The sequence below is a fragment of the Micromonospora sp. NBC_00821 genome (genome assembly GCF_036347035.1).
GTDB classification, from domain to species: Bacteria; Actinomycetota; Actinomycetes; order Mycobacteriales; family Micromonosporaceae; genus Micromonospora; species Micromonospora hortensis.
This window is the reverse complement of sequence record NZ_CP108880.1, coordinates 1,720,262-1,835,604: the sequence shown is the minus strand read 5'-3', so window position 1 is coordinate 1,835,604 and position 115,343 is coordinate 1,720,262. Positions and strand designations below refer to the sequence as shown.

The window sequence follows — 115,343 nt, the reverse complement described above, 5'->3', positions numbered from 1 at the left end:
ACATCAGGCCGCCTACAGTGGCCGCACCGGGGGTCAACCGACCCCGATCCGGGAGACGACAGGGGACGGTGGACGACGTGACGACGGGCGAACCGCTCATCGTGCTGGACGCGGTCAACAAGTGGTTCGGGCCGCTGCACGTGCTGGACGACGTCTCACTGTCGGTGGGTCGGGGCGAGGTGGTCGTGGTGATCGGCCCGTCCGGCTCCGGCAAGTCGACGCTGTGCCGCGCGATCAACCGACTGGAACCGATCAACTCGGGCACCATCACCTTCGACGGCCAGCCACTGCCGGCCGAGGGCAAGCCCCTCGCGAAGCTACGCAGCGAGGTGGGCATGGTCTTCCAGTCCTTCAACCTCTTCGCGCACAAGACCATCCTGGAGAACGTCACCCTCGGCCCGATCAAGGTCCGCAAGGAGAAGCCGACCGCCGCTCGCGAGCGCGGCCTGGCCCTGCTGGACCGGGTCGGCATCGCCAACCAGGCGGACAAGTTCCCGGCCCAACTCTCCGGCGGTCAGCAGCAGCGGGTGGCCATCGCCCGGGCGCTGGCCATGCAGCCCAAGGCGATGCTCTTCGACGAGCCCACCAGCGCCCTGGACCCGGAGATGGTCGGCGAGGTGCTCGACGTGATGACCTCGCTGGCCAGCGACGGCATGACGATGGTCGTGGTCACCCACGAGATGGGCTTCGCCCGGCACGCGGCGAACCGGGTCATCTTCATGGCCGACGGCAAGCTCGTCGAGGACGCCTCGCCGGCGGAGTTCTTCGACAACCCGCGCAGCGACCGGGCCAAGGACTTCCTCTCCAAGATCCTCACGCACTAGGCGTCCGTAGTGGAGCGCGCCGTACTCGGTGGGCTCCGTTGAAGAAGGAGAAGAGTATGCGTTTGAAGCGCATTGCGGCAGTCGCCGCGGTCGCGGCTCTGGCCGTCACCATGACCGCCTGTGGCGGGGACGAAGGCGGCAGCACCGGCAGCTCGGGCGCCAAGGGCATCGTCGGCAAGGCAGAGAGCCAGAAGAAGCTCGTGATCGGCGTCAAGGCCGACCAGCCTGGCCTTGGTCTGCAGACCGGAAGCCAGTACGAGGGCTTCGACATCGAGATTGGCAAGATCATCGCCAAGGGTCTCGGCGTCGACGCGAACAACATCGAGTGGAAGACGACGGTCTCCAACAACCGGGAGCCCTTCATCCAGCAGGGCACCGTCGACCTGGTGGTGGCGACGTACACCATCAACGACGAGCGCAAGCAGAAGGTCAACTTCGCCGGACCGTACTTCATCGCCGGCCAGGACCTGCTCGTCAAGGCCGACTCGACGATCACCGGCCCCGAGGGCCTGGAGGGCAAGAAGGTCTGCTCGGCCTCGGGATCCACGCCCGCCAAGCGGATCCAGTCGGACTACCCGAAGGCCAAGCTGCAGCAGTTCGACGCGTACTCGAAGTGCCTGCCGCTGCTGGAGAACGGCCAGGTCGACGCCGTCACCACGGATGACATCATCCTCGCCGGCTACGCCGCCCAGTCCCAGTTCGCCGGCAAGTTCAAGGTCGTCGGCAAGACCTTCTCCACCGAGCCCTACGGCATCGGCCTGAAGAAGGATGACAAGGACGGCTGCGAGAAGGTCAACGAGATCCTCAAGGCCGCCGCCGCCGACGGCACCTACAAGGCCGCGTGGGACACCAGTCTTGGCAAGAGCGGCAAGGCCGCGCCCGAGCTGGACACCACCAAGCTGACCAACTGCAGCAGCGTCTGACCGGTCCCGGGGGCCGACATCCGGACACGGGTGTCGGCCCCCGGCCCGTGACGACGCCGACGCCCTGCCCCCGGGAGCGGACGCATGCACGTATTCGCCGATCCGACTAACTTCGACGCCTACCTGTCGGGCTTTATCTGGATCCTCAAGCTGACCGGCGCGTCGGCGGTGTTCGCGCTGACACTCGGCGTGCTGCTCGCCGCCATGCGGGTCTCGCCGGTTCCCGTGCTGCGCGGTTTCGGAACAGTCTGGGTCAACATCTTCCGTAACACGCCGCTCACCCTGGTCGTCTTCTTCTGCTTCTTCGGGCTGTACTCCACGCTCGGCCTGACCCTCTCCGACGACCTGGACCTGAACAACTTCTGGCTCGGGGTGGTCGGCCTGTCGGTGTACACGGCTTCCTTCGTCTGCGAGGCGCTGCGGTCCGGGGTCAACACCGTGCCCGCCGGGCAGGCCGAGGCGGCCCGGGCGATCGGCCTCTCCTTCGCCCAGACCCTACGGATCGTGGTGCTGCCCCAGGCCACGCGCTCCGTCATCGCGCCGCTGGGCAGCATCCTGATCGCGCTCTGCAAGAACGCCACGATCGTCGGCACGATCGGTTTGATGGAGTCCTCGAACGTGATGAAGCAGCTGATCAATGACAACGGCGACGCGGTCATCATGATCTTCCTGGTCTTCGCCGGCACGTTCGCCGCGTTCCTGATCCCCACCGGCTACGCCTTCGGCTGGCTGGCCAACCGACTGGCGGTGAAGCGCTGATGAGCACCGACTCCGTCCTTTACGACCACCCGGGGCCTCGGGCACGGATCCGTAACGCGGTACTGAGCGTCGTCTTCGGTGTCGCCCTGGCCGGGCTGCTCTGGTGGATCTACTCGAAGTTCGACGAGGCGGGCCAGTGGGAGGGGCAGCTCTGGAAGCCCTTCACCGAGGCCACCACCTGGACTCAGTTCATCGGGCCCGGTCTGCTCGCCACACTCTGGGCGGCTGCGGTCGGCATGGTGCTCTCGTTGGCGTTCGGCATCACCTTCGCGGTCGGCCGGCTCTCCGAGCGTCGCTGGATCAGCATCCCGTCCGGCGCCGTGGTCGAGTTCTTCCGTGCCGTTCCGCTGCTCCTCATGATCTTCTTCATCTTCTACGGCGTGCCGTTCGTGATCAAGGGGCCGGTGACCGCCTTCTGGGCCGTCGTGATCGGGCTGACCCTCTACAACGGCTCGGTCCTCGCGGAGGCGTTCCGGGCGGGAATCCGCTCACTGCCCGGCGGTCAGTCCGAGGCCGCGTACGCCATCGGCATGCGCAAGAGCCAGGTCATGCAGCTGATCCTCGTCCCGCAGGCCGCCCGGGCCATGCTGCCGGTCATCGTCAGCCAGTTGGTGGTGCTGCTCAAGGACACCGCGCTCGGCTACATCGTCGCCTTCCCGGAACTGCTCCAGCGCGGGGTCAACGACCTCGCCGCGAACAAGGGCAACATCGTCGCCGCGGCGATCGTGGTGGCCGCGATCTACATCGTGATCAACTCACTGCTCACCGCGCTGGCCAACTGGCTGGACCGGCGCAGCCGTCAGCGTGGCTTCCGCGCGCAGCGGCGGATCGCCACCGGTGCGACTCCGGTCGGCGGCAACACCATCAGTGAACCGCAGGGCTGACCTGCGACGTGGGCAGCCAGGCGTCCCGCCGGGCCGCGCCGCCGAGCAGCACGCGCATGATTGACTCGATTTTTCAGACATCGGGGTGTCCCCAAGAAGGGGACACCCCGATATTGCTGAGCTCCTGGTGATCGGGCTGTTCAGCGGGCGATCTCGGTGACCCGGGACTCGCGGACCACTGTGACCCGGATCTGCCCCGGGTAGGTCAGCTCCTCCTCGATCTGCTTGGCCACATCCCGGGCCAGCACTGCCGCCCCGATGTCGTCGACGTCGTCCGGCTTGACCATGACCCGGATCTCCCGGCCGGCCTGCATGGCGAAGACCTTGTCCACACCGAGCTTGCCGGCCGCGATCTCCTCGATCCGCTCCAGCCGCTTGACGTACGCCTCCAGGCTCTCCCGGCGCGCGCCCGGCCGACCACCCGAGCAGGCGTCGGAAGCCTGCGTGAGCACGGCCTCGATGGTCTGCGGGGGTACCTCGTTGTGGTGCGCCTCGATGGCGTGCACCACGTCCTCGTGCTCGCCGTACTTGCGGGCCAGGTCCGCGCCGATGATGGCGTGGCTGCCCTCCACCTCGTGGGTGAGCGCCTTGCCGATGTCGTGCAGGAACGCCGACCGCTTGATGATCGGCACGTCCAACCGCAGTTCGGCGGCCATGATGCCGGCGATGTGGGCGGTCTCGACCAGGTGCTTGAGCACGTTCTGCCCGTACGAGGTGCGGTAGCGCAGCCGGCCGAGCAGGGTCACCAGTTCCGGGTGGATCTCGGTGATGCCGACCTCGACCAGGGCGTCCTCGGCGGCGCGGAGGCAGAGCTGCTCCACCTCCTGCCGGGCCAGGTCGTAGACCTCCTCGATCCGGTGCGGGTGGATGCGCCCGTCCAGGACCAGCTTCTCCAGGGTCACCCGGCCCACCTCGCGACGGACCGGGTCGAAGCAGGAGAGCAGTACGGCCTCGGGGGTGTCGTCGATGATCAGGTTGACGCCGGTCACCGACTCGAAGGCGCGGATGTTGCGCCCCTCCCGGCCGATGATCCGCCCCTTCATCTCGTCGCCGGGGAGGTGCAGGACGCTGACCACGCTCTCCGCGGTCTGCTCGCTGGCGACCCGCTGGATCGCGTCCACCACTATGTGTCGGGCGCGCTGCTCGGCGGTGTTGCGCGCGTCGGACTCGATGTCCCGTACGAGCAGCGCCGCTTCCCGCTTGGCAGACGTCTCGATGGCGTCGACCAGCTCCAGTCGCGCGGAGTCGGCGGTGAGCCCGGCGATTCGCTCCAGCTCCCGGCGGCGCAGCTCCTCCGACTCGGTCAGCTCGGCTTCGCGCTGGGCGAGCGCGGCCTCCCGGGCGGCGAGGGCGGCCTTCGCGGCGGTGAGCTGCCGCTCCCGCTCGGCGAACCGCTCCACCTCCTCGGTGTGCATCCGCTCCCGCTCGTCCATCCGAGCTGCCCGACGTTCCACCTCGGCGGCCTGCTCCCGGGTGGTGGCGGCGAGCACCGCGACCTCCCGCTCGCCGCTGCGCCGGGCTGCCGTGCGCAACTGCTCGGCGTCCGCCTCGGCCTGCTTGTGGGCGCGCTCCAGGACGGTGTCCGCCTCGGCCCGGGCGTCGTCGAGGACCCGCCGCGCCTCGGCGCGGGCCGCCTTCGCCTCGGCTTTCGCCGCCGCCGCCTCGGTACGGGCCGCGGCGGCCGCTGACTTCGCCACGTCGATCGTGCTGTTCGCCTCGTCGGCCGCGGTCCGCAGGGCAGCCAGGGACTGCTCCTGGCGGTCCTTCTCGGCGATGAAGGCGGGATCCTCCGGAGCCGGCGCGGCGCCCATCCGGCGCATGGTCCGGATGCCGACCAGCACGGCCCCGATCACCACCACCGCGAGGACGAGGACGGCCGCGAGGAGCACGACGTCGAACGCGTTCATGCCGGGACCCCGTCGGGTCTACCGATGAACCTGTGCCGCCGCCCCGCCATGGCCGCCTCCCCTAACGTCGAGACCGCAGCGACCGTGCCGGGGGCACACTCCTGCGGCTGTGGACGCCCGACCGGAGCGGCTGGCCGTGGGTAGCTTTCTCCGCCGGCGGTGCCCATGGGGCAGCGTCGGCGACCGGGTGCAGTTGTCGCAGCGTTCCGGACCGGCCTGTCCGGAACTGCCGCCAAAGGCCGCGGAGTCGGCCAAAGTGATGCTGTTCTGTTACGCGATCTATGTTGTGCGCTTAGCCTGCGCTGGTCGGGCAATGTGAGCCTGTATGGCGAGGCTAGGTCGCCGGGGGTGCTCTGGTCAAGGACTCATGATCAAACCCCCCGAACGGAGAGAAGTTGAACCGTCACCACGCGCTCATGTCGCGCCGGACAGGAGCGGACAAACTCCGCGAGCCGACGGCCTCGATACGGATGTCGTGCCTGTTCAGCGGCGGCGGCACCCCGCGTAAGACCCGACTTTGTGACACCAGCGACCCCCCGCTCGCGCCCAGCCCTCGTCGGGCTCGTCACTTCAAGATCGCTCCAACTTGAAGGTCGACACTGGCGCGTGAGAGCTGCGGCCGGGCGAGAAAGTCCCGACGATCTTGCAGTTTCGGTTGTCAGTATGGGCGGAATGCCCCTGACGTCGGGACAGAAAGTGCAAGATCGCGGTCGCTCGGCGGGCGCCGGTGCTCATCCCGACGGGCGGTCCTCAGCATGAGGCGACACACCCATCGCGTGCGCTCAGTCGACCAGACGGTTGTCGCGTTCCAACTCGCCCTCGGCGTCGGCGAGCGCGTCGGCGTCGATCTGCTCGGCGAACTCGGCCGCCTCGGCGCTCTGCGCGGCGAGCGCGTCCTTCACCGCTCGGATGGCCACACCAGGCGGGTAGCCCTTGCGGGCCAACATGCCCACCAGCCGGCGGAAGACCGCGTCCGGCTCGCCTCGGGCGGTACGCAGCTTGCGCTCTACCAGGCCACGGGCGGTGTCCGCCTCGGTCTCCTCGTCCAGCTCACCCAGCGCCTCGGTGGCCACCTCGCCGTCCACGCCCTTGCGGCGCAGCTCGTTGGCGAGCGCCCGACGCGCGAGGCCGCGCCCGGCGTGCCGGCTGGACACCCAGGCCCGCGCGAACGCGGCGTCGTCGATGATGCCGACCTCGTCGTACCGGTCGAGCACCTCGGCCGAGACGTCCTCGGAGATGCCCCGCTTGGCCAACGCCCCGGCCAGCTCGGCCCGGGTGCGGGGCCGGACGGCAAGCTGGCGCAGACAGATCTCGCGGGCCACCTCGGACTCGTCGCGCGGAGGCGCCGGAGACTCGACGGCGTCGGCCTCCTCGGACCGACCCCGGCGGCCTCGCCGAGGGCGGGGCGCATCGGTGGCGTCGCCCGTACGAGGCGGACTGGCATCCCAGCCCCGCCCCGTACGAGCGCGTCGTCCTGCCATGGGTCAGCGACCGGTCAGAAGTCGACCGGCGGCAGCTCCGGGCCACCGGCGGCGTCACCCGCGCCGACTCCGACGCCGAGCTTCTCCAGGATCTTCTTCTCGATCTCGGCGGCCACGTCCGGGTTTTCCTTCAGGAACTCCCGGGCCTTCTCCTTGCCCTGGCCGAGCTGGTCGCCGTCGTACGTGTACCACGCTCCGGACTTGCGGATGATCGCCTGCTCCACGCCGACGTCGATCAGCGAGCCCTCACGCGAGATGCCCTTGCCGTACATGATGTCGAACTCGGCCTGCTTGAACGGCGCGGCGACCTTGTTCTTCACGACCTTGACCCGGGTGCGGTTACCGACCACGTCGGTGCCGTCCTTGAGGCTCTCGATGCGTCGCACGTCGAGCCGGACCGAGGCGTAGAACTTCAGCGCCCGACCACCGGTGGTGGTCTCCGGGCTGCCGAACATGACGCCGATCTTTTCCCGCAGCTGGTTGATGAAGATCGCCGTGGTGCCGGTGTTGCTGAGCACACCGGTGATCTTCCGGAGCGCCTGGCTCATCAGCCGGGCCTGAAGGCCCACGTGGCTGTCGCCCATCTCGCCCTCGATCTCGGCGCGCGGCACCAGGGCCGCCACCGAGTCGATCACGATGATGTCGAGAGCGCCGGAGCGGATCAGCATGTCCGCGATCTCCAGCGCCTGCTCACCGGTGTCCGGCTGGGAGACCAGCATCGCGTCGGTGTCGACGCCGAGGGCCTTCGCGTACTCCGGGTCGAGCGCGTGCTCGGCGTCGATGAAGGCGGCGATGCCGCCGTTGCGCTGGGCGTTGGCCACCGCGTGCAGTGCGACAGTGGTCTTACCGCTGGACTCGGGGCCGTAGATCTCGACCACCCGGCCCCGGGGCAGGCCGCCAATGCCGAGGGCAACGTCGAGCGCGATGGAACCGGTCGGAATGATTGCGGTCTGGACGACCGGCCGGTCACCCAGCCGCATCACCGAGCCCTTGCCGAATTGCTTGTCAATCTGAGCGAGAGCAAGGTCGAGTGCCTTCTCCCGGTCAGGCCCTGCTGCCATGGTTGCCACCCCTGCCTTCGCCGGCGTCTTTGCTGAGCTTCGCGTCACGCGGACACGCTAGGCGCTAGGTCCGACAGAAAACCAGCCGACGGGCCGCGAGCTGTGGACGAGCACCCCGCTGTGGACAATAGCCGAACAGGTGTACGACTCGACAAGTGACACGCGGAACGGGCGAAAAGGCTGCTCAGCGTAGTCGAGCGGGCACCCGGTCGGGGTACGCGGCACAAACCGCCCGCCACACCACGTGCGTCTGCTCCCCCGATGCCAGGGCCTGCTCGATGGTCCGCCCGCCGAGCTGGGACAGCACCTGATCGCGGGCGATGCTGGCCGCGTAGCCGGGCCCGAACGCCTCGTCCAGCCGCGTCCAGAAGTCGGTCAGCCGCACAGTGATCAGCCCTCCTCGTCCGGTGCCCCGGTCGGCACCGGCCGCAACGCTAGCGCCACGAGGGGCGCCGCCGCGACCGCCGCGAGCAGGGTGAGGACCGGATATCCGGCGAACTGCATGACAAACCCGCTGACCACTGCGGCGCCAGCCCCGGCCAGCCCCATGATCAGGTCGCACAGCCCCTGGACGCTCGGCCGCACCTCGGCCGCCACCGATTCGGACAGCAGGGTCGAGCCGGCCACCATCGTCCCCGACCAGCCCAACCCGAGCAGGACCAGACCGACCGAGAGCCGGGGCGTGTGGTGCCCGGCGGTGCCGGCGACCGCGCAGGCGGCCAGCAGCAGCCCGACCCCGCCGAGGATCACCGCCCGTCGACCGAGCCGGTCGGTGAGCCAACCGACCACCGGGGAGAACGCGTACATGCCGGCGATGTGCAGGCTCAGCACGATGCCGACCAGCCGCAACACGTCGGCGTCGGCGTGCGACTCACCGAGCCGCACCGGAGTCATCGCCATCACCGCCACCATCACCAGGTGACCCACCGCCACGGCGGCGATGCCGAGTCGGGCGGCGGGCTGTCCGCGTACCACCGACCAGGCCACACGCATCCCGGCGCCGCGCGGCGCGCGCACCGTTACCGGCGCGGCGGCCGGCGTCGCGCCACCACCTGCCGCCGGCGCCTCGGCCGCCACCGCGGTCGCCGTCGCGTCGGTGGCCGGCGGCAGATCGGTGGCCGGCGCGTCGGCCGCCGCGAGCCGCCGCGCGGTGAGCAGCGGGTCGGGCCGGAGCAACCCGAGGAGTACGACGGCAGCCAGCACGAACGCGGCCGCGCTGAACGCGAACGGGCCGGCCAGCGGGGGCAACCCCCAGCCGGTGGTGACGCGGTCGGCCAGCGCGGCGAAGTTCGGCGCGGCCACCGCACCGATGGTGGTGGCCCAGACGATCAGGGAGAGCTGCCGCCCGCGACGGGCCGGCTCGGCGAGGTCCACCGCCGTGTAGCGGGCCTGGAGGTTCGCGGCGGTGCCCCCGCCGAAGAGCAGCATGCCGAGGAAGAGCAACGGCACCCAGCGGGTGGCCGCGGCCAGCACCACCAGCAGGCCACCGACGGCGCCGACCGCGTACGCCAGCACCAGGCCGGGCCGGCGGCCGTGCCGCGCCATGATCCGGGTGACCGGGACGGCGAGCAGCGCGGCACCGACCACCCCGGCGCTCTGCGCGACACCGGCCACCGCCGTCCCGGCGATCCGGGCCGCGAGCAGCGCGCCCACGGCGATGCCGATGGTCACGCCGATCCCGCCGATGATCTGGGTGGTGAAGAGCAGCCGCAGGGTACGCCGCTGGATCGACGCGACGTCGGGTCGGGCGGCGGTACGCGGCGCGGTCAGGTCGGTCGCCATCGGCGCTCCTGTCGGAAGGGGTGACTCATCCTCGCGCACCCGCACCGACCAGCGGCAGTGGGTTTTGCCGACAGCCGAACGCCCTACCCACGCGGCCCGCGACGCACCGTCGTGCCGGTACGGGGTCGCTCCCGGCGCGGCCCACGCCTATGGTGCCCGGGTGAGCGATGCCGTGGTGTTGGTGGTCGAGCGGTTCAACGCGGCGTGGCACCGCGGCGACCTGGCCGCGGTGTCGGCCTGCCTCGCCGAGGACGTGACCTACAGCCCGAGCGCCTGGGACGGTGCGGCGGTGACCCTGCGGGGTCGGGACGCGGTGTGCCGTGCCTTCGCCGACCAGTTCGGCCCTGGGCCGACCCTCGGAGCGGTCCGATCGGCCGGCGACCGGGTCCTGTGCGAGTGGGGCTGGCCGCCGGCGGAGGACGGGACGGTGCTGCGCGGAGTGGATCTCTATCTGGTCGAGGGTGGTCTGATCGCCGCCAAGGACGTGTTCAGCAAGATCACGGCAGGCGACTGAGCCGCCCTACCCACGCGATCCCGGCGCTTCCGGTGGGTTGGACGCGGCCAGCAGGGACGCCAGCCGACGGATCCGGGTCAGGGTGCGTGCGGCGATGGCCACACTGACGGCGGCGACCACGCCGAAGATCACCGGGAAGCCCTCGTTGTCGGCGGCGAGCAGAGCGAGCAGGACCAGCCCGAGGCAGATGCCCAGAATGGCCAGCAGCGCCGCCCAGGTGGCCCGCCGCTGTTCGGCGAGGTAGCCGGGCAGCTCGGCCCGCGCCACGGCGTCCTCGGGCACGGTGGCGGTACGCACCGCCTCGCGCAGCGCGTACCCCTCGGGATCGCGCCGGGCGGCCTGCTCGCCCGCCATCCGCTGGCTCAGATAGAGCGCCGGGCCGATCGAGACGGCGTTCAGCGCGGCACCCAGCAGGGCCTCGTCAAGTGATTCCTGGCGGTCGAAGAGCCAGCGCACCGGCAGCCCGATGAGCACTGTCATCGGCACCCAGTAGACGGCCATGAGCTGCAAGCCGGGCGCCCGCTCGAAGAACCGCTTCCATCTCCCGCGACGCCCGCCGGCCGCAGTGGGCGCACCCGCCCGACGCTCCACGTTGTCGACATCCATCGACCCCCGTTACCCACCCACGCGGTCCGCGACGCACCGTCAATCGTGGACAGTTTCCGTCAGGGCGCGGGGTGGCCGGTCAGCCGGGCAGGGCGCGGGTGACGACGGTGAGGTCGGCGACCAGCCCCTCGTACGCCTTGTCCTGATCGTCGGCCCGCAAGACGGCGGACGGGTGGATGGTGGCCAGCACCCGAGCCTCCGGCGCGTCGGCCCGCTTTCCGGCGTTGTCCACCGGCACCTGCTCGAAGTCGGCGGGGTGTTGGGCCGACTCCGGCCAGGGCAGCAGCTCGCCCCGCTGTCGGGTGACCCGGAAGGACGGGCCGAGCAGGGCCTTGGCTGCGGTCGCGCCGAGCACCACCACGATCTCCGGACGCAGCCGGGCGAACTCGGCGACCAACCAGGGGCGGCAGGCGGTGATGTGCGCCTGGTCCGGGGTCTGGTGGATCCGCCGCTTGCCGCGCAACTCGAAACGGAAGTGCTTTACGGCATTTGTCAGATAGAGGTGACGCGGGTCCAACCCGGCGTCGTCGACGGCGCGGCGCAGCAGGCGTCCGGCCGGGCCGACGAAGGGCAGCCCCTTCTGGTCCTCCATGTCGCCGGGCTGCTCGCCGACGAGCACCACGCGGGCGCTCTCGTCGCCTCGGCCGAAGACCGTCTGCGAGGCGTCCCGGTACAGCTCGCAGCCCCGGCAGCCGCCGGCGGCGTTGCGCAGGTCGTCGATGGTGTCGGCGTCGGGCGGGATGAACCGCTGGGCGCCGGGAGCACTCTCGGCCATGTCGACTGTTATATACCCGTTCGATGCTCGCCGCCGGATACGCCCCGGCGCCCCGGCCGCAGCGCGTCAGTACCCGTTGCCGCCCCCATCGCCGCCGGACGCGATCGCGATCAGCACGATGACGATGATGATGATCGCCACCGCCACCGCGATCCAGATCCCCTTACGAGCCCCACCAGAAGCCATGTCCCCCACCTCCGGGCGCCCGCATACCCGTCCCCGCCGTCCCGAATCCCCGCGATCTTGCACTTTCTGCCCCGACCAACGTGCACAGGTCTGACATTTCGTCAACACAAACCGCAAGATCGCGCGGGCGGGGGCGTGGAGGGCCCCCGGGGTGGAGTCAGGTGGGGAAACCCTGGGAGGGGGGTGGGTTTTCGGCCCGGGCCAGGGCTGCCGCCAGCGGGGCCAGGTCGGCGGGGTCCAGGGAACTGACGGTGATGCGCAGGGCCGGCGGGGCGGCGATCCGGTAGAGCGCGCCGGGGGCCACCGCCCAGCCGGCGTCGCGAAGCGCTGTCACAGTGCTGGTCTCGTCCGCGACCGGCAGCCAGACGTTGATGCCGCTGCGACCGTGTGCGGTCAGGCCGTGCTCGGCCAGCGCGGCGAGCAGCCCATCGCGGCGCTGCTCGTAGCTCTGCGCCGCCCGCCGCACCAACTCGGTGACCGCCGGGTCCCGCCACAGGGAGAGCACCAGGCGTTGCAGCACTGTGGAGACCCAGCCGGCGCCGACCCGGGTACGGCCGCTCACCCGGGCCACAGTCGTCTCGTCGCCGACCAGGACCGCCATCCGCAGGTCCGGGCCGAAGGGCTTGCTCACCGAACGGAGGAAGGCCCAACTCGCTGTCGCACCGGCGAGCGGGTGCAGGGGTACGCGGGCCAGTTCGGCCGCGTGGTCGTCCTCGATCAGCAGCAGGTCGCGGCGGCCGGCGAGCAGTGTCCGCAGCGCCTCGGCGCGGGCCGCGGAGACGGCGGCGCCGGTCGGATTCTGCGCCCGGCTGGTGACGATCAGCGCCCGCGCTCCGGCGGCGAGCGCCGCGGCAACCCCGACGACCAGCGGTCCATCGTCGTCCACCGGTACGCCGATCGGGCGCAGGCCCAACGCGGCGACCAGGTCGAGCAGGTTGGCCCAGCCCGGGTCCTCGACCGCCACCGCGTCGCCGGGGCGCAGGTGGGCGCCGAGCAACCGCTCGATGCCGTCCAGCGCACCCCCGGTGAGCGTCAACTCCCCGGCCGGTACGCCGTCGGCGCGCAGCCGGGCGCGGGCCGCCTCGGCCAGTTCGGGCAGAACTCCGGCATCGGAGTAGCCGACCGGCGGGCCGTTCTCGATGGCGAGCGCCGCCAGGTGCGGGCCCAGCGGAGGCAGCAGACGGGGGTCGGGTTCACCCCGGGTCAGGTCTCGGGTGCCGGGCAACGGTGGGGGGCGCAGCGCGGAGCGGCGGGCGGCCACTGGCGGGCGGGGGCGCACCCGGGTGCCGTGCCGGCCGGCGGTGGCGAGCAGGCCACGCTGGCGTAGCTCCTGGTAGGCGCGGGCGACGGTGGCGGGGCTGACCCCCAACTCGGCGGCAAGTGCCCGCACGGGTGGCAGGGCGGCCCCCGCTGACAGGGTGCCCGTACGGATGCCCGACTCGATGCTGGCCGAAATCTCGACGGCTGTCGTACCGGTGAGCTGATAGTGTGCTGACACAAATAAGAGATTGTACTAGAACAAAGGGGCGCGCGCATGTATCCACCCACCGCCCGGACCACACCCCACCGCTCCCGCGACAAGATGAGCTACGACCAGGCCGCCGCCCACGCCGTGCTCGACGAGGCGTACGACTGCGCGCTCAGCTTCGTCGTCGACGGCCAGCCACGGGCGCTGCCCACCCTGCACGTCCGCATCGGCGACACGCTCTACCTGCACGGCTCCACCGGCAGTCGGCCGCTGCTCGCCGCCCGGGGCGACGACGGGTTACCGGTCTGCGTCGTGGTGACAGTGCTCGACGGGCTGGTCTACGCCCGTTCCCAGTTCCACCACAGCGCCAACTACCGCTCGGTCGTCGCGCACGGCACCGCCCGACTGGTCAGCGACGAGCGGGAGAAGCTCGCCATGCTCACCGCGCTGGTCGAGAAGGTCGGCGCGGGACGCAGCACCGCCACCCGTCCGCCCAGCCGTCGAGAGCTGGCCGAGACCGCCGTACTGGCGCTGCCACTGCGCGAGGTGTCCGTCCGGGCCCGCGCCGGCGGGGTCCGCGAGGACGAGGCCGACCTGGACCTCCCGCACTGGGCCGGCGTGCTGCCACTGCGACTCACCGCCGGGGCACCCGAGCCGGACTCCGGGGTCACCGCGCCGCTGCCGGCGTACCTGCGGACGCCCCGCACGCCCTGGCACGAGCCGGTGCCGCTGCACGGTGAACACGTTCGGCTGGAGCCGCTGGAGTTGGCGCACACCGACGAGTTGCACGCCGCCACCGCGGACCCCGTGGTGTGGCGGCACCTCAGCGTCGCGCCGCCCACCGCCCCCGCCGACACCGCCGAGGTGATCCGCACCGCCCTGGCCGCCCAGCACCGGGGCGAGCGGGTGGCCTGGGTGCAGCGATGCGCGGCGACCGGGGTGGTGGTGGGCAGCACCTCCTACTACGACATCGATCCGGAACGGCGTGCGGTGGCCATCGGGCACACCTTCCTCGGCCGGTCCTGGTGGCGTACCGGGATCAACACCGAGGCGAAGCTTCTGCTGCTCGGCCGGGCCTTCGACGACCTGGGCGCGGTACGGGTCGCCTGGCACACCGACATCCGCAACGTTCGCTCCCAGGCGGCCATCGAACGCCTCGGCGCGACCCGGGAGGGGGTGCTGCGGATGCACCGGCAACGCCCGGACGGCTCCTGGCGGGACACCGTGCAGTACGCGATGACCGTCGACGAGTGGCCGAACGCACAGGCCAGGCTGCGAGAAAGACTTCTGCGGACGGCACCGGTGGCGTGATGATGGCGGGCGTGCTGGGGATCACCGACATCTGGACGTACGTGCTGGGCACCGTGGCCATCATCCTGCTGCCCGGGCCGAACTCACTCTTCGTGCTCTCGACCGCGGCCAAGCGGGGCGTCGCGGTCGGCTACCGGGCCGCCGGTGGCGTGTTCGTCGGCGACGGGGTGCTGATGTTCCTCTCCGCCGCCGGTGTGGCGTCGCTACTCAAGGCGTACCCGCCGCTGTTCATGGTGATCAAGTACGCCGGTGCCGCGTACCTCGGTTATGTCGGGGTGACCATGCTGCTCGGCGCCGCGCGCCGCTGGCGCGACCGCAACGACCCGAGCACGCCGCGGCTCATCGACGCCGCGGAGCCGGCGGCGATGCGCAGCCCGTTCCGCAAGGCGCTGGTGATCAGCCTGCTGAACCCGAAGGCGATCCTGTTCTTCATCTCGTTCTTCATCCAGTTCGTCGACCCCGGCTATGCCTGGCCGGCGCTGTCGTTCCTGCTGCTCGGGCTGATCGCGCAGGTGACCAGCGCGCTCTACCTGACCGCGTTGATCTTCGCGGGCACGTTCCTGGCCGCCCAGTTCCGCCAGCGCCGCCGCCTGGCGGCCGGTGGCACCACCGCCGTGGCCGCCCTGTTCCTGGCCTTCAGCCTCAAGCTGGCCACCGCCAGCGCGGGTTAATCCAACCCCAACCCCCACCCCCACCCTCGCTGCCCGCCCGCCTGCCCGACCGCCCGCCCGCCCGCCTGCCCGCCCGCCTGCCCGCCGCGATCTTGCACTTTCGGTCGTCGAAACGCGCATTCTGAGCCGTTTTGTCGCCGCAGAAACTGCAAGATCGCGGGGTGGGAGGGCGGGGCCCCGGGGGCGCGGGCCCCGGGGGCGCGGGCCCGGGGGAGAGAGGGCGGGGCCGGGGGCGCGGGCCGGGGGGACGGTCAGGTGCCGTCGCCGCCGGAGCCGCCGCCTCCCACGCCGGCGCCTCCGGCAGTGCCGCCCAGGCCGTAGCCGGATCGGATCGGCTCGTCGGGATGGCGACTGACGTGGGCCGACCCGGCGATCTGCGCGGACCAGTCGGCGTGTGCGGCCGCGGCGGCGTGCCGGTTGATCGCCTGGCGGATCCAGCCGTCCACTGTGGCGACCCAGTCCCGCCGGTCGGCGTCCTCGTGCCAGATCCGGAACCTGCTGATGCTCTGGTGGGTGATTCCGGCCAGCGCCAGCCGGCGATCCATCCAGAGGATCGCTTCCAGGCCCGCCGAGTTGGTCACGAAGATCACCTCCAGCTCGGTGATCGGGCCGGCGTAGAGCGGTCCCACCCAGTAGCCCCAGCGCTGGTGCAACGGCAGTGTGTGCTCCACCCCCGGCAACCCGCCCTCCAGCAACCCGGACTGGCGGATCATGAAGCCGAGCGTGTCCAGCGCCGCCAGCACGTGCTGCTGGGTGGGGATCGGATGCACGAAGACCGGCATCATGGCCCCCTGGTCGAGGTCGGGGTCGAGCGACACCTCGGTCCGCAGGCCCATCCGCAGGCTCAGCAGCGGCACCCCACCGAAGGTGGTCACCGGGGTCTCCCACGGCAGCGGGAACGCGAAGTCGACCGCCCGCCGCCGACCGGCCGGCACGACGAACCGGCCGGCGATCGGCAGATGGTGGAACTGCACGAGACGTCGGGCCGCGGCCGGATCGTCCGGTTCGACAGTGGTGACGAGGCCGAGTCGGATGTGCCGCACCAGCACGTCCTCCGGCCCGGCCGCGACTGTCACCCGGCCGGGCAGGCGCAGGCCCGGACGGGTACTCGGGTTGGGCAGCGTGGTCTGCACGGAGAGTCCGGTGCCGCCGGACTCCGCGGACACTCCCGTCAGCCGCACCGCGCGCCCCCTCCCGGAACGGGGACAGAACGCCCCGCACCAGCCACGCCTACCCCGTCGAGGTGATCTCAAGCCCGCCGACGTCGAACAGCACCGACGTCGACCCGGCCGCACGTCGTCAGTGCGGCCGGGTCGGCACGTCAGCGCAAACGACGCCCGCGCGGGACCGTGTCGGTCTCGTCGTCGAACTCCCCGATGACCTCCTCCAGGAGGTCCTCCAGGGCCACGAAGCCGATCGGCCGGGCCGGGCCACCGCCGTTGCGGACCAGCGCGAGCTGTGACTGCCGGGCCCGCATTGCCGCCACCGCCTCGGTGACCGAGGACGTCGCGGGCAGTGTGAACGCGGGGGTCATCAGCTCGCCGGCGGTGGCGACCCGGCCGGTGGTGACCACGCGTACCGCCTCCCGGACGTGCACGAGCCCGCACACGTCGCCCGCCTCGTCGAGCACCGCGAGCCGGGATCGGCCGCTGTCCCGGCTGACCTCCTCGATCCGCTCGGCCGGGTCGTCCCGGCGGACGGTGACCATGGTGGCGAACGGCTCCATCACCTGCGCCACCGACGTGCCCTGCAACTCCAGCATGCTGGTCAGCAGTTGGTGCTGCTCGGCACCGAGCAGCCCGTGCTCACGGGACTGCTCCAGCAGGATCCGCAGCTCGTCCGGGCCGTGCACCTGGGCGAGCTGGTCCTGCTGGTTGACGCCGAACAGTCGCAGGATCGCGTTGGCCAGGGCGTTCAGCGCGGAGAGCACCGGCCGAGAAACCCGGGCGAAGGCGCGGAACGGCAACGCGAGCAGTGTCGCCGAACGCTCCGCGTCGGTGATCGCCCACGACTTCGGTGCCATCTCCCCCACCACCAGGTGCAGGAAGGTCACCACCCCGAGGGCGAAGACCAGGGCGATCAGGTGACTGGCCGCGTCCGGTAGGCCCACCGCGTGCAGCAGGGGGCTGAGCAGGTGCTCGATCGCCGGCTCGGCCAGCGCGCCGAGACCCAGGGTGCACAGCGTGATGCCGAGCTGCGCGCCGGCCAGCATCAGCGACAGTTCGCGGACGCCATCCAGCGCGGCCCGTGCCGCTCGACCGCCGTTCGCCGCCGCCTGCTCCAGGCGGTAGCGCTTGCTGGCCACCAGAGCGAACTCGGCGGCCACGAAGAATCCGTTCAGCGCCAGCAGGATCACCGAACTGAACAGCGCGATCCCGGGGCTCACGCGGTCACCTCGGGTGTGGTCAACTGCAGCCGCACCGAGTCGGCCACGTGCCGGTCCACGGCCAGCACCTCGACCAGAGCCCGGGGCTCCGTCTCGTTGTCCTCACCGTCCGCCCCCTCGGGTTGCAGGCTGATCTCCAGCCGGTCACCGACCTCGGGCACCCGGCCCAGCTCCCGCATCACAAGCCCGGACAGGGTGTCGTATTCGGGGGCCTCGGGCAGGGCGATGCCGGTGCTGTCGGCGACCTCGTCGATCCGCCAGCGGGCCGGCACCACCCAGGACCCGTCGTCCTGCCGGGCCGGCGCCCGCTCTGGTGGGTCGTCCTCGTCGCGGATCGGGCCGACCAGCTCCTCGGCGATGTCCTCCAGCGTGATGACGCCGGCGAAGCCGCCGTACTCGTCGACTACGCACGCCATCTGCCGGTGCCCGGACCGTAGACGGTCGAGCACCGTGGGTAGGGGCAACGTCTCCGGTACGAGCAGCGGCGGCCCGGCCACAGCGCTCACCGGGGTGGTGGCCCGCTCCCCCGGGGGTACGCCGAGCACGTCGGCGATGCCGACGATGCCGAGCAGGTCGTCGACGCCCTCCGCACCGCGTACCGGGAAGCGGGAGTGGCCGGTGTCCAGCAGCTCCACCACCCGGCTCACCGGTTCGTGCGCCCGGACGGTGTGCACGTCGACGCGCGGCACCATGGCCTCGCCGGCGGTCAGCTCGCGGAAGTCCAGACCTCGGTCGAGCAGCGTGGACATCTCGGCGTCGAGGCTGCCCTCCTCGCGGGACTCGGCGATGATCTGTTCCAGGTCCGCCGGGGTGGCGCCGCTGGGCAGCTCCTCGATCGGCTCGATGCCGATGCGGCGCAGCAGCCGGACCGAGGCCCGGTCGAAGAGCCGGATCAGCGGCCCGGCGACGGCGAGGTAGATCAGGGTGGAGCGGCTCAGCGCCCGGGCCAGTTGCTCGGCCCGGGCGATGGCCAGGTTCTTCGGGGCCAGCTCACCGAGGACCATCTGCACGATGGTGGCGATGACCAGGGCCAACGCCACCGACAGCGGCAGGCTGACGGCCTCGCTGACGCCGGCCACGCCGAGCAGGTCGGCGAGACCACCGCCCAGGTACGGCTCGGCGACGTAGCCGACCAGCAGCGCGGTGACGGTGATGCCGAGTTGGGCACCGGAGAGCACGAAGGAGAGCCGGCTGGTGACGGTCAGGGCCCGGGCGGCGGCCTGATCGCCGTCATCGGCAAGCTGGCGCAGCTTGCCCCGGTCCACGGCGACGTAGCCGAACTCCTGCGCCACGAAGTAACCGGTGGCGGCAGTGAGAAGAATGATCAGAAGGAGACCAACGACGATCAACACGGGTCGCTCAGGGCTCCCGGGGTCGTCGGTACGGGGATATGCCGGGCACGACCCGGCTGGCTACTGCTGCCCTCCTGGGCAGAAGAGTCGATCATGCTGTCATTTTATCTGCGCTGGCTGGGACTCCGCTGGGGGTGGGCCGAAGGAGCGGAACGTCCGGTTCAGCGGGCCCCGCCGGTCGTCACGCCGGCCCTGCCGGCCCGCCGCCTCGGCGGTCGTCACGCCGGGCCCGCCGGGCCCGCCGGGCCGCCGCCTCGGCGGTCGTCACGCCGGGCCCGCCGGCCCCGCCGGCCCGCCGCCTGGTCCGCGGTCGGCCAGCTCATCGGCGTCGAGCAGACCCCGGTCGAGCCGCCCCGACCGGTACGCGGCCCGCCCGATCATCTGCGCCGCCACCGGCGCGGTCGCCAACTGGAAGACCGCCACCAGCAGGATCATGCCCAGGTCGGCCGGGGACCGCAGCCGCAACGCGATGCCCAGCAGCAACAGGAGCACCCCGAGCACCTGCGGCTTGGTGGCCGCGTGCATCCGGGACAGCGCGTCCGGAAAACGCAGCACGCCGATCCCGGCGGCCAGGGCGAGCAGCGCGCCGGCCACCAGACAACCGGCGCCGAGCCAGTCAGCGATCGTCGCGATCACTGCTGCTCCCGGACGGCGAAGCGGACCAGCGACACCGAGCCCACGAAGCCGAGCAGGGAGAGCACCACCAGCACGGGCAGCGTGGTGGCGTGCCGGTTGACCGCCGCCTCGGCGCCCACCGCGCCGACCATCGTGGCGAGCAGCATGTCCGCGGCGATCACCCGATCCACCAGCGACGGGCCACGATAGAGGCGGGCCAGCGCGAGAAGCGCGGTGACCGACAGCAGTGCGGTGAGGACGACGGCCAGGAAGGTGGTCACGGGAGGGTTCCCTTCTCGGGTGAGGTGACGTCGAGTCGGCGCAGTTCGCTGGTGGAGCCGACCGCGCGGACGATTCGCCGCTCGATGGCGAGCGTGCGGGCCCGGGCCACGTCCAGGTCCCCCGGGCCGTGGGTGTCCAGGACGTGCAGGTAAAGCGTTCCGGAGTCCCGGTCCACCTCGAGGATCAAGGTGCCCGGCACCAACGAGACCGCCTCGGCGGTGAGCGCCAGGTTCAGGTCGGTGGACACCCGCAACCGGACCGAGATGACCGCCCCGCGCGGCCGGTAGCCGGGCTGCACGGCGATCCGGGCGACGTGCAGGCTCGCGCTGACCAGCTCGACGGCGAACCGGCCCGCGAACACCAGCAGCGCCAACGGTCGCAACCGGCCACCGAAGCTGACCTCCGGAAGCGGGAAGAACACCAGCACTGCGGCACCCACCAGCAGGCCACCGACCAGGTTGGCCCAGTTGATGTCGCCCCACAGCAGGTTCCAGACCAGCACCAGCCACCCGAGCGCCACCGCCTGGTCCCGCCAGCGCCCGAGCCGGCCCCGCCCCACGACGGCGGGGCCGGGGGCGTCGGGAGTTGGCTCCGGGGAGCCGGTCACGGCACACCGCCCGGCAGCACGGCACGGACGTACGGGGTACGCAGCCGCAGGTCCTCAGCCGCGTCGGCGGTAACGTCGAAGAGCGGACCGGCCAGCACCGTCAACGCCAGCCCGATGGCGACCAGGGCCACCGTGGCGCCCACCATCAGCCTCGGCAACTGGACGACAGGCTCGCTGGTGGCAAGCCGGGGCGCACGCCAGAAGGCGATGTTCCACACCCGGGACGCCACGTACAGGGTGAGCAGGCTGGTCAGTGTGCCGGCCGCGACCAGCACCCCGGGCAGTGGCCCGCCGGCGGCCACCCCGGCCTGGAGCAGGCCGAGTTTGCCGAGGAAGCCGGAGAACGGTGGCACTCCGGCGAGATTCATGGCCGGGATGAAGAAGAGCACACCCAGCAGCGGCGCCACCCGGGCCAGCCCGCCGATACGACGCAGGTCGGTGCTGCCGGCGCGCTCCTCGACCAGCCCGGCGACGAGGAACAGCGTGGTCTGGATGGTGATGTGGTGCACCACGTAGAAGATCGCGCCGGAGAGGCCGGCGACGGTGCTCAACGCCACCCCGAAGATCATGTAGCCGATGTGACTGACCAGTGTGAACGAGAAGAGTCGCTTCAGGTCGGACTGGGCCACCGCACCGAGGATGCCGATCACCATGGTCAACCCGGCGACGACCATGAGCAGGATGTGGGCACGCCCACCGGGAAACAGCAACGTCTCGGTGCGGATGATCGCGTAGACGCCCACCTTGGTGAGCAGACCCGCGAACACGGCAGTGACAGGGGCCGGCGCGGTGGGGTAGCTGTCCGGCAGCCAGGCCGACAGGGGGAAGACCGCCGCCTTGATCGCGAAGGCCAGCAGCAACATCAGCTCCAGGGCCAGTCGGACACCGTCGGGCAGGTCGTCGAGGCGCTGGGCGAGCTGGGCGAGATTGAGCGTGCCGGTGGCCGCGTACACCAGACCCACCGAGGTCAGGAAGATCATCGAGGAGAGGATGCTGACCACCACGTACGTCGACCCGGTCCGGATCCGGGTCTCGGTGCCCCCCAGGGTGATCAGCACGAAGCTGGCGGCCAGCAGGATCTCGAACCCGACGAAGAGGTTGAACAGGTCACCCGCCAGGAACGCGTTGGTGACGCCGGCGGTGAGCACCAGGTACGTCGGGTGGAAGATCGACACCGGCGAGCTCTCGCTCGTCTCACTGCGACCCTGGCCGATCGAGTAGAGCAGCACGCAGAGGGTCACCGCCGAGGAGACCACCAGCATCAGCGCGGCCAGTTGATCGGCCACCAGGACGATGCCGACCGGCGCCGGCCACCCCCCGACCGCCACCACCACCGGCCCGTGCCGGTACGCCTGCACCAACAGCAGCACCGCCACAGTGAGCGTGCCTCCCAGACACAGCACGCTGATCGCGCGCTGGACTCGGGGCTTCCCGGCCAACAGAAGGGTCAGCGCCGCACCGAGCAGCGGCACCACCACCGGCAGCGGCACCAGGGCGCGCATCACGACTCGTCCCCGCGTCGTAACCGGCGACGGGCCGGCTCGGGATCGACCTGTTCCGGGTCACCGTTCGGGCCCTCCCCACCGCGATCGGCCGCACCCACCTCGTTGCGCCCGGCCCGGCGGATGATCTGCCGGTCCTCCAGGTCGTCGGGCACCTCGTCGTCGCCGGAGAGATACCAGCTGCGGTACGCCACAGCGAGCAGGAACGCGGTGAACCCGAAGGTGATCACGATGGAGGTCAACACCATCGCCTGTGGCAGCGGGTCACTCATCTGCTCCACCGGGCCCGTGCCGACGATCGGCGCCCCGCCGGACCGCCCGCCCAACAGGATCAACAGGTTCACCCCGTTGCCGAGCATGACCACCCCGAGCAGGATCCGGGTCAGGCTGCGCTCCAACAGCAGGATGACCCCGCAGCCGACCAGCACCGCGACGGCCAGCACCAGCACCAACGTCGGCCCCGCACCGCTCCGCGTCACGGTTCCACCCCTATTCGCGACTGCGGGGCTCGCAAACCCGGCTCACTCCTCACGCTCACGGCGCCACCCCTGTTCGCGACTGCGGGGCTCGCAAACCCGGCTCACTCCTCACGCTCACGGCGCCACCCCTGTTCGCGACTGCGGGGCTCGCAAACCCGGCTCACTCCTCGCGCTCACGCCCGGTCCCCCTTGTCGACGGCCAACCCGCCGGTGGCCGTTCCGGTGGCCTCGATGTGCCGGTCCACCTCGGCACCGAGGCTGCGCAGGATGTCCAGCACCAACCCGATCACGACCAGATACACGCCGATGTCGAAGAAGAGCGACGTGACCAGATGGGCGTCGCCGACCAGTGGCAGGGCTCGGTCGACCTTCGCGCTCTCCAACACCGTCCCGCCGACCAGCAACGCCACCACGCCACTGCCCACCGCCATGGCCAGGCCGGCGCCGAGAATCGCGCCCGCGCCGATCGGGGCCGCCTCGGTCAGTTCGTACCGGCCGCCGGCCAGATAGCGCACCACCAGGGCGAGACCCGCCACCAGTCCGCCGGCGAACCCGCCGCCCGGCGCGTTGTGCCCGGAGAAGAGCAGGAACAGCGAGAACAGCACCACGGTGTGGAAGATCAGCCGGATGACCACCTCCAACACGATCGAGCGACGTTCCTCGTAGAGGGTCGGGCCACCGCGCAGCCAGACCGGTCGGCCGCGTCCACCCACCCCCTGCTCGGAGTCGGGCCGGCGTGGCCGCGGCCCGGTGCGGGAGCGCTCGAAGATCAGGCTGGCCACCCCTGTCGCGGCCACCACCAACACCGCCAGCTCGCCCATCGTGTCCCAGGCCCGGATGTCGACGAGGGTCACGTTGACCACGTTGCGGCCGTACCCGTGCACCACCGCCAGGTCAGGAAAGGCTGCGGAGATGTCCGGCGCCCGGCGCGCGCCGACGGCGGTGAGGGCCAACCCGGCGGCCACCAACCCCGCCGCCACCCCGATCACCCGGCGGGCCCAGCGAGTACGGCGCAGCGGGCGGGCCGAGAACCGCTCCGGCAGGCGACGCAGCACCAGCACGAAGACCGCGATCGTCGACGTTTCCACCAGGAACTGGGTGAGCGCCAGGTCGGGCGCTCCGTGCAGCACGAAGAGCATCGCCGTGCCGTAGCCGGTCATGCCCACCAGCAGCATCGCGGTCAGCCGGCGACGGGCACCGACCGCCAGCACCGCCGCCACCGTGATCACCAGGACGACCACCGGTTGCAGAGGGCTGTCCCAGAGCGGAATCCGCGCCCGCCAGGGGCTGGCGGAGATCATCGCCGCACCGGGCACCAGCACCAGGGTGACCAGGATGATGCCCAGATACTGCGGCAGTGAGCCACGCTGGGTCGCGCCGGTGACGTCGATGGCCAGCCGGTCGAACCGGCCGATGACCCACTCGTACCCCTGGTTTCCACTCACCGGTGATCGGAGCCGGGCCAGCACCGGGGCGAGCGGCCCGCGCACGGCGAAGAGCAGCCCGCCGCCGACGAGCGCCAGCACGGACAGGCCGAGCGCCGGTGTCGGTCCGGCCCAGAGCGCCAGGTGCGCGTCGACCCCGCCGAGCAGATCGGCGTACGGGCGCAGGAGGTGGTCCAGCACGCTCGCGGCCGGACCGGCGAGCAGACCGACACCGGCGAGCACCGCGGGCGGGACCAGCAGCGACGCGGCGATCGGCCCCGGCGGGACCGGCGCCACACCGGGCCGGTCGGCGAATGCGCCCCAGAGGAAGCGGGCGCTGTACGCGACGGTGAGCACCGTGCCGGCGACCAGGCCGGTGAGCAGCACGGGCTGGTCGGTGAACGCCCCGAACACCGCCTCCTTGGCGACGAAGCCGACCAGCGGCGGCACACCGGCCATCGACGCCGCGGCCAGCACGGCGACCACGAACAGAGTCCGGGACCAGTGCCGCACCCCGGACAGCTCGCGCAGGTCACGGGTGCCGGCACCGTGGTCGATGATGCCGACGACCAGGAACAGCGCCGCCTTGAACAGGGCGTGCGCCAGCAGCATCGCGGTGCCGGCCAGCGCGGCGTCCGGGGTGCCCGAGCCGGTCACCGCCACCAGCAGGCCGAGCTGGCTGACCGTCCCGTACGCCAGCAGCAGCTTGAGGTCGGTCTGGCGCAGCGCGGCCCATCCGCCGAGCAGCATGGTCGCCACGCCGGCGACCTGCACCAGCGGCCGCCACGGGCCGACCGTGGCGAGCACCGGGGCGAGCAGCCCGACCAGGTAGACGCCGGCCTTGACCATGGCGGCGGCGTGCAAATAGGCGCTGACCGGCGTGGGTGCCGCCATCGCCACCGGGAGCCACGAGCTGAACGGCAGCACCGCCGACTTGGACAGGGCACCCGCCAGGATCAGCAGCACGGCGCCCACCAGGTACCCGCCGCCGGGCAGCGGCTGTGCGCTGATCCCCGACCAGCGGTAGGTGCCGGCGTGCTCGCCCAGCATGATGAAGCCGACCAGCATGGCGAGGCCGCCCAGCGTGGTGACTGTCAACGCCTGCGCCGCCGCCCAGCGGCTGGACCGCCGTTCGGTGCTGTGCCCGATCAGCAGGTACGAGAAGATCGTGGTCAGCTCCCAGCCGACGTAGAGCAGCAGCAGGTCGTCGGCGAAGACCAGGACGAGCATCGCGCCCGCGAACGCGACCAGGACCGCGGCGAACTGCGCCAGCCCGATGGAACCGGCACCGAAGTAGCGGGCGCTGTAGACCAGCACCAACGCGCCGACGCCGCCGATCAGCAGCGTCATCAGCCAGGACAGTGTGGTGAGCCGGAACGCGATGTCGAGGCCCAACTGCCGGATCCACGGGTACGTCTCGACCACCGCCCCGCCGTCGGCGACGGCCGGGGTGCGGGCCACCGCCCAGCAGAACGCTGCGGCCGGCGCGAGCGCCAGCGGGTAGCACGCGCGCGGACCCCACCAGCGGACGAGCAGGGGCGCGGCGAGGGCCGCCACGAGATGGAGGATGAGCAGTACCAGCACCTGCGCTCCCGATCGACATGGCCGACGCCCGTGGCAGCGGTGGCGCCTAGCAGCGATCAGACGCCAGTTCCTCCCCCGCCGGGCGGTTTTGCCGGAATTCGCCCGGACAGCCCCAGCCCTAACCCTCAGCTCAGGCCGTTGATCAAGAGGTTTGCGTCAGGAACACGGGCGCGGATGACGCAAACCTCTTGATCAACGCGGGAGGGGAGGTGCGGCGTCGTCAGCGCAGCAGGGCGTTGTTGAGGGGTTGCGCGTCGTCGGGGGTGGGGCGGTCGCGACGGAGCACGGCCAGCAGGTCGAGGCGGCCGAGTTGGCGGGCGACCCGGTCGACCACCCGCTCGGCGGCGGTCAGCGACCGCACCGACAGCAGGCGGCCACGGCTCTCGCGACGGAGCACGAAGTAGTGCACGGCAACGCGGACCTGACCCCGGTCGGCGGCGCTGGCCTGGGCGGTGCAGAGAACCATCTCTCGCAGACAGTGGGCGAGGCGTTCGGCGAGCTCGAGCTCGGGGCCGTGCAGGCCGGCGCGGAGCGCGGCGAGGTGGCTGTCGACCTTGCGAATCAGCACGTCGGTGCCCGGTTCGACGGTGCGCTGCTCGCCGGCCATCACATCCCCTCACCCCGGTTCGCGTTGCGAGTGAAGTTACTTTATGTTGCTCCTTAGAAGCAAGCAGTTAAGTGAGACTTAACGTATTAAGCGCACCTTCCACGCTTTTTGCCTTTAGCTGGCTCATTCCGTCGTGAGGTCGTTAGTGGATGTCGGACCGGCGGGGCACGATGGACCGGTGACCGGGGCAGAAGCAGACGCCGGTGCGGTGCTGGCCGGGTTCGGCCCGGCCACCCGCGCCTGGTTCGACAACGCCTTCGCCGCCCCGACCGCCGCGCAGACCGGCGCCTGGCGGTCGGTCGCCGCCGGCCGCAACGCGCTCGTGGTGGCGCCCACCGGCTCGGGCAAGACACTCGCGGCCTTCCTCTGGTCACTGGACCGGCTCGCCCGCGAGCCAGCACCGGCCGAGGCCCGCCAGCGATGCCGCGTGCTCTACGTCAGCCCGCTCAAGGCCCTCGCCGTCGACGTCGAGCGCAACCTGCGCGCCCCGCTGGCCGGCATCCGGCAGGCGGCCACCCGGCTGGGCGTCGCACCGCCCGACATCACCGTCGGCATGCGCACCGGCGACACGCCCGCCGACGAGCGACGAGCCTTCGCCCGGACCCCACCCGACATCCTCATCACCACACCCGAGTCGCTGTTCCTGCTGCTCACCTCTGCGGCTCGGGACTCGCTGCGCGGCGTCCAGACGGTGATCGTCGACGAGGTGCACGCGGTGGCCGGCAGCAAACGCGGCGCCCACCTCGCGCTCTCCCTCGAACGCCTCGACGAGCTGCTGCCCGCCCCGGCGCAGCGCATCGGCCTCTCGGCCACCGTCCGGCCGATCGACGCCTGTGCGCACTTCCTCGGCGGCGCCCGCCCGGTCGACGTGGTGCAGCCGGCCACCCCGAAGACCATCGAGGTCAGCGTGGAGGTCCCGGTGGAGGACATGACCCGCCTCGACGAGCAGGAGCAGCCACCGGAAGACGACCTCGGCGGGCCCGGGCCACGTCGGGCGTCGATCTGGCCGGCCGTGGAGGAGCGGGTCTTCACCCTCATCGGGCAGCACCGCTCGACGATCGTCTTCACCAACTCCCGGCGCAGTGCCGAGCGCCTCTGCGCCCGGCTCAACGAGCTGGCCGCCGAGGCGGTGGCCGCATCCGCGGCGGGCGAGGGCGCGATCGGCGTACCGGAGGGGTTGCCGGCCGGCGACGACCCGGCGGGGGACGACGGCCCGGCATCCGGCGCGCGGCGTTGGGGTGGCCCCGCCGGTCCGCTGCGCAACCGGCCGCCGGCCGAGGTGATGGCCCAGTCCGGCGCGGCCACCGGCGCGGCGCCCGTGATCGCCCGCGCCCACCACGGCAGCGTCTCCCGGGAGGAGCGCAAGCACATCGAGGAGGCGCTCAAGTCCGGTCAGCTCCCGGCGGTGGTGGCCACCTCCAGCCTGGAGCTGGGCATCGACATGGGCGCTGTCGACCTGGTGGTGCAGATCGAGGCGCCGCCCAGCGTGGCCGCCGGCCTGCAACGCGTCGGCCGGGCCGGGCACCAGGTTGGCGCGGTCTCGCGGGGGGTGGTCTTCCCCAAGCATCGCGGTGACCTGCTCTCCTGCGCGGTGGTCGCCGAGCGGATGACCGCCGGCGCGATCGAGGAGCTGCACTACCCGCGCAACCCACTGGACGTGCTGGCCCAGCAGATCGTCGCGATGGTGGCGCTGGAGCCGTGGCCGCTGGGCGATCTGGCAGTGCTGGTCCGCCGGGCCGCGCCCTTCGCCGAGCTGCCCGACTCGGCGCTGCACGCCGTGCTCGACATGCTCTCCGGCCGCTACCCGTCCACGGCGTTCGCCGAGCTGCGCCCCCGACTGGTCTGGGACCGGGCCACCGACCTGCTCACCGGCCGCCAGGGAGCGCAGCGCCTCGCCGTGACCAGCGGCGGGACCATCCCCGACCGGGGCCTGTTCGGGGTGTTCCTGGCCGGCGCCGAACGGGCCGCCCGGGTCGGCGAGCTGGACGAGGAGATGGTCTACGAGTCCCGGGTCGGCGACGTCTTCCTGCTCGGCTCGTCCTCCTGGCGGATCGAGGAGATCACTCCGGACCGGGTGCTGGTCTCGCCCGCGCCGGGGCAGGCCGCGCGCATGCCGTTCTGGAAGGGCGACCAGCTGGGTCGGCCGGTGGAGCTGGGCCGGGCCATCGGCGCCCGGGTACGCACCCTGCTGCGCCAGACCGACGAGGCGGCCCTGGCCGCGCTGCGCGACGGAGGGCTGGACGACTGGGCCGCCGGCAACCTGATGGCCTACCTGCGCGAGCAGCGGGAAGCCACCCGCTCGTTGCCCGATGACCGCACGGTGGTGGTCGAGCGGTTCCGCGACGAGCTGGGTGACTGGCGGCTGGCCGTGCACAGCGTGCTCGGTGCCCGGGTCAACGGACCCTGGGCCCTCGCTGTGGGCCGCCGCCTGGCCGAGCGGTACGGGGTCGACGCCCAGGTGATGCCCTCCGACGACGGCATAGTGGTGCGACTTCCGGACACCGCCGACGAGCCTCCCGGCGCCGACGTGGTGGTCTTCGAGCCCGACGAGATCACCCAGCTCGTGGAGGAGTCGGTAGGCACCTCCGCCCTCTTCGCCGCCCGTTTCCGGGAGTGCGCCGCCCGGTCCCTGCTGCTGCCGCGCCGCGACCCGCGCCGCCGCCAACCGCTCTGGCAGCAACGGCAACGCGCCGCGCAACTGCTCGACGTCGCCCGCGAGTACGCGGACTTCCCGGTCACCCTGGAGGCCGCCCGGGAGTGCCTCCAGGACGTCTTCGACCAGCCGGCGCTGGCCGGGTTGATGCGCGACCTGGCCACCCGCAAGGTGCGGCTGGTCGAGGTGGAGACCAGCGCGCCGTCGCCGTTCGCGCGGTCGCTGCTCTTCGGCTACGTCGGCGCGTTCCTCTACGAGGGCGACGCCCCCCTGGCCGAGCGCCGCGCCGCCGCCCTCGCCCTCGACTCCACGCTCCTCGGCGAGCTGCTCGGCCGGGTCGACCTGCGGGAGTTGCTCGACCCGGCGGTGCTCACCGAGACCGACCGGCAACTGCGGTGGCTGACCGATCAGCGCCGCCCCCGCGACGCCGAGGACGTCGTCGAGCTGCTGCGGGTGCTCGGTGACCTGAGCGACACCGAGTTGACCGAGCGGGGTGTGCCGGAGACGTGGCTCAGCGAGCTGGAGGCCACCCGCCGGGTGTTGCGGGTCCGGATCGCGGGCGAGCAGCGCTGGGTGGGCGTCGAGGACGCCGCCCGCCTGCGTGACGCCCTCGGCGTGGCGCTGCCGATGGGGGTGGCCGAGGCGTACCTCGCCCCGGTGGCCGATCCGCTCGGTGACCTGGTGGCCCGCTACGCCCGCACCCACGGGCCGTTCGCCGCGGCCAGCTGCGCGGCCCGGTTCGGGCTCGGGGTGTTCGTCGTCGAGCAGGCGCTGCGCCGGCTCGGCGCCACCGGGCGGGTGGTCTCCGGGGAGTTCACCCCGGATTCGGCCGGCGCCCAGTGGTGCGACGCCGAGGTGCTGCGGATGCTGCGCCGCCGCTCCCTCGCCGCGCTGCGCCGGGAGATCGAGCCGGTGCCGCCCCGGGCGCTGGCGACGTTCCTGCCACGTTGGCAGCAGGTCGGCTCGTCCGCCCGAGGTGTGGAGGCGCTCGCCGCCACCGTGGAGCAGTTGCAGGGCACCGCGGTGCCGGCGTCCGCGCTGGAGCGGTTGGTGCTGCCCGCTCGGGTCGCGGACTACTCCCCCGCCCAGCTCGACGAGCTGTGCGCCAGCGGGGAGGTGCTCTGGGCCGGGTCGGGCGCGATCTCCGGGGGCGACGGATGGGTCACCCTGGCGTACGCGGACGCCGCGCCGCTGCTGCTTCCACCCCCGGACGAGGCGTTGACCCGTACCCCGCTGCACGACGCGGTGCTCGACGCGCTCGGCGACGGGCAGGCGCTCTTCTTCCGCCCGCTGGCCGACCGGGTCGGCTCGACCGACGACGCCGCGTTGACCGGGGTGATCTGGGACCTGGTCTGGGCCGGGCACCTCAGCAACGACACCCTCGCCCCGCTGCGCGCGGTGCTCGGCGCTGGCGGCGCGCACCGCTCCCGGCCGTCAGCGCCCCGCACCCGTTACCGGCGGCCCGGTCGGGTGGCGCTGCCGACCCGGGGTGGCCCGCCGACCGTCGCCGGCCGGTGGTCGCGTCTCCCGGAGCGGGACCTCGACCCGACCCGACGCGCCGCCACGCTCGCCGACCTGCTGCTGGAGCGGCACGGTGTGGTCACCCGGGGCGCGGTGATGGCCGAGCAGGTGGTCGGCGGGTTCTCGGCGGTCTACCCGGTGTTGTCGGCGCTGGAGGAGCGCGGCGCGGCCCGCCGGGGTTACTTCGTCGAAGGGCTCGGGGCGGCGCAGTTCGCCGTACCCGGTGCGGTGGACAGGCTGCGCGCGCTGGCCGAGCCGACCGACGGCGCCCGGGGTCGGGGCGCTGTGGCCACGGTGCTCGCCGCGACGGACCCGGCCAACCCGTACGGCGCGGCGCTGCCCTGGCCGGAACGGGTGATCGACTCCGGCGACGGTGCCACCCCGGCGACCGGGCACCGGGCCGGCCGCAAGGCGGGCGCCCTGGTGGTGCAGGTCGGCGGTGACCTCGTCCTCTACGTCGAACGCGGCGGCCGGACGTTGCTCTCCTTCACCGACGACACCGACACGCTCGCCGCGGCCGGCAAGGCGCTCGCCGACGCCGTCCACTCCGGGGCGTTGGGCGCGATGTCGGTGGAACGGGCCGACGGTGAGGCGGTGCACTCGTCGCCGCTGCGGGACGCGTTGACCGCCGCCGGCTTCCGGGCTACCCCCCGCGGCCTGCGTCTGCGCGGCTGACGCCAGGGCCCCGCCGAGGGCAATCCAGCAGAGAGCCTGATGTCTGTGAGTCATCACGATGACTCACAGACATCACAGTCAAGAGAACGACATGCTTGGGCCACGCTGGCACATCAGCGCAGGCCGTTGAGGACCTTCTCGTAGCGGGGCCGGTCGGCGGCCGGGGTCTTCGCCTCCAGGTAGTTCAGCACCACAGCGCCACGCCGGTACGACTGACCACCCCAGGTCTCCGCGATGTCGCTGGCGCTGGTCTCGTCCGGGAAGACGTAGACAGTGACGGCGTCGGTGGCCATCAGCTCGGAACAGCCCAGGCCGAGGCCGTCCGGCCCGCAGTCGACCGAGCGGTCCTTCGGGCGCGGCACCTTCAGGCCGGCGGCCCGGAAAGCGTCGACGACCTGTTTCGCGCCGGGCGCACTGGCCGGGCGCTTCGGCAGCACCACCGGCGGCGGGCTCGCCGGCCGTCGCTGCGTCGTGCCCTGTGCGGAGGCGGAGGGCGGGGTCGCGCCGTCGGCACTGGGTGCGGCTTGGGGCGTCGGCAGGCCGGTCGGGGCCGCCTCGGACGAGACGGATGGGGTCGCGGTCGGGCTGCCGTCGTCGTCACTGCCACAACCGGCGCTGAGGGCGACGGCGACCAGCAGGATTCCGACTGCGGGGAGGTTCCGAGTTGTCACCAGGGCAGTCTGCCCAACGTCCTCCGGCGGCGGGAGGGGCCGGTCGGCCACTGCGCTGTCCCGTATCCGCCAGCACGCCGCGGTTCTACTAGCCTGCGGGCATGTCCGCAGTGCCCTGGATCTCGCTGACCACCGACTACGGCCTCACCGACGGCTTCGTGGCCGCCTGCCACGGGGTCGTCGCCCGGATCGCGCCGGCCGCCCGGGTGATCGACGTGACCCATCTGGTGCCGCCGGCGGATGTCCGGCGGGGTGCCGCCGTGCTGGCGCAGACCGTGCCGTACCTGCCGGTGGGAGTGCACGTGGCGGTGGTCGATCCCGGCGTGGGCACCGCTCGACGGGGGGTCGCGCTGGCCACCCCGGGCGGGTTGCTGGTCGGACCGGACAACGGATTGCTGCTGGACGCGGCCACCGCGCTCGGTGGGGTGACCGACGCGGTCGAACTGACCGGGTCGGGCTGGCTGGCCTCCCGGGTGTCCCACACGTTCCACGGCCGCGACGTCTTCGCACCGGTGGCGGCCCGGCTGGCGCTCGGCGCGCCGCTGGCCGACGCGGGCCCGCCCGTCGACCCGGCCGGGCTGGTGCGACTTCCGACGCCGACGCTGGCCCGGGACGCCGAGGGCTTCACCGCCGAGGTGCTGACAGTGGACCACTTCGGCAACGTCCAACTGGCCGCGCCGGCCGAGCTGCTCGATTCGCTGCCGGCCACGCTCCGGGTGGGCCCGCCGGGGCCGACGCCGGCCCTGGTGGCGGTGCACGGGCGGACCTTCGGCGACGCCCCGGCCGGTGGCCTGGTGGCGTACGTCGATTCGGCCGGTCTGGTCGCCGTCGCTGTCAACGGCGGGCGGGCCGCGGACCTCCTCGCGGCCTCCCCGGGGGACCTCCTGCGGGTATCGGGCTGATGTTCGACTGTGGAATGCTTCTCCGGTGGGTGAGCATGTGGTTCCTGTGGGCTGTCCCTGCTGTGCATCCCGGACCGGCGGGGGGACCTGCCCCGTCTGTTTCTGGACCGACGACGGCCAGACCGACGCCGACGCCGACGCCGTCCGGGGCGGTCCCAACGGCGATCTGAGCCTCACGCACGCCCGTCTCAACTACGCCGTCTACGGTGCCAGCCACCCGCGCTACCAGGACATGGTGCGCACGGCTCGCCCCGACGAGCGCCCCTGACGTTGACGGAGCGCCCGACGGGGTGAGCGTGGCTCAGCAGACCGGCACGCTGCCGCCGTACACGCTGGAGATGTACGCGTGGCTGACGTACTGGCCACTGGCCAGACGGTTCCAGCGGGTGGTGGTCCGGTAGGGGCCGGCGACCGACTGACCGGTGACGTAGCACTGGATCGGCACGTGGGCCAGCCGGGCGGCGAGGCCACGCGTCGCGTACGACGTGCTGGCCCCGGTGCGGATGTTGAGCGGCCCGTCACCGACCACGCCGCGCGGCCCGCCTCCGGTCCACAGGTAGGCAACGTCCACCCAGGCGTTGGTGGTCAGCCGCAACCCGTCCCAGAACGTGCCGTCGGCAAGGTCGATGCCGGCCGGGTTGAGCACGGTGCGCCCGAACTGGTCCCGTCCGCCGTTGTAGCCGGACTGGTACGCCGCCTGCGCCTCGGGTCGACCTTGCGGCAGGTTCTTCCAGTTCTCCCGGACCGACGAAGGGTTCCAGTAGTCGTCGCGGGTGTTCCACGGCCCGACGTCCCAGACCGGGGCGTACTCGCATCGGGAGCCGCTGGTGGTGCAGACCCGCACCGTGTAGTCGCCGGTGTTGAGCGGGGAGAGCCCCCGCCGCGACGGCAGCGCCGCGAAGTGGTCCCGGGGTTGCACGGTACGGCCGTTGGCGGTCAGCTCACCGACCAGCCCGATGCGGGTGGCGTACACCCGGTAGGTGCGGCCGGGTGTGGCGGCGGAGACGGCGGCGTTCGCGTCGGCGGTGAGCCGCACGCCCCGGACGGTCGCCGTGGCGCCGCCGTTCGGGGCGGTGAGCACCACCCGGGTCTGCACCCGGGTGACCGGCCGGTCGAAGACCGCCCCGACGGTGGCCGCCCGCCACTCCGTCCAGCCGGCGGCCCTCCAGCCGCGGACCTGCGCCTCCACTGTCGCCCCGGCCGGAACCGCGGCGTTGATCTCGGCGCGGACCCGGGTGGCCGGCCGGGCGAGGGTGCGGGGCGCGGTCAGCAGCATCCCCTCGGCGACCGCGCTGTGCGGGCTGCGGGCGCCGCGCTCATTGGACCGGGCCTCCCGCAGGCGGAGGCCGGCGGCGGTACGCCGGACGTTGACATCGTCGCTGTCGACGATGGTGAGGTCGGCGCTCCACAGTTCGCCGCCGGGTGCGGCGGCGACGAGGGTGATCGGAGCGCCGCTGGGTGCGGCTGGGGCAGGGCCGGTCGCGGGTAGGAGCGCTGTGGTGAGCAGGAGGGCGAGGGTGGCGATGAGGGCGACGGATGGGATACGACAAGAGGGTCGCGTCATGGGCATTCTCCTCAGAACCCCCTGACCTTCGCATGTCAGGAGATCATGAGGAACCTGAGTACAAATAGCGACACATGCGAATCTTGCTCGAAAGAGGGAGGATGGCAGGGTGCCCGAAGGCGACACCGTCTGGAACACCGCGCGCGTGCTGCACCGCGCGCTGGCCGGCGCGCGGATCACCGGCAGTGACTTCCGGGTGCCGCAACTGGCGACCACGGACCTCACCGACTGGACCGTCCGCGAGTCGGCCAGCCGGGGCAAGCACCTGCTGCTGCGGCTCAACGCCCCGACCGAGGAGCACTGGACCCTGCACTCCCACCTGCGGATGGACGGCGCATGGCGGGCGTACGCCCCGGGGGAACGCTGGAGCGGCCGGCCCGCGCACCTGATCCGGGTGGTGCTGCGCAGCCCCGGCGCTGTCGCGGTCGGCTACCACCTGCACGATCTGACGCTGGTGCCAACCGTCGAGGAGGACCAGCTGGTCGGCCACCTCGGCCCCGACCTGCTCGGCGCCGACTGGGACCCGGCCGAGGCGGTCCGTCGGCTCGCCGACCACTCGGAGCAGACCATCGGCGAGGCGCTGCTCGACCAGCGCAACCTGGCCGGCGTGGGCAACCTCTACAAGTGCGAGGTGCTGTTCCTGCGGGGCGTGTCACCGTGGACCCCGGTCGGCGGAGTGCCCGACCTGCCAGGCCTGGTGGCCCTCGCGCAGCGACTGCTCGCCGCCAACCGGGGCCGATGGACGCAGAGCAGCACCGGCTCACTGCACCGGGGGCAGACCAGCTACGTGTACGGCCGCCGCGCCCAGCCCTGCCGCCGCTGCGGCACCGCGATCCGCAAGGAGGAACTGGGCGAACGGGTCACCTACTGGTGCCCGGTCTGCCAGCCCGAGCGTCCGGGCCCGCCGAGATCCGGCTGACCAGGCTCTCGCCAGACGGGATCCATGGCAGAAACGGACGATTGGGTAATTCCTAACCGGCCGTCGGAGTCGCATGCTGCGGTTGAGCGCTCACCGACCGTCAGCAGAGTGCCGAGGTCCTCCACGCCGGGGTGGCGGACCTCGCGCCCCGAACCGGGGAGAGTCATGGCGATGTTCCGCAGACTCCGCTCCACCTTCTTCGAGCGGACCACCCGCGACGCCGACGCCGACGGCGGGGCGGCGTCCGTGCCGGCCCCCCGTACCGCCGAGGAGGCCGTTGTCACGTCGAGCCTGGACCCGGCCGTCGTGCCCCGCTACTTCGGCCCGGTGCCGAACTTCGCCCACAGCCCCCGCCCGACACGGGGCCCCGACGGGCAGGTGGTGGCCGGGACCGGGCTGCGCAAGTTCGTCGACCCACTGCCCCTCCCGGGCCAACCGGGCAACGGCGACCTCGGCAGCCGCCTACCGGTGGCGGTGCCGGACACCATCAGCTACCCGGGCTGCGACTACTACGAGATCGGCCTACAGGAGTACGCCCAGCGCCTGCACCGGGACCTGCCGGTCACCCGGCTGCGCGGCTACCGGCAACTCAACCTGGGCACCGACCCGGCCGGACACAACACTGTGGCGCCTCCGGAGCGGCAGTGGCACCTCGGGCCGATGATCCGCGCCCGTAGGGGTCGACCGGTCCGGGTGAAGTTCATCAACCAGCTCCCCACCGGCCGGTCCGGTGAGCTGTTCCTGCCGGTCGACGAGACCATCGAGGGGGCCGGCCTGGGCCCCCTGGACGGTCCGGCGCCGTACCCGCAGAACCGGGCCGTACTGCACCTGGCCGGGGCGCAGACCGGCTGGACCAGCGCGGGCAACCCGGGGCAGTGGATCACCCCCGCCGGCGAGATCACCCCGTACCCGACCGGGCCCGGCCTGGCCCACGTGCCGGACATGCCGGCACCCGGCGCCGGCGCCACCACGCTGTACTTCCCGAACGAGCAGAGCGGCCGGCTGCTGTGGTTGCACGACAACACCCTCGGTCTGGCCCGGCTCACCGTCTACGGCGGACAGCTCGCGCTCTACCTGCTCACCGACCCGGCCGAGGACCAGCTCGTCGCCGACGCGGTGCTCCCGGCCGACCAGGTGCCGTTGGTGATCGAGGACAAGACGTTCGTTCCGGACGACACCCAACTCGCCGCCGAGGACCCGACCTGGGACCGGGAACGCTGGGGCGCCCGGGGCAGCCTCTGGCACCCGCACGTCTATCAGCCCCGGCAGAACCCGTACTCCTCCGGCGGACGCAACCCCACCGGCCGGTGGGACTACGGACCCTGGTCCCGCACCTCCGGCGCGGACGACGCCCGCGCCGACGGCTGGGTGCCGAACCCGTACCACGACCCGGTCGGCGCGCCGGACGAGCCGCCGCTGAGCCCTGGCGTACCGCACCCGTCGGCCGTTCCCGAGGCGTACGGCGACACCCCGCTCGTCAACGGCGTCGCCTATCCGTACCTGGAGGTGCGGCCGCGCGCGTACCGGTTCCGCATCCTCAACGCCTGCCTGGACCGCAGCCTCAACCTCCAGCTCTACCGCGCCTGCTCCGACGCGCCGATGTGGACGGCCGACGGGGCGCTCGCCGACGCCGACGCCGGTGAGGTGCCGATGGTGCCCGCCGCCCGAGCCGCGGACCGTCCGGCGGGGTGGCCGGCCGACGGACGCGACGGCGGTGTCCCGGACCCGCGCGCCGCCGGCCCGGAGTTCATCCAGATCGGCAACGAGGCCGGCCTCCTGCCGGCGCCGGTGGTGCTGCCGAACCAACCGATCCGCTACCGCTACGACCGGCTCGACCCGACGGTGCTGAACGTCGACGGACACACGGTGCTACTCGCCCCGGGCGAACGGGCCGACGTGCTCGTCGACTTCTCCTCCGTGCCGCCGGGCAGCACGCTGATCCTGTACAACGATGCTCCGGCCCCGCTGCCCGGCTTCGACAGTCGCTACGACCAGCACACCGACGCGCCGGACCGCAGCGCCGAGGGCGGCCCTCCTCAGACCGAACCGGGGTACGGCCCGAACACCCGCACGGTGCTCCAGTTCCGGGTCACCGGAACGCCCGAGTCGCCGTACGACCTGAGCCGGCTGCGCGAACGGCTGCCCCTGGCGTACGCGGCCAGCCAGCGCCCACCGATCGTCCCGCAGCCGGCGTACGACCCGGCGTTCGGCACCCGGACCCCGGCGCAGACGACGGTGCCGGTGCACGCCACCACAGTGACGTTCACGCCGACGGCCGGCACCGGCCCGGTGACAGTCCCGATCGCGGTGAAGGCCGTACGGCAGATCTTCGAGCGGGACCACGGCCGGTCGGCGGGCCGGCTCGGCGTCGGGCACCCACACGCCGGGCCGTGCAAACCGACAACGCTGCCGCTCGCTGCTACCGACCCGGTCACCGAGGTGCTCTTCACCACCGACCTCGCCGTCCCGGTGGGCTCTCCCACCGACGGCACGCAGCTCTGGCGGATCAGCGGCGACGTCCGGCAGACCGAGCCGTTGCACGTCGCCGGCTGCGACGTGCAGGTGATCAACCGCGTCGGCTGGGACGGCACCCTCCGACTCCCGCACGGCACGGAGCTGGGCTGGAAGGGGATCATCCGGGTCAACCCCCGGGAGGACGTGGTGGTGGCGCTGCGCCCGGTCGCGCCGGTGCTGCCGTTCAAGCTGGGAGACAGCGTCCGGCTGCTCGACCCCTGTCGCCCGGCCGGAGCGCGGACCGGGTCGACGCCGGTCAGCCCGATCGACGGTCGACCGGCCACAGTGGTCAACCAACTGGTCAACCTGGGCTGGGAGTACCGCTGGCACAGTCAGCTCGCCGGCCACCGCGACGGCGGAATGAGCCGGCCGCTGGTGCTACGGGTGGCGCCGAAGGCACCGACCGGGCTGACCGCCACACCGGTGCCCGGCTCGGCCACCGCGCTACCCGCGATCGCGCTGGCCTGGACCAGCAACGGCGGGCGACCGCCCGCCACCAGCCACCTGCTGCAACGGGCCACCGACGCGACCTTCGGCGGCGAGGTCACCACGATCACCGTCGCGGCCGCCGCCACCCGCTACACCGACGCGACAGTCACCCCCGGAGTGACCTACCACTACCGGATCCGGGCGGAGAACGCGGTCAGCTACTCGTCCTGGTCGAACGGGGTACCCGCCTCGGTGCACCTGGCCGCGCCGAGCGGTCTGGTCGCGACGCTCCCGCCGGCCGCGCCGCTGCGCGTGGCGCTGCGCTGGACGAACCGCTCGTTCGCCACCGGCATCGACGTGCAACGGGCCACCAACCCGACGTTCACCAGCGGCCCGGGCACCACGGCGATCGGGGTCGGCGACAACCACCTGGACGCCACGGTGGCACCGGACACCACCTACTACTACCGGGTGCGGACCACCTTCCTGGGATCCGCCTCGGCGTGGTCGACTGTCGCCACTGTGACCTCGCCACCCGCGCCGGGGACCCCCAGCGGGGTGAGCGCCGCCGCCAGCGCACCCGGGCCGGACACCGCGACGGTGGTCCTGGCCTGGGAGGCGAGCACACCCGGCGGTCCGGGGTCCGGGTTCATCGTGCAGCGGGCGCTCGACCCGGCCTTCGAGCACGAGGCGGCCACCTTCACTGTCACCGGCCGCGGCTTCACCAACACCGGGCTGACCCGGGGCGTCACGTACCACTACCGGATCCGGTCGTTCAACGTCGTGGGTACCTCGCCGTACACCGGGCCGGTAGTGGTGACGACACCACAGTGACCGACCCGGCGTCCGCGCTGCGGTCGCGACGCTCCCGCCGTCGGCGCGGTGTCTCGGCGGGTGCGCCGTCAGCGCGTCGGCGCGCGCAGCGGGGTGCCGACGGCCCGCAGTTCGGCAAGCGCCCCGGCGACCCCGTGCAGCAGGTCGGTCGCCTCGGTGAGCCGGTCGGCGGCCGGGTGGGCGGTCTCCGGTCGGGAGTCCTCGGCCAGGTAGCCGGCGGCGGCGACCACCAGCCGTTCGTACGCCGCCACCCCGCCCTCCAGTTGAGCGGTCAGCGCGGCGTGCGCCTCGGCCAGCGGCGGCCGGGCGTCGACCGGGGCCAGCCGCAGCGCGCGTTCGACGCTGGCCACCCGCGCGGCCAGCTCGCGCAGCGAGCGGTCGGCGGCGGCGGCCTCCAGCACCGCCGGCTCGGCCAGCCCGGTGAGCCGGGGGGCCATCCCGGCCAGGGTGAGCGCCGCCCGGTCCAGTCGGGCCCACTGCTCTCCGGCGCTGGTACCGCGCAGCGCGATCCGGGAGCGGACCCGGCGCACCTCGGCCAGCACGCCGGGGCCGACCGGCAGCCGCTCGACGGCTGCGATCAACCGGGCCCGCGACCGGGCCGCCGCCTCGGCCGGGTCGAGCGCGGGGGGCGCCGGCTGGGCGGCCAGGGCGCGTACGTCGATCCAGCGCCAGGCGGCGAGCGCCACCGCGCTGCCCGCGGCGCCGGCCCAGGCCGCGTCGGGCAGACCAAGGCCGGCGTACGGAGTCAGCACCACCGCAGCGCCGCCGAGCCCACCGGCCAGCACGCTCCACCGTCGGGCCGACCGGCGAAGCCGACCCAGCCTCCGGAAGTACCGTGTCCGCTCGTCTGCCACAGTGACCCCCCTCGATCCGGTCGTTCAGCCGGCGGCGGTCGGGTCGCCGGTGCCGCGCTCGCGAGCCATGCTGGCGCGCAGCTCGTCCAACCGGGCGGCGGCCGTCGGATCGTTGGCCGGGCCGGTCTTCTCGGCCTGCGGCACCGCCGGTCGCTGCGCCGCGCCGCCGAGCTGCTCGCCCGCCATGCTGGAGCGGATCTGCTCCAGCCGGGCGGAGCCAGCCGAGTCGATAGTGGCCTTCTGAATTTCCAACATACGGCCCTCGACGGAGTTGCCGGCCAGTTCGGCGCGACCCATCGCTGTGGCGTACCGCCGCTCGATCCGGTCGCGCACCTCGTCGAGCGACGGGGTGTTGGTGGGCGCGGTCAACGACGACATCGACTCCAGTGAGCGGGCCACCGTCTCCTGCATCTTGGCCTGCTCCAGTTGGCTGAGCAGCTTCGTGCGCTCGGCGAGCTTCTGCTGGAGGATCATCGAGTTGTTCTCGACTGCTCGGCGGGCCTGGGCGGCGGCGCCCAGCGCCTGGTCGTGCAGGGTCTTCAGGTCCTCGGTGGCCTGCTCGGCGGAGACGAGCTGGCTGGCCAGGGTCTGCGCGGACTGCTCGAACCGCACCGCCTCGGCCTCGTCGCCCTTGGCCCGGGCCTGGTCGGAGAGCACCAGGGCCTGCCGCGCGTTGCCCTGCAACCGCTCGACCTCGGTCATCTGCCGAGACAGCTTCATCTCCAGCTGACGCTGGTTGCCGATCACCGCGGCCGCCTGCTGAACCAGCGCCTGGTGCTGCCGCTGGGCATCCTCGATGGCCTGCTGGATCTGCACCTTGGGGTCGGCGTGCTCGTCGATCTTCGCACCGAAGAGCGCCATCAGGTAGTTCCAACCCTTGACGAACGGGTTCGCCATCTCCGCGGTATCCCCTCAGTAGCGTCGCTCCACCACGGCCGGGCCGGCTCAACCGACCGACCATGACCGGCCGGTCTCCATCGTCCCAGCCGAACGCCAATGAGGCATCCGTACCGGGCGGTCGACAGCACCGGCGGCTCCTGCGAGCAACCCTACTTGGCCGGGGCCAGCCCGCCCATGGTCAACCGGATCGGCGGCTCAGGCCGCGCAGACCACGTCCCGGTCGCGCTCGTTCGGGCGGACCCGGGTGCTGCGCAGTGTGGCCTTGAGCGGCGAGTCCTGGCGGACCGACACAGCGACCTTGCCGTCGGAGGTCACCTGGCGAACACCCCGGTTGGCGTTCTTGGCTGCGGCGTCGGCCGGCTCGTCCTGCATCGAGACGAGCACCCCCGGCATCTGCTCGGCGAGCGCCACTGTGTCGCTCACCTCAAGAAGCAGCTCGGAGAGGCGGGCGCCGAGGGCGTCGCAGATCGCGGCGAGCAGCTCGCTCGACGGTTCCTTGTGCCCGCGTTCGATCTCGGAGAGGTAGCCGAGGCTGACGTTGGCGGCGGTGGAGACCTCACGCAGCGTGCGCTGCTGGCCCTGCCGGCGCGCTCGCAGTGCGTCACCGATCACCCGGCGTAGCAGGATCATCGCACCTCCCCCTGAGGGATACCTCGCGCCCGCCGCTGGGCGGCCGGCCGCGGCGGACCGCGCCGACCCCGAACGTCGGAGCCTTCCCGCAACCGTACCCGTTGCGGGCCCGGGCGACATCCCGCCCCGCCCGTCGGTTCGCCGGGACGGGCTCACCGGGGCGCGCCGCCGCCCGTGTGGCGTCGGCTTGGGTGGCTCTGACCGCTTCGGCCCCAGGCGTTCATGAGTTCGCGGCGGCCAGCCGCTCGGCGAGCAATCGCAGCGCCTCGACCACCGCGCCCGCGCGGACGTGGTCGCGCCCGCTGCCCAGGTCGAGCTGGCGGACCTCGCCGCCGTTCGGGCCGGCGACCGCGACGTAGACCAGGCCGACCGGTTTCCCGTCCTGCGGCTCCGGGCCGGCGACCCCGGTGGTGGCCAGTCCCCAGTCCGCGCCGCACCGCTGCCGGCCGCCCTCGGCGAGCGCCGCCGCCACCTCCGGGTCCACCGGGCCTCGCTCGGACAGCAGGTCATCCGGTACGCCAGCCAAGGTCGCCTTCAACTCGGTGGCGTAGACAACGAGGCCACCCCGGTAGACCCCGCTGACCCCGGCGATGTTCACTATCGAAGCGGCCAGCGACCCGCCGGTGAGCGATTCGACGGTGGCCAGGGTCTCGTGCCGCTCGGCCAGCCGGTGCACGACCGCGGCCGCCGCGCTGCCCACCTCGGCACCGTCCACCTCGGCGCCATTCACCCCGGCACCACTCGCCCCAGGACCACTCACCCCAGCACCGCCCGCCCCGCCACCGTTCACCGACACCCAACCAGTCCTTCCCCGCCCACCAGTCCCCAACCCAACTCCCTGCCCCTGCCCCACCCCTCGACCCAATCGCGTCGATCATGAAGTTAGCGTCGCGACACGCCGCCCCGACTGGCGATAACCTCATGATCAACGGGGGGAGAGGGCCGGAGGCCGGGGGGAGAGATGGGTCAGCGGGGGCGGCGGAGGCGAAGGGCTTGGGCTATGTAGTCGAAGCCGGTGGCGACCGTGACCAGGACGGCGGCCGCCATGATCCAGGGGCCGACGGCGGCGAGCGCGGCCGGCATCGGCCAGAGGTACCAGGCGATGGCGAGGATCTGAAGCGCGGTCTTGACCTTGCCGCCCCGGCTGGCGGCGATGACGCCGTGCCGGATCACCCAGAACCGCAGCCCGGTGATGCCCAGCTCGCGGACGAGAATCAGCGCCGTCACCCACCAGGGCAGTTGGTCGTACCAGGAGAGCAGCACCAGCGCCGCGCCGGTCAGCGCCTTGTCGGCGATCGGGTCGGCCACCTTGCCCACCGAGGTGACCAGCCCGAAGCGGCGGGCGATCCAGCCGTCCACCAGGTCGGTCGCCGAGGCCACCGCGAAGATCAGGCAGGCCGCCATCCGCCAACCGGCGTGGGTCATCCCCGACATGATCACCGAGGCGGCGAAGACCGGCACCAGCACCAACCGCAGCGCGGTCAACGCGTTGGCCGCGTTGACGACGGGAACCACGGCCACCACCCGGCCCGGCGTCGACTCCGTCGCCCCGGTCACCGCCGCACTCCGCTCGGGCCGCCGTGGCGTTCCCGGCACCGCACCACCTGGGTCCCCCGCTCCGCTCGGGCCCGCCGTCACCGTGCCGCGCCGGGCGCCGCCGAGATCATCTCATCCGGCACGGCGAGCAGGTCCACCCCTTCGGTGCCGGTCACCGTTGCGCGTACCAGATCGCCCGGGCGCAGCGCGGCCAGGTCGACCCCGCCCTCGGCCGGGGCGACCAGGGTGGTGGAACCGTCCACCTCCGGCGCCTGGTGCGCCGCCCGGCCCTCAACGATGCCGTCCTCGATCGAGTCGACGAGCACCTCGACCGTCGAGCCGAGCCGGTCCTCGGCCCGCTGCGAGCAGAGCTCGTCGGCGAGGGCGCTGAGCCGGTCGTATCGGCGCTTGATCGTCGCGGCGGAGACCTTGCCGGGCAGGCCGGCGGCCTCGGTGCCGTCCTCGTCGCTGTAGTCGAACATGCCGATCGCGTCGAGCCGGGCCTCGGTCAGGAACCGGACCAGCTCGTCGACGTCGGCGCGGGTCTCGCCGGGGAAACCGACGATGAAGTTGCTCCGGGCGCCCGCGTCCGGAGCAAGGGCGCGGGCACCGGCCAGCAGCTCCAGGAACCGGTCGGTGGAGCCGAAACGTCGCATCCGGCGCAGCACCGGCTCGCTGGAGTGCTGGAACGACAGGTCGAAGTACGGTGCCACGCCCGGGGTGGTGGCGATCGCCTCGACCAGCCCGGGCCGGGTCTCGGCCGGCTGAAGGTAGCTGGCCCGCACCCGGACGATGCCGGTCACCGCGGCGAGCTGCGGCAGCAGCTTCTCCAGGGCGCGCGGGTCACCCAGGTCCTTGCCGTACGAGGTGGAGTTCTCGCTGACCAGCACCAACTCCCGTACGCCGGTCTTGGCCAGCCACTCCGCCTCGGCGAGCAGCTCGTCCGGGGTACGCGAGACGAACGCCCCCCGGAAGGCCGGGATGGCACAGAACGCGCAGCGGCGGTCGCAGCCGCTGGCCAGCTTCAGCGAGGCCACCGGGCCGGTGTCCAGTCGGCGGCGCAGGATCTGCCGCAGGTGTGCCGGGGTGTGCTCGTCCGTGTCGGTGGTGGTGCGGGTCACGGTGCCGTGCCCAGGCAGCGACACTCCGCTGTCGCGGCGCTGCACCGGGGTCAGCGGCAGCAGCTCGCGACGGTCCCGTGGGGTGTGCGCGGTGATCTGCTCGCCGGCGACGACGGCGTTCAGCCGGGCGGCGATGTCGGGGTAGTCGTCGAAGCTCAGCACCGCCTGGGCCTCGGGGAGGCTGTCGGCCAACTCCCGGCCGTACCGCTCGGCCATGCAGCCCGCGGCGACCACCTTGGCGCCGGTTCCGGCGGCGGCGAGCAGGGTCTGGATCGAGTCCTGCTTGGCCTTCTCCACGAAACCGCAGGTGTTGACGACCACCACGTCGGCGCCTTCGCCGTCGGTGGTCACCTGCCAGCCGTCGGCGTGCAGGCGGGCGGCCAGCTCCTCCGAGTCGACCTCGTTGCGGGCACAGCCCAGGGTCAGCAGGGCGACGCGACGGCCCTCGGCGTGGTCAGCGGGAGAAGGAGAGGTGGCAGACACCATCCGAGGGTACCGGGCCGGCCGGGTAACCCCACGCACGCGGGCTGCGGGGACGGTCGACACGGAGGCGAACGTCATTCCGGTCAGCGCGCCTCGGCGCCAACCCGGGTGAGCGCGTCGAGGAGGAACACCTCGGTGCCGGCCAGGCCGGTGGAGCAGAAGACGGAGATCTGGTCCGCTGTGGTCCGGCCGGGGACCGCGCCGGCCAGGATGCCGCCCAGGTCACGCAACCGCCCGGCGTACGGGGGTGTGGCCGCGAGCATCGGCGGCTGGTAGTCCGCCGCCTGGGCCGGTGAATCGGTGACCAGCAGGTCGGCGGTGTCCAGCAGGTCGGTGCCGAACTCGCTGCGGTCGCGCTGCTTGAAACCGACGGCGTTGACGTGCGTGCCGGGGCTGAGGTCGGCGGCGCGGAGCACCGGGGTCGGGCTGGTGGTCGCCAGCACCACCAGGTCCCGCCCGGCGACGGCCGAGCCCGGATCGGCCACCGCACGGGCCGGCACGCCCAGTTCGGCACGGACCCGGGCGGCGAAGGCCTCCCGGCGAGCGGTGGAGCGGCTGTGCACCACCACCTCGCGCAACGGGCGGACCGCGGCGGCGGCCCAGACCTGGGTCCACGCCTGCCGGCCGGAACCGATCACCCCGAGGCTGGCGGCGTCGGGACGCGCCAGCGCGTCGACAGCGACGCCCCCCAACCCTCCGGTACGACGGGAGCCCAACTCCTCGCCGACCGCGACCGCCCGGATCGCCCCGGTCCGGGCGTCGTGCAGCACCACCAACTGCTCGCCCTGCGGGTGACCGAAGGTGTCGTAGGAGCGGAAGCCGTACCACTCGTCGACCAGTTGCCCGGCGGTCAGCACCATCCGCCCGCCGCTCAGCGGTGCGGCGGCCCGGGGCGGCGCGATCAGGCGTCCCTCGTACGCGGCCAGGAGGGCGGCGCGCATGGCGTCGACCGTGGTGGCGGCGTCCAGCGCGGCGGCGACCTCGGGGTCGGCGTACAGCATGGTCATGGTGGCGATACTGCACGTTGAAGTCAGGTAGAGGTCAACGGACCGTGGTGGTGGTCACCGCCCCGCCACCGGGGTCGGTGCTAGCGTCGGCTCCGGCGGCCGGATCCTCGTGGCCGCTCCGGACGAGTGGTGGGCGTACCCGGTCAGGCCAAGACGCCCCGCGTGACGTGCAGACTCGACTCGTCCCGGCGCGACAGCCCGGGCGCTCCCGGTGAGGTGAACGATGGCCTGGCTCGTACTGGTGATCTCGGGACTGTTGGAGACGGCCTGGGCGATCGCCCTGGACCGCAGCGCCGGTTTCAGCCGGCTGGTCCCGACAGTGGTGTTCGTGGTGACCCTGCTGCTGAGCATGGCCGGGCTGTCGTACGCGCTCCGGGACATCCCCGTCGGCACCGGCTACGCGGTGTGGGTCGGCATCGGCGCGGTCGGCACGGCGCTGGTCGGGATGCTGGCGCTCGGCGAGTCGGCGAGCCTGCCCCGAATCCTCTGCCTGTTGCTGGTGGTGACGGGCGTTATCGGTCTCAAGATCTTCCACTGAGGCGATCGACGACAAGACGTGACACCGGCGTCCTACCAGCACGAACGGGCCGCCGGTCGTCACCGGCGGCCCGTCCCGTTTTCAGCGTCAGGTGCTGTTCGCGCTACAGAGGAACGTGCAGGTGTCGCAGGTGATGAAGGAACCCGCGACGCAGCAGCCCTCGGCCCTGGCATCAGTCATGGACTCTGGCAACTCCTGCAGAGCGTCCACGTCACAACTCACAGCATCACCCCTATCTGGAGATCGTGCAGCCGAAACAGGTCACCACGGACAGCCACGGGTCACAGCAGCCGGCAGCGGCCCGCAGATTCGAGAGAGCGTCCTCGGGCATCCGCTCCATGATTTCGAGTTCAATGGCCTGATCGGGCCACTCGAAACGACTCATGTCGCCTCCCTCAGTTGTCGGTGTTGGTACACGTTCCGCAGGTGACCCACGACAACGCGCAGGTCGCGCCGCTCCACGGCAGGGTGCCGGCGCAGCAACAGCCTTCCGCGAGAATGCCGATGGACGGGTCCGCCTCGGTCAACTCCTGAAGCGCCTGGACGTCGTCCGTGACAATCTCCCTCTCAAGCAGTTCGGTGCTCATTTCTCACCTCCTTTCGCAGTAACGCCGTCGGACAGCAGACCGTCAAGCATCCACATTCGCTGGCCACCATTCTTGAGGCGGTGCAGGAATGCGAGCACCCCGGCGAGTCCGACGTTGTACCCGATACTTACCCCCCGGCCACTTTCACCCGGGACAACCATGCGTCCGCGCTGATATACGTTGCGGACAGCGATACAGGCGGCGGTTTCCTCGGCCCAGTGCCGATAGGTGGGATCGTCGAAGGCCTCGGCCATGTCGAGCAGAAGCTCGCCATTGCTCGCCAAGCCGTGGCACGCAACTGTTGTCATGAACCACTTGTCACGCCGCAGGGCCACACCCGCGCCCTGCACCAGCTCCCGGTAGCGCGGATCACCAGTCGCCTGCCACAACCGGAGGAGGAAGGCGCCGACACCGGCAGACCCGCTACACCACCAGCTGATGGCCGTGTCCACGCCGGCCTTCTGTTTCTCCGCGTCACCACTGGGCCAGAGTGCGGCGCCGCCCTCCCAGACCGCCGCCGAGGCGAGCAGGTCACCACCGGAACGCGCCAGCTCCAGATACCGCTCGTCGTCGAACGCGCGACCGGCCAGGAGAAGGAAGTGGCAGATACCGGCCACGCCGTGTGCGTACCCGTAGTGGGTCAGACCCGCCAGCGCCGAATCGCTCGACTCCGGAACCATCCACTGCACCCCGTCCGGGCCGGTCACGACGGCGTCGGCGAGCCAGTCCGCCGCGGCCTTGGCGCGTTGTTTGAAGTCCGGGTCACCGGTGACGGCCCAGAAGCGCAGTTGGGTCATGCCAACGCCAGCGGTGCCATGGGTGAGGTCGGGATTGGGCCAGCGGACCGGAGCACGCTTGGCGAAGCGGACCGCCTGCGCGGCGAGGTCGTGGTCGTCCAGGGCCAGTGCCGCCTCGTGCAGCCCCCAGACCGCGCCGGAACGCCCAAAGTAGAGCCCGGGCAGGACTCGCCGTTCCTCGGGCAGGCGACGAGCGAGCCAGCGAGCCGCGACACCGAGTCCGGGGCGCAGGTCCGCGTTCGCCGGTGTACCCGCTGCTCGGGCCAGGTAGGCGACGACGCCTCCAGCTCCGGCCTGCACGTTGCACGGGTCGTTCGTCATGCCCTGGACCTCGAGCGGCGGCCACAGGTGCTGCTGGTCCGGGGTCATGACATCGAGGATGTAGTCCGTGCCGTCATCCAGCATCCGGTCGATCCGTTGCGGCGTCACCCGACCCGCCGGCGCCGGCACCGTCACGTCCGCAGGGGTGGGTCGGTTCTCGTCGAGGTGGTCGACCACCCGCGACACCGACCACCGGTCGGCCGGCCGATCGGTCATCAGTCCCACGATCGCCGGGGCGAGGACGCGTACCGCGGCGCTCTGTGGCAGTGCGACAGCGATCATCTCGGCGACCCGGCCGTCCACCGGCCGGCGTGGCGCGTCGTCGGCCTGCATGTACGGCTCCAGGCACGTGGACAGGTAGAGCAACACCGCGCCGAGGCTGTACAGATCGGCAGCGAAGTCGGCAGCCGGACCCCACATGGGCGCGGTCATCACCTCGGGCGCGGCGTACCCGGGCGTGAAGACCCGAGGTGCCTCGTCGCCGGGCGCGGCGAAATACTCGACGTCGATGAGCCGGACCCGGCCGTCCTCCTCGACCATGACGTTGCCCGGTGAGAGGTCACGCAGCACCAGCCCGGAAGCGTGCACGACCCGGACGACCTCGATCAACTGCCGGGCCACCGACAGCACAGCGTCCAACGGCACGAGGCCGTCGTCGTTCCGCCGGGAGTGCTGCTCGACCCACTGGCGCAACGGCTCGCCGAGCACTTCCTCCTGTGCCAGGAAGAGGTGCCCACTCTGTTCGAACGTCGCGAGCTTGCGGGGGGTGAATCCGTGCGGCTCGAAAAGATCCAGCATCCTCGCTTCGTGCTGGAGCCGGCGCTGGGCGTTCTCGCCGCTGGGTCCCCCGCCCACATGCGGCCGGGCCTGCTTGAGGATCACCGTGGTGCCGTCCGCCGCGGTGTCCTCGGCGCGGTAGACGCCGCCCCGGTTCGAGTGCCGAATCGCGGCCCGGACGACGTACCGGTCCGCCAGCCGCACGGGCCCACCTCGCTGCTCGGGCGGCTTCGCCGTGGGCATGTCCGGAAAGGGGGGCGGCGCCCACTCCGGCGGACTGAACCATGCCTCCCGGGCGTCCTGCACCCACGTCCCGTCCGGTGCCACCAGCATCGGGATGTAACTGCCGTCGCTGCTGAGAATGTCGTTGCGCATGAAGCCGCCGTAGCGGTAGTAGACCACCCCTCCCGGGCGGTACGGCCGGTCCGACAGCACCGCTGGGCCAACCAGTCCCTCCGTCGCCTTGTGCAGCGCCTCGGCGAGCCGGCGGAAGTGATTGTCATCCTCCGGGTAGACGGTGATGAACTTTCCGCTACCACCCCGTGGGCAGCGCGGCGAGTTCAGGTCCTCGACGAGTGCCGGGGTCCGGGCGAACTTGAAGGCGGCGTGCTCTGCCAACAACACGACGGCGACTCTTTCCAGGGTTTCCGCCGCTAGTCCGGTCGTGGTCGAGACGTGCAGCTTCCAGCCCTGGGCACGTCGATTGTGCGCCGGAGGATCCACATAGCACCACGGTTCACTCGAATGCAACTGCCACTCTTCGAGCGCGACTTTGTGCATTGCGGCGTGCAGCGCGGCGAGAAACGCATCGTCCACGGGGAATGACTCAACCGAGCGTCTCAAATCCGACAGTTCGTTCATCTCGTCTCCCGTCGGTGTCCACCTGACCTGTGTTCATCGGGTGTTTCGAACGCTACGGGAGGGGGCACGTGTGGATAAGGTTCGATCTGCCAGTGGCAACTTCTCACCGGGTATATCCACCGGCGCGCGAATCGCGGAACAAGTACAACGGGGAACGGGGGCAAGAGATGGGCAAGCTGACGCAAGGGAGCCAAGGGACAAGCGGCGACATACTCCGCAGTCTCGTCCCGGATCAAGTCGTGGAACATTATTCCGACCTGCTCGAGCGGGGCGCGGTACCCGTCGATGAGTACACCGCCGGCAGAGAGGAGGAAGCCGTTCAGGAACTTGTCGACCGCGGGCTCGCCTACCGGCAGACGCACGCCGGCGAGCCGGAGCTGCGAGCGGTGGAACCTGTGATCGCCCTGGAATGCGCGCTACTGCACCTGCAAGATGACCTGGCTCATCAGCATCAGGCCCTCCTCGACGGTCACCATCGCCTGCGCGACCTGCAACAGAACAGCCTCTCGGACACCGGAAGTCACGGTGGCAACCGGGTACTCCGGGTGCTCGCCGAGGACGACGAGATCCTCGACTCCGCGATCGGACTGGGCAACACCGCTGTTCGGGATTCGATGGTGACGGTAAACGACGCCACGGGCGTGATCATGTCCAGCGTTCGCCACCCGGAGGTCGAGGCCGCCCGCCGCCAGGTTCGCAGCCGGATCATCTTCGACGCCAGTTTGGTCGACCGGGCGGAACCCGTGCCGATCGAGTCCACGCAGCCGGACGGCGAGGCTCGGGCGTTGGCGCGAGTGCCCATCGAGCTCAAACTCGTCGACGAAACCGCCGCCATGGTGCCGCTCGTGACCAGCGAACACAAGAGCTTCCTCCTGGTGCGCTCGCAGCCGCTCGCCAGAGCGCTCCGGCACTACTTCGAGTTGCTCTGGCAGTGGGCCCGACCGATCCCCCCGGGCGACAGCCAGATCGGCCCCCTCAGTCAGGCGCAGCGGGACGTTCTTCTGCTGATGTCGTACGGGCACAAGGACCAGGGCATAGCCCGACGCACCGGGATGAGCACCCGCACCGTACGGCGGCACATCGCCACCGTCATGGAGCTTCTGTCAGCTGACACCCGCTTTGCCGCCGGGGTCGAGGCAGAACGGCGCGGATGGATCTAGGTCCTGTTGCGGGGCGGTCCGGACGGGCTTCCGGGCCGCCCCGCTCAGCTCAGCATCAACTGATGCCGGGCGAGCTCACGGTATAGATCGTTACGACCGGTCAGCTCCCGGTGTGAACCGACGTCCACCACTTCGCCCCGGTCGAGCACGACGATCTGGTCGGCGTCCACAACCGTGGAAAGCCGGTGCGCGACGACGATCATCGTCCGATCGGCGGCGGCCCGGTCGATCAGTTCCCGCAGTCGGGCCTCGTTGCGAGCGTCGAGATTGCTGGTCGGCTCGTCCATCAGGAGGATCGGCTGATCGGCGAGCAGACACCGGGCGATCGCCAGACGCTGCCGTTCCCCGCCGGAGAGCAGTACGCCCCGCTCCCCCACCTCGGTGTCCAAACCTTTGGGTGTCCGCGCCAGCACGTGTTCGAGACGCACCTCGGCCAGTGCCCTCAGCAACTGATCCTCGGTGGCCTCCGGAGCCACCAGTCTGAGGTTGTCCCGCAGCGTCCCGGCGAGGACTGGCGCCTCCTGCTCCACGTACCCCAGTTGACCGCGCAGGTCCGCCAGAGGACTGTGGCGCACGTCCCGCCCGGCGACCCGGACGCTGCCCGACTGGACGTCGTAGAACCGCTCGACCAACATGAGCAGCGTCGACTTGCCGGCAGCGGACGGCCCCACCACGGCGGTACGACTGCCGAACGGCACCGAGAAGCTCACCTCGCGCAGCACCGGCGTGCCGTCGTAGCCGAACACAACTCGGTCGAACTCCACGGCGGCACCACTGCCGCTGCCGCTGCGCGTGGGCACGCCCATGCTGTCGGCCCCCCGGGGCTCGGGCAGCCCGCCCGGATTCTCCGGAGGCGTCCGCAGCACCTCCTCAATGCGTTCCAGCGCGGCCAGTCCACTCTGCAACTGCACGTATGCCCGGATCGCCTGGGCCAGCGGCATGAAGACGTAGAACATGAAGAGGACAAACGCCACAAGGGAGCCGACGCTGATGTGCCCGCCCGCGACCCGGCTGCCGCCGACGCCCAGGACGAGCAGGAGAACCGCCTGCATGGCTGTCGAGCTGACCGGGCCCACCAGAGCCTGCCGCGCCGCCAGCCGCACTCCCGCGCGATACGCGTCGTGTGCGTGCCGGCCAATGATCTCGGCCTCCCGGCCCTCGGCCCGGCTGGCGCGGATCGTCCGCACGGCGGCCAGGGCCCGCTCCACCGCCGAGGTCATCTCCCCCAGCCGGGCCTGCGTTGATCGGGACAACTTCCGCAGGGGACGGGCCGTGAGGAGCCCGACGGTGAGCGCGATCGCCAACCCGGCCACTGTCACCCCGAACAGCAACCTGTCGATCAGCACCATCGCGGCCGCCGCTCCGACGACCGTGATCGCCCCGGTCACCAGGTCGAACACCCCTGACGTGATGACCGTTCGCAACAGGTTGGTGTCCGCGCCGAGGCGGGAGAGCAGATCACCGGTACGGCGACTGTCGTACTCGGCGACCGGCAACCGCAGCAGGTGCCCGGCGAGCCGCTTCCGGGTGCTCAGCACCAGCCGTTCGGCGGTGCGCTGAAGAATGAAGTCACGGAAGCCGGTCAACACCGCGGCTCCGACGAGCACCGCCACCAGCAGGGCCACCGGCGTGGACACGTCCGTCCGCTCGGCCAGCCGGTCGAGCACGCTGCGCACCAGCACCGGCTGCGACAACGCCAGAGCCGTGCCCAGCAGGGAGAGCGCCCCGACCGCGATCAGGCTGGTCCGGTGGCCACGCAGGTATGGCCGGAGGCTGGCGAGCCCGACCCGCCCACGGGAGTCCCGGTCCATCTCCGAAGGCTCTGTCGTCGCCGGCATGACCCGAGGCTAACGGCGGACGGAGCGACCTGGTCGTTGGTGAGCCGAGCAGAAGCTGCCAACGGCCGTCAGTCCGCCCCTTCGCCGCGCAGGCCGGCCAGGACCTCGTCCAACTCGTCCGGCTTGACCAGCACGTCGCGCGCCTTCGACCCCTCGGACGGCCCGACCACTCCCCGGGTCTCCATCAGGTCCATCAGGCGGCCCGCCTTGGCGAAACCGACCCGCAGCTTGCGTTGCAGCATCGAGGTCGAGCCGAACTGCGAGGTGACCACCAGCTCCACCGCCTGCACCAACAGGTCCAGGTCGTCGCCGATGTCCTCGTCGACCTTCTTCTTGCTCTCCTGCGCCGGGGCCAGCACGTCCTTGCGGAACTCCGGCTCACGCTGGTCCTTGCAGAACTTCACCACGTCGGCGATCTCGCGCTCGGTGACCCAGGCGCCCTGGATCCGGACCGGCTTGGAGGCGCCCATCGGCAGGAAGAGCCCGTCACCACGACCGAGCAGCTTCTCCGCGCCCGGTTGGTCGAGGATGACCCGGGAGTCCGCGAGGGAGGAGGTGGCGAACGCCAGCCGGGACGGCACGTTCGCCTTGATCAGACCGGTCACCACGTCCACCGAGGGACGCTGGGTGGCCAGCACCAGGTGGATGCCGGCGGCCCGCGCGAGCTGGGTGATCCGGACGACCGAGTCCTCCACGTCGCGCGGCGCGACCATCATCAGGTCGGCCAGCTCGTCCACGATCACCAACAGGTACGGGTACGGACGCATCTCGCGTTCGCTGCCCGGCGGCGCCTTGATCTCGCCGTTGCGGACCTTGCGGTTGAAGTCGTCGATGTGCCGGACCCCGTTGGCGGCGAGGTCGTCGTAGCGCATGTCCATCTCGCGGACCACCCAGTCCAACGAGTCGGCCGCCTTCTTGGCGTTGGTCACGATCGGGGTGACGAGGTGGGGGATGCCCTCGTAGCCGGTCATCTCGACCCGCTTCGGGTCGATCAGCAGCAGCCGCACCTCGTCCGGGGTGGCCCGGGTGAGGATGGACACCAGCAGGGTGTTGAGACAGCTCGACTTGCCCGCGCCGGTGGCGCCGGCGATCAGGATGTGCGGCATCTTGGCCAGGTTGGCCACCACGAAGCCGCCCTCGATGTCCTTGCCGAGCGCCACCACCATCGGGTGGTGATCGCTGGTCGCCGCGCGCGAGCGCAGCACGTCGCCGAGGGCCACGTTCTCCGGGTCGGTGTTCGGGATCTCCACGCCGACGGCGCTCTTGCCCGGAATCGGACTGAGGATCCGAACGTCCGGCGACTTCACCGCGTACGCGATGTTGCGGGACAGTTGGGTGATCCGCTCGACCTTGACGCCGTGCCCCAGCTCCACCTCGTAGCGGGTGACTGTCGGGCCGCGGGTGAAACCGGTGACGGCGGCGTCCACGTCGAACTGGTCGAACACGCCGGTCAGCGCGGCGATCACCTCGTCGTTGGCCTTGCTGCGGGTCTTCGCGGCGGCCCCGGCGCTGAGCATGTTGGCCGGCGGCAGGGTGTAGTCCCCGGACAGCCCGGTCAACGCGAGCTGCTCGGCCCGGGTCGGGGCGGGCGAGTGTTCCGGCGGCTCGACCGACGGCTTGCGGCTCGCCGGCACCTTCGCCGGAGACTTGCGCGGCAGCACCAGTGTCTCCTGGAGGTCCGCGCCGTCCAGGTCCTCGAAGTCGTCCGGGTCCAGTGGCGCGGGCATCCGCTTCGCCGGGCGCTTGCGCGCCGGCTTGGCGGCCACCTCGTCCGCCTCCTCATCCGCCTCCGGTGCGCCGACCAGCCCACCGGCGAGCAGGCCCAGCCGCTCCGGGATCTTGTTGATCGGCGTGGCGGTCACCACGAGCAGGCCGAAGAGCAGCAGCAGGATGAGCAGCGGCACCGCCACCCAGGCGGTGACCGCCCGCTCCAGCAGCCCACCAACGCCCGCGCCGACCAGACCTCCGGCGAAGTCACGCTCCGGCGAGTCGACCGGGTCCTGACCGATCTGGAGCAACGCGGCGGTCGACACCAGCAGCGAACCCCAGCCGATCAACCCACGACCCCGGTGCTCGGGATCGGCCGGCTGACGCATCAGCCGCCACGCCCCGATCATCAGCAGCACCGGTACGACGATCGAGATCGCGCCCAGGAACAGCCGAACCGTGTCGGCCAGTCGCGCGCCGACCGGCCCCGCCCCGGACAGCCAGAGCGACACGGCGCTGAGCAGGGCGAGCCCGAACATGAGCAGCCCGGCACCGTCGCGACGGTGCTCCGGGTCGAGGTCGCGGGCCGAGGCAGCCTGCCGACCAGCGGCGCGCACCGCCCAGCCCATCCCGTGCGCCAGCCCCATCCACAGTGCACCCACCGCACGGCCGACGTAGACCGCCGCGCCGGGCCGGGCCGGCGTGGTGCGACGTCGTACCGGTGCCCGGGTGGTCTTCTTCGCCGGTTGACGGGCACGACTGTTGGTGCCACCGCGCGGCGACGCGCCGCGCCGCCGGCTCGCCTGAGAGGTACGGCCCGCCATAGAGTCACGGTAACGGTGGGGCCGGGCAGATCCCCGCTTTTCCGGGTCGTGTCCGCGCGTCGTAACACGAACCCCACCGCCGGTCGTGATATCCGCCTCAGAAGGGATGCCCCATGGCGTCGCCGGAAATCGAAGGCGATCCGGACGATCCGCTGGCCGGGCACCCTGGCGCGCTGCGTCCGCTGACCGGCGAACTGGTCGCGGCGGTGCTCGCTGCCCGCGGCCGGTCCGTCGGCCCGACCCCGGACGGCGAGCTGGTGGGCAACTTCGACGACAACCTGATCTGGTTCCTCCGCGTCGGCGGGGACGGTGAGCTGCTCCAGATCCGCACCATGGTCGACCCGACCTTCGGCATCGAACGGGTGCCCGACCTGTACGCGTTCTGCAACTCCTGGAACCACGACCGGCTCTGGCCGAAGGCGTTCGTCCACGTCGCCGACGACGGTCGGGCCCGGGTGTACGGAGAGGTGATCACCGACCTGGAACGGGGCGTGACGCCACACCAGCTCGACCAACTGCTCGACTGTGGCATATCCACCGGCTGCCAACTGGCCGTGGCGGTTCGTCGACTGCCCGGCGCGGTGCCGTCGTGACCGGCCGGGACGAGTTCACCGGCAGCCGCACCGGCACGCCACCCACCGGCGCCGGTGACCGCCTCGCGCGGGGCCGCGTACCGGCGTTGGAGACCGCGCTGGCCGAGGCCCGGGACCTCCCCGACGGTCCGGCCCGACAGGTGGCCCTGGAGCGGCTCGCCGAGCGCGCCGACGCGGCCGGCGACGTCCGGTCCGGGATGGACGCGCGGTTCGCGTTGATCGAGGCGTACCTGCTGCACGGGGAGCGGTGGCGTCTGGTCGAGCCGGTCCGGCGCTGCCGGGCCGCCGCCGACCATCGGCCCGACCTGCTCACCGAGACGGAGACCGGGCTGCTGCTGCGCTACCAGCGGTACGCGGTGGAGGCGCTGCTCGGCACCCCCCGGGTCGGGCTGGACCAGACCCGGTCCCTGCTGCACGACCTGGCCCACCGCGTCGGCACGGATGGTCCGGACACACCGACGGTCGCGGAGCTGCACTGCCGGATCGCCGATCATCTCGGCGACGAGCCCACCGCCCGGCACTGGTACGAGCGATGGTCTGGAAAACGGCCGGGCCCGGCCGGCGGCTGCCCGGGCTGCGCCTCGGCCCGCCGTGCCGAGCTGCTGGCCGGCTGGGGCGAGTGGCATGCCGCGGTCAGCGAGCTGGGGGAAACCGACGGCGACCCGCGGTCCTGCACCGACCAGCCCGAACGGGACCTGGTCGCCGGTCTGCTGCCGGCACTGCGCACCGGCGAGCCGGCGCGGGCGGCGACGGCGCACGTACGGGCGTACCGTCGGCACCGGCGGGAGCGCGCGGCGTTCCCGCACCTCGCCGCGCACCTGCGGTTCTGCGCGCTGGGCGGGCACCTGGAGCGCGGGCTGGCCATTCTGGCCGAGCAGCTGCCCCGGTTGGACCGGCCGACGGACGATCTCGCCGCCATGGAGTTCGCCGCCGCCGGGGCACTGGTCTGCGGGCTGGCCGCCGACGCGGGGCTGGGCGGACGGACGATGCCCCGCCCGGCGTACGGCGAGCGGACGGCCACCGAGTTGGACGTCGCCACGCTCGGGGCGTTGCTGCTCGGGGTGGCCAACGAGTTGGCCGGCAGCTTCGACGCGCGCAACGGGACGGGGCACCACTCCGGACGGATGGCCGCCTGGCTGGCCGAGCGTCCGCTCGCGGCGCCGGTTCCGCTGCCCACCGACGACGAACCCGACGAGCCTGACGCCGACTGGTCCGACCTCCAGGCCGACGCCGGCACCGACACCGATCCCGAGCTGGGCGAACGCGAGTTGTCGGCGCTCTCCCTCGGCATGATCACCGGGATCCTGGACGGGCGCGGCGACCGATACCTGGTGGACGAGGGCGAGACAGTGGTCGGCCACTGGGAGGGGACGGTGATCCAGTTCCGGCGGGCCGGTGAGCGCGGCGAGGTGCTGCACGCCCGCGCCATGGCCAACCGTCGGCTGCCGGCGGCCCACCGTGCCGAGGCGTACGCCTTCTGCAACGCGTGGAACCACGACCGGCTGCTGCCCAAGGCGTACGCGCACGACCTCGGCGACGAGTTGGTGCTGGCCGGCGACGTGGCCACCGACCTGGCACACGGGGTCGCCCCGGCGCAGCTACGGGTCCTCATGGACGCCGCCATCGCCACCGGCATCGCGTACGCCGAGGCCGTCGCCGCGCTGCCTTGACCCTCCCGGGTACGGCTGACGCCGGCCCACCCCGTTCGGGTGGACCGGCGTCAGCGGGAGTTGCTCAGACCTCGACGACGGTGGGCACGATCATCGGCCGACGACGGTACTTGTCGTTGACCCACCTTCCCACGGTCCGCCGGACAATCTGCTGAAGCTGGTGCGGGTCGGTGATGCCGTCCGCCGCAGCCCGGTTGAGCGCCTCGGTGACCAGCGGCACCACCGGGTTGAACGCCTCCGGGTCCTCGGAGAAGCCCTTCGCGGAGAGCGTCGGGCCGGCGACCACCTTGCCGGTGACCGAGTCCACGACAACCGTGGTGGCGATGAAACCGCCGTCACCGAGGATCCGCCGTTCGGTGAGCAGCGACTCGCTGACGTCACCGACGGCGAGGCCGTCCACGTAGACGTACCGGCTCTTCACGTGCCCCACCACGCTGGCGCGGCCCTCGACCAGGTCGACCACGTCGCCGTCCTCGCAGAGCACCACCCGGTCGGCGGCGACCCCGGATTCGATGCCGAGCCGGGCGTGGGCCCGCAGGTGACGCCACTCGCCGTGCACGGGCATCAGGTTGCTGGGCCGGACCACGTTGAGCAGGTAGAGCAGTTCCCCGGCGGGGGCGTGCCCGGAGACGTGCACCTTGGCCACGTCCTTGTGCACGACCACCGCGCCGGCCCGCGCGAGCCGGTTGATCACCCGGTAGACCGAGGTCTCGTTGCCCGGCACCAGCGACGAGGCCAGCACGACGGTGTCACCGGGAGCGATGGTGATGTGCCGGTGGTCGCCGCTGGCCATCCGGCCCAGGGCGCTCATCGGCTCACCCTGGGAACCGGTGGACATCAGCACGATCTCGTCCGGCGGCAGCGTGGTCGCCTCGTCGATGCTGATGACCAGGCCGGCCGGGATGTTGAGCAGGCCGAGGTCCCGGGCGATGCCCATGTTGCGGACCATGGACCGGCCGATCAGCGCGACCTTGCGGCCGTGCTCGGCGGCGGAGTCGAAGACCTGCTGCACGCGGTGCACGTGCGAGGCGAACGAGGCCACGATGATCCGACCCTTGGCCTTCGCGAAGATCGAGTCGAGCACCGGGCCGATCTCCCGCTCCGGGGTGACGAAACCGGGGATCTCCGCGTTGGTGGAGTCGGACAGCAGCAGGTCGACGCCTTCGGCGCCGAGCCTGGCGAAACCGGCCAGGTCGGTGATCCGGCCGTCCAGCGGCAGCTGGTCCATCTTGAAGTCGCCGGTGTGCAGCACCAGGCCGGCGGGGGTGCGGATGGCCACCGCGAGGGCGTCCGGGATCGAGTGGTTGACAGCGAAGAACTCACACTCGAACGGGCCGAGCCGCTCGCGGCCGCCCTCCCGCACGGTCAGCGTGTACGGCTGGATCCGCCGCTCGGCCAACTTCGCCTCGACCAGGGCGAGGGTGAACTGTGAGCCGACCAGCGGGATGTCGGGCTTGTGGGCGAGCAGGTACGGCACCGCGCCGATGTGGTCCTCGTGACCGTGCGTCAGCACGATCGCCTGGACGTCGGCCAGCCGGTCCAGGATCGGACCGAAGTCGGGCAGGATCAGATCCACACCCGGCTGCTCGACGTCGGGGAACAACACTCCGCAGTCGACGATCAGCAACTTGCCGTCGTACTCGAAGACGGTCATGTTCCGACCGATGGCGCCGAGCCCGCCGAGCGGGATGATCCGCAGGCCGCCTTCCGGCAGCGGCGGGGGTAGCTCCGCCTCGATGTGCGCCTCGGTCACGCGTCCACCTCATTCTGCGACGCCGTTACTCGACGTCCATCGTGTCGTTCGTTCATTCGGGCAGCTCCAGGCCCGCTGCCGCGAAGTCCGCGCGCAGCTGGGCGATCTCGTCGTCGGTGGCGTCCACGAGCGGGGGTCGCACCGGGCCGGCCGGCAGGCCCAGCGACGCCAGGCCCGCCTTCACCAGGATGGTGCCCTGGGTACGGAAGATGCCGGTGAACAGCGGCAGCAGCCGCCGGTGCAGGGCCAGCGCGGTCGGCATGTCCCCCGCGTCGTACGCCTCGATCATCTGTGCGGTCAGCGCCCCGGTGAAGTGCGTCGAGGTGCCGACCACGCCCACGCACCCGACGGCCAGCGCCGGCAGGGTGAGGGCGTCCTCACCGCTGTAGAAGGCGAGGGTGGTACGGCTGGTGACCCAGCTGGTGGCGGTCAGGTCACCCTTGGCGTCCTTGACCGCGACGATCCGGCCGTGTTCGGCGAGCCGGACCAACGTCTCGGTGTCGATCGGCACGCCGGAGCGGTGCGGAATGTCGTACAGCATCACCGGCAGGCCGGTGGCGTCGGCCACCGCGGTGAAGTGTCGCAGCAACCCGCTCTGCGGCGGCTTGTTGTAGTAGGGGGTGACCACGAGCAGGCCGTGCGCGCCCGCCTTCTCGGCGGCGGCGGCCAGCTCGATGGTGTGCCGGGTGTCGTTGGTGCCGACGCCCGCGACCACCTTGGCGCGGTCACCGACGGCCTCCACCACGGCCCGGATCAGGTGTTCCTTCTCCGCGTCGGTGGTGGTCGGCGACTCGCCGGTGGTGCCGTTGACCACCAACGCGTCGTTGCCCTGCTCGTCGACCAGGTGGCTCGCCAGCCGGGCGGCGCCGTCGAGATCGAGGGAACCGTCGGGGGTGAACGGGCTCACCATGGCTGTGAGCAGCCGGCCGAAGGGGCGGGACGCCGGTCGGGCCGCGGCGTCGAGGTGGTCGTGCGTCATACCCTCCAACCTAGCGGACGACCAGCCGAGGCCCGCCGGGGAAGGGCTCAGGACGCCTCGTGCGGGCTGGCCGCCACTTCGGTGCCGTCCGGCAGCGTGGTGATCACGAAGTCGGCGAACACGTTCGGGGCGACCCCCTGGAGCTGGCGCAGGCACTCCACGGCCAGCTCACGGATCTCCACGTCGGCGTGCTCGGTGGCCCGCATCGCGACGAAGTGCCGCCAGGCCCGGTAGTTGCCGGAGACCACGATCCGGGTCTCGGTGGCGTTGGGCAGCACCGCTCGGGCAGCCTGCCGGGCCTGCTTGCGACGCAGCGTCGGGTTGGGCTCGTCGGAGAAGCGCTGCTCGAGGCCCTCCAGCAACTCGGTGTACGCCCGAACGCTCGCCTCGGCGGCCTCCACGAACTTCTTGTGCAGCTCCGGGTCGTCGGCGATGACGGCCGGCTCGACCATGGCCGCGTCCCGCTCCGGGACGTAGCGCTGCGACAGCTGGGAGTACGAGAAGTGCCGGTGCCGGATCAGCTCGTGGGTGAAGGAGCGGGACACCCCGGTGAAGTAGAAGGTGACCGACCCGTGCTCCAGCACGCTCAGGTGGCCCACCTCGAGGATGTGCGCCAGGTAGCCGGCGTTGGTGGCGGTCGCCGGGTTCGGCTTCTTCCACGACTGGTAGCAGGCCCGACCGGCGAACTCGGCGAGCGCCTGGCCGCCCTCCGCGTCTGTCGACCACGGCACGTCGTCCGGGGCCGCGAATTGGGTCCACGCGATCAACTTGACCTGGGGCTGCACCATGTCCGGCATTCCTGGGACTTTAGTGGTGGGGTACCGCCCGACCCAACTCAGGCGCGCCCCGTGCAATGTCGATCACTCGGACAGCGCCGAACCCGCCGACGCCCCCGGGCGTCGGCCGAGGGCCGGGGGCCGGGGCCGAGGTCCAGGGACCAGGGCCGAGGGCCGGGGCCGAGGTCCAGGGACCAGGGCCGAGGGCCGGGGCCGAGGTCCAGGGACCAGGGCCGAGGGTCGGGGCCGAGGTCCAGGGACCAGGGCCGAGGGCCGGGGCCGAGGTCCAGGGACCAGGGCCGAGGTCCAGGGACCGGGAGCCGGGCATCGTCGTCGACGCCGGGGCGGGACAGGTGCATCGGCGTCCTTTGGAGCTGAATCGTTTGCGACATCAGCCCCGGAAGGTGGGCCGCCCGAGCCTGCGACCGAGGCCCGAGCACCGTTCAGCGCCTGGGCGACCCGAACGAGCCGAGCGACCTGGGCCCGAGCGGCTCGGCAGCCGCTTCCGCTCGCAAGATCGCGCAACATCATGGATGTAGTGGCATCCGTCGCGCCCGACCCCACTACATCCAGGATCGAGTGCGATCTTGGGGCGAGGTGCGTCTGCCGCCGTGGCGCGGACGCGATGTGCGGCTGCTCACTGGGTGATCGACTCGGGTTCCTGAAAGTCGGGGTATCCGCGTCGGGTGGATGGCCCAGTTTCCTGAGAGCCGAGTCGATCATGGGTGATAGGCGCCGGAGGGCCCGTGATGTCGTAAACGAATCAGGTCCAAAGGACGCCCGAATAGCGCCCCCGGCCGAGGTCCGCGGCCGAGGTCCGCAGCCGAGGTCCGCAGCCGAGGTCCGCAGCCGAGGTCCGCAGCCGAGGTCGCGTTCTCGGGCACCGGCGCGTGCGGTGCCAGACAGCGGTGCGTCGGGCGGGCGGCAGGTCGGGTACTGGCCTGTCGGGCGGCGGCAGGTCCGGCGGCGGCGCAGCGGGCACTGGCGGGTAGGACGGCGGCGGCGCGGTCAGACGACAGCGCGGTCAGACGTAGAGCCCGGTCAGACGACAGCGCGGTCAGACGTAGAGCCCGGTCAGACGTAGAGCGAGGTGAACGGCGCCCAGGGCAGGTTGCGAAGCACCGAGAAGGCCAGCCACGCGGCGAGGAACCCGCCGATGACCTTCGAGCTGATCCGCAGCTCGGGCAGTCGCCAACCGAACGCCTGGTTCCCCGCCCAGGCCACAAAGAGGTACGCGAGGAACGGCAGCGCGAACACGAACAGGAAGTGGTGCCGGGCCGCGGCCGGCAGGTCGCCGTGCAGCACGTACCAGAGCGCGCGGGTGCCACCACAGCCCGGGCAGTCCAGCCCGGTGGTCAACTTGAGCAGACAGGTGGGCGCGGCGTCCGGGTCGGCGTAGGTCGGGTTGCTGAGCAGCGCGTAGCTCATGCCCACGGCGACGCAGCCGACCGCGGCCAACGGCACCGCCCAGCGCGGGGAACGTTCGTAGAGCCGCAGCACGAACCGGGTGAGCCGGTCGGGTTCAGGTGCCGGGTAGCCACCCGTCGGGGTCGTCGGCCAACCCTCCGGACCCGAGCCGCCGGGACCGAAGCCACCCGGACCGAAGCCACCCGGACCGAAGCCGGCGGGACCCGTGCCACCGTCTGCCGGTGCCGTGTGGACCGCGCCGGGGGCGGGGTGCGGCTGGTCGACCGGTCCGGGAACGCTCGTCACGCGCTCACGGTACACCGGACACGCCGGCCAACGCCGCGGTGAGCGGACCGGCCAGATCGCCGGCCGCTGGCCGGGCCACCTCGTCCAGGCCGAGCCAGCCGGCGAGGCGGTACAGCTCGGCGGCGAGCGCGACGGCGGTCTCCCCCGGGTCGGCGCCGGGTTCGAGCCAGGCGGCCGGCACCAGCAGCACGCCGGCCTTCCGATCGGCCTTCAGATCGACCCGTGCAGTGAACCGGTCGCCCTGCAGGAACGGCAACACGTAGTAGCCGTAGACCCGCTGTGGCGCCGGGACGTAGATCTCGATCCGGTAGCTGAAGTCGAACAGCCGCTCGGTGCGGGCCCGTTCCCAGATCAGCGGATCGAACGGGCTGACCAGCGTGTTGCCCCGCACCCAGCGGGGCAGCCGGGCGGACGTGTGCAGCCAGGCCGGCTGTCGCCAGCCCGCCACTGTTACAGGCACCAGCTCACCGGCCTCGGCCAGCTCGGCGACGGCCTGCCGGGCGCCGGCCAGCGGCAACCGGAAGTAGTCGCGCAGCTCCGGCTCGGCGGCGACCCCGAGGGACCGCGCGGCGAGGGAAACCAGCGTCCGGTACGCCTCGGCGTCGGTCGGGGTGGGCGCGGCCAGCACCGCCGCGGGCAACACCCGCTCGGGCAGGTCGTACCGGCGGGCGAAGGAGGTGCTGCGCTCGGCGGCGGCCACCTCCCCGGCCCAGAACAGGAACTCCAACGCCCGCTTGACCGCCGACCAGTTCCAACCCCAGTTGCCGGTCTCGCGGGGAGCGTCGTGCTCGATCTCGGCGGCGGTCAGCGGCCCCCGGGCAGCCACCTCGTCCCGCACCCAGGCGACCAGCTCCGGCTGCTCCTGGGCGATCCGCCGCATGCCGCCCCAGGATTCGCTGTGCGCCCGGGCCATCCGCCAGCGCAGCATCGGGTGCAGCTCCACCGGGACCAGCGACGCCTCGTGGCCCCAGTATTCGAACAGCTCACGGGGGCGCCGGTAGGCGGCCTGGTCGAGCAACGTGGTCGGGTAGGGCCCGAGCCGGCTGTAGAGCGGCAGGTAGTGCGCGCGTTGCAGCACGTTGACCGAGTCCATCTGGATCAGCCCGACCCGGCCCAGCACACGACGCAGGTGCCGGCGGGTGGGCACGCCCGTCGGCGTCGGGTCGGCGAAGCCCTGGGCGGCGAGCGCCACGCGGCGGGCCTGGGCGAGCGAGAGCGATTCCGGTGCGGTCATCGTCGGCGACCTTAATTCATCGGTACGACGCCGGTGCGGGAAGCTGGACGTGAGGACCAACGGGGCATAGAACGGTGCAATGCTGACCATCCGTCGGGAGGAGCCGGACGACGCCGAGGCGGTCGCCCGGGTACACGTGCACGGCTGGCAGGCGGGCTACGCCGGCTTCATGCCGGACGAGGTGCTCGGACGGCTCAACGTGGTGGCCTGGGCGCAGCGTCGTCGCGACGTCGGCACCGCCGATCCGGAACACCCGTTCATCACCCTGCTCGGCGAGGTGGACGGGTTGGTAGTGGGCTTCACCACCTTCGGACCGTACCGCCGCAACCAGGACCGGGACGACCTGGACCCGACGGTCGGCGAGGTGGTGGCGCTCTACGTGGAGCCGGCCCACTGGGGTGACGGAACCGCTGCGGCGTTGCTGGACGCCGCCCGCAGCGGGCTCACCGAGCGGGGCTGGGCCGGGTACCGGGCGTGGGTGCTGGCGGACAACCGGCGGGCCCGGCGGTTCTGCGAGCGCGCCGGCCTGTCACCGGACGGTGAGCGGTCGACCTACCAGGTGCCGCTGGCCGGTGGGGGCCCGCCGGTCGGGCTGGTCGAGCTGCGGTACGCCGGACGCCTCGACCGCTGACCCGTTCGGGGTCAGCCACCGGCGGATCGGCAGGAAGGCGAGCAACGCCAGACTGACCCACACGTAGGCGTTGCTGCCCAGGAAGCCGTCGACGCCGGTGAAGTCCTTCTCCCAGAGCCAGACGGTCCGGCTGATCAGCAGCGCGTACCCGATGGTCGCGGCGACCAGCAGGACCTGCCGTCGGCGGCCGGCCGGCGCGGCCATCGCGTTGTCGACCAGCAGGATCAACGCGGGCAGCAGCCAGACCAGGTGGTGCACCCAGGTGACCGGGCTGACGAGACACATCACCGCGCCGGTCAGCGCCAGGCCGGTCGCCTCGTCGCCGGCCGCGACGGCGGCCCGGGACCTCCAGGCCCAGAGCGCGAGGGTGCCGAGCACCAGCACCAGCCACAGCAAGGTGCTCGGGTGCTCCGGGTCGAGCCGGGCGACCACCCCGCGCAGCGACTGGTTGGAGACGAAGGCCAGCTCGCCCACCCGCCCGGTGTTCCACAGCGCCTCGGTCCAGAACTCCCGGGACGCGTCGGGGAAGAGCGCGGCGGCCAGCAGTGACACCCCGGCGGCGGTGCCGCTGGCGGTGAGCGCCGCCCGCCACCGCCCGGTCACCAGCAGGTAGACGATGAACACGCCAGGGGTCAGTTTGATCGCGGTGGCGAGGCCGATGCCCACGCCGGTCCATCGGTTGCCGGCGGGCAGCAGCCGCAGCAGGTCCACCGCCACCAGGAAGAGCAGCAGCGTGTTGACCTGGCCGAAGTTGACCGTCTCCCGCATCGGTTCGAACGCGGCGGCCAGGCAGAGCGCCACGGCGAGGGCGAACCACCGGGTCCAGCCGGCGCGGCGGGCGATCGGGTCGACCAGCCACCAGATCAGCACAGTGGTGGTGACCACGCTGGCGAGCACGCTCACCACGATCGCGGCCGTCCACGGCAGGTACGCCATCGGCAGCATGACCAGCGCGGCGAACGGCGGATAGGTGAAGCCGTACTGGGTGCCCGGCTTGAGGTAGTCGTAGATCTCCCCGCCGTCGTGCACCCACCAGGTCAACGCGCCGTAGTAGACCTTCAGGTCGAAGAACCCGTGTCGGACGGCGGCGACGGCGAGGAACCCGGTGACCGCCGCGGCGAGCACCACCACCCCGACGACCTGCGCGGTTGTCCTGTTGGCACCCTGCGCCACCGTCGTCTCCCTCGCCTTGCGTAGGCTTCCGTCCCATGGCTCTCGGGTACGTCCGCCCGGCGCGTCCCGAGGACGCCGGCGAGATCGCACGCATCCAGCTCGCGACCTGGCGGGTCGCGTACCGCCGGATCCTGCCTCGGCATGTGCTCGACAACCTGGACGAGGCGTTCCTCGCCCGGCGGTGGAGCGCTGCGGTGCTGGAGCCGCCCTCGGGCGCGCACCGGGTGCTGGTCGCCGTCGAACAGGCCGAGCAATCGTATCTGGTGGGGTTCGCCGCCTCCGGCCCGGCCGACGCCGAGGCATTGGCCCCGGGTGAGCCGGCCGACGCGCTCGGCCCGGACGTGGCGGCGGTGACCGATCTGCTGATCGAGCCCCGGTGGGGCCGGCGCGGGCACGGCAGTCGACTGCTCGCAGCCGCCGTCGACCTGTGGCGGGAGGACGGGATGAGTCGTGCGGTGGCCTGGGCGTTCGACGGTGACGAGGCGACCCGCAAGTTCCTGACCAGCACCGGGTGGGAGCTCGACGGCGCGGCCCGGGCGCTGGACGTCGACGACATGCTGGTGCCTCAGGTGCGCCTGCACGTGGGCGTGCCGACCGAGAAGGTACCGGCCGAGTGAGCCGCTGACCAGGTGTCCCCTCCTCGCCCGTGGTGGGCGACAGCCCGGCGATCTTGCAGTTTCGGTTGTCGAGTTGCGTGAGATGCGCCTTATGTCGCGACAGAAAGTGCAAGATCGCGGGGCTCAGGGGGTTCGTTCGGCGATCAGCTCGTCGTCGTCCACGGCACCCGTGGGGTGGAAGCCCAGGGAGGTGTAGAGGGCTGCGGCCGGCGTGTTGTCGGGGTGGTACGACAGGCGGACCGGGGGGTTGCCATCCCGGGCGGCCAGCCAGGGGGCCAGGGTCTGCACCGTCGCCCGGCCGACGCCCTGGGCCTGCTCGGCGGCGTCGATCAGCATCCCGCCGATCCAGTGCGAACCGTCGTCGTCCACGCCCCACATGACGTGGCCGACGACGGTCTCGTCGGCGTACACCGCGAGCGAGTTCCACACCTCGGAGCGCATGCTCAGCAGCAGGTAACGCGCGCCCAACGCCGCCACGAACCGGCGCTGGTCGTCGCGCGGGGCGACGTCGGCCACCGCCCGCCAGTTGTCGTCGTCCACCGGTCGCAGCGTCACTCGGCGCCCGGCCCGGTCACCATGTCCACCATCGATCATCGGGGCAGCCTAGGGCCGGCCGGACCCGCGCCGCGACCAGGTTTCACCCCGGACCGACGTGGGCCGGTCAGTCGAGCAGGGCGTCCAGGCCGACGGTGAGGCCGGGACGGTTGCGCACCGCGCGGACGGCCAGCAGGACACCCGGCATGAACGACACCCGGTCGTACGAGTCGTGCCGGATGGTCAGCGTCTCGCCGGTGCCACCGAACAGCACCTCCTGGTGGGCGACCAGGCCGGTGGCGCGCACCGCGTGGACACGTACCCCGTCGATCTCGGCGCCGCGCGCACCCGGCACCTCGTCCTTGGTGGCGTCCGGGACCGGCCCGAGGCCGGCCTCGGCGCGGGCCCTGGCGATCTGCCGGGCGGTGTGGGTGGCCGTGCCGCTCGGGGCGTCCAGCTTGCGCGGGTGGTGCTGCTCGATGATCTCGACGGACTCGAAGTGTCGGGCGGCCCGCGCGGCGAACTGCATCATCAGCACCGCGCCGATACCGAAGTTCGGGGCGATGACCACACCCACCTCGGGCTTGTCGGCCAGCCAGCCGCGCACCTGCTCCAGCCGCTGCTCGGTGAAGCCGGTAGTGCCGACCACCGCGCTGATGCCCTGCTCGACGCACCACTGGAGGTTGTCCATGACGACGTCCGGCGTGGTGAAGTCGACGACCACGTCGGCGGCGGAGACGGAGGATCGGCTGTCGCCCTGGTCGATCGCCCCGGTCAGGGCGAGATCGTCGGCGGCGTCGACCGCCTTGCAGACCTCGATGCCCATTCGCCCACGCGCACCAAAGACGCCGACCCGCAGCTGCTGGGCCGGGGTCCTTCCCCGCTCGTCAGTCACGGGGCACAACCTATCCCAATCGGGACGGGCCCTTCCGGCCGGATCGCTGTGCTCCACCGGCCGGGACACCCGACCGGGCCGCCTCGACCGGGCCGGGCGGCAGACCTCAGACCGCGAAGTCGCCGGCGCCGAACGGGCCCACCACGGCCAGCGACATCGGCCGGCTGAGCAGTTCGGCGGCGAGGACGTTCACGTCCTCCACTGTGACCTCGTCGACCCGGCGGAGCAGCTCGTCGACCGGCATCAGGTCGCCGTAGAGCAGCTCACCCTTGGCCAGCCGGCTCATCCGGGAACCGGTGTCCTCCAGGCCGAGCACGAACGAGCCCTTGCTCATCCCCTTGCCCCGGGCCACCTCGGCCTCGGTCAGCCCGTCGGCGGCCACCCGGGCCAGCTCGGCGCGGGTCAGGGCCAGCACCTCGTCCACCTTGCCCGGCGCGCAGCCGGCGTAGACGGCGAACAGGCCGGTGTCGGCGTACTGGCTCGCGTAGGAGTAGACCGAGTACGCGAGGCCGCGCTGCTCGCGGATCTCCTGGAACAGGCGGCTGGACATGCCGCCACCGAGCACGTTGTTGAGCACCCCGAGGGCGAACCGCCGATCGTCGAGCCGGTCGATGCCGGGGCAGCCGAGGATGACGTGTGCCTGCTCGGTCTCCTTCGGCTCCACCAGTGTGGTCGCCGGCTTGGTGCGTACCGCCGGGGTCGCCGCGCGGTGCGGCGCCGGGCCGGCCGGGTCGCTGTCCAGCGGGGTGCCCCGCACTGCCTGACGGACCAGCTTGACCACCGCGGAGTGGTCGAGGTTGCCGGCGGCGGCGATGACGATCTGCGGCGCGGTGTAGCGACCCCGGTAGAAGCTCTGGATCTGCCGCCGGGTCATCGGGGTGACGGTCTCCGCGGTGCCGGAGATCAGCCGGCCCAGCGGGTGATCGCCGTAGACCGCCTCGACGAAGAGGTCGTGCACCTCGTCACCGGGCTCGTCGTCGTGCATGGCGATCTCCTCCAGGATCACGCCACGCTCGGTCTCGACGTCGGCCGGCTCCAACAGCGAGTCCGCGACCAGGTCGCACATCACGTCGATCGCCAGCGGCAGGTCCTCGTCCAGCACGCGGGCGTAGTAGCAGGTGTATTCCTTCGTGGTGAAGGCGTTCGTCTCGCCACCCACCGCCTCGATCTGCGAGGAGATCTCCAGTGCGGTGCGCTTGTGGGTGCCCTTGAAGAGCAGGTGCTCGAGGAAGTGCGCGGCACCGGCCTGCGGGCCGGTCTCGTCACGCGAGCCGACCGCCACCCAGATGCCGAACGAGACGCTGCGCATCGCCGGAATCGCCTCGGTGAGGACGCGCAGACCGCTGGGCAGCACGGTACGACGTACCGTGCCGCCCAGCGGGTCGTCGCTGAGCGTCCGGGTCACCGCCCGGGCGGTGCCGCCGGAGCGGCCCGCCCCGGTGTCCCGAGACGGGGCCACCCCCCGTCGATCCGGTGGAAACGGCGCGCTGATGGCCCGACTCACGACGTGCTCCCGGTTCGACGAGGGGTGGGTGATGCGTTGTACGACGATCAGCTGTGCCGGGTCCGACGGCGCGGACGCTCGCCGCCCTCGCCACCCTCGCCGCCGCCGCCGTTGCCGCCCTCGCCGCCGCGCTCCGGGCCACGACCGCCACGGTCGCCGCCACGCTCACGGTCGCCGCGGTCACGCGGAGCCCGGTCGCCCCGGTCCCGACCAGCCGGCCGGTCGCCAGCGGCGGCCTCACCGGCGGCCGGAGCCTCGGTGCCCTCCGGGCGGACCTTGTCGAGGTAGATCTTGCCGCGGGCGTCGATGTCCGCGATCTCGACCTCGACCCGGTCACCGACGTTGAGGAAGTCCTCGACGCGCTCGACCCGCTTGCCGTCGCCCACCTTGGAGATGTGCAGCAGGCCGTCACGGCCCGGCAGGAGCGAGACGAACGCGCCGAACGCGGCGGTCTTGACCACAGTGCCGAGGAACCGCTCGCCCTGCTTCGGCAGCGTCGGGTTGGCGATGCCGTTGATCCGGTCGACGGCCGCCTGGGCCGACGGCCCGTTGGTGGCGCCGACGTAGATCGTGCCGTCGTCCTCGATGGAGATCTCGGCGCCGGTCTCGTCCTGGATCGCGTTGATGGTCTGCCCCTTCGGGCCGATCACCATGCCGATCTTGTCCACCGGGATCTTGACGGTGGTGACCCGCGGCGCGTAGTCGGACATCTCGGCCGGAGCCTCGATCGCCGCCTTCATGACCCCGAGGATGACCTGCCGGGCCTCGTTCGCCTGCTGCAACGCGGCGGCCAGCACGTCCGACGGGATGCCGTTGAGCTTGGTGTCGAGCTGGAGCGCGGTGACGAACTCCGGCGTGCCGGCGACCTTGAAGTCCATGTCACCGAACGCGTCCTCGGCACCGAGGATGTCGGTCAGCGTCACGTACTGGGTCTTGCCGTCCACCTCGTCGGAGATGAGCCCCATCGCGATGCCGGCGACCGGCGCCTTCAGCGGGACACCCGCGGAGAGCAGGCCCAGCGTCGACGCGCAGACCGAACCCATCGAGGTGGAGCCGTTGGAGCCGAGCGCCTCCGACACCTGCCGGATGGCGTACGGGAACTCCTCGCGCGACGGCAGCACCGGGATCAGCGCGCGCTCGGCGAGGGCGCCGTGGCCGATCTCGCGACGCTTCGGCGAGCCGACCCGACCGGTCTCACCGGTCGAGTACGGCGGGAAGTTGTAGTTGTGCATGTAGCGCTTGCGGTTCTCGGGGGACAGCGTGTCCACCATCTGCTCCATGCGGAGCATGTTCAGCGTGGTGACGCCCAGGATCTGGGTCTCGCCCCGCTCGAACAGCGCCGAACCGTGCACCCGGGGCAGCACGCCGACCTCGGCGGTCAGCGCCCGGATGTCGCGCGGGCCACGCCCGTCCATCCGGACCTGCTCGCGCAGCACGCGGTTGCGCACCTCGGACTTGGTCAGCGACCGGAAGGCAGCGCTGAGCTCCTTCTCGCGACCCTCGAACCGGGCGCCCAGCTCCTCGGCGACCCGGGCCTTGACCCGGTCCAGGGCCTCCTCGCGGTCGGCCTTGCCGGCGATGGTGATCGCCTCGGCCACCTCGCCACGGGCCAGCTCGGAGACGGCGTCGTACACGTCGTCCTGGTAGTCCAGGAAGACCGGGAACTCGGTGACCGGCTTGGCGGCGACCTCGGCCAGCTCGCTCTGCGCGCGGCACAGCTCACGGATCGCCGGCTTGGCGGCCTCCAGGCCGCTGGCGACGACCTCCTCGGTCGGGGCGGTGGCACCGGCCGAGATGAGGGCGACGGCGTTCGGGGTGGCCTCGGCCTCGACCATCATGATCGCGACGTCGCCGTCTTCGAGCGTGCGGCCGGCCACGACCATGTCGAAGGTGGCGCGAGCCAGCTCCTCCAGGGTCGGGAAGGCCACCCACTGGCCGTCGATGTGGGCGACGCGGGTCGCACCGATCGGGCCGGAGAACGGCAGGCCGGAGAGCTTGGTCGACATCGAGGCGGCGTTGATCGCCACGACGTCGTACGGGTGCTGCGGGTCGAGCGCGAGGATGGTCTCGACGACCTGGACCTCGTTGCGCAGGCCCTTGACGAACGACGGGCGCAGCGGCCGGTCGATCAGCCGGCAGGTGAGGATCGCGTCCTCACTGGGCCGACCCTCACGGCGGAAGAACGAGCCGGGGATGCGGCCCGCGGCGTACATCCGCTCCTCGACGTCGACGGTCAGCGGGAAGAAGTCGAACTGCTCCTTCGGGTGCTTACCGGCGGTCGTGGCGGAGAGAACCACCGTCTCGCCCAGCTGGGCGATGACGGAACCGGCGGCCTGGCGAGCCAGCCGACCGGTGGAGAAGGTGATCTCGCGGGTGCCGAAGGACCCGTTGTCGATCACGGCGGTGCGGGATTCGGTGCCGAGTTTGGTCTCGGTCATGTGCTGTCGTGCTCCTTCGCGTCGTGGGCCCACGACATCGGGGAGCTGCTCAGCCGGCCGGTCTTCGATCGAAGCGCCCGGGTGGCCGGCATGATGCCGGGGTTCCCGGGGGCCACTACCGGAGACCGGTACGCTGACCGGCTCCCTCTCGGGTGGTCGCGCGGCCCGTGTTTCCTCAGGTGGGACGCGGTACGGGGGAGCGGCCGTCCGGCCACTCCCCCGTCACGTCACCGGCGCAGACCGAGCCGCTCGATGAGCGACCGGTAGCGGGCAATGTCCTTCTTCTGGACGTAGTTGAGCAACCGACGGCGCCGGCCGACCAGCAGCAGCAGCCCACGGCGGCTGTGGTGGTCGTGCTTGTGCACCTTCAGGTGCTCGGTCAGCTCGGCGATCCGCTTGGTGAGGACCGCTACCTGGACCTCCGGCGAACCGGTGTCGCCCTCGGCGGTCGCGTACTCCGCGCGGATGCTGGCCTTGGCTTCCTGATCGAGCGCCATGTTCTCCCTGTTTCGATGGGTTGATCAAGTGGGTGTCCGTCGTCCCGGTGGACCGGGAACGGACCGGTTCCTCGCACCCGCGGCGTCGAGCAGGCACGCGAGGCCCCACGCCGGTCACCCGACGTCCCGGCAAGACTACCAGCACTCGCCGGTAACACCCGGCGAAGGGCCTCGGTGGCGGCCCGTCACCCCGCCACGATCAGGCCAGTACGCGCCGGGTGCGCTCGACGTCCTGATTCATCTGGGCGATCAACGGCTCGATCGAGTCGTACCGGATCTGACCACGCAGGTGCGCCACGAAGTCCAGGGCCAGCCGCTCGCCGTACAGGTCTCCGGAGAAGTCCAGCGCGTACGCCTCGACCCGCCGCTCCCGGCCGGAGAAGGTCGGGTTGGTGCCCACTGACACCGCCGCCAGCAACGGCTCGTGCTGGCCGCGGCGGATCAGCCGGGCCGCGTACACACCGTCGGCGGGCACCGCCGCGTAGCGGTGGCAGAGCAGGTTGGCGGTGGGGAAGCCCAACTCCCGGCCCCGCTGGTCGCCGCGGACCACGACGCCCTCCACCCGGTGCGGGCGGCCCAGCGCGGCGGCCGCCGCGCCCACGTCACCCGCGTCGACGCAGGACCGGATGTACGTGGAGGAGAAGACGGTGCCGGCCTCGGCGACCAGCGGGGCGCCCTCCACACCGAAGCCGAACGTCTGGCCCAGCCGTTCCAACAACGCCACGTCGCCGGCGGCCCGGTGCCCGAAGCGGAAGTTGCCGCCGACCACCACCAACGCCGCGTGCAGGTGCTCGACCAGGACGTCGTGCACGAACTGCTCGGCCGGCACCCGGGAGAACTCCGGGGTGAACGGCACCACGCAGAGCACGTCCACGCCGAGCGCCTCGATCAGCTCGGCCTTACGGGCCGGCTCGGTGAGCACCGCCGGGTGCGAACCGGGGCGGACCACCTCGGCCGGGTGCGGGTCGAAGGTGACCACCACCGACTGCACGCCCAACTCGCGGGCCCGGGCCACGGCGTGCCCGATCGTCGCCTGGTGCCCCTTGTGTACGCCGTCGAAGACGCCGATGGTGACCACCGAGCGTCCCCACCCGCCGGGCGCCGCGTCGTAGCCCCGCCACCGCTGCATGCCGTTCCTCTCTGCTGTCCCGCCGGCACGGCGGGTCGACACCGCCGGCTGCGGGCCGACGGACCTGCGCTGCACTGTCAGGCCGGTGCGAGCACGATCTCCGCGCGGGCGCGCCCGTCCCGCTCGCTGACGATAGCGATCAGGCCGCCGGCCGGCCCGAAGACGGCGTACGGTCCGGTGAGGCCGGCCGGGTCCAGTGGCCCACCGTGGGCGAGCACCCGGGCCTCGTCCGGCGTGGCCTCCCGGCGCGCGAAGAACCGGTCGGCCGCCGCGTCCAGTGGCAGGTTCACCACGTCCGGGGCGCGCTGCTCCAGCTCGTCGAGCGTCGCCGCCTCGGCGAGGGTGAAGCCACCCACCGCGGTACGCCGCAGCGCCGTGAGGTGCCCGCCGACGCCGAGCGCCAGGCCGGCGTCCCGGGCGATGGCCCGGATGTACGTGCCGGAGGAGCAGGTCACGTCCACGTCCACGTCCACCACGTCCGGCTCGGTGCGACGGATCGCCAGCACCTCCAACCGGGAGATGGTGACCCGCCGCGCCGGCAGCTCGACGCTCTCCCCGTCGCGAACCCGCTTGTACGCCCGCTGCCCGTCGATCTTGATAGCGCTGACCGCGCTCGGCACCTGGTCGACCTCGCCGCTGAGCCCGGCCAGCGCCGACCGGATCGCGTCGTCGGTGACCTGCGCGGCAGGCACGGTGGCGGTCACGTCGCCCTCGGCGTCGTCGGTGACTGTGGTCTGGCCGAGCCGGATGGTGCCGGTGTAGCTCTTGCCGGCGCCGATCACGTAGGTCAGCAGCCGGGTGGCCCGGCCGACACCGATCACCAGCACGCCGGTCGCCATCGGGTCGAGGGTGCCGCCGTGCCCGACCCGTCGGGTCTTCGCCAGTCGGCGGATGCGCGCCACCACGTCGTGCGACGTCATGCCGCCGGGTTTGTCGACAACGATCAGACCATCGGTGCTCACGTCGGCCAAGCCTGCCAGACGACCGGTACCGGAGAGTGCGTGGGCAGGCCCCTGCGTGACCCGGACGACCGGCAGCGCCAGCAAGGGCTCTCAGCGGACCGCGCCGGTCACCGCCCACCTGCCGTCGCGCAGTCGCAGCAGCAGGGCGACCAGCCGGATCACCACGAACACCGTGAGCCCGGCCCAGATGCCGCCCAGCCCGAGGTTGAGCGCGTACGCCAGCCAGATGGCCGGCAGGAAGCCGCCGAGCGCCGCCACGATGGTGAGGTTGCGCAGGTAACGCACGTCGCCGGCGCCGATCAGCACGCCGTCGAGGGCGAACACCACCCCGGCCAGCGGCAGCATGACGACGAACCACGGCCAGGCCACCATCGCCTGCTCGCGTACCCCCGCATCGGAGCTGAACCACGACGGCACCACGCCCGCGCCGGCGGCGACGAGTAGCGCGAAGCCCACGCCGCAGACGCCGCCGAGCAGCCCGACCCGGCGGGCGAGCGCCCGCGCACCCGCGTCGTCGCCGGCGCCGAGCGCGGCACCGACCAGGGACTGCGCGGCGATCGCGAGGGCGTCGAGCACCAGCGCGGTGAAGAACCAGAGTTGCAGGGCGATCTGGTGGGCGCCGACGGCGGCGGCGCCGAAGCGGGCGGCGACGGCGGTCGCGGACAGGAAGCTGGCCTGGAACGCCAGCCCACGGATCAGCAGGTCCCGGCTGAGCACCAGTTGTTGGCGGATCACGCGAGGCTGGGGGCGCAGCGACACCCGCTCGCCGACCAGGGCTGCGGCGAAGAGCACCCCGCAGAGCGTCTGCGCGACGACGTTCGCCACCGCCGAGCCGACCAGACCCAGCCCGCCGGGGTAGACCAGCAGGGGGCAGAGCAGCGCGGAGAGCAGGTTGGGGCCGAGCACGAAGTACAGGGGGCGGCGAGTGTCCTGCACGCCGCGCAGCCAGCCGTTGCCGGCGGCGGCGAGGAGCAGGCCGGGAGCGCCGAGGGCCGCGATCCGCAACCACTGGGCGGCGGCGTCGGCGACCTCGCCACCACCACCGGCGAGGGTACGCGCGAGCGCGCCGCCGCCGACCTGCATGCCGATCGCGATCAGCAGGCCGACACCGAACGCCAGCCAGGACGACTGGACGCCCTCGGCGACCGCGGCGGCCCGGTCACCCGCGCCGAAGCGGCGGGCCGCGCGGCCGGTGGTGCCGTAGGCGACCACTGTGCCCACCCAGGCGGTGAGCGTCATGACCGTGCCGCCGACGGCGAGCGCGGCGAGTGGCACCCGGCCGAGGTGACCGACCACTGCGGTGTCGACCAGCACGTAGAGCGGCTCGGCGGCGAGCACCACGAGGGCCGGCAGGGCGAGCGCGGCGATCCGCCGGGGTGAGGCGGGTCGGTGAGCGGTGGTGGCGTGGTTCATCGCCGCCGATCCTGGCACGGCTGCGGTAAGGAGCACAAGGCCAGCGGTGACTTACGGACCCACCTCTCGACCAGCTCGGCGGACTCACCGAGGATCGAGGCCCTGATACGCCCCCCTGTCGCCGGCATCCCGGTTTGCGGCGCTCACTACCCTGTCCGAGGCTCCCACGCGGGGGGCACCACGACAGCGATAGGCCTTATGACAGTGAGCGACAGTTACCCTCCGCCCGACCCGAACGTCACCCCCTGGAGCGGCCCGCCGGCCCCGCAGCAGGGCGGCTACCCGCCATACGGACAGCCACCACCCCAGCCGTACTACGGCGCACCACTGCCGGCGCCGGACAAGTCGAACAAGGGCCTGATCATCGGGCTGGTCGCCGGCGCGGTGGTCGTCATACTCGCCATCTGCGGCGCGGGAATCGGCATCCTGCTCGCCTACGACGACGACGAGCCCGCACGGGGGACGTCCTCCACCCCCACGCTGGGCACCGGCAGCACGCCGGGCACCGGGACCGTCCCCACGCCGGGGCCGGCGGATCCACCGAACAACAACGCGATGACCGCCCGTTACTCCAGCGACATGGCGAACGTCTGCGAGGGCAGCCCGATCCTGAACGCGGCACCCTACAGCGGCCCGGCCGGCGCCAAGGCGTACACGTTCTCGAACAACCCCGACCGGCCGACGTCCTGGTCGTCGACATACGTCCCGTCGGACAAGTCCTACTACGCCAAGGGCGCGGACTACCAGAAGGTGTCGGTGGTCGGCTGCCTGAAGTTCGACCAGGGCAGCCAGGGCGCCCCGAAGAAGTGTCAGTACAAGGACAAGGCGGAGAAGCCGGTCACCATCGACTACGTCTCGTCGCGCTACACCCTGACCTTCTACGCGGCCAGGACCGCCGAGAAGGTCGGCGACGGCGGCACCGTGACCGCCCCGACGAACAGGTGCCCGAGTTTCATCTCGTACGACAAGACCACCATGAGGGCGTACGCGACGCCGGACTCCGGCACCATCGAGGCGGCCCTGGACACGTTCCTGTCCTGAACGACTCGACCCCCACTGGTGACCGGACGGTGATGCCGTCGGCGCGGCGCGGCGGCGGCGTCACCACCGGTCGAGACGAGTCACTGACGGGTGTCCATCGACGTCTGCAGCGCGCGGCGGGCCTGCTCGCGGGCGTCGTCGGTGGTGGTCTCGGTCTTGGGCTTGTTCGGCATAGTGGCGCTCCTCTTCCCAGGGCGTGAGCCGCCGACACGCGGCGGCCCTCACGGGCGGTCCTGCTGAGCGCCCCACGGCGGTCCGGGGTTACCGGAGCAGCCGACTGGGCAGCGTGAGCCCGGGTCGATCCGACCCTGGAGGGAGGCGGCACGGGGTGTGGCACCACCGCCCATGACCTGCACCGCCAGGCGGCACCGGCCTTCTCCCAAGTTATCGTTCAGGTCCACATACTGCTTACGGTTCCCGCCATTTGGACGGTCGGCAACCCGGCTCAGCGAGCCAGGAAGTGCCAGCCCAGCCACCACCAGAACCCGAACAGACCGATCCGGCCCACCGGCACCGGACCGACCTCGTAGCGCATCACGTAGGCACAGACCTCGCCGAGGGTGGGGATCCGCGACCCCTCCCGCCGGGCCATCCACTCGACCACCGCGAAGAGGACCAACGCGGCGAGGAAGCCGCCGATAGCGAGCGCGCGCATCATCGCCGCACCAGCCCCCAGAAGGCGGCCAACCAGGCGAACCAGGCTGCCGACCGGGTCAGTTGATCCTCCAGGAGAGGATCGGCCAGCCGGGAGAAGGTGGGGAAGTCATCGCCGGCGGCCAGCACGAACGTCACGCCCTCGAAGACCCCGAAGACCACCACCGGCACCGCCCACCAGGCCGCTCCCGTGCCCAGCCGGCGCGGCGCCGGCCGGCGAGGGACCCGGTTGCTCAGACCGAGCCAGATCAGCACCCCACCCGTCCCGAGGGTGAACAGATTCGCCTCGGTGGAGAAGGACGCGAACCGGCCACCGACGAGCGACAGGCAGACGAGGACGGGAACGGAGACGGCGGGCCGGTCCCAGGCGCGGGGGGCCTCAACGGTGAGGTCGTGCGGCTGCTCCATCCCGCAATTCTTCCCGGTATCACGGAACGCGGGAAGACCAACACTCCCCGGAGCTGACCCTGATCTTCCGGACCGACGGATCGATGGCGGCCGAAGCGCGTCAGTCGATCAGCGCCGCGTCCAACTGACCGCGGATCGACTCGACCACCTGCTCGACCGTGCCCCGACCGGTGAACCCGGCCGCGAACGTGTGACCACCACCGCCCAGCGCCACCGCGACCCGACTGACGTCCACAGCGCCCTTGCTGCGCATCGACACCGCCCACTCGGCGGGCCTGGTCTGCTTCACCACACAGCTCACGTCAGCCTCAGCGGTGCAGCGCACGGAGTCGATCAGCGCCTCCAGCACGTACGGCCGCTGCTCGTGCCGGGCCAGGTCGTCGAGGGTGGCGAAGGTCCAGACCAGGCCTCGACCTCCGGCGGCGGCCGGCTCCAGTCGAGCGCGGCCGAGCACCTCACCGAAGAGGCGGACCGCGCCGAAGGGCCGGGTGTCGAAGACCCGCCGGGAGATGTCACCCGGTGAGATGCCGGTCGCCAACAACCGGGCGGCCATCTGATGCACCGCCGGAGTGGTCGCCTCGAACCGGAACGAGCCGGTGTCAGTGGTCAGCGCCACGTAGAGGCACTCGGCGATGGCCGGATCCACCACCACCCCGAGCCGGGCCAGCAGTTGCTCGGCCACTACCGACGTGGCCGCCGCACCCGGGTCGACCAGGTTGACGGTGCCGAACCCGGGGTTGGAGGCATGGTGGTCGAGCACCAGCGCCGCACCCGCCGACGACAACCGCCCGGCCAACTCGCCGAGACGCGACTCGCTCGCCGCGTCGAAGCAGATCACCAGATCGGGCGCCGGGTCGGCGGCGTCCGCCGGAACCAGCAGGTCCAGCCCGGGCAGTCCCCGGAACGGCTCCGGCAGCTCCGGCGGCCCGGGAAAGGTCGCCTGCACATCGCGTACGCCGAACTGCCGCAGACCCAGACCGAAGCCGAGCATGCTGCCCAGCGCGTCGCCGTCCGGGTTGATGTGGCAGATCAGCAGCACCCGGGCGGTCGGCGGGAGAGCCCGCACCAACGCCTCGGCCGCGGCCCAGTCCGCCTCGGCGGGGCCGAGCCCGGCTGCCCCGGCGAACGGGGCGCTGGCGGTGCTGGTCACCGCGTTTCCCCACCCCGCGGGGTTTCCTTGACGTCGGTGGCCTCGTCGGCCTCGTCCGTCTCGTCGGCCTCATCGGTCTCGTCGTCCACCCGGTACGGCTGGGCCTCGCCCGCGTACTTCGCCTGGGCGGCGAGCCGCTGCACCTCGGCATCGGCGTTGCGAGCGGCGGCGAGCAGGTCGTCGATGTGCTTGACCTGGTCCTGCACGTCGTCGAGGACGAACGTGAGCGTCGGCGAGTGGCGCAGCCCGAGGGCCTTGCCGACAGTGCTGCGCAGCAGCCCCTTGGCGCTCTCCAGCGCCGCCGCGGTGTCCGCCTGGGCCACCGAGTCACCGAGCACTGTGTAGAAGACCGTCGCGTCACGCAGGTCAGCGGTAATCCGGGCGTCGGTGATGGTGATCATCCCGAGCCGCGGGTCCTTGATCTGGCTCCGCACCACCGACGCGACCAGCTCACGCACCCGTTCCGCGTGCCGGCGTACCTTGGCCGGATCAGACATCTCGCCACCTCCACGGCGTCCTGCTTCCGGTCGACCCGGCGGCCCGGAGGCCGCCGGCCGACCGGCCAACATCTCGAACATTACCTTCGGGGCCGCTCCGGTCGCCCGGCACAGCCGGCACCGTGGTCAGTCGTCGTCCACGCCGTAGAGCCGGCGTCGAACCGACAGCAACTCGACCTCGGGGCGATTGGCCACCAGGCGCTCACAGGAGTCGAGCACCTCGCGGACGTGCGCCGTCTCGGCGGCCACCACGGCCACCGCCAGTTGCGCTCGACCATGCAGGTCGAGCGCACCCACCTCGGCGGCCGACACCTCGAAGCGGCGCAGCGCCGCCACGATCGGCCGTACATATGATCTCTTGGCTTTGAGCGACCTGGAGTCGCCCGGCAGCAGCAGGTCGAAGACCGCGGTTCCGGTGAACATCGCCCCGGACGATACCGCCAACCCGCCCCGCATGATCAAGGGGTTTACGCCGGGTGGCGTAAACCCCTTGATCAGCGTGTCACTGCCGGATCAGGCGCGAACCTTCTCCCGCATCTCGAAGGTCTCGATGACGTCGCCGACCTGGACGTTGTTGTAACCACCCAGGGTCAGACCACACTCGAAGCCCTCGCGGACCTCGGTGGCGTCGTCCTTGAACCGCTTGAGCGAGGTGATCGTGAGGTTGTCCGCCACGACCGCCCCGTCCCGAAGCAGGCGAGCCTTCGCGTTGCGTCGGATGATGCCCGACCGGACGATGCAACCGGAGATGTTGCCGATCTTGGACGAGCGGAAGACGTCGCGGATCTCCGCGCTGCCCAGCTCGGCCTCCTCGTACTCCGGCTTGAGCAGGCCCTTGAGCGCTGCTTCGATCTCCTCGATGGCCTGGTAGATGACGGTGTAGTACCGGATCTCCACGCCCTCGCGGTCGGCCATCTCGCGGACCTTGTTGGAGGCCCGCACGTTGAAGCCGATGATCGTGACCGGCTCGGACGAGGCACTCGCGAGCATGACGTTGCTCTCGGTGATCGCGCCCACGCCTCGGTCGAGGACCTTGAGCTGAACCTCCTCGGGGATGTCGAGGTTGAACAGCGCGTCCTCCAGGGCCTCCACCGAACCGGAGACATCGCCCTTGAGGATGAGGTTGAGCGAGGTCTTCTCGCCCTCCTTGAGCTGCTCCATGAGCGTCTCGAGGGTGGCCCGACCACGGGAGTTGGCGAAGGACGCCGCCCGTCGCCGTGCCTGTCGCTGCTCGGCGATCTGCCGCACCGTGCGGTCGTCCGCCGCGGCGAGGAACGTGTCGCCCGCACCGGGAGGCGCGGTCAGACCCAGCACCATGACCGGACGCGCCGGCCCAGCCTCGGTGAGCTGGTTGCCGTTCTCGTCGAGCATGGCCCGGACCCGGCCGTGCGCCCCACCGGCGACGATCGAGTCGCCTGCCCGCAGGGTGCCCTTCTGCACCAGCACCGTCGCCACCGCACCGCGGCCCTTGTCCAGGTGCGCCTCGATGGCCACACCCTGCGCCGGCCCGTCGATCGGAGCGGTCAGCTCCAGCGACGCGTCGGCGGTCAGCAGGACAGCCTCGAGCAGTTCCTCGATGCCGATGCCCGGCTTGGCTGCCACGTTGACGAACATGGTCTCGCCGCCGTACTCCTCGGCGACCAGGCCGTACTCGGTCAGCTGCTGGCGGACCTTGTCCGGGTTGGCGTCCGGCTTGTCGACCTTGTTGACCGCGACCACGATCGGCACGTCGGCCGCCTTGGCGTGGTTCAACGCCTCGATCGTCTGCGGCATCACACCGTCGTCGGCCGCGACGACCAGGATCACGATGTCCGTGACCTGGGCACCACGAGCACGCATGGCGGTGAACGCCTCGTGACCCGGGGTGTCGATGAAGGTGACCGCCCGGTCCTCGCCCTCGTGCGGGACGTGGACCTGGTAGGCACCGATGTGCTGGGTGATGCCACCCGCCTCACCGGCCACCACGTTCGCCTTACGGATGGCGTCGAGCAGCTTGGTCTTACCGTGGTCGACGTGACCCATGACGGTCACCACCGGCGCACGGCTGACCAGACGCTCCTCGGCCACCTCCGCGTCGAGGTCGATGTTGAACTGCGCGAGCAGCTCGCGGTCCTCGTCCTCCGGGCTGACGATCTGGATGTCGAAGCCCAGGTGCTCACCCAGCAGGTGCAGGGTGTCGTCAGAACAGGACTGGGTCGCGGTCACCATCTCGCCCAGGTTGAACATCTCCTGGACCAGCGAACCCGGGTTGGCGTTGATCTTGTCGGCGAAGTCCGACAGCGAGGCGCCACGGGAGAGCCTGACGATCTGACCCTGACCCCGGGGAGCACCCGAGCTCATGGTCGGAGCCGACAGGTTGTCGAACTCCTGTCTGCGCTGCTTCTTGGACTTGCGACCGCGCGTCGGCCGACCACCCGGACGCCCGAAGGCACCCGCGGCGCCGCCGCCACGGCCACGACCGCCCGCACCCGGACGACCGCCGCCACCGGCCGGACCACCCGGACGGAAACCGCCACCGGGAGCACCCGCACCGCCGCCGGGACCGCCACGGTAGCCACCGCCACCGCCGGCACCCGCGCCGCCACCGGGGCCGCCGCGGTAACCGCCACCGCCACCGGCGCCACCGCCGGGACCGCCACGGAAACCGCCGCCACCGCCACCGGGACGACCTGCGCCGCCACCGGGACGACCGGCGCCACCGGGACCGGGGCGACCGGCAGCCGGCCGCTGGCTCGGCATGGACGCCGGGCTGGGCCGCGGCGGCATGGAGTTCGGGCTCGGCCGCGGCGGCATGCCCGCCGGGGTGTTGGGCCGAGGACCACCCGCACCGGCGGCCGGGGGCCGCTGCTGCTGGCCACCCTGGATGCCGAACGGGTTGTTACCGGCACCGCGCGCCGGCGGACGACCGCCCGGCCGGGCACCCGGACCGGGAGCCGGCGTGCTCGGTCGAGCTGCCGGCGAACCGGGACGGGGCGGCATCGCCGCCGGACCCGGCCGAGGGCCGGGGCGGTTACCGCCGTCTGCCGGAGGCTCCCGGCGAACGGGGTTGTCCCGCTGCTGCTGGCGGGCGGCCTGCGCGGCCTTGACCGCGGCCTCCTGCTCAGCCTTCAGCGCGGCGGCACGCGCCTCCGCGGCCGCCACCTCGATGTCGTGGGCACTCGCCGGCTTGGCGACCGGGGTCGCCGTCTGCGGCGCGCCGGGAACCGGACCCTTGGGCTTCGGACCGGGTGCCGGCGCGGCCGGCCGCCGAGGCGGCATCGGCTTGGCCGAGACCCGGGGCGCGCCCGGGGCCGGGGTTGGCGTCGGGGTCGGGTTTGAAGCCGGCGTCGACGCGGGCGCCGACGGGGCGGCCGGAGCCGGGGCTCCGGCGGACGCGACGAATGCGTTACGCAGCCGCCGGGCGACGGGCGCCTCGACGGTGCTGGACGCGGACTTCACGAACTCGCCCATTTCCTTCAGCTTGGCGAGAACGGTCTTACTCTCGACCCCGAGCTCTTTTGCAAGCTCGTGTACGCGGGCCTTGCCTGCCACTGCACTCCTCACTCCGAGGTCGTGCGGGCAGCACCCGCAGCGACCTCACTCGTGCACTTGAAGCCTGGTCATTTCAGGGACTTCATCGTGTGCTCATGTCGGTCGTCCTACCCTGCTAGCGACCCTCGCCCGGTCGGGCTGACCGGACGTAGTGGTTGGCGCATCGACGTGCTCCGCCAGCGCACCGTGGTCGAGGACCTCGGTGCTGCGCAGCGCACGCCCGAAGGCGCGGCGCCGCACCGCCAGCGCGAAGCAGGCCGGATCCGGGTGCATGTTCGCTCCCCGACCCGGCAGCCTGCGGCGCGGATCAGGCCGGAGGCTGTGACCAGCCTCGTCCTTGACCGCGACGATTCGCAGCAATTCGCTGGCCGGCGCACGTTGCCGGCAACCCACACAGGTGCGCTCCGGCTGCGCGCGTCGTACCACTGGAGGAAGTCTACCCCTAGCTCCCCGAGATCGCGCCGCCCGGCTCCCGCACGTGATCAGTTACCCCACGCGCCGCCGGCGCGGTCTGCTCCGCATCGGAACGAATGTCGATCCGCCAACCGGTCAATCGGGCCGCGAGTCGGGCATTCTGCCCCTCCCGACCGATGGCGAGCGAGAGCTGGAAGTCGGGAACTGTTACCCGGGCGGCCCGGTTGGCCAGGTCGACCACCTCGACCCGCAGCGCCTTTGCCGGCGACAACGCGTTGCCGACGAAGGTGCCCGGGTCGTCCGACCAGTCGATGATGTCGATCTTCTCACCGTGCAGCTCGCTCATCACGGCACGCACCCGCTGACCCATCGGGCCGATGCAGGCGCCCTTGGCGTTCACCCCGGGGGTGGTGGAGCGGACGGCGATCTTCGTGCGATGGCCCGCCTCACGGGCGATCGCGCCGATCTCGACGGTGCCGTCGGCGATCTCCGGCACCTCCAGCGCGAAGAGCTTCTTGACCAGAGCCGGATGCGACCGGGACAGGGTGATCTGCGGCCCGCGCATGCCCTTGGCCACGTGCACCACGACGCAGCGGACCCGCTCGCCGTGCGCGTACCGCTCGCCGGGCACCTGCTCGGACTGCGGCAGAACGCCCTCCAGCTTGCCCAGGTCGACGCTGACGATGCCCTTCTCGGTACGCGTCTCGTGCGCCTGCACCACGCCGGTGACCAGGTCACCCTCGCGGCCGACGTACTCACCGAAGTGCACCTCGTCGGTGGCCTCCCGCAACCGCTGGAGGATCACCTGCTTGGCGGTCATGGCGGCGATCCGGCCGAAGTCGTGCGGGGTGTCGTCCCACTCCCGCACCAGGCTGCCGTCGGCATCCATCTCCTGCGCGTACACCAGGGCGGCGCCCGACCTACGGTCGATCTCCACCCGGGCGTGCGGCTCGGCCCCGTCGGTGTGCCGGTAGGCGGTCAGCAACGCGGTCTCGATCGCCGCGAGAATCGTGTCGAACGGGATCTCCCGCTCGCGCTCGAGTGCGCGCAGCGCCGCGAGGTCGATGTTCACCTCTCCTCGTCCTCCACATCATCTTCGTCGTCGATGTCGTCTGAATCGTCGATCTCGTCGGAATCATCCGCGTCGTCGAACTCGTCGTCCGGCTCACCGAGCTCGGCGAGCCGGGTGAACTCGATCTGCACACGGCCCGGGCCCAACTGGGCGTACGCCCAGGCGGCGCGGCCGTCGTCGGTCTCCAGGTGCACGCCCTCGTCGTCGGCCGCGACCACCCGGCCGGTCAGCTGACGGTCACCGGCGGGCTGCTCGCCCCGCTGGCCGGGCAGCGCGGCCGCGCCCCGGGCGGTGACCTTGACCAGTCGACCCACGTTGCGCCGCCAGTGGCGGGGCAGGGTGAGCGGCCGGTCGACGCCGGGTGAGCTGACTTCCAGCTGGTACTCGCCGGCGACGATGTCGCCACCGGTCTCCTCCGCGGCGTCCAGCGCGGCCGAGACCGCGCGGGAGACGACCGCGACGGCGTCCAGGTCGATCCCGCCGTCGGTGTCCACCATCACCCGCACCACGTGCCGGCGGCCGGCCCGGGAGACGGACAGGTCCTCCAGGTCGTAGCCGGCGTCGTTGACCACCGGCTCGATCACGGCCCGCAGTCGGTCCCGCCGTGCGGCGAGGTCACCGCCGCGGGGGCCCGCAGCACCGCGGGGTCGACCCGTCGGCCTGGTGGCACGGCCACGCTGCGTCATCTCCGCACCCTCTCCCTGGTCGACGGGGACCGGTAGTCCCGCCATGCCGGCACGCCACCGGAGTGGACACGCCGGTGGTTGCGCAGAGCGTAACGCGCCTGCCCGGCGGCGGACCGGGCGGCGCACCGACGCCGGTGACCCCCGGAGCGGCACGGATGGTGTTGACTTGGCCGGTGGGGAACGGCAGAACGACACAGCGCGACCAAGCATCCGGACATTCCCGGCGAAAGCTCCTGAGTGCCGGCGCGCTGCTGGTGCTCGGCGGCGCCGTGACGCCGCTGACCGGCTGTGATCTTTTCGACCGCGACGACCAACCAGCCCCGCCACCCGACCCGCTGCGGCCGATGGTGGACGAGTCACTCGCGCTGGCCGCCGCGTACCGGGCGAGCGCGACCGCCCATCCCGACCTCGCCGACCGGCTCAACCCGATCGCCGAGACGCACACCGCGCACGCCACCGAGCTGGCCCGGGTAATCGGCGTGACGGTCCCGTCGGCGGCCTCCGCCGCCCCGACCACGGCCCCGGCCGCCGATCCGAACGGCGCGCGCGCCGCCCTGCGGGCGCTGGAGAAGACCGCCCAGCAGTCCGCCACCGCCGCCTGCGCCGCGGCGCCCGCAGAACGGGCGGCACTGCTCGGGTCGATCGTCGCCGCTCGGGCGACTCACCAGGAGGCACTGAAGTGAGGCAGCCGTCCGCCGAGGAGGCACTCGCCTCCGCCCTGTCCGCCGAGTACGCGGCCATCTACGCCTACGGACGGATCGGTGTCCGGCTCAGCGGAGCGGCGCGGGACGCGGCACGTCAGGCTGAGGCCGCGCATCGACGTCGGCGCGACGCGCTGGTGGTGCAGCTCACCACGGCCAACGGCGTGGTCCCGCCGGACCGCGCTGGATACGCCCTGCCGTTCCCGGTCACCGACCGGGCCAGCGCCCTGCGGCTCGCCGCCGAGGTGGAGGAGCGCACTGCCGCCCACTGGCGGGCGGCCCTGGCGTCCACCACGGGCGCCGACCGGGACCAGGCGCTGGCCGCCCTTGTCGAGTACGCCGTGCGGGCCACCCGGTGGCGGAAGACTGCCGGGTCGACCCCGCTGACTGTCCCGTTTCCCGGTCGACCGGCCTGAGCCGGTCCACTCCGGTTGCGGTACGCATACCAGGTATGCATACTCCGTTGCCATGTCCATCCGTCACGGGTTGCTCGCCCTGCTCGAACGCGGCCAGATGTACGGCTACCAGCTGCGCGCCGCGTTCGAGGAGTCGACCGGCTCGACCTGGCCACTGAACATCGGTCAGGTCTACACCACGTTGTCCCGGCTGGAACGGGACGGTTTGGTGCGCCCGCTGCCGGAGAGCGAGGCCGGGCAGCGCCCGTACGAGATCACCGACGCCGGCCGGGCGGACCTGGCGCTGTGGTTCGCCACCCCGATCAGCCGTACCGACCGCCCCCGCGACGAACTGGCGATCAAGCTGGCACTGGCGCTCACCACCCCCGGGGTCGACGTCCGGTCGGTGGTGCAGGCCCAACGCAGCGCGACGATGCGGGCCCTTCAGGAGTTGACCCGGTTGAAGTACGGCAGCAACCGGCCGGAGGACCTTCCCTGGCGACTCGTGCTGGACTCGATGGTGTTCCAGGCCGAGGCCGAGGTCCGCTGGCTGGACCACTGCGAGACCAGTCTGGTCCGGCACCAACCCAGCGGCCCGGCGCCTCCCCCGTCCCGACCCGATGACGCCGACGCGCGGGACGCGGCTCGCTGGGCCGGCGAGGAGGCAAGACGGTGAGCGGATCGGACGACGCGGTGCTGGAGCTACGCGCCGTCCACCGCACCCACGGCGCCGGGCCGGCGGCGGTGCACGCGCTGCGCGGCGTCAGCCTGGTCGTCCGGCCCGGCGAGCTGGTCGCCGTGATGGGGCCGTCCGGCTCCGGAAAATCGACCCTGCTGGCTCTCGCCGGTGGGTTGGACCGTCCGACCGGCGGCGAGGTCCGGGTCGAGGGGCAGCCGCTGGGGGCCCTGGACCGCCGCGGACTGGCCCAGCTGCGCCGCCGTCGGATCGGCTACATCTTCCAGCAGCTCAACCTGCTGGGCAGTCTGAGCGCACTGGAGAACGTGGCGCTCCCGTTGGAACTCGACGGGACCAGCGGACGTCGGGCCCGCGCACTGGCCATGGCCGCGCTCACCGAGGTGGGGCTACCCGCGTTGGGCGACCGTTTCCCGGACCAGCTCTCCGGAGGGCAGCAGCAGCGGGTGGCCATCGCCCGCGCGCTGGTGGGCGAACGCCGGCTGGTCCTCGCCGACGAACCCACCGGGGCATTGGACTCCCAGACCGGTGAGGCGGTGCTGCACCTGCTGCGCCGCCGGATCGACGCGGGAGCCGCCGGCGTGCTGGTCACCCACGAGGCACGGCACGCCGGCTGGGCCGACCGGGTGGTGTTCCTCCGCGACGGCGTCCTGGTCGACACGACTGCACCGCTGAGCAGTGTCGAGCAACTGCTGTCCGGCAGCGACCGGTGACCGTTCGCCGCCCGACGCGGGCCCCCGGTCGGGCCGATCCCGCGACGCCGCGGCCGGTCGCGCCACCCGCCCCGGTCGGCCGACGGCGGTTCGCCGAGCTGACCGGCTCCTGGCGGGCGGCGCTGCGGATCGCCCGGCGGGAGTCACGCCGGTCACGGCGTCGGACCGCCCTGGTGCTCGCGATGATCGCCATGCCGGTGGCGGCGCTGGCCTTCCTGGCGGCGAGCTACGACATGGCCGAGCTGACCCCACAGGAACGCGTCGACCGCCGGCTCGGCGTGGCCGACGCGCAGCTGCAGTGGATCGCCAACGGCCCGGTGGGGCAGGACGAGTGGGGCGAGGGTTGGTACACCCGCGACGGCGCTCCCCCCGGGAAGGTCACAGCGGACCGGCTGACGGCGCTGCTCGGGCCGGGCAGCAGGGTCACCGAGGTGCGTCAGAACGTCCCGCTGACCCTGCGCGGCCCGCACCGCGACGAGGTCGTGAACGGTCGGGTGCTGGACCTCACCGACCCGCTGGCCCGCGGGCTGGTGCGGTTCCGGGCCGGCCGGGCCCCGCAGCAACCCGGTGAGGTCGCTGTCAGTCCGAGGGCGTTGCGTCGCCTGGACCTTCGCCTCGGCCACGCCGTGGCCGCCGCCGACGGCAGCAGGGCGTACACGGTGGTGGGCGTGGTCGAGTTCCCGGACGACCTCGGACCGGTGGTCGCGCTGCACCCGGGGGCCGTGCCATCGACCGGCCCGGAGCCGGACGGAGTCTGGCTGGCGGACGTGCCGGGCACCGTCGACGAGGCGCTGGTGTCCCGGCTCAACGACAGTGGGGTGGTGGTCACGGCGCGGTACCAGATCGGCTCGGCGACCCGGGCGGACCGGACCTGGCTCGGGTCGGTCGTGGGGGACAACCCGAACGACCTGAGCACCGGCGTCCTGATCGCCGGCCTCGGGCTGCTGGAGGTCGTCCTGCTGGTCGGGCCGGCCTTCGCCGTCGGAGTCCGTCGCCGTCGACGGGATCTGGCGCTGGTGGCGGTGGCGGGCGGGGACGCCGCCCAGCTTCGCCGGGTCGTGCTGGCCGACGGTGTGGTGCTGGGTGTGCTGGGGGCCGCCGCCGGCCTGTTGGTCGGCGTCGGAGCGGCGTTCGCGGGTCGCCCGCTGATGGAGCAGTACGTCTTCAGCGCCCGTTTTGGCGGCTACCGCTGCTGGCCGAGCGCGCTGGTCCTGCTCGGTGGCGTCGCGGTGCTGGCCGGGGTGCTCGCCGCGCTGGCACCGGCCTGGACAGCCGCCCGGCAGGACGTCAGCGCCGGGCTCGCCGGACGACGTACCCCGGCGAAGTCTCCGGGCCGGTGGTTGGCTCTCGGACTGGCGCTGGTGGTCGGCGGGGCGGGGCTGGCGGCGTTCGGGGCCACCCGGACTTCCCCGGCGGTGGTTCTCACCGGGCTGATCCTCGGCGAGTTGGGCCTGGTCTGCTGCACGCCCACGCTGCTCGGGGTGCTCGCCCGCCTCGGCCGGGTGTTGCCGCTGGCACCACGGATCGCTCTGCGCGATGCCAGCCGCAACCGGGCCGCCGCGGCACCGGCCATCTGCGCCGTGATGGCCGCCGTGGCCAGCAGCGTCGCCCTCGGCGGATACCTGGCCAGCGAGGGCGCCCGCGAGGCGCGTGCCTACCGGCCGGCGCTGCCGACCGGCCATGTCATGGTCAACCCGGTCGGATCGGCCGGGCAGCCCACGCTGGCCCAGATCACCGACGCGGCCCGCAGTCAGTTCGGGGTCGGCGCTGTTGCCCCGGTGCAGACACCGAGCTGCGGGGCGGGGCGCACCGGCTACTGCGACATCGCACCGGTGCTCCCGCTGACCCGGGCTTGCCCCTGGCAGCCCGGCGTTCACCTTCCCGCGGAGCAGCGCCAGCAGGCCCGCGCCGATCCCCGCTGCCAGATCAGCGAGGCGGACTACTTCGGCGGCTACGTGGAACCCGGAGTCGACGACGGGACCGCACTCCCCCTGCTCACCGGCGTGGACCCGGCGACGACAGCCGCCGCCACGGCCGTGCTGCGCGCCGGAGGCGTGCTGGTGACCGACCCGCGCTACCTGCACGACGGCCTCGTCACCGTCCGGGTCAGCGAGGTGGAGGCCGGGCCGGACCGGCCGGTCACCGTCCACGACCTTCCGGGGTACGCGCTGCCCCGGGCGACCGGCCAGTCCCGTCTGCTGCTGTCCGCCGCCGCCGCGCGGCAACTCGACCTGAGCTGGTCTCAGACCGGTTGGGTGATCGGCACCACGACCCCGCCCGACGAGGAGCAACAGGCACGGTTCGCCGCCGTCCTGCGGCCGTTCGGGACGCTCGCGCTGAGCGTGGAGAACGGTGGTGCCCCACGCGACGTCTCACCGTTGCTCCTGCTGCTCGCCGCGGCGGCCGGGCTGATCACCGTGGGGGCGGCCGGGATCGCCACCGCGCTCGCCGCCGCTGAGGGACGCGCCGAGCTGACCACCCTCGCGGCCGTCGGCGCGGCCCCAGCGGTACGCCGGCTGCTGGCGATCTGCCAGGCCGGGGTCATCGCCGGTCTCGGGTCGGTGCTCGGCATCGTGGCCGGCCTCGGCACCGCCGCGATCGTGCTGGTCTCGGTCAACCGGCAGTACGCCAGTGACTGGCCGGTATCCGATCCGTACCCCTTTCTGGTGCCGTGGCCCGCGCTCGGGGTCCTGGTGCTGGTGCCGGTGGTGGCGATGCTCGGGGCGGGCCTGTTCACCAGGGCCCGACTGCCTATCGAACGGCGGCTGGACTGACCGATGCGCCGGGCCACCGAAAGGGACCGCGCGGGGGTGCCGCCGGGGCCGGGCAGCCGGCAGACTGACCGGCGTGTCAGTGCTCAGGAATGTCGTCCGTCGCGCCGGTCATCATCGCTGGTTCGGCGCCACCGCGCGCCTGCTGGTTCCGGCCGATCGGATGGTTGGTCGACTCACCCGGGGCCGGGTGGTCGCGCTCGGCCTGCTCCCCTCCCTGCTGATCACCACGACGGGCCGCCGCTCCGGCAAGCCCCGCAGTAATCCGCTGCTGTACGTGCCGGACGGCGACGCGTACGTGGTGATCGGCTCCAACTGGGGGCAGACCCACCACCCCGGCTGGGCGATGAATCTGCTCGCCGATCCCGCCGCCGAGGTGGACGTGAAGGGCCGGCGGGTCGCGGTGCGGGCCGAACGGGCCTCCGGCGCCGAACGGGACCGGTTGTGGCGGCTGCTGGTCACCGCGTGGCCGGCGTACCACACGTACGTGCAGCGTGCCGGCGGCCGGGAAATCCACATCTTCCGGCTGGCCCCGACCGGGCGCGGCGCGCCCGACGCTCCACCGTCGGCTGGCTAGGCTGACGCTCGGTAGCCAAGGCGAGGTGGTCCCGTGAGCGCGAGGAGTGAGCAGACCGGTGTCGACCGGGGCCTCGACGATCGACGGTGGACGGTCGCGGAGCGGGTCGCCGAGGCGGTTCGACGTCGGTTCCCGGCCGATGCGCTCGCGATCGCTGTGCATGGGCCTCTGGCGCACGGGGACGACGACGGCGGTGGGGACCGGGAGGCGGGAATGCTGGTGGTCACCTATCGACCCGGGACCGGCCCACCGCCGGCGACCCGCCGGGTGGACGGGGTGCTCGTCGATCTGACAGTGGCCGCCGCCGAGGACTACCTGGCCCAGGCCCGGGTGCTCTCCCCGCTCTGGCCGCTGACCGCCGACCGGTACGTCACCACGCAGGCGTTGCACGATCCGACGGGCTGGTTGCGGACGCTGCGCGACGAGCACCTCGGCCGGCTGGCTCGGGCCCGGCCGGCGGAGTTCAGCACCGCGGCCCGACAGGCCTGGTACAGGGGCAGCGCGGCGCACTCCCGGGCGGCCCGGCTGGCCGAGTGGTACGAGACCGATCAGGCTCTGCTGATGCTCGGTGAGGCCCGGCTGGCGGCGGCCACGGTGACCGGTCTGCTGAGTCGCACCTACTTCCGTGATCCGGGGGACGCGGTGCGGCGCACCGGGCTGGCCGGCGCGGACATGACCGAGGTGGGTGTGGTGCTGGCCCGGCAGGCCGAGGAGTTGGCCGCCCGTGGTCGCGCTGTCGACGGCACGATCGACGAGCTGCTCAGCACCTGAGGCGCGTCACAGCCCGCCCGGTACGCCGATCAGCGAGCCGATCAGGTAGGTGGCGCCGGCCGCAGCGGCGCCCAGCAGCAGCTGGCGTATCCCACTGGTCCACCAGGGACGGCGGGTGAACCTGGCCACCACGGCACCGGCGGCGAACAGCCCGAGCCCACCGACGGCGAGCGCCAGCCACAGTGCGGTGGCGCCGAGCAGGTACGGCAGCAGCGGGACCAGCGCGCCGACCGAGAAGAACAGGAACGACGAGATCGCCGCCGCCCACGGGCTGGGCTGGTCGTCGGGGTCGACGCCCAGCTCCTCGCGGACGTGCACCCGCAGCGCCTCCTCCGGGTCGCGCCGCACCGCCTCGGCGACCTGGGTGGCGAGGTCCCGGGGCAGGCCCCGGGCCACCCACGCGTCGGCCAGCTCCCGGGCCTCCGCCTCAGGGTGCCGTTCCAGTTCCCGTCGCTCCTTTGCCACCTCGGCGGCGACCTGCTCGTTGGCGGAACGCACGCTGGTGTACTCGCCGAGGCCCATGGAGATGGCACCGGCGACGAGGCCGGCGCTGCCGGTGAGCACGATGCTGCGGGGCGACACCCCGCCGCCGCCGACACCGGCGATCAGGGCGATGTTGGTGACCAGGCCGTCCATCGCGCCGAAGACGGCCGGGCGCAGCCAGCCGCCGGAGACGTCCGCGTGGTGCGCCTCGCGTAGCGCCGCCGGGGTGTCGGTCACGGCGCCTGCCCTTCGTCCGCGACTGCGGGACTCCGCTTCGCTGCGTTCCTCGCGCTCACGGCAGGGTCAGGATCTCGTGGCCGTCGTCGGTCACCACGATCGTGTGCTCGAACTGCGCCGTCCACTTCCGGTCCTTGGTGACCACTGTCCACCCGTCGTCCCACATGTCGTACTGGTAGGTGCCGAGGGTGATCATCGGCTCGATGGTGAACGTCATGCCGGGCTCCATGATGTCCGTGGGGCGCGGGCTGTCGTAGTGCGGCACGTAGAGGCCGCTGTGGAAGGCCTCGCCGATGCCGTGGCCGGTGAAGTCGCGGACCACGCCGTAGCCGAACCGCTTGGCGTACGACTCGATGACGCGGCCCACCACGTTGATCTGGCGTCCCGGGGCGACGGCGCGGATGCCGCGCATCATCGCCTCGTGGGTCCGCTCGACCAGGAGCCGGGCCTCTTCGCTGACCTCGCCGACGCAGAAGGTGGCGTCGGTGTCACCGTGCACCCCACCGATGTACGCGGTCACGTCGACGTTGATGATGTCGCCGTCGGTCAGGACCGTGGTGTCCGGGATGCCATGGCAGATGACCTCGTTGAGGCTGGTGCAGCAGGACTTCGGGAAGCCCTTGTAGCCCAGCGTCGACGGGTACGCGCCGTGGTCGCAGAGGAACTCGTGCACCACCTTGTCGATCTCGTCGGTGGTCACGCCGGGCTTGCAGTGCTCGCCGGCGAGCTGGGTCGCCTGGGCGGCGAGCCGGCTGGCGAGCCGCATCTTCTCGATGGTCTCCGGCGTCTGCACGTGCGAGCCACGCCACTCCCGCGGACGCGCCTTGCCCACGTACTCCGGTCGGGCGATCTGGGGTGGCACCGGTCGCATCGGGGAGAGCGTGCCTGGTGTCAGCGGCGGACGGACGGTCATGCCGCAAGCCTATCGCCGAGGCCGCCGGTGACCCGCGCCACGGCCACCCGGTGGAGGTTGTTGCCCTGCCAGGGTGGCTGTGCCATGGTGTCAGCGTGGATCAAGGGGGAGCACCGCCCGTCTTCTCCGCCAGCGCCGAGATCGACGGTGACCACCTCCACGTCGTGGTGGCCGGCGAGGTCGACATGGCGACAGCGGACACGATGCTCCAGACGGCGCTGCGCGAGCCCGCCGGGAAGATCACTCTCGACCTGAGCGCTGTCACCTTCTTCGACTCGGCCGCCATCCACGCCCTGGTCCGGCTCGCCCAGGAGTTTCCGGGGCGACTCACCGTCCGCCCGTCCCGGCAGGTCCGTCGGGTGCTGGAGATCTCCGGCCTCGGCGAGCAGGGCTGGCTCGACCCGGCCTAGGCGCCGGCCGCCGCCGGGCGCGCGGTCAGTCCTGCAACTGCCGGCGCAGCGTCACCTCGGTGCCCTCAGCGGTACGCCGCACCGACAGTTCGCCCAGCGCCCTGATCAGGTCCAGGCCGCGACCCCGGAAGCCGGAGCCGGTCGACTCCCGCCACTGCCCGCTGTCGCGCACTGTGGCCGTCACCGTCCGATCCTCGATGGCCACCTCCACACTGATCATGGCCTCGGCCGGGTGGACCGGGTGTTCGATGGCGTTGGCGGCGGCCTCGGAGACGGCGACCGTCAGGTCGAACAGGTCGGTCTCGCCGACGGAGTGCGCGACCAGGAAGTCCTCCAGCCGCTTCCGGAGCACGCTGAGCCGGGTCGGGTCCGCCGGTAGCCGCAGCGCGAAGCGGTTCAGTTCTGCCGCCTCCAGGGCGAGCACCGCCACGTCGTCGCGGCGCGGCCGTCCGGTGACCCGCTCCACGACGGCGTCGATCAGGTCCACCACGTGCTCACTCGGGGAGGCCGCGTCGACGCGCAGCTGGGCCAGTGAGGCATCGATGCCGATCTGACGGTCCTCGATCAGCCCGTCGGTGTAGAGCAGCAGTCGAGTGCCGGCCGGCAACTCGCCCACGACCGACTCGTACGTCGCGTTGGGGAGGGCGCCGACCGGTGGACCGAGCGCCCGGTCGTGCAGGAACGCCACGTCGCCTCCCGTGATCAACAGTGGGGACGGGTGACCGGCGCTCGCGTACCGCAGCCGACCGGTGCGGGGGTTGAACAGCAGACAGACCACTGTCGCGAAGGAGCGGCCCTCGGTGGAGCCGACCAGCCGGTTGAGCCGGGTCAGCGATTCACCCGGATCGAAGCCCTCCAGCACGTACGCCCGCAGCGCGTTGCGCAGCTGCCCCATCGCCGCGGCGGCCCGGACGCCCTTACCGACCACGTCGCCGATGACCAGCACCAGCTCATCGCCGTTCAACGCGATGGCGTCGTACCAGTCGCCGCCGACCTCGACGTCGGCGCTGCCGGGCAGGTAACGGCTGGCCACCACCGCGCCGGGCAGTTGGGGCAGCGACCGGGGCAGCAGGCTGTGCTGCAGCGTGGTGGCGATGCGGTGTTCGGCTTCGTAGAGCTGGGCGTTCTCCAATCGCACCCCGACGAGCCGGGCCAACTGGGTCAACGCGGCGTCGTCGGCCTGCGCCTCGTCGCCGGCCGTCCGCCAGACCTGCAGCTCACCGAGCTGCTTCCTGGTCGTGCCGGTCAGCTCGGCCACGAAGGACGGGTCGGCGGCGGTGGTGCCGCCGCCGTCCGCCTCGAAGCGCGTCTCGGCCGCGGTGACCACCACCCGAGCGGCCTCGGCGAGAGTCAACGCGTGCCGGGCGGCGACCTGGAGCACGTCGGCGGTGGATCGGGCGGTGTTCACCGCCACCGCCGCGTCAGCCAGCGCCCGGAGCCGGCGGATGATCTGCCCGCGCAGCTGGCCCAGCTCGACGTTGGCCCGGACCCGGGCGATCAACTCCTGCGCGGAGAACGGCTTGGTGAGGTAGTCGTCGGCGCCGACGGCGAGACCGGCAACGGCCTCCGCGGAGCCGGCGCGGGCGGAGAGCAGCACGATCGGCACATGCCGGGTACGCGAGTCCGCGCGCAGAGCGCTCACCAGCCCGAACCCGTCCAGCCGGGGCATCATCACGTCGGTGAGCACCAGGTCGAATCCGCCCTCGCGAGCCAGCGGCAGGGCATCGAGCCCGTCGTTCGCGGTGACCACGTCCCAGGTCGGGGAGAGCAGCCGACTGACGTGCTCCTGCAGGTCGGCGTTGTCGTCGACGACCAGGATCCGGCCAGCCGAGGTGCCCTTCGCCGGCTGCCGGTCCAGCTCGGGTGTCGACGCGACGCCGGCCCACAGCGCGGTCTCCGCAACGAAGAGCCGGGCCTGCTCGGGCTCACCCACGGGCAGCGGGTCGAACGCCGCCACCCGGTCCGCCGGCAGGTGCGCCGAGCCGAACGGGACGGTCACAGTGAAGGTGCTGCCCACGTCGACAGTGCTGGTCACCCCGACCGCACCGCCGTGCATCTCGACAAGTTCCCGGACCAGCGCGAGGCCGATGCCGGTGCCCTCGTGGGTGCGTGCCCGCACCCCGGGCACCCGGTGGAACCGTTCGAAGACGTGCGGCAGCTCGTCCGGCACGATGCCGACGCCGGTGTCCGTCACCTCCAGCCGGGCCGCGCCCTCGACGGCCCGGATCCGCACCCGGATCTCGCCGTCGAAGGTGAACTTGACCGCGTTCGACACCAGGTTGAGGACGATCTTCTCCCACATGTCCCGGTCGACGAAGACCGGCGTCGGCAGCGGTGGGCAGTCCACCACCAGTCGCAAGCCGGCCCGGTCGGTGGCCGAGCGGAAGGTGCTGGCCAGGCGGGCGGTGTAACCGGCGAGGTCGGTGGGCTGGTATCGGGCGGCGAGCCGACCGGACTCCAGTCGGGAGAAGTCCAGGACGGTGTTGACCAGCTTGAGCAGGCGCAGCGCGTTGCGGTGCATCATGGTGAGCCGGTCGGTTTCGGTGGCGGGCAGCTCCGGGTCGGCCAGCATGTCCTCCAGCGGGCCGAGCACCAGGGTCAGCGGGGTACGGAACTCGTGGCTGACGTTGGCGAAGAAGTTGGTCTTCGCCCGGTCCAGTGCGGCCAACTCGGCGGCGCGGGCCCGTTCCTGCTCGTACGCCCGCTGGGTGCCGACCGCCCGGGAGATCTGGGCGGCGACCAGGCCGAGGAAGTCGCGATAGTCGTCGCTGAGCGGCAGCTGACGGGCCACGCCGACGACCAGCGCGCCGACCGTCTGGTTGCTCGCCGTGAGCGGCAGCACGAGGGCGTGGTCGGCGGCGTCGACAGGCGACGCGTCGAGCAGAGCGGCCACCTCGATCGTGGCGGGCGCGTCATCGTCGGTCAGCCGGGCCACCAGCCGTGCTGTGACATCGGCGGCGGGCGGGGTGGTACCGGTGCAGCCGGCCAGGGTGAGCTGGTCGTTGTCGTCAGCCAGATAGATCAGGGCGAACGGCACGTCGGCCCGGTGCCGGCCGAGCACCTCGGCGGCGGTCCGACCCAGTTCCGTGGCGCTGCCGATGTCGCTCAGCTCGGCACCCAGCTCGGACAACGCTCGCAGCCGACGCTCGCCGAGCACCCGCCCGGTGGTCTCGCTGACGATGCAGTAGACGCCACTGACCGCGCCGTCGTCCCCCCGGATCGGGTCGTACGAGACGTTGAAGTACGTCTGCTCGACGAAGCCGTAACGGTCCAGCAGAAAGGGATGGTCCTCGCCCCGATAGGAGCGGCCGGTGCTCCGGACGCTGTCGAGCAGTGGGCCGAGCACCGCCCAGGTCTCGGCCCAGTTCGTGCGGGCCGGTTGGCCGATCACGTCCGGGTGTTTGCCGCCGATGGTCGGCCGGTAGGCGTCGTTGTAGAAGGCCAACTGCTCGTCGCCCCAGAACATGACGATCGGCGCGCTGGAAGCGAGCATCATGCCGACCGCGTTGGAGAGCGCCGGGGGCCATTGATGGGGCTCACCCAGCGGGCCGGAGGACCAGTCAAAGGAGGCCAGTCGCTCGCCCATCTCACCGCCGGCCGCGAACGCGGCCGCCAGCATCGGCGGGGTCTCGCGACCGGACAGGGCGGGATGCCCGATGTCCGCGCCCCCCTGGGCCGAGCTCATGCAGCCTCCCGCTCCGGCCGTACCCCTCGACCGTTGATCTTCACCCGCCGTGCTCCGACTTGTACCCCAGCGGACCAGCAACGTAACGCATCACGACAGATGGACGCTGGTTACGTACGCGTGAGCGGTCGGGCACCGGACAGTGCGGGTGGACGGAGGCGTCGAACGGCGGTGGCCGGAACGCTCTGACGAGTCAGAAGACCGGCAGCCCGTCGATGCTTGCCGCGTTCTTGGTGGCCCGGTAGGTGACCAGATCATCGGCGCTGCGGCGGGAGTGTGAGGTGAGTAACAGATCACGTTCGGCCCGGAAGTCCATCAGTGGCACCGCGTATCCGCAGGAGTCACTGACCCGCTCCACCTCGACAGTGATGACCGCCCGCACGGCGTGCACGTCCGGAGGCGCGGGAAACTCGGCGAGCCGATCGGCGAAGGCGTCCTCGGTGACCGCGACGCTGCTGCCCCGACCGTGCAACCGGACGATCTTCGGCGGGCCGTCGAAGGCGCAGAACATCAGCGTGATCCGGCCGTTGTCCCGCAGGTGGGCGATGGTCTCCGCCCCACTGCCGTGATAGTCGAGGTAGGCCACCCGGTGCGGGCCAAGGATCACGAAGGTGCCCCGCATGCCCTTCGGTGACACGTTGACGTGCCCCTCGACCCCGGACGGTGCGGTCGCCACGAAGAAGAGTGGCTGGGCCACTATGAAGTCACGCAGTCGAGCATCGACCTCCGGATAAACCTTGCCCATGCGCCGATCCTCCCACCGGTGCCGTCGACGGGCGGGGGCGATCCCCGTCACACCCGCCGGCCGGCGGCCTGCACCAACGCCGTGATCGGGGCGGGATCCGACTCGTTCTCCGGATGCCACTGCACCCCGAGCACGAACGGCAGGGCCGGATCCTCCACCGCCTCCACCACGCCGTCCCCCGCCCAACCGGTCACCGTGAGCCGGCCCGGATCGGCGACCGCCTGGTGGTGGTACGAGTTGACCTGGTCGACCCCGGCCAGCACCGTGGCGGCCAGGCTGCCCGGTGTGAACCGCACAGCGTGCGCCCCGTACACCCCGGGCGCGGGGCGGTGCGCCTCGTGACCCACCACGTCGGGCAGGTGCTGGTGCAACGTGCCGCCGTACGCGACAGCCAGCAACTGCATGCCCCGACACACGCCCAGCACCGGCACCTCGGCGGCGAGCGCGGCGGCCAACAGCGTCAACTCGCCGGCGTCCCGGTCCGGCCGGTCCTCGGTACGGGGGTCGGGCGGCTGGCCGTACCGCTCCGGGCCGACGTCCGCGCCACCTGCCAACAGCAACCCGTCGAGGACGGCCATCACGTCCGCGTCCACGTCGTCCGGAGGCAGGACCACCGCCCGGCCACCCGCTGCCGTCACCGCCCGCGAGTACGCCTCCGGGACCAGCACCGCCCGCACACCCCGCCAGACCGCCCAGTCGGCGGGTTCGACGTACGCGCTGACCCCGATCAGCGGCCTCCTCCTCATAGAGGAGTGACGTAGGCGCCGGTGATGCCGCCGTCGACCACGAACTGCGCGGCGGTCATGAACGAGGCGTCGTCGCTGGCCAGGAACGCCACCGCGGCGGCGATCTCCTCCGGTTGCCCGAAGCGACCCATCGGCACGTGCACCAGCCGACGGGCGGCCCGCTCCGGGTCGGCGGCGAAGAGCTCCAGCAGCAACGGGGTGGCCACCGGGCCGGGGCAGAGGGCGTTGACCCGGATGCCCTCACGGGCGAACTGCACACCCAACTCCCTTGTCATCGCCAGCACCCCGCCCTTGCTCGCGGTGTACGCGATCTGCGACGTGGCCGCACCCATCAACGCCACGAACGAGGCGGTGTTGATGATCGAGCCCTTGCCCTGCCGACGCATGTGCGGAATCGCGTACTTGCAGCACAGGTAGACGCTCGTGGTGTTGACCCGCAACACCCGCTCCCACGCGTCCAGGCCGGTGTCGAGGATGGAGTCGTCGTCCGGTGGTGAGATGCCGGCGTTGTTGAACGCGACGTCCACCCGGCCGTGCCGGTCGGCAACCCCGTCGAACAGGTCGCGTACCGCCGACTCGTCGGCCACGTCGGTGGCCACGAACTCGCCGCCGCACTCCTCGGCGGCCTTCGTGCCGGCCGCCGCGTCGATGTCCACGCAGACCACCCGGGCCCCCTCGGCGGCGAACCGCCGCACTGTGGCCAACCCGATGCCACTGCCCGCTCCGGTGACCACTGCCACCCGGTCCTGCAACCGACCCTGCACTGGCGTCACTCCTCCGTCGCGATGAACACGTTCTTGACGTCCGTGAAGGAGTGCAACGCGTCCGGGCCCAGCTCGCGGCCGAGCCCGGAGCGCTTCATCCCGCCGAACGGGGTCCAGTAGCGCACCGAGGAGTGCGAGTTGACGCTGAGGTTGCCCGAGTCGACGGCGCGGGCCAGGCGCAGGGCCCGACCCACGTCCCGGGTCCAGATCGAGCCGGAGAGGCCGTACTCGGTGTCGTTGGCGAGCCGGACCGCGTCCGCCTCGTCGTCGAACGGCAGCACCGAGACCACCGGGCCGAAGATCTCCTCCCGCCAGTGCCGGTCGGCCGGCGAGTCGGCCAGCAACACGGTGGGCGCGTGCCAGAACCCGGGGCCGTCGGGGCACGAGCCGGTGAAGGCGACGGTCGCCCCGGCGAGGTAGCCGGCGACCCGCTCCCGTTGGGCGGCGGAGATCAGCGGGCCCATCTCGGCGGTGTCGCGGGACGGGTCCTCGACCCGCACCGCGCGTACCGCCGGTTCGAGCAGTTCCAGGAACCGGTCGTACACCGAACGCTGGACCAGGATCCGCGACCGTGCGCAGCAGTCCTGGCCGGCGTTGTCGAAGACCGCGCCCGGCGCGGTCGCGGCGGCGCGCTCCAGGTCGGCGTCGGCGAACACGATGTTCGCGCTCTTGCCACCCAACTCCAGGGTGAGTCGCTTCACCTGCACGGCGCAGCCGGCCATGATCCGGGTGCCGACCTCGGTGGAGCCGGTGAAGCAGATCTTGCGGACCGCCGGGTGGGTGACGAACCGCTCCCCCACCACCGAGCCCTCGCCCGGGATGACGGTGAAGACGCCGTCCGGCAGGCCGGCCTCGCGGGCCAACTCGGCAAGGCGCAGGGCGGTGAGTGGGGTCAGTTCGGCGGGCTTGAGCACCACCGTGTTGCCGGCGGCGAGCGCCGGGACGAAGCCCCAGGCGGCGATCGGCATCGGGAAGTTCCAGGGCACGATCACGCCAACCACACCGAGTGGCTCGTGGAAGGTGACGTCCAGGCCGCCGGGCACCGGGATCTGCCGCCCGGTCAACCGCTCGGGCGCGCCGGCGTAGTAGTCCAGGACATCGCGGACGTTGCCCGCCTCCCACCGGGCGTTGCCGACGGTGTGCCCCGAGTTGCGCACCTCCAGCGCTGCCAACTCGTCCAGATGCGCGTCGACCACCGCGGCGAACCGCCGCAGCAACCGAGCCCGGTCCCCCGCCCCCACGAGACGCCAGGTCTCGAATGCGGCAGCCGCCCGCGAGACGGCCGCGTCAACCTCGTCCACCGAGGCCGCGGCAACCTCCCGAAACCCGACCCCGCGAGTCGGGTCCACCAGAACCGTCATGCCGCCGCCACCTTTCTCACGCGGTCAGAGGCGTTCGAAGCCACGGGTCAGCTCCCAGTCCGTCACCGCGGCGTCGAAAGCGGCCAGCTCGACCCTCGCCTGGTTGGCGTAGTGGGCCACCACCTCAGGGCCGAACGCCTCCCGGGCCACAGTGGAGTCTTCCCAGAGGGCCAGGGCGTCGCGCAGGGTGCCGGGGACCCGCTCGGCCTCCGGGTCGTCGTACGCGTTACCGGTGCACTCCGCGCCCAACTCCAGCTCGCCGTCGATGCCGTGCAGCGCCCCGGCGACCAGCCCAGCGATCGCCAGGTACGGGTTGACGTCAGCGCCGGGGACCCGGTTCTCCACGCGCATGCCCTGCCCGTGCCCGACCACCCGCAGCGCGCAGGTGCGGTTGTCGACACCCCAGCGCAGCGCCGTCGGGGCGAACGACCCCGGCTGGTAGCGCTTGTAGGAGTTGATGTTCGGGGCGAAGAGCAGGCTGAACTCCCGCATGGTGGCCAGCAGCCCGGCGAGCACGCGCTGCCCGGTCTGCGACAGGTGCGCCGGTCCGTCGCCGAGCATCGCCGACGAGCCGGAGGAGTCCCGAAGCGAGAAGTGGATGTGGCAGGAGTTGCCCTCCCGCTCGTTCGGCTTGGCCATGAAGGTGATCGCCATCCCCTCCTGGGCGGCGATCTCCTTGGCGCCGTTCTTGTAGATCACGTGATGGTCGGCGCAGGCCACCGCCTCGTCGTACCGGAACGCGATCTCGTGCTGCCCGAGGTTGCACTCGCCCTTGGCGCTCTCCGGGGTGAGCCCCGCGGCGGCCATCTCGACGCGGATGCGGCGCAGCAGCGGCTCCACCCGGGCGGTGCCGAGCAGCGAGTAGTCGACGTTGTACTGGTTGGCCGGGGTGAGGTCGCGGTAGCCACGCTGCCAGGCGTCCTCGTACGAGTCGCGGAACAGCACGAACTCCAACTCGGTGCCGGCGTACGCGGTCAGCCCGTGCTCGGCCAGCCGGTCCAGCTGCCGGCGCAGGATCTGCCGGGGCGAGGCGACCACGTCACCGGACCCGTCGAGCCAGGTCAGGTCGGCCAGCAGCAGGGCTGACCCGGGCTGCCAGGGCACCCGGCGCAACGTGGCGAAGTCCGGCACCATCGCGAAGTCGCCGTAGCCGCGTTCCCAACTCGACATCGCGTACCCGTCGACGGTGTTCATGTCGACGTCCACGGCGAGCAGGTAGTTGCAGCCCTCGCTGCCGTTTGTCACCACCTGGTCGAGGAAGAAGGGCGCGTGGAACCGCTTGCCCTGCAACCGGCCCTGCATGTCGACGAGGGCCAGCACCACGGTGTCGATCTCGCCCTCGGTCACGGCGACCCGCAGTTGTTCCAGCGTGAGCGGAGCTTTCCTCATTCGCGGGCCTCCATCACCAAGGTCTACTGGCAAACCGGATCACCGTCAATGCCCCCGGCGGCACGTGCGGCAAACCCGACCGTCGGCCGGCGGGACGGCAGCACCGCCCGTCCCGCCGGGTGCCGATCAGGTCGGGCCGTCGGCCGGCGTCGGGTCGGCCGCCGCAGCGGGTTCTTCGACGGTACGAACCGGGCCGGTGAACCACGTGCGGGCCGAGGCGTACCACCAGACGGCGACCACCAGGAGCACCCCGCCGACGGCGAGCGGCGCGTAGTTCACCGCCGACCAGGTGAACTCGTCGTTGCCGGGCACCCCGGCGGGCACGATGGGCAGCACGAAGTAGACGGCGATGATCGCGATCTCTATCACCGCGATCCAGCCGAGCAGCTTGTACTTGCGGCCCAGCGTCCACGGCCCGGGGACGAACCGGTCGCCCATCCGCAGCCGGAGCGCGATCGGGATGAGGAACGACAGGTAGAGCCCGAGCACCGCGACGGAGACGACAGCGTAGAACGCGATCGGGATACCGGCGGAGCTTTCGTACAGCGCCGGCAGGGTCAGCACCAGGCCAGCCAGTGTGGCGCCGATGATCGCGTTGACCGGGGTGCCGTTGCGGTCGACAGTCGACCACAGGCGCCATCCCGGTACGGCACGGTCCCGGCTGAACGCGTACGCCATCCGGCTCATCGAGGTCACGCAGCTCATGCCGCAGAAGAACTGGCCGATGGTCGAGATGATGATGACGATCTTGAAGAAGACCGGGGTCAGCGCCGACTCGAAGATGGCACCGGAGAAGCCGCCCGCGGCGTTGACCGCCTCGACGTCGGTGGCCGCGAAGAGGAACGCCAGCAGCAGGATCCAGCCACCGACCGCCGAGTAGAAGATCGACTGCCAGAGTCCGCGGGCGGCGGCCTGCGAGGCGCCCCGGGTCTCCTCGGAGACGTGCGCGCAGGCGTCGAAGCCGGTGATCGTGTACTGCGTCAGCAGGAAGCCCAGCGGCAGCACGTAGAACCAGAACGTCAGCCCGCCGACGTCCCCGTCGCCGAAGCCGGAGTTGTTGAACCGCTCGGTGAACACGAACTGGAAGCTCTGGTGGTTGTCGGGCACGAAGACCAGGATGGCCACCACGACGGCCGCGCCGGCCACGTGCCACCAGACCGAGACGTTCTGGAGTACATCGATGATCCGGTGCCCGAAGATGTTGATCAGCCCGTGCAGCACCAGGATGATCACGAAGAGGACGAACGCCTGACGCAGCGTCCCGGCCCAGCCGTCGAAGAGCGCCGACAGGGTGAGGTTGAGGAACGTCGCACAGCCGTAGTCCACCGAGGCGGTGACCGCCACCAGGCCGATCAGGTTCAGCCAGCCGGTGAACCAGCCGTGCACCGGGCGGCCCATGGTGGCCGCCCACCAGTAGATCCCACCCGCTGTCGGGTACGCCGACACCAACTCCGCCATGCAGAAGCCGATGATCAGGATGAACAGCGAGATCAGCGGCCAGCCCCAGGAGATGGCGACCGGCCCGCCGTTGTTCCACGCCTGACCGAACGTGGTGAAACAGCCGGCCAGGATCGAGATGATCGAGAAGGAGATGGCGAAGTTGGAGAAGCCGCTCCACTTACGGCGCAACTCCTGTTTGTAGCCGAGTTCGGCGAGCCGCCGGGCGTCGTCGTCCATCGGTTGCTCGGCGGTCGGCACGGGCGTCGTGGCCACTGCACACCTCCCTGAGGTGGTTCCACGTGCGAGTGGGCAAAGTGTCGACCCGGCCGATCAAGGCGGTCAATACGTAGTCGGTGGGAACCTCACCGCCGTCGGGCTAATTGCGTTGCCGACCGGCTGCCCCGGCCGGCATCCTGGACCAGTGACCAGGCCCGACAAGGGCCCACCCCGGGCGCTCGGACCGCCCGACCCGGTGGCGCGGGGCACACCTCTCTCTCACGTACGGCCACTCCGCCGTACCCGAAAAGTGCCCCGCGCCCCACAAACCCACCCCACCCCACCCCACCCCGCCCCGCCCCGCCCCGCCGATCTTGCACTTTCGGTTGTCGAGATCGGCGTTGATGCCCTTTATGTCGGGACAGCAAGTGCAAGATCGCGGAGCAAGGACGGGCCGGGACGGGCCGGGCCGGTCAGGTCAGGAGGAGCCCTGCTACCCAGAGGGCGGCGACGAGCAGACCGGCCAGGAACTCCACAAGCATCGACAGGCCGGCGGCCTTCAGGGCCTGCACCGTGGACGGCCAGGCGAGCTGGTTACTGCCCAGCCGCAGCCGTTCGGCCGCCCACACCCCGGCGACGAAGCCGAGCACCAGGCCGACGACCGGCACCACGAAGAACCCGATGATGCCCAGCACCCCACCGGCGAGCAGCGTGGACGTCGGTACACCGGTGCGCTTCAGGTTCCGGCCCGGCCACGCGTACTTGATCACGGCGCCGCCCCCGGCGACCAGCGTGGCGGCGGCGAACACCGCCCAACCACCCAGACCGGCGCCGCCGAAGACCGCCCACAGCAGCACGCCACCCCAGCACAGCGGCAGCGCCGGCAGACCGGGCACCACCACACCGGCCAACCCGGCCAGGATGGCCAGCCCGGCCACCACTGTCACCGCCGTCTGCGAGTCCGTCAGATCCACGCCGCCATCCTCCGTCGCCACCCTCCGGACCGGACCGGCCCCCCGCTCACGCCGGCACTCCGCTTCGCCGCGTGCCGTAGCCTCGCGCCACGCCGCCGTGCCTGGTGATTCGCTCGCTGCGCTCGCTCACGCCAGCACTCCGCCGCGCAGCCGGGCGGTGATCACGTCGGCCGGGGCGGGCGCACCGAAGTATCGGCCCTGCCCGGTGTCGCAGCGCAGCGCCCGCAGCCGTTCCGCCTGCACGCCGGTCTCCACCGCCTCGGCCGTTACCCACAACTCCAGCGCGTGCGCCAACCGGACCAACGCGTCGACGATCCGTTCGTCGCGGTGGTCGGCCGCCACGTCGGTCCCGTCCGCGCGGATGCCCTCGACGAACGGACCGGCGAGCTTCAGGCAGTGGATCGGCAACCGGCGCAGGTACGCCAGGTTGGAGTACCCGGTGCCGAAATCGTCCACGGCCAGCCGGACGCCGAGCGCGGCGAGCCGGTGCAGGCTACGCAGGGGTTCACCGGCACTGCCCATCACGGCGCTCTCGGTCAGCTCCAGTTGGAGCAGCTCCGCCGGCAGCCCGCTGGTCTGCAACGCGTCGGCGACGGTGTCCACGATGGCCGGTTCGTCGGCCTGCCGGGCGGCCAGGTTGACGCTGACCACCAGCCTGGCGTCCGGGAACTCCCGCCACCACCGCTCGGCGTCCTCGCAGGCCTGCCGCAGCACCCACTCGCCGAGCCGGACGATCAGACCGGTCTCCTCGGCCAGGCCGATGAACCGGTCGGGCCCGATCAACCCCAGCTCCGGATGCTCCCAACGGACCAGCGCCTCCACCGCGAGCATGGTGCCCTCCAGCAGCGACACGATCGGTTGGTAGTGCAGCACGAACTCGCCCCGCTCCAGTGCTGCGGGCAGCCCGGCGACCAGCGCCGAGCGGGCGATGTCCCGGGCGCCGCGTTCCGGGTCGTAGACCGCCCACCGGCCCCGGCCCGCCGCCTTGGCCCAGTAGAGCGTGGTGTCCGCGGCCTTCATCAGCTCCGACGCGGTGGTCTCCGAGGCCGGACACTGCACGATGCCCACACTGGCCGAGACGGCCAACTGGTGCTCACCGACGTGGACCGGAGCCGCGACGGCGGCCAGCGCGGCCTGCGCGACAGCGACCGGGTCGTCGGTGTCGTCCCCTCCGTCGACGAGGATCACGAACTCGTCGCCCCCCATCCGGGCGACCAGGTGGCCGTGGTCGGCCACGCACGCGGCCAGCCGCCGGCCGATCATCACGAGCAGCCGGTCACCGAGGTCGTGGCCGAGACTGTCGTTTATCGCCTTGAAGCCGTCCAGGTCGAGGAAGCACACCCCGACGCGTTGCCCGGCGTCAGCGGTGTCGAGCACCCGTCCCAACGTCTCGAAGAACAGCGTCCGGTTGGGTAGCCCGGTCAGCGGGTCGTGCAGCGCCTGGAAGCGCAGCCGCTGCTGGAGTTCGTACCGCTCGGTGATGTCCTCGATCATCGCGACGGTGAATCGCGGCCGGCCATCGTGTCGGATCAGCGAGACGGCGAGATCCGTCCAGACCACTGTGCCGTCCTTGCGGTGGTAGCGCTTCTCCACCCGGGCGGCGTCGTGCTTTCCCTCGATCAGCTCCTGGTAGAGCTCCCACATCCCGGCGGCGTCGTCGGCGTGGAACAGCGCCGACACGTTGATCTCGCGCAACTCCTCGATCGAGTAGCCGAGCATGTCGGCGAACGCCTGGTTGACGTCGATGATCCGACCGTCCACGCCGGCGATCCCGATCCCGATCGCGGCGCCGGTGAACACCGCCCGGAACCGTGCCTCGCTCTCGCGCAGCGCCTGCTCGACCTCGTCGCGCGCCTGCCAGGCCGACCGGGCGATCCGCTCCTGCTGGCTGAAGGTGCGGTCGCGCAGCGCCCGGGCGAACCCGGCGGCCAGCCCGCCCTGCACCGCCGCGATCCGGTCGGCGAGGTCGGCCGGCCGGTCACCGTCGCACAGCACCCGACGCCCGAAGGTCGCGCCGAGCGCGTGCAGCGTCCACTCCAGGGCCTGCGGCTCGGTGAGGTGCGCCTCCACCAGAGCCCGCCCGACCTCCTCGGCCGGGTGGGCGCTGAACGGCTCCGCCCGTACCGCCTGGGCCAGCCGGATCGTCTGCGCCAGCAGCAGCCGCTCGGTCTCGGCCACGCTGAGCGGCACGAAACCGAGCCGACGCACCGCGCGGGCCCAGTCGGCGGCGTACCCCTGGGCGTCCGCCCGACCGTTGACGACCCCGGTGGGGTCCCGGCCGGCGACGACCGCGGCGGGGCCCCGACCGGAATCGACCCCGGCGGGGTCCGGGACGGCGGCCACGGGATCAGCCGGCGGGCTGGTCGTACCGGGCGACGCCCCCGAAGGCGCCGAACCGCTCCGGGTGCTCGTCCACGTCGGACGGTGAGTCCGGGCGCCAGAGCGGCATGTGCACCACGCCCGGTTCCACTACGGTCCAGTCACCGAAGAAACCGGTGACCTGAGCGCGGGAGCGCAGGGTGATCTCGGTGGCGGTGCGGGCGGAGAGGCGCTGGGCGTCCAGCATCTCCTGTGGCTGGTCCTCGAAGGTGGAGTGGGAGACGACCAGGAAGCTGCCCGGCGCGGCAGCGGCCCGCAGCGTGGCCAGGATCGCCTCGGGCCGGTCGGCGTCCGGGATGAAGTGCACCACCCCGGCCAGCAGGATCCCCATCGGACGACCGAAGTCGATCAGCCCGAGCTGTCGGGTCTCGGCGAGGATCCGCTCCGGCTCACGCAGGTCGGCGTGGATGACACCGGTCAGCTCGTTGCCAGCCAGCAACTCCCGGCTGTGCGCGACAGCCACCGGGTCGATGTCGACGTACACCACGCGGGCCTTGGGGTTCACCGCCTGCGCCACCTCGTGCACGTTGCCCACCGTGGGAATTCCGGAGCCGATGTCGAGGAACTGGTCGATGCCGGCGTCGAGCAGCACCCGGACGGCCCGGCGCAGGAACTCCCGACCGGAGCGCATGGTGGCGGCGAGATTCGGGGTCATGCTGGCGATCTGCTCCGCCAACTGCCTGTCGATCTCGAAGTTGTGTGCCCCACCCAGAAAGTAGTCGTACACCCGGGCCGCGCTCGGCCTGGTCAGATCGATCTCGGTAGGCAGTCCGTCCGGCATCAGCGTGCTCCCCAGTTCATCGCCGCAGCGCGGGACGGCACCGGCGTCGGGGCGCGCAGCGGGCACGCGTGGGCACCGGTCGACCCGCGGGTCGTGTGGTGTGGACCACTCTAGGCGGCTGACTCCAGCAACAGCGAGATGCCTTGACCAACGCCGATGCACATGGTGGCCAGAGCCCGACGGCCGCCGCGACGGCGTAGCTCCAGGGCCGCGGTCAACGCCAGCCGCGCGCCGCTGGCACCGAGCGGGTGCCCCAGCGCGATGGCCCCACCGTTCGGGTTGACGTGGTCGGCGTCCACTGGCAGCCCCAGCTCACGCAACACCGCCACGGACTGCGCGGCGAACGCCTCGTTCAACTCCACCACGTCCACAGCGCCCATCTCGACGCCGACGCGGTCGAGCAGCTTGCGGGTGGCCGGCACCGGGCCGATCCCCATGATCCGGGGTGGCACACCGGCCGCCGCCGCGCCGACGATCCGGGCCAGCGGGGTCAGGCCGTACCGGGCGACCGCCGCCTCGCTGGCCACCAGCAACGCGACAGCGCCGTCGTTGACACCCGAGGAGTTGCCGGCGGTCACAGTGCCGCCGTCGCGGAACGGGGTGGGCAGCGCCGCCAACTTCGCGAGCGTGGTCTCCCGGGGGTGCTCGTCGACCTCGACCAGCCGGGTCTCCCGACGACCGGCCGGCACCGACACCGCCACGATCTCCTCGGCGAACCGGCCGTCGGCCTGCGCCTTGGCCGCACGCTGCTGCGACCGGTACGCGAAGGCGTCCTGTTCGGCGCGGCTCACGCCGTACTCGGCGGCCACGTTCTCCGCCGTCTCCGGCATCGAGTCGACCCCCCACCCGTCACGCATCAACGGGTTCACCAGCCGCCAGCCCAGTGTGGTGTCGTACACCTCGGCCGAGCGGGAGTACGCCGACGTGGCCTTCGGCATGACGAACGGCGCCCGGCTCATGCTCTCCACCCCGCCGGCGATCACCAGTTCCGCGTCCCCGGCGACGATGGACCGGGCGGCGGTGGCGAGCGCGTCCAGGCCGGAACCGCAGAGCCGGTTGACGGTGCTGCCCGGCACCTCCTCGGGCAGGCCGGCCAGCAGCGCCGCCATCCGGGCCACGTTGCGGTTGTCCTCGCCGGCCTGGTTGGCGCAGCCGAGCACGACGTCGTCGACTCGTGCCCAGTCCACCGAGGGGTGGCGGGCGACCAGTTCCCGGATCACGTGCGCGGCCAGGTCGTCGGGGCGGACGCCGGCCAGCGCGCCCGCGTACCGGCCGATCGGGGTGCGGACACCGGCCACCAGGTATGCCACGGTCATCGCGAGTCCTTAGGGGGTGCAGACGGCGGGGGTGGGGCACGCCCACCGGGTCACGAGGGCTGCCGGCCGCCAGGATATCCGCGCGGGCAGCGGATAGGTTGACGGCATGGCCCGGGCCCAGTTCAGCGCAGAGACCAGCGGCGGTGGCGCGTTCGTCCGCCAGCCGAACCGGTTCACCGGTCGGGTCACCGCCGACTCCACCTCGCCGCCCGGCGGCGGCCCGGACGAGCAGGATCGCTGGCCGCTGGAGGCCGGCCGGTACCGGCTGGTCTGGTGCCGGGCCTGCCCCTGGGCGCACCGGGCGAGGATCGTGCGTGGCCTGCTCGGGCTGGACGACGCGATCTCGCTGGGCACCGTCGACCCGATCCGGGACGAGCGGGGCTGGGCGTTCGCCCTCGACCCGGACGGCTTCGACCCGGTGCTCGGCGTGAGCTTCCTCTCCGAGGCGTATCTGGCCACCGACCCGGACTACACCGGCCGGGTGACAGTGCCGGCGCTCGTCGACACAGTGACCGGTCGGGTGGTCACCAACGACTATCCGCAGCTCACCCTCGACTTTTCCACGCAGTGGCGGTCGCTGCACCGTGCGGGCGCGCCGGACCTCTACCCGGAGGCGCTGCGCCCGGAGATGGACGCGCTGATGGCCGAGATCCACATCGACGTGAACAACGGCGTCTACCGGTGCGGGTTCGCCACCTCCCAGCAGGCGTACGACGAGGCGTTCCGGGCGCTCTTCGCCCGGCTGGACGCGCTCTCCGAGCGGCTGTCCGGGCAGCGCTACCTGATGGGCGACGCGATCACCGAGGCGGACGTGCGGCTGTTCACCACGCTGGTCCGCTTCGACGCCGCGTACCACGGGCACTTCAGGTGCAACCGCGACAAGCTGACCGAGATGCCGGTGCTCTGGGCGTACGCGCGGGACCTGTTCCAGACGCCGGGTTTCGGCGAGACGGTGGACTTCGACCACATCAAGCGGCACTACTACGGCACGCACCGGGAGATCAATCCCAGCGGCATCGTGCCACTCGGGCCGGACGAGTCCGGCTGGAGCACGCCGCACGGGCGTGGCTGAACCGGGTCGGCCGGCCGCCCCGACGGCGCCGAGGGCCCGCGGCGAGGTCGCGCGCCGGGTCGCCGGGTCCGCGGCGGCCGGCTGCACGCTGGCCGGTGCGGTGGCGGTGACGCTCGCCGTGGTCGCCGGTCCCGGTTCAGGGCTCACCGGGTACGTCAGCGAGGCGGGCATCGCCGGCAGCGCCCACGCCGCGACGTACCGGATCGGGATCCTGGCCCTTGCCGGCGCGTTGCTGCTGATCGGCGCGGCGCTGCCCCCCGGGGTGTGGGCGGCGGCCCCGGCGCTGCTCGCCACCGGGGCCGTGTTCACCGCCGTGTCCGGGGCGGTGACCTGTTCCGGTGGCTGCCCGTTGCCGCCGTTCGAGCGCGCGACGACGGCGGACCTGGTGCACGGCGGCGCGAGCATCGCGGCGACCGCCGCTGTGGTCTTCGCCATGATCACGCTGGCCGTTTCCGGGTCGGCCGGCCGGACGGTGCGTCGGCTGGCCGGCGTCGCGGCCGTGCTGGCCCTGCCGCTCTGTGCCACGGTGGGGCTGGCGATGTTGGTGATCGGTCGAGGCCCGGTGGTGGGGGTGCTGGAGCGGCTGATCCTCGCCCTCGCGGTGCTGTGGGGTCTGGGCACCGCCTCCGCGCTGGCCCTCTGTAAGGAGCCTCACGCTGTCCGGTCCTTCCGATGAGCGGGAATCGGCGTATCGTCGGCCAGCGATGACCAATGTCTGGGGCCTCACTGTCCGCCTGTATGTCGATCTCCGACTGCAGGCCAGTGGCATCTGTCCGGGCTAGCCGCGTTCCTACGCCTGCCCCGATCGGACCGGACAATTGGATACATCCTCATGCCCTTCAGCCTGCGCAAAATCCCCTTCTCCGTGCAGATCCTGCTCGGCCTCGTGCTCGGCGTCGCGCTGGGCTTCGTTGCCCGCAGCAACGACCTGAGCTGGCTGACCAGCACCCTGCACACAGTCGGTAGCCTCTTCGTCCAACTACTCAAACTGGCCGTGCCGCCGCTGGTCTTCACCGCCATCGTGGTCAGCGTGGTCAGCCTGCGCGGCGTCGCCAACGCCGCCCGGCTCGCCGTCAAGACCCTGCTGTGGTTCGGCATCACCGCGCTGATCGCGGTGAGCATCGGCATCGGCCTCGGCCTGCTCACCAACCCGGGCAAGGGCGTGACCCTCGACCTGGGTGGCGCGGCGCCGCCGAAGAACACCGGCTCGTGGACCGACTTCCTCACCGGCATCGTGCCCACCAACCCGGTCGGCGCGTTCGTCGAGGGCAACGTCCTCCAGATCGTCTTCCTCGCCGTCGTCATCGGTGCCGCTGCCCTGCTGGTCGGCGACGCCGCCGAACCGTTCGTGGCGCTGAACCGCTCCCTGCTGGAGATCGTCCAGAAGGCGCTCTGGTGGGTCATCCGGCTCGCCCCGATCGGCACCCTCGGCCTGATCGGCAACGCCGTCGCCTCGTACGGCTGGGACCTGCTGGCCCCCCTCGCGAAGTTCACCACAGCCGTCTACGTCGGCTGCGCCATCGTGCTCTTCGTGGTCTACCCGCTGGTGCTGATCCTGGCCGGCCGCCTCAACCCGCTGCGCTTCTTCGCCGGCGCCTGGCCGGCGATCGAGCTGGCCTTCGTGTCCCGCTCCTCGGTCGGCACCATGCCGGTGACGCAGCGCTCCGTCGAGCGGCTCGGCGTGCCCCGCGAGTACGCCTCGTTCGCGGTGCCCTTCGGCGCCACCACGAAGATGGACGGTTGCGCCGCCATCTACCCGGCCCTCGCCGCGATCTTCGTGGCCCAGGTGTTCGGTGTGCAGCTCGGCATCGGCGACTACCTCCTGATCGCCTTCGTCTCGGTGGTCGGCTCGGCGGCCACCGCCGGTCTGACCGGCGCGATCGTGATGCTCACCCTGACCCTCAGCACGCTGGGCCTGCCGCTTGCCGGCGCCGGCCTGCTGCTGGCCATCGACCCGATCCTGGACATGATCCGCACCGCCACCAACGTCGCGGGGCAGGCGCTGGTGCCGACGGTGGTCGCCGCCCGCGAGGGCACTCTCGACCGCGCCGCGTACGAGTCCGCCGGCCGGCGTGACCTGACCGACCCGGAGCCGGTCGCCGACACCCGGCCCGAGCTCAGCCCTGTTCCTGCCTGACCGATTCACCAGCACGGCGACGGGCCCCTCTCCCCGGGGGCCCGTCGCCGTGTCGGAGAGGATGACCCCATGAGTTCCCTGTTCACTCCCCTGGCCCTGCGCGGGGTCACACTGCCCAACCGGATCGCCATGGCACCGATGTGCCAGTACTCCGCCGGCCCCGACGGCCTGCCCACCGACTGGCACCTGATCCACCTCGGCAGCCGCGCGGTCGGCGGTGCCGGCCTGGTGCTGACCGAGGCGACCGCCGTACTCCCCGAGGGCCGGATCAGCCCACAGGACACCGGCCTCTGGTCCGGTGCGCACGTCGACGCCTGGCGACCGGTGACCGCGTTCGTCGCCGCCCACGGCGCGGTGCCGGCCGTGCAGCTCGCGCACGCCGGCTTCAAGGCCTCCACCTACCGGCCGTGGGCACCCGAGCGCGGTGGCGTGCCGGACGCCGAGGGCGGTTGGACGCCCGTCGCACCCGGCTCGGAGCCCTTCACCGCCGGCTACCGGACGCCGACCAGCCTCGACGAGGCCGGCATCGCCGGTGTGGTCGAGGCGTTCGCGGCCGGAGCCGTTCGCGCCCTGGACGCCGGCTTCGCCGCCGTGGAGATCCACGCCGCCCACGGTTACCTGCTCAACGAGTTCCTCTCGCCACTGACCAACCACCGCGCCGACTCCTACGGCGGCGACCGCGCGGCCCGGATGCGGCTGACCCTGGAGGTGGCCCGCGCGGTGCGCGCCGCTGTCGGCGAGGACGTGCCGGTGCTGACCCGGATCTCCGCCACCGACTGGGTCGAGGGCGGCTGGACGATCGAGGACAGCGTGGTGCTCGCCGGTGAGCTGGCCGGCGTCGGCGTCGACCTCGTCGACGCGTCCTCCGGTGGGGTGAGCACTGACCAGCGCATCCCGCTCGGCCCGGGTTACCAGGTGCCGCTGGCCGCCCAGATCCGCCGCGAGGCCGGCGTGCCGACCGGCGCGGTGGGCCTCATCGTGGAGCCCGAGCACGCCGAGCAGATCGTCGCCAGCGGCGAGGCCGACCTGGTGCTGCTGGGTCGGGAGTTGCTGCGCGACCCGTACTGGCCGCGCCGGGCGGCCGCGAAGCTCGGCCTCGCGTACTCCGGCCCCGCCCAGTACGCCCGCGCCTCCTGATCTCGGCCGGCCGGGCGGCCGCCGCGTGAGCGGCCGCCCGACCGCCGGTCAGCCAGCCAGGTGCGACCAGTCGCCCTCCAGGTCCTGCCAGGTGCCCTGGGCGGCCACCGTGCCGCCGATCAGCACCACGACGTGGTCGGCCCGGACCAACGCCGCGCGTTTCGCTGTCGAGCCGACAACTGTCACCCCGTGGCCGCGCAACGCCTGCCACAGCGCCAGCTCGGTGGTGACGTCCAGCGCCGACGACACGTCGTCGGCGACCAGCAGTTCGGTACGCGGGGCCAACGCCCGCGCCAACGCCAACCGCTGCAACTGCCCGCCGGAGAGCCGGGTGCCCTTGTGCCCGATGAGCAGGCCCAGCCCACCACCGGCGGCGGCCAGGTCATGGTCGAGCTGGGCGGTGCTGACCGCCCCCGCCGCGTCCACCTGGTGCCCGAGGGCGATGTTGTCGGCCACCGTGCCGGAGAGCACCCGGGGCAGTTGACCGACGTAGCCGACCTGGTTGGGACGCAGGAACAGCTCCGGCTCGGTGACCGGGTCACCGTTCCAGGCCAGCTCGCCGGTGTGGTGCACGATCCCGGCCAGCCCGCGCAGCAACGAGGACTTACCCGACCCCACCGGCCCGACGACCAGCACCAACTGCCCCCGCTGCACGGTGAGGTCCACGTCCCGCACGGCCACCGTGCCGTCGGAGTGCACCACCCCGAAACCGCGCAGCTCCAGCCGTCGCAGCGGATGCCGGGGCGGCATGGTCGGCGCCGGCGCCGTCCCGGCGGTCAGGTCGACCTCCGGCACCCCCGCTGAGTACGCGCTCACCCCGGTCATCGCCGCAGTGCGTTGGGTCCAGACCCGCGCCGAAGGCAGCTGGGAGATCAACGAGGCAGTCGTCCAGGCGAACCAGCGGGCCGCGCCCAGGGTGGAGACGGCCACCAGCACCGCCCCGGCGGAGAGCGAGCCGTTCAGGTAGAGCGCCCAAGCGCCGATCGGCAACAGCCCACTGGCCATCGACGGTGTGGAGCGCGCCCACACCTGCACCGAGATCTCCCGTCGCTGCCGGTCGCTGCGCAGCACGTCCAGGCTCGCCAGGTGGCGCAGCACCGCAGTGGTCGCGCCGGCGAGCTTCACCGTCCGCGCCGCGGAGAGCGCGGAGACCAGCGCCGTGGCGAAGGAGGCCCGCGCCGCCACCGTCGCCCGGGCCGCACGCTCCAGCTTCGGCCCGAACAACGTCGCGGCCAGCCCGGAGACGACCATCGTGCCGAGGAAGAACAGCCCGGGTACGACGCTGCCGGTGACCGCCGTCATGGCGACCACGAGCACCAGCGCGACGGTCTGGTCCAGCACGTTGTCGGCGAGCTGGACCACCCGCTCGGTGTCCCCGCCCTGCGCCACCACCTCGGCGGGGGTGTGTGAGCTGACCCGGCGCGGCCCGGTCTGGCCGTGCACCAGGCGAAGGCCGATCCGCAGCATCTGCCGCACCCACCACTGCGGGAACCAGACGTGGGTGTAGAACGGCAGGGGCAGGGTGACCAGCAATCCGGCGACGATCCCCATGGCCGGCAGGTACGGGTTGCCCGTCCCGTCGACCAGGTCCGCCCAGAGCCAGGGCAGCACCGGGCCGTCCAGCCCGAGCAGGCTGAGCCCGAGGAACAGCACGATCGCGGCCGCACCGTACCGGGGATCGTTGGTGCAGAGTCGGAAGATCTCCCGCAGTGTCCGGGCCGGCGGCACCGGCGGCAGCGGCGGCGGGTCGGCCCGGGTCGGCCCGACCGCGTCCCGCGTGCTGTCGGGCGGTGTCTCCCGCGTGGCCTTCGCGTTCGGCTCAGCCCGCGTCGATGCCGGCTCGGTCGGCCAGGCGGCGGCGTGCTCGTTCGCCACGATCGGCTCGGTCGGCCACGCGGCGGCGTGCTCGTTCGCCACGATCGGCTCGGTCGGCCAGGCGGCGTGCTCGTTCGCCACGAT

At 72.0% G+C, this 115,343-nt stretch carries 101 protein-coding genes and 1 riboswitch (1 of these 102 cut by a window edge); of the genes, 31 read left to right on the top strand and 70 right to left on the bottom strand.

Annotated features, from left to right (window positions below; all coding sequences use genetic code 11):
* The first annotated feature begins 68 nt into the window (after positions 1-68).
* The 4 genes from OHB44_RS08535 to OHB44_RS08520 all read left to right on the top strand — a co-directional run bounded on the left by OHB44_RS08535 (position 69) and on the right by OHB44_RS08520 (position 3,390).
* Positions 69-824, top strand: coding sequence for an amino acid ABC transporter ATP-binding protein (locus tag OHB44_RS08535; RefSeq protein ID WP_238687102.1), 756 nt, complete (start codon positions 69-71; stop codon positions 822-824).
* 56 nt (positions 825-880) lie between these two features.
* Positions 881-1,747, top strand: coding sequence for a glutamate ABC transporter substrate-binding protein (locus OHB44_RS08530; RefSeq protein WP_238687103.1), 867 nt, complete (start codon positions 881-883; stop codon positions 1,745-1,747).
* A gap of 84 nt (positions 1,748-1,831) precedes the next feature.
* Positions 1,832-2,506, top strand: a complete 675-nt coding sequence (locus OHB44_RS08525; protein WP_238687104.1) for an amino acid ABC transporter permease — start codon at positions 1,832-1,834, stop codon at positions 2,504-2,506.
* Entirely contained in the window at positions 2,506-3,390 is an 885-nt protein-coding gene (locus OHB44_RS08520; protein ID WP_330440237.1) for an amino acid ABC transporter permease, read from the top strand. Before OHB44_RS08525 ends, OHB44_RS08520 begins: the two co-directional genes overlap by 1 nt.
* Before the next feature lie 140 nt (positions 3,391-3,530).
* On the opposite strand, the gene rny is transcribed toward OHB44_RS08520, so the two are convergent.
* From rny to OHB44_RS08495, 5 genes are all read right to left on the bottom strand, one after another.
* On the bottom strand, positions 3,531-5,297 hold the full coding sequence (rny, locus tag OHB44_RS08515) for a ribonuclease Y (protein ID WP_266303357.1): 1,767 nt from the start codon (positions 5,295-5,297) through the stop codon (positions 3,531-3,533).
* Positions 5,298-6,079: 782 nt separating this feature from the next.
* Positions 6,080-6,778 (bottom strand): regulatory protein RecX, encoded by a 699-nt coding sequence (locus OHB44_RS08510; RefSeq protein ID WP_266303358.1) that lies wholly within the window; start codon positions 6,776-6,778, stop codon positions 6,080-6,082.
* Between the two features lie 14 nt (positions 6,779-6,792).
* Positions 6,793-7,839 (bottom strand): recombinase RecA, encoded by a 1,047-nt coding sequence (gene recA, locus OHB44_RS08505; protein WP_007456801.1) that lies wholly within the window; start codon positions 7,837-7,839, stop codon positions 6,793-6,795.
* A 184-nt stretch (positions 7,840-8,023) separates the two neighbouring features.
* A complete protein-coding gene (locus tag OHB44_RS08500) occupies positions 8,024-8,224 on the bottom strand; it encodes a DUF3046 domain-containing protein (protein WP_030489422.1) in 201 nt (66 codons plus the stop codon).
* Positions 8,225-8,229: 5 nt separating this feature from the next.
* Positions 8,230-9,621, bottom strand: a complete 1,392-nt coding sequence (locus OHB44_RS08495; RefSeq protein ID WP_330440232.1) for an MFS transporter — start codon at positions 9,619-9,621, stop codon at positions 8,230-8,232.
* Positions 9,622-9,781: 160 nt separating this feature from the next.
* On the opposite strand from OHB44_RS08495, the gene OHB44_RS08490 reads away from it, so the two are divergent.
* Entirely contained in the window at positions 9,782-10,135 is a 354-nt protein-coding gene (locus OHB44_RS08490) for a nuclear transport factor 2 family protein (protein WP_330440231.1), read from the top strand.
* Between the two features lie 6 nt (positions 10,136-10,141).
* Here the strand turns inward: OHB44_RS08490 and OHB44_RS08485 are convergent, their stop codons facing one another.
* The 3 genes from OHB44_RS08485 to OHB44_RS08475 all read right to left on the bottom strand — a co-directional run bounded on the left by OHB44_RS08485 (position 10,142) and on the right by OHB44_RS08475 (position 13,200).
* A complete protein-coding gene (locus OHB44_RS08485; RefSeq protein ID WP_330440230.1) occupies positions 10,142-10,741 on the bottom strand; it encodes a hypothetical protein in 600 nt (199 codons plus the stop codon).
* Between the two features lie 79 nt (positions 10,742-10,820).
* Positions 10,821-11,516, bottom strand: a complete 696-nt coding sequence (locus OHB44_RS08480; protein WP_238686787.1) for a UdgX family uracil-DNA binding protein — start codon at positions 11,514-11,516, stop codon at positions 10,821-10,823.
* A 343-nt stretch (positions 11,517-11,859) separates the two neighbouring features.
* Positions 11,860-13,200 (bottom strand): aminotransferase class I/II-fold pyridoxal phosphate-dependent enzyme, encoded by a 1,341-nt coding sequence (locus OHB44_RS08475; protein ID WP_330440229.1) that lies wholly within the window; start codon positions 13,198-13,200, stop codon positions 11,860-11,862.
* A gap of 36 nt (positions 13,201-13,236) precedes the next feature.
* Here OHB44_RS08475 and OHB44_RS08470 point away from each other — a divergent pair, with 36 nt between their 5' ends.
* Both OHB44_RS08470 and leuE read left to right on the top strand, forming a co-directional pair.
* Positions 13,237-14,481 carry a bifunctional pyridoxamine 5'-phosphate oxidase family protein/GNAT family N-acetyltransferase gene (locus tag OHB44_RS08470; protein ID WP_330440226.1) on the top strand — a complete coding sequence of 415 codons (1,245 nt, stop codon included), beginning with the start codon at positions 13,237-13,239 and terminating at the stop codon, positions 14,479-14,481.
* A complete protein-coding gene (leuE, locus tag OHB44_RS08465) occupies positions 14,481-15,152 on the top strand; it encodes a leucine efflux protein LeuE (RefSeq protein ID WP_238659665.1) in 672 nt (223 codons plus the stop codon). The genes OHB44_RS08470 and leuE overlap by 1 nt, the downstream gene beginning before the upstream one ends.
* Before the next feature lie 251 nt (positions 15,153-15,403).
* Here the strand turns inward: leuE and OHB44_RS08460 are convergent, their stop codons facing one another.
* The 10 genes from OHB44_RS08460 to OHB44_RS08415 form a co-directional block, all read right to left on the bottom strand.
* On the bottom strand, positions 15,404-16,333 hold the full coding sequence (locus tag OHB44_RS08460; RefSeq protein WP_330440225.1) for a sporulation protein: 930 nt from the start codon (positions 16,331-16,333) through the stop codon (positions 15,404-15,406).
* Between the two features lie 140 nt (positions 16,334-16,473).
* Positions 16,474-17,538, bottom strand: coding sequence for a hemolysin family protein (locus tag OHB44_RS08455; RefSeq protein ID WP_210787401.1), 1,065 nt, complete (start codon positions 17,536-17,538; stop codon positions 16,474-16,476).
* Positions 17,535-18,890, bottom strand: coding sequence for a hemolysin family protein (locus tag OHB44_RS08450; RefSeq protein ID WP_238686791.1), 1,356 nt, complete (start codon positions 18,888-18,890; stop codon positions 17,535-17,537). The genes OHB44_RS08455 and OHB44_RS08450 overlap by 4 nt, the downstream gene beginning before the upstream one ends.
* Positions 18,891-19,154: 264 nt before the next feature.
* Positions 19,155-19,526 (bottom strand): monovalent cation/H(+) antiporter subunit G, encoded by a 372-nt coding sequence (gene mnhG / locus OHB44_RS08445; protein ID WP_442932657.1) that lies wholly within the window; start codon positions 19,524-19,526, stop codon positions 19,155-19,157.
* Complete coding sequence (locus OHB44_RS08440; protein ID WP_030489433.1) at positions 19,523-19,786, bottom strand: monovalent cation/H+ antiporter complex subunit F; 264 nt, start codon at positions 19,784-19,786, stop codon at positions 19,523-19,525. The genes mnhG and OHB44_RS08440 overlap by 4 nt, the downstream gene beginning before the upstream one ends.
* Entirely contained in the window at positions 19,783-20,394 is a 612-nt protein-coding gene (locus OHB44_RS08435; RefSeq protein WP_330440222.1) for a Na+/H+ antiporter subunit E, read from the bottom strand. The genes OHB44_RS08440 and OHB44_RS08435 overlap by 4 nt, the downstream gene beginning before the upstream one ends.
* Positions 20,391-21,896, bottom strand: a complete 1,506-nt coding sequence (locus tag OHB44_RS08430; RefSeq protein WP_266303365.1) for a Na+/H+ antiporter subunit D — start codon at positions 21,894-21,896, stop codon at positions 20,391-20,393. The genes OHB44_RS08435 and OHB44_RS08430 overlap by 4 nt, the downstream gene beginning before the upstream one ends.
* Positions 21,896-22,375 carry a Na(+)/H(+) antiporter subunit C gene (locus OHB44_RS08425; protein ID WP_238686794.1) on the bottom strand — a complete coding sequence of 160 codons (480 nt, stop codon included), beginning with the start codon at positions 22,373-22,375 and terminating at the stop codon, positions 21,896-21,898. Before OHB44_RS08425 ends, OHB44_RS08430 begins: the two co-directional genes overlap by 1 nt.
* A gap of 173 nt (positions 22,376-22,548) precedes the next feature.
* Positions 22,549-25,383 (bottom strand): Na+/H+ antiporter subunit A, encoded by a 2,835-nt coding sequence (locus OHB44_RS08420; RefSeq protein ID WP_330440220.1) that lies wholly within the window; start codon positions 25,381-25,383, stop codon positions 22,549-22,551.
* 220 nt (positions 25,384-25,603) lie between these two features.
* Complete coding sequence (locus OHB44_RS08415) at positions 25,604-25,990, bottom strand: hypothetical protein (RefSeq protein WP_238686796.1); 387 nt, start codon at positions 25,988-25,990, stop codon at positions 25,604-25,606.
* A gap of 178 nt (positions 25,991-26,168) precedes the next feature.
* Here OHB44_RS08415 and OHB44_RS08410 point away from each other — a divergent pair, with 178 nt between their 5' ends.
* Positions 26,169-30,839: an Lhr family helicase gene (locus OHB44_RS08410; RefSeq protein ID WP_238686797.1), complete on the top strand. Its 4,671-nt coding sequence runs from the start codon at positions 26,169-26,171 to the stop codon at positions 30,837-30,839.
* Between the two features lie 113 nt (positions 30,840-30,952).
* Here the strand turns inward: OHB44_RS08410 and OHB44_RS08405 are convergent, their stop codons facing one another.
* Entirely contained in the window at positions 30,953-31,510 is a 558-nt protein-coding gene (locus tag OHB44_RS08405; protein WP_330440217.1) for a hypothetical protein, read from the bottom strand.
* 101 nt (positions 31,511-31,611) lie between these two features.
* On the opposite strand from OHB44_RS08405, the gene OHB44_RS08400 reads away from it, so the two are divergent.
* Both OHB44_RS08400 and OHB44_RS08395 read left to right on the top strand, forming a co-directional pair.
* Entirely contained in the window at positions 31,612-32,412 is an 801-nt protein-coding gene (locus tag OHB44_RS08400; RefSeq protein WP_330440216.1) for an SAM hydrolase/SAM-dependent halogenase family protein, read from the top strand.
* Between the two features lie 25 nt (positions 32,413-32,437).
* Positions 32,438-32,680: a CPCC family cysteine-rich protein gene (locus OHB44_RS08395; RefSeq protein ID WP_238671784.1), complete on the top strand. Its 243-nt coding sequence runs from the start codon at positions 32,438-32,440 to the stop codon at positions 32,678-32,680.
* Between the two features lie 33 nt (positions 32,681-32,713).
* Here OHB44_RS08395 and OHB44_RS08390 read toward each other — a convergent pair whose 3' ends face one another.
* Positions 32,714-33,976: a hypothetical protein gene (locus tag OHB44_RS08390; RefSeq protein ID WP_330440214.1), complete on the bottom strand. Its 1,263-nt coding sequence runs from the start codon at positions 33,974-33,976 to the stop codon at positions 32,714-32,716.
* 109 nt (positions 33,977-34,085) lie between these two features.
* On the opposite strand from OHB44_RS08390, the gene OHB44_RS08385 reads away from it, so the two are divergent.
* The gene (locus tag OHB44_RS08385) at positions 34,086-34,895 is read left to right on the top strand and encodes a DNA-formamidopyrimidine glycosylase family protein (protein WP_238686801.1); all 810 of its coding nucleotides are present in this window, start codon (positions 34,086-34,088) and stop codon (positions 34,893-34,895) included.
* Positions 34,896-35,060: 165 nt separating this feature from the next.
* Positions 35,061-38,672: a hypothetical protein gene (locus tag OHB44_RS08380; RefSeq protein ID WP_330440213.1), complete on the top strand. Its 3,612-nt coding sequence runs from the start codon at positions 35,061-35,063 to the stop codon at positions 38,670-38,672.
* Positions 38,673-38,740: 68 nt separating this feature from the next.
* On the opposite strand, the gene pspM is transcribed toward OHB44_RS08380, so the two are convergent.
* The 7 genes from pspM to OHB44_RS08345 all read right to left on the bottom strand — a co-directional run bounded on the left by pspM (position 38,741) and on the right by OHB44_RS08345 (position 45,203).
* Positions 38,741-39,526: a phage shock envelope stress response protein PspM gene (gene pspM, locus OHB44_RS08375; protein ID WP_238686803.1), complete on the bottom strand. Its 786-nt coding sequence runs from the start codon at positions 39,524-39,526 to the stop codon at positions 38,741-38,743.
* A gap of 24 nt (positions 39,527-39,550) precedes the next feature.
* A complete protein-coding gene (locus OHB44_RS08370; protein ID WP_238686804.1) occupies positions 39,551-40,423 on the bottom strand; it encodes a PspA/IM30 family protein in 873 nt (290 codons plus the stop codon).
* Positions 40,424-40,621: 198 nt separating this feature from the next.
* Complete coding sequence (locus OHB44_RS08365) at positions 40,622-41,056, bottom strand: helix-turn-helix domain-containing protein (RefSeq protein ID WP_238686805.1); 435 nt, start codon at positions 41,054-41,056, stop codon at positions 40,622-40,624.
* A 220-nt stretch (positions 41,057-41,276) separates the two neighbouring features.
* On the bottom strand, positions 41,277-41,786 hold the full coding sequence (locus tag OHB44_RS08360; protein ID WP_238681857.1) for a CinA family protein: 510 nt from the start codon (positions 41,784-41,786) through the stop codon (positions 41,277-41,279).
* Between the two features lie 236 nt (positions 41,787-42,022).
* A complete protein-coding gene (pgsA, locus tag OHB44_RS08355; protein ID WP_030336827.1) occupies positions 42,023-42,613 on the bottom strand; it encodes a CDP-diacylglycerol--glycerol-3-phosphate 3-phosphatidyltransferase in 591 nt (196 codons plus the stop codon).
* 77 nt (positions 42,614-42,690) lie between these two features.
* Complete coding sequence (gene rimO / locus OHB44_RS08350; protein WP_330440211.1) at positions 42,691-44,199, bottom strand: 30S ribosomal protein S12 methylthiotransferase RimO; 1,509 nt, start codon at positions 44,197-44,199, stop codon at positions 42,691-42,693.
* Between the two features lie 80 nt (positions 44,200-44,279).
* Positions 44,280-45,203 (bottom strand): ornithine cyclodeaminase family protein, encoded by a 924-nt coding sequence (locus OHB44_RS08345; RefSeq protein ID WP_238686808.1) that lies wholly within the window; start codon positions 45,201-45,203, stop codon positions 44,280-44,282.
* A gap of 92 nt (positions 45,204-45,295) precedes the next feature.
* A riboswitch (guanidine-III (ykkC-III) riboswitch) is annotated at positions 45,296-45,366 on the top strand.
* 60 nt (positions 45,367-45,426) lie between these two features.
* On the opposite strand from OHB44_RS08345, the gene OHB44_RS08340 reads away from it, so the two are divergent.
* On the top strand, positions 45,427-45,741 hold the full coding sequence (locus OHB44_RS08340; RefSeq protein WP_330440210.1) for a DMT family transporter: 315 nt from the start codon (positions 45,427-45,429) through the stop codon (positions 45,739-45,741).
* 87 nt (positions 45,742-45,828) lie between these two features.
* Here the strand turns inward: OHB44_RS08340 and OHB44_RS33450 are convergent, their stop codons facing one another.
* The 4 genes from OHB44_RS33450 to lanL are packed head-to-tail and all read right to left on the bottom strand — an operon-like array spanning position 45,829 to position 49,003.
* Positions 45,829-45,963 carry an ALQxL family class IV lanthipeptide gene (locus OHB44_RS33450; RefSeq protein ID WP_353962154.1) on the bottom strand — a complete coding sequence of 45 codons (135 nt, stop codon included), beginning with the start codon at positions 45,961-45,963 and terminating at the stop codon, positions 45,829-45,831.
* A 10-nt stretch (positions 45,964-45,973) separates the two neighbouring features.
* Positions 45,974-46,126: a hypothetical protein gene (locus tag OHB44_RS08335; protein ID WP_238686810.1), complete on the bottom strand. Its 153-nt coding sequence runs from the start codon at positions 46,124-46,126 to the stop codon at positions 45,974-45,976.
* Between the two features lie 10 nt (positions 46,127-46,136).
* Positions 46,137-46,328 (bottom strand): hypothetical protein, encoded by a 192-nt coding sequence (locus tag OHB44_RS08330; RefSeq protein WP_238686811.1) that lies wholly within the window; start codon positions 46,326-46,328, stop codon positions 46,137-46,139.
* Positions 46,325-49,003 (bottom strand): class IV lanthionine synthetase LanL, encoded by a 2,679-nt coding sequence (lanL, locus tag OHB44_RS08325; RefSeq protein WP_330441200.1) that lies wholly within the window; start codon positions 49,001-49,003, stop codon positions 46,325-46,327. Before lanL ends, OHB44_RS08330 begins: the two co-directional genes overlap by 4 nt.
* Before the next feature lie 248 nt (positions 49,004-49,251).
* Here lanL and OHB44_RS08320 point away from each other — a divergent pair, with 248 nt between their 5' ends.
* The gene (locus OHB44_RS08320) at positions 49,252-50,244 is read left to right on the top strand and encodes a helix-turn-helix transcriptional regulator (RefSeq protein WP_330440209.1); all 993 of its coding nucleotides are present in this window, start codon (positions 49,252-49,254) and stop codon (positions 50,242-50,244) included.
* A 44-nt stretch (positions 50,245-50,288) separates the two neighbouring features.
* Here the strand turns inward: OHB44_RS08320 and OHB44_RS08315 are convergent, their stop codons facing one another.
* Together OHB44_RS08315 and OHB44_RS08310 are read right to left on the bottom strand one after the other, a co-directional pair.
* A complete protein-coding gene (locus OHB44_RS08315; protein WP_238686813.1) occupies positions 50,289-52,082 on the bottom strand; it encodes an ABC transporter ATP-binding protein in 1,794 nt (597 codons plus the stop codon).
* A gap of 68 nt (positions 52,083-52,150) precedes the next feature.
* Entirely contained in the window at positions 52,151-54,613 is a 2,463-nt protein-coding gene (locus OHB44_RS08310; protein WP_330440208.1) for an FtsK/SpoIIIE family DNA translocase, read from the bottom strand.
* Positions 54,614-54,726: 113 nt separating this feature from the next.
* Between OHB44_RS08310 and OHB44_RS08305 the strand changes: the two genes are divergently transcribed.
* Positions 54,727-55,206, top strand: a complete 480-nt coding sequence (locus OHB44_RS08305; protein ID WP_091400436.1) for a YbjN domain-containing protein — start codon at positions 54,727-54,729, stop codon at positions 55,204-55,206.
* Positions 55,207-55,292: 86 nt separating this feature from the next.
* Positions 55,293-56,876, top strand: a complete 1,584-nt coding sequence (locus OHB44_RS08300) for a YbjN domain-containing protein (protein WP_330441199.1) — start codon at positions 55,293-55,295, stop codon at positions 56,874-56,876.
* A 64-nt stretch (positions 56,877-56,940) separates the two neighbouring features.
* Here the strand turns inward: OHB44_RS08300 and OHB44_RS08295 are convergent, their stop codons facing one another.
* The 5 genes from OHB44_RS08295 to OHB44_RS08275 form a co-directional block, all read right to left on the bottom strand.
* Complete coding sequence (locus OHB44_RS08295) at positions 56,941-58,629, bottom strand: ribonuclease J (protein ID WP_091400429.1); 1,689 nt, start codon at positions 58,627-58,629, stop codon at positions 56,941-56,943.
* Between the two features lie 52 nt (positions 58,630-58,681).
* Positions 58,682-59,608 (bottom strand): 4-hydroxy-tetrahydrodipicolinate synthase, encoded by a 927-nt coding sequence (dapA, locus tag OHB44_RS08290; RefSeq protein ID WP_330440207.1) that lies wholly within the window; start codon positions 59,606-59,608, stop codon positions 58,682-58,684.
* Between the two features lie 47 nt (positions 59,609-59,655).
* A complete protein-coding gene (thyX, locus tag OHB44_RS08285; RefSeq protein WP_210786506.1) occupies positions 59,656-60,396 on the bottom strand; it encodes an FAD-dependent thymidylate synthase in 741 nt (246 codons plus the stop codon).
* Between the two features lie 1,062 nt (positions 60,397-61,458).
* Positions 61,459-62,097, bottom strand: coding sequence for a DUF2752 domain-containing protein (locus OHB44_RS08280; RefSeq protein ID WP_330440206.1), 639 nt, complete (start codon positions 62,095-62,097; stop codon positions 61,459-61,461).
* 4 nt (positions 62,098-62,101) lie between these two features.
* Complete coding sequence (locus OHB44_RS08275; protein WP_330440204.1) at positions 62,102-63,331, bottom strand: winged helix-turn-helix domain-containing protein; 1,230 nt, start codon at positions 63,329-63,331, stop codon at positions 62,102-62,104.
* 79 nt (positions 63,332-63,410) lie between these two features.
* On the opposite strand from OHB44_RS08275, the gene OHB44_RS08270 reads away from it, so the two are divergent.
* Positions 63,411-63,962, top strand: coding sequence for a GNAT family N-acetyltransferase (locus OHB44_RS08270; RefSeq protein WP_238686819.1), 552 nt, complete (start codon positions 63,411-63,413; stop codon positions 63,960-63,962).
* Here OHB44_RS08270 and OHB44_RS08265 read toward each other — a convergent pair.
* The gene (locus OHB44_RS08265; protein ID WP_330440203.1) at positions 63,861-65,135 is read right to left on the bottom strand and encodes a glycosyltransferase family 87 protein; all 1,275 of its coding nucleotides are present in this window, start codon (positions 65,133-65,135) and stop codon (positions 63,861-63,863) included. The genes OHB44_RS08270 and OHB44_RS08265 overlap by 102 nt on opposite strands.
* A 35-nt stretch (positions 65,136-65,170) precedes the next feature.
* Between OHB44_RS08265 and OHB44_RS08260 the strand changes: the two genes are divergently transcribed.
* On the top strand, positions 65,171-65,752 hold the full coding sequence (locus OHB44_RS08260; RefSeq protein ID WP_238686821.1) for a GNAT family N-acetyltransferase: 582 nt from the start codon (positions 65,171-65,173) through the stop codon (positions 65,750-65,752).
* A 123-nt stretch (positions 65,753-65,875) separates the two neighbouring features.
* Here the strand turns inward: OHB44_RS08260 and OHB44_RS08255 are convergent, their stop codons facing one another.
* The 8 genes from OHB44_RS08255 to OHB44_RS08220 form a co-directional block, all read right to left on the bottom strand.
* A complete protein-coding gene (locus tag OHB44_RS08255; protein ID WP_330440202.1) occupies positions 65,876-66,346 on the bottom strand; it encodes a GNAT family N-acetyltransferase in 471 nt (156 codons plus the stop codon).
* 67 nt (positions 66,347-66,413) lie between these two features.
* Entirely contained in the window at positions 66,414-67,190 is a 777-nt protein-coding gene (gene dapB, locus OHB44_RS08250) for a 4-hydroxy-tetrahydrodipicolinate reductase (protein ID WP_274531649.1), read from the bottom strand.
* A 97-nt stretch (positions 67,191-67,287) separates the two neighbouring features.
* Entirely contained in the window at positions 67,288-68,685 is a 1,398-nt protein-coding gene (locus OHB44_RS08245; RefSeq protein WP_238686824.1) for a M16 family metallopeptidase, read from the bottom strand.
* 47 nt (positions 68,686-68,732) lie between these two features.
* Positions 68,733-71,123 carry a polyribonucleotide nucleotidyltransferase gene (locus OHB44_RS08240; RefSeq protein ID WP_238686825.1) on the bottom strand — a complete coding sequence of 797 codons (2,391 nt, stop codon included), beginning with the start codon at positions 71,121-71,123 and terminating at the stop codon, positions 68,733-68,735.
* A 227-nt stretch (positions 71,124-71,350) separates the two neighbouring features.
* Positions 71,351-71,620: a 30S ribosomal protein S15 gene (gene rpsO / locus OHB44_RS08235; RefSeq protein ID WP_030337594.1), complete on the bottom strand. Its 270-nt coding sequence runs from the start codon at positions 71,618-71,620 to the stop codon at positions 71,351-71,353.
* A gap of 199 nt (positions 71,621-71,819) precedes the next feature.
* Positions 71,820-72,749, bottom strand: coding sequence for a bifunctional riboflavin kinase/FAD synthetase (locus OHB44_RS08230; protein ID WP_196921595.1), 930 nt, complete (start codon positions 72,747-72,749; stop codon positions 71,820-71,822).
* Between the two features lie 77 nt (positions 72,750-72,826).
* Entirely contained in the window at positions 72,827-73,711 is an 885-nt protein-coding gene (gene truB, locus OHB44_RS08225) for a tRNA pseudouridine(55) synthase TruB (RefSeq protein ID WP_238686826.1), read from the bottom strand.
* Between the two features lie 90 nt (positions 73,712-73,801).
* On the bottom strand, positions 73,802-75,124 hold the full coding sequence (locus tag OHB44_RS08220) for an MATE family efflux transporter (protein ID WP_238686827.1): 1,323 nt from the start codon (positions 75,122-75,124) through the stop codon (positions 73,802-73,804).
* A 204-nt stretch (positions 75,125-75,328) separates the two neighbouring features.
* Between OHB44_RS08220 and OHB44_RS08215 the strand changes: the two genes are divergently transcribed.
* Positions 75,329-76,165 (top strand): hypothetical protein, encoded by an 837-nt coding sequence (locus tag OHB44_RS08215; protein ID WP_330440196.1) that lies wholly within the window; start codon positions 75,329-75,331, stop codon positions 76,163-76,165.
* A 445-nt stretch (positions 76,166-76,610) separates the two neighbouring features.
* On the opposite strand, the gene OHB44_RS08210 is transcribed toward OHB44_RS08215, so the two are convergent.
* The 9 genes from OHB44_RS08210 to rimP form a co-directional block, all read right to left on the bottom strand.
* Positions 76,611-76,820 (bottom strand): DUF6186 family protein, encoded by a 210-nt coding sequence (locus OHB44_RS08210; protein WP_238686867.1) that lies wholly within the window; start codon positions 76,818-76,820, stop codon positions 76,611-76,613.
* A complete protein-coding gene (locus OHB44_RS08205) occupies positions 76,820-77,227 on the bottom strand; it encodes a hypothetical protein (RefSeq protein WP_238686829.1) in 408 nt (135 codons plus the stop codon). The genes OHB44_RS08210 and OHB44_RS08205 overlap by 1 nt, the downstream gene beginning before the upstream one ends.
* Before the next feature lie 100 nt (positions 77,228-77,327).
* Complete coding sequence (locus OHB44_RS08200; protein ID WP_238686830.1) at positions 77,328-78,377, bottom strand: DHH family phosphoesterase; 1,050 nt, start codon at positions 78,375-78,377, stop codon at positions 77,328-77,330.
* On the bottom strand, positions 78,374-78,874 hold the full coding sequence (gene rbfA / locus OHB44_RS08195) for a 30S ribosome-binding factor RbfA (RefSeq protein ID WP_112624086.1): 501 nt from the start codon (positions 78,872-78,874) through the stop codon (positions 78,374-78,376). Before rbfA ends, OHB44_RS08200 begins: the two co-directional genes overlap by 4 nt.
* A gap of 126 nt (positions 78,875-79,000) precedes the next feature.
* Positions 79,001-79,297: a DUF503 domain-containing protein gene (locus tag OHB44_RS08190; protein WP_091400377.1), complete on the bottom strand. Its 297-nt coding sequence runs from the start codon at positions 79,295-79,297 to the stop codon at positions 79,001-79,003.
* A gap of 90 nt (positions 79,298-79,387) precedes the next feature.
* Complete coding sequence (gene infB, locus OHB44_RS08185) at positions 79,388-82,405, bottom strand: translation initiation factor IF-2 (protein ID WP_238686831.1); 3,018 nt, start codon at positions 82,403-82,405, stop codon at positions 79,388-79,390.
* A 93-nt stretch (positions 82,406-82,498) separates the two neighbouring features.
* The gene (locus tag OHB44_RS08180; protein ID WP_330440192.1) at positions 82,499-82,831 is read right to left on the bottom strand and encodes a YlxR family protein; all 333 of its coding nucleotides are present in this window, start codon (positions 82,829-82,831) and stop codon (positions 82,499-82,501) included.
* Between the two features lie 16 nt (positions 82,832-82,847).
* Positions 82,848-83,891, bottom strand: a complete 1,044-nt coding sequence (gene nusA / locus OHB44_RS08175) for a transcription termination factor NusA (RefSeq protein ID WP_238671748.1) — start codon at positions 83,889-83,891, stop codon at positions 82,848-82,850.
* Positions 83,888-84,577, bottom strand: a complete 690-nt coding sequence (rimP, locus tag OHB44_RS08170; protein ID WP_330440191.1) for a ribosome maturation factor RimP — start codon at positions 84,575-84,577, stop codon at positions 83,888-83,890. Before rimP ends, nusA begins: the two co-directional genes overlap by 4 nt.
* A 155-nt stretch (positions 84,578-84,732) precedes the next feature.
* On the opposite strand from rimP, the gene OHB44_RS08165 reads away from it, so the two are divergent.
* The 7 genes from OHB44_RS08165 to OHB44_RS08135 all read left to right on the top strand — a co-directional run bounded on the left by OHB44_RS08165 (position 84,733) and on the right by OHB44_RS08135 (position 91,199).
* Positions 84,733-85,260, top strand: a complete 528-nt coding sequence (locus tag OHB44_RS08165) for a hypothetical protein (RefSeq protein WP_266303385.1) — start codon at positions 84,733-84,735, stop codon at positions 85,258-85,260.
* A complete protein-coding gene (locus tag OHB44_RS08160) occupies positions 85,257-85,694 on the top strand; it encodes a ferritin-like domain-containing protein (protein ID WP_330440189.1) in 438 nt (145 codons plus the stop codon). Before OHB44_RS08165 ends, OHB44_RS08160 begins: the two co-directional genes overlap by 4 nt.
* A gap of 52 nt (positions 85,695-85,746) precedes the next feature.
* Positions 85,747-86,349: a PadR family transcriptional regulator gene (locus OHB44_RS08155; RefSeq protein ID WP_238686835.1), complete on the top strand. Its 603-nt coding sequence runs from the start codon at positions 85,747-85,749 to the stop codon at positions 86,347-86,349.
* Positions 86,346-87,080 (top strand): ABC transporter ATP-binding protein, encoded by a 735-nt coding sequence (locus tag OHB44_RS08150; RefSeq protein ID WP_330440188.1) that lies wholly within the window; start codon positions 86,346-86,348, stop codon positions 87,078-87,080. The genes OHB44_RS08155 and OHB44_RS08150 overlap by 4 nt, the downstream gene beginning before the upstream one ends.
* On the top strand, positions 87,077-89,854 hold the full coding sequence (locus OHB44_RS08145; RefSeq protein ID WP_330440187.1) for an FtsX-like permease family protein: 2,778 nt from the start codon (positions 87,077-87,079) through the stop codon (positions 89,852-89,854). Before OHB44_RS08150 ends, OHB44_RS08145 begins: the two co-directional genes overlap by 4 nt.
* Before the next feature lie 73 nt (positions 89,855-89,927).
* The gene (locus tag OHB44_RS08140) at positions 89,928-90,428 is read left to right on the top strand and encodes a nitroreductase/quinone reductase family protein (RefSeq protein WP_266303387.1); all 501 of its coding nucleotides are present in this window, start codon (positions 89,928-89,930) and stop codon (positions 90,426-90,428) included.
* A 33-nt stretch (positions 90,429-90,461) separates the two neighbouring features.
* Entirely contained in the window at positions 90,462-91,199 is a 738-nt protein-coding gene (locus OHB44_RS08135) for a nucleotidyltransferase domain-containing protein (protein ID WP_330440186.1), read from the top strand.
* Positions 91,200-91,205: 6 nt separating this feature from the next.
* On the opposite strand, the gene OHB44_RS08130 is transcribed toward OHB44_RS08135, so the two are convergent.
* The gene (locus tag OHB44_RS08130; RefSeq protein ID WP_330440185.1) at positions 91,206-91,919 is read right to left on the bottom strand and encodes a VIT1/CCC1 transporter family protein; all 714 of its coding nucleotides are present in this window, start codon (positions 91,917-91,919) and stop codon (positions 91,206-91,208) included.
* A gap of 55 nt (positions 91,920-91,974) precedes the next feature.
* Positions 91,975-92,832, bottom strand: coding sequence for a type I methionyl aminopeptidase (gene map / locus OHB44_RS08125; protein ID WP_112586528.1), 858 nt, complete (start codon positions 92,830-92,832; stop codon positions 91,975-91,977).
* Positions 92,833-92,927: 95 nt separating this feature from the next.
* Here map and OHB44_RS08120 point away from each other — a divergent pair, with 95 nt between their 5' ends.
* Positions 92,928-93,242 (top strand): STAS domain-containing protein, encoded by a 315-nt coding sequence (locus OHB44_RS08120; RefSeq protein WP_238686840.1) that lies wholly within the window; start codon positions 92,928-92,930, stop codon positions 93,240-93,242.
* A 25-nt stretch (positions 93,243-93,267) separates the two neighbouring features.
* Here the strand turns inward: OHB44_RS08120 and OHB44_RS08115 are convergent, their stop codons facing one another.
* The 11 genes from OHB44_RS08115 to pcaF form a co-directional block, all read right to left on the bottom strand.
* Complete coding sequence (locus OHB44_RS08115; RefSeq protein ID WP_330440181.1) at positions 93,268-96,927, bottom strand: SpoIIE family protein phosphatase; 3,660 nt, start codon at positions 96,925-96,927, stop codon at positions 93,268-93,270.
* Between the two features lie 193 nt (positions 96,928-97,120).
* Entirely contained in the window at positions 97,121-97,672 is a 552-nt protein-coding gene (locus tag OHB44_RS08110) for a pyridoxamine 5'-phosphate oxidase family protein (protein ID WP_238686842.1), read from the bottom strand.
* Between the two features lie 47 nt (positions 97,673-97,719).
* Positions 97,720-98,418, bottom strand: a complete 699-nt coding sequence (locus OHB44_RS08105) for a gamma-glutamyl-gamma-aminobutyrate hydrolase family protein (RefSeq protein WP_330440180.1) — start codon at positions 98,416-98,418, stop codon at positions 97,720-97,722.
* Entirely contained in the window at positions 98,415-99,182 is a 768-nt protein-coding gene (locus OHB44_RS08100; protein ID WP_238686844.1) for a 3-oxoacyl-ACP reductase, read from the bottom strand. The genes OHB44_RS08105 and OHB44_RS08100 overlap by 4 nt, the downstream gene beginning before the upstream one ends.
* A 5-nt stretch (positions 99,183-99,187) precedes the next feature.
* A complete protein-coding gene (locus OHB44_RS08095) occupies positions 99,188-100,543 on the bottom strand; it encodes an aldehyde dehydrogenase family protein (RefSeq protein ID WP_330440179.1) in 1,356 nt (451 codons plus the stop codon).
* A gap of 24 nt (positions 100,544-100,567) precedes the next feature.
* Positions 100,568-101,932, bottom strand: coding sequence for a glutamine synthetase family protein (locus tag OHB44_RS08090; RefSeq protein ID WP_238686846.1), 1,365 nt, complete (start codon positions 101,930-101,932; stop codon positions 100,568-100,570).
* A 126-nt stretch (positions 101,933-102,058) separates the two neighbouring features.
* On the bottom strand, positions 102,059-103,645 hold the full coding sequence (locus OHB44_RS08085; RefSeq protein ID WP_330440178.1) for an amino acid permease: 1,587 nt from the start codon (positions 103,643-103,645) through the stop codon (positions 102,059-102,061).
* 416 nt (positions 103,646-104,061) lie between these two features.
* The gene (locus OHB44_RS08080) at positions 104,062-104,562 is read right to left on the bottom strand and encodes a DUF456 domain-containing protein (protein WP_112638544.1); all 501 of its coding nucleotides are present in this window, start codon (positions 104,560-104,562) and stop codon (positions 104,062-104,064) included.
* Positions 104,563-104,688: 126 nt separating this feature from the next.
* Positions 104,689-106,905: a putative bifunctional diguanylate cyclase/phosphodiesterase gene (locus OHB44_RS08075; protein WP_238686848.1), complete on the bottom strand. Its 2,217-nt coding sequence runs from the start codon at positions 106,903-106,905 to the stop codon at positions 104,689-104,691.
* 4 nt (positions 106,906-106,909) lie between these two features.
* On the bottom strand, positions 106,910-107,722 hold the full coding sequence (locus OHB44_RS08070; RefSeq protein WP_330440175.1) for an SAM-dependent methyltransferase: 813 nt from the start codon (positions 107,720-107,722) through the stop codon (positions 106,910-106,912).
* A 110-nt stretch (positions 107,723-107,832) separates the two neighbouring features.
* Positions 107,833-109,038, bottom strand: a complete 1,206-nt coding sequence (gene pcaF / locus OHB44_RS08065) for a 3-oxoadipyl-CoA thiolase (RefSeq protein WP_238686850.1) — start codon at positions 109,036-109,038, stop codon at positions 107,833-107,835.
* A 106-nt stretch (positions 109,039-109,144) separates the two neighbouring features.
* Here pcaF and OHB44_RS08060 point away from each other — a divergent pair, with 106 nt between their 5' ends.
* The 4 genes from OHB44_RS08060 to OHB44_RS08045 all read left to right on the top strand — a co-directional run bounded on the left by OHB44_RS08060 (position 109,145) and on the right by OHB44_RS08045 (position 113,384).
* Positions 109,145-110,110 (top strand): glutathione S-transferase family protein, encoded by a 966-nt coding sequence (locus tag OHB44_RS08060; RefSeq protein ID WP_238686851.1) that lies wholly within the window; start codon positions 109,145-109,147, stop codon positions 110,108-110,110.
* Entirely contained in the window at positions 110,103-110,786 is a 684-nt protein-coding gene (locus OHB44_RS08055; RefSeq protein WP_330440174.1) for a DUF998 domain-containing protein, read from the top strand. The genes OHB44_RS08060 and OHB44_RS08055 overlap by 8 nt, the downstream gene beginning before the upstream one ends.
* A gap of 168 nt (positions 110,787-110,954) precedes the next feature.
* A complete protein-coding gene (locus OHB44_RS08050; RefSeq protein ID WP_238686868.1) occupies positions 110,955-112,247 on the top strand; it encodes a dicarboxylate/amino acid:cation symporter in 1,293 nt (430 codons plus the stop codon).
* A gap of 69 nt (positions 112,248-112,316) precedes the next feature.
* A complete protein-coding gene (locus OHB44_RS08045) occupies positions 112,317-113,384 on the top strand; it encodes an NADH:flavin oxidoreductase/NADH oxidase (RefSeq protein ID WP_266303396.1) in 1,068 nt (355 codons plus the stop codon).
* Between the two features lie 48 nt (positions 113,385-113,432).
* On the opposite strand, the gene OHB44_RS08040 is transcribed toward OHB44_RS08045, so the two are convergent.
* On the bottom strand, positions 113,433-115,343 hold the 3' portion of the coding sequence (locus OHB44_RS08040) for an ABC transporter ATP-binding protein (RefSeq protein ID WP_330440172.1). It continues 1,773 nt past the right edge of the window; 1,911 of the gene's 3,684 nt are visible here — the last part of the coding sequence; the start codon falls outside the window, past its right edge; it ends in the stop codon at positions 113,433-113,435.

Coding starts and splice junctions, on each gene's coding strand:
- OHB44_RS08530 (WP_238687103.1), top strand. CDS start 881: ATGCGTTTGAAGCGCATTGCGGCAGTCGCCGCGGTCGCGGCTCTGGCC.
- OHB44_RS08525 (WP_238687104.1), top strand. CDS start 1,832: ATGCACGTATTCGCCGATCCGACTAACTTCGACGCCTACCTGTCGGGC.
- OHB44_RS08520 (WP_330440237.1), top strand. CDS start 2,506: ATGAGCACCGACTCCGTCCTTTACGACCACCCGGGGCCTCGGGCACGG.
- rny (WP_266303357.1), bottom strand. CDS start 5,297: ATGAACGCGTTCGACGTCGTGCTCCTCGCGGCCGTCCTCGTCCTCGCG.
- OHB44_RS08510 (WP_266303358.1), bottom strand. CDS start 6,778: ATGGCAGGACGACGCGCTCGTACGGGGCGGGGCTGGGATGCCAGTCCG.
- recA (WP_007456801.1), bottom strand. CDS start 7,839: ATGGCAGCAGGGCCTGACCGGGAGAAGGCACTCGACCTTGCTCTCGCT.
- OHB44_RS08495 (WP_330440232.1), bottom strand. CDS start 9,621: ATGGCGACCGACCTGACCGCGCCGCGTACCGCCGCCCGACCCGACGTC.
- OHB44_RS08485 (WP_330440230.1), bottom strand. CDS start 10,741: ATGGATGTCGACAACGTGGAGCGTCGGGCGGGTGCGCCCACTGCGGCC.
- OHB44_RS08480 (WP_238686787.1), bottom strand. CDS start 11,516: ATGGCCGAGAGTGCTCCCGGCGCCCAGCGGTTCATCCCGCCCGACGCC.
- OHB44_RS08470 (WP_330440226.1), top strand. CDS start 13,237: ATGTATCCACCCACCGCCCGGACCACACCCCACCGCTCCCGCGACAAG.
- leuE (WP_238659665.1), top strand. CDS start 14,481: ATGATGGCGGGCGTGCTGGGGATCACCGACATCTGGACGTACGTGCTG.
- OHB44_RS08430 (WP_266303365.1), bottom strand. CDS start 21,896: ATGCGCGCCCTGGTGCCGCTGCCGGTGGTGGTGCCGCTGCTCGGTGCG.
- OHB44_RS08415 (WP_238686796.1), bottom strand. CDS start 25,990: ATGGCCGGCGAGCAGCGCACCGTCGAACCGGGCACCGACGTGCTGATT.
- OHB44_RS08400 (WP_330440216.1), top strand. CDS start 31,612: ATGTCCGCAGTGCCCTGGATCTCGCTGACCACCGACTACGGCCTCACC.
- OHB44_RS08390 (WP_330440214.1), bottom strand. CDS start 33,976: ATGACGCGACCCTCTTGTCGTATCCCATCCGTCGCCCTCATCGCCACC.
- OHB44_RS08380 (WP_330440213.1), top strand. CDS start 35,061: ATGGCGATGTTCCGCAGACTCCGCTCCACCTTCTTCGAGCGGACCACC.
- OHB44_RS08370 (WP_238686804.1), bottom strand. CDS start 40,423: ATGGCGAACCCGTTCGTCAAGGGTTGGAACTACCTGATGGCGCTCTTC.
- OHB44_RS08365 (WP_238686805.1), bottom strand. CDS start 41,056: ATGATCCTGCTACGCCGGGTGATCGGTGACGCACTGCGAGCGCGCCGG.
- rimO (WP_330440211.1), bottom strand. CDS start 44,199: ATGGTGTCTGCCACCTCTCCTTCTCCCGCTGACCACGCCGAGGGCCGT.
- OHB44_RS08345 (WP_238686808.1), bottom strand. CDS start 45,203: ATGACCATGCTGTACGCCGACCCCGAGGTCGCCGCCGCGCTGGACGCC.
- OHB44_RS08340 (WP_330440210.1), top strand. CDS start 45,427: ATGGCCTGGCTCGTACTGGTGATCTCGGGACTGTTGGAGACGGCCTGG.
- OHB44_RS08335 (WP_238686810.1), bottom strand. CDS start 46,126: ATGAGTCGTTTCGAGTGGCCCGATCAGGCCATTGAACTCGAAATCATG.
- OHB44_RS08330 (WP_238686811.1), bottom strand. CDS start 46,328: ATGAGCACCGAACTGCTTGAGAGGGAGATTGTCACGGACGACGTCCAG.
- lanL (WP_330441200.1), bottom strand. CDS start 49,003: ATGCACAAAGTCGCGCTCGAAGAGTGGCAGTTGCATTCGAGTGAACCG.
- OHB44_RS08320 (WP_330440209.1), top strand. CDS start 49,252: ATGGGCAAGCTGACGCAAGGGAGCCAAGGGACAAGCGGCGACATACTC.
- OHB44_RS08315 (WP_238686813.1), bottom strand. CDS start 52,082: ATGCCGGCGACGACAGAGCCTTCGGAGATGGACCGGGACTCCCGTGGG.
- OHB44_RS08310 (WP_330440208.1), bottom strand. CDS start 54,613: ATGGCGGGCCGTACCTCTCAGGCGAGCCGGCGGCGCGGCGCGTCGCCG.
- OHB44_RS08305 (WP_091400436.1), top strand. CDS start 54,727: ATGGCGTCGCCGGAAATCGAAGGCGATCCGGACGATCCGCTGGCCGGG.
- dapA (WP_330440207.1), bottom strand. CDS start 59,608: ATGACGCACGACCACCTCGACGCCGCGGCCCGACCGGCGTCCCGCCCC.
- thyX (WP_210786506.1), bottom strand. CDS start 60,396: ATGGTGCAGCCCCAGGTCAAGTTGATCGCGTGGACCCAATTCGCGGCC.
- OHB44_RS08275 (WP_330440204.1), bottom strand. CDS start 63,331: ATGACCGCACCGGAATCGCTCTCGCTCGCCCAGGCCCGCCGCGTGGCG.
- OHB44_RS08270 (WP_238686819.1), top strand. CDS start 63,411: ATGCTGACCATCCGTCGGGAGGAGCCGGACGACGCCGAGGCGGTCGCC.
- OHB44_RS08260 (WP_238686821.1), top strand. CDS start 65,171: ATGGCTCTCGGGTACGTCCGCCCGGCGCGTCCCGAGGACGCCGGCGAG.
- OHB44_RS08255 (WP_330440202.1), bottom strand. CDS start 66,346: ATGATCGATGGTGGACATGGTGACCGGGCCGGGCGCCGAGTGACGCTG.
- OHB44_RS08240 (WP_238686825.1), bottom strand. CDS start 71,123: ATGACCGAGACCAAACTCGGCACCGAATCCCGCACCGCCGTGATCGAC.
- rpsO (WP_030337594.1), bottom strand. CDS start 71,620: ATGGCGCTCGATCAGGAAGCCAAGGCCAGCATCCGCGCGGAGTACGCG.
- OHB44_RS08230 (WP_196921595.1), bottom strand. CDS start 72,749: ATGCAGCGGTGGCGGGGCTACGACGCGGCGCCCGGCGGGTGGGGACGC.
- OHB44_RS08220 (WP_238686827.1), bottom strand. CDS start 75,124: ATGAACCACGCCACCACCGCTCACCGACCCGCCTCACCCCGGCGGATC.
- OHB44_RS08210 (WP_238686867.1), bottom strand. CDS start 76,820: ATGCGCGCGCTCGCTATCGGCGGCTTCCTCGCCGCGTTGGTCCTCTTC.
- OHB44_RS08205 (WP_238686829.1), bottom strand. CDS start 77,227: ATGGAGCAGCCGCACGACCTCACCGTTGAGGCCCCCCGCGCCTGGGAC.
- rbfA (WP_112624086.1), bottom strand. CDS start 78,874: ATGTCTGATCCGGCCAAGGTACGCCGGCACGCGGAACGGGTGCGTGAG.
- OHB44_RS08190 (WP_091400377.1), bottom strand. CDS start 79,297: ATGTTCACCGGAACCGCGGTCTTCGACCTGCTGCTGCCGGGCGACTCC.
- rimP (WP_330440191.1), bottom strand. CDS start 84,577: ATGACGCAGCGTGGCCGTGCCACCAGGCCGACGGGTCGACCCCGCGGT.
- OHB44_RS08165 (WP_266303385.1), top strand. CDS start 84,733: ATGGTGTTGACTTGGCCGGTGGGGAACGGCAGAACGACACAGCGCGAC.
- OHB44_RS08155 (WP_238686835.1), top strand. CDS start 85,747: ATGTCCATCCGTCACGGGTTGCTCGCCCTGCTCGAACGCGGCCAGATG.
- map (WP_112586528.1), bottom strand. CDS start 92,832: ATGACCGTCCGTCCGCCGCTGACACCAGGCACGCTCTCCCCGATGCGA.
- OHB44_RS08115 (WP_330440181.1), bottom strand. CDS start 96,927: ATGAGCTCGGCCCAGGGGGGCGCGGACATCGGGCATCCCGCCCTGTCC.
- OHB44_RS08110 (WP_238686842.1), bottom strand. CDS start 97,672: ATGGGCAAGGTTTATCCGGAGGTCGATGCTCGACTGCGTGACTTCATA.
- OHB44_RS08105 (WP_330440180.1), bottom strand. CDS start 98,418: ATGAGGAGGAGGCCGCTGATCGGGGTCAGCGCGTACGTCGAACCCGCC.
- OHB44_RS08095 (WP_330440179.1), bottom strand. CDS start 100,543: ATGACGGTTCTGGTGGACCCGACTCGCGGGGTCGGGTTTCGGGAGGTT.
- OHB44_RS08090 (WP_238686846.1), bottom strand. CDS start 101,932: ATGAGGAAAGCTCCGCTCACGCTGGAACAACTGCGGGTCGCCGTGACC.
- OHB44_RS08070 (WP_330440175.1), bottom strand. CDS start 107,722: ATGCCGGACGGACTGCCTACCGAGATCGATCTGACCAGGCCGAGCGCG.
- pcaF (WP_238686850.1), bottom strand. CDS start 109,038: ATGACCGTGGCATACCTGGTGGCCGGTGTCCGCACCCCGATCGGCCGG.
- OHB44_RS08060 (WP_238686851.1), top strand. CDS start 109,145: ATGGCCCGGGCCCAGTTCAGCGCAGAGACCAGCGGCGGTGGCGCGTTC.
- OHB44_RS08045 (WP_266303396.1), top strand. CDS start 112,317: ATGAGTTCCCTGTTCACTCCCCTGGCCCTGCGCGGGGTCACACTGCCC.